At 70.2% G+C, this 115343-nt stretch carries 100 protein-coding genes and 1 pseudogene; 51 read left to right on the top strand and 50 right to left on the bottom strand.

Annotated features, from left to right (window positions below):
* The first annotated feature begins 37 nt into the window (after positions 1–37).
* From ACFWSK_RS17390 to ACFWSK_RS17375, 4 genes are all read left to right on the top strand, one after another.
* The gene (locus ACFWSK_RS17390; protein WP_383786462.1) at positions 38–220 is read left to right on the top strand and encodes a hypothetical protein; all 183 of its coding nucleotides are present in this window, start codon (positions 38–40) and stop codon (positions 218–220) included.
* Between the two features lie 116 nt (positions 221–336).
* Positions 337–918, top strand: coding sequence for a Uma2 family endonuclease (locus tag ACFWSK_RS17385; RefSeq protein WP_383786459.1), 582 nt, complete (start codon positions 337–339; stop codon positions 916–918).
* A gap of 304 nt (positions 919–1222) precedes the next feature.
* A complete protein-coding gene (locus ACFWSK_RS17380; protein WP_103532754.1) occupies positions 1223–1498 on the top strand; it encodes a hypothetical protein in 276 nt (91 codons plus the stop codon).
* Positions 1495–1902, top strand: coding sequence for a PIN domain-containing protein (locus ACFWSK_RS17375; RefSeq protein ID WP_383786456.1), 408 nt, complete (start codon positions 1495–1497; stop codon positions 1900–1902). Before ACFWSK_RS17380 ends, ACFWSK_RS17375 begins: the two co-directional genes overlap by 4 nt.
* Before the next feature lie 13 nt (positions 1903–1915).
* Here the strand turns inward: ACFWSK_RS17375 and ACFWSK_RS17370 are convergent, their stop codons facing one another.
* The 3 genes and pseudogenes from ACFWSK_RS17370 to ychF all read right to left on the bottom strand — a co-directional run bounded on the left by ACFWSK_RS17370 (position 1916) and on the right by ychF (position 5622).
* A complete protein-coding gene (locus ACFWSK_RS17370; RefSeq protein ID WP_383786452.1) occupies positions 1916–2434 on the bottom strand; it encodes a hypothetical protein in 519 nt (172 codons plus the stop codon).
* A 112-nt stretch (positions 2435–2546) separates the two neighbouring features.
* Positions 2547–4292 (bottom strand): annotated as a pseudogene (locus ACFWSK_RS17365) (N-6 DNA methylase).
* A gap of 241 nt (positions 4293–4533) precedes the next feature.
* Positions 4534–5622 carry a redox-regulated ATPase YchF gene (ychF, locus tag ACFWSK_RS17360; protein ID WP_383786449.1) on the bottom strand — a complete coding sequence of 363 codons (1089 nt, stop codon included), beginning with the start codon at positions 5620–5622 and terminating at the stop codon, positions 4534–4536.
* A gap of 194 nt (positions 5623–5816) precedes the next feature.
* Between ychF and ACFWSK_RS17355 the strand changes: the two genes are divergently transcribed.
* On the top strand, positions 5817–6443 hold the full coding sequence (locus ACFWSK_RS17355; protein ID WP_383786446.1) for a DUF6542 domain-containing protein: 627 nt from the start codon (positions 5817–5819) through the stop codon (positions 6441–6443).
* Between the two features lie 42 nt (positions 6444–6485).
* Here the strand turns inward: ACFWSK_RS17355 and ppgK are convergent, their stop codons facing one another.
* Positions 6486–7232, bottom strand: a complete 747-nt coding sequence (gene ppgK, locus ACFWSK_RS17350) for a polyphosphate--glucose phosphotransferase (RefSeq protein ID WP_383786444.1) — start codon at positions 7230–7232, stop codon at positions 6486–6488.
* A 38-nt stretch (positions 7233–7270) separates the two neighbouring features.
* Complete coding sequence (locus tag ACFWSK_RS17345; protein WP_383786441.1) at positions 7271–8260, bottom strand: 4-hydroxy-3-methylbut-2-enyl diphosphate reductase; 990 nt, start codon at positions 8258–8260, stop codon at positions 7271–7273.
* Between the two features lie 83 nt (positions 8261–8343).
* Between ACFWSK_RS17345 and ACFWSK_RS17340 the strand changes: the two genes are divergently transcribed.
* The 4 genes from ACFWSK_RS17340 (at position 8344) to ACFWSK_RS17325 (ending at position 12209) form a co-directional block, all read left to right on the top strand.
* Entirely contained in the window at positions 8344–9750 is a 1407-nt protein-coding gene (locus ACFWSK_RS17340) for an APC family permease (protein ID WP_383786438.1), read from the top strand.
* Positions 9751–9859: 109 nt separating this feature from the next.
* A complete protein-coding gene (gene xseA, locus ACFWSK_RS17335; protein ID WP_383786436.1) occupies positions 9860–11071 on the top strand; it encodes an exodeoxyribonuclease VII large subunit in 1212 nt (403 codons plus the stop codon).
* Between the two features lie 56 nt (positions 11072–11127).
* Positions 11128–11391, top strand: coding sequence for an exodeoxyribonuclease VII small subunit (locus tag ACFWSK_RS17330; protein WP_383786433.1), 264 nt, complete (start codon positions 11128–11130; stop codon positions 11389–11391).
* A 227-nt stretch (positions 11392–11618) separates the two neighbouring features.
* Positions 11619–12209, top strand: a complete 591-nt coding sequence (locus tag ACFWSK_RS17325; protein ID WP_383786430.1) for a malonic semialdehyde reductase — start codon at positions 11619–11621, stop codon at positions 12207–12209.
* A gap of 83 nt (positions 12210–12292) precedes the next feature.
* On the opposite strand, the gene ACFWSK_RS17320 is transcribed toward ACFWSK_RS17325, so the two are convergent.
* Positions 12293–12811, bottom strand: a complete 519-nt coding sequence (locus ACFWSK_RS17320) for a DUF4245 domain-containing protein (protein ID WP_383786427.1) — start codon at positions 12809–12811, stop codon at positions 12293–12295.
* Positions 12812–12957: 146 nt separating this feature from the next.
* On the opposite strand from ACFWSK_RS17320, the gene glpX reads away from it, so the two are divergent.
* Positions 12958–13992, top strand: a complete 1035-nt coding sequence (gene glpX, locus ACFWSK_RS17315; RefSeq protein ID WP_383786424.1) for a class II fructose-bisphosphatase — start codon at positions 12958–12960, stop codon at positions 13990–13992.
* Positions 13993–14148: 156 nt separating this feature from the next.
* On the opposite strand, the gene ACFWSK_RS17310 is transcribed toward glpX, so the two are convergent.
* Positions 14149–14520, bottom strand: a complete 372-nt coding sequence (locus ACFWSK_RS17310; protein WP_383786421.1) for a WhiB family transcriptional regulator — start codon at positions 14518–14520, stop codon at positions 14149–14151.
* Between the two features lie 156 nt (positions 14521–14676).
* A complete protein-coding gene (locus ACFWSK_RS17305; RefSeq protein WP_383786418.1) occupies positions 14677–15375 on the bottom strand; it encodes a DUF1707 domain-containing protein in 699 nt (232 codons plus the stop codon).
* A gap of 227 nt (positions 15376–15602) precedes the next feature.
* On the opposite strand from ACFWSK_RS17305, the gene ACFWSK_RS17300 reads away from it, so the two are divergent.
* Entirely contained in the window at positions 15603–17270 is a 1668-nt protein-coding gene (locus tag ACFWSK_RS17300) for a fumarate hydratase (protein WP_383786415.1), read from the top strand.
* Positions 17271–17380: 110 nt separating this feature from the next.
* On the opposite strand, the gene ACFWSK_RS17295 is transcribed toward ACFWSK_RS17300, so the two are convergent.
* Positions 17381–18391, bottom strand: coding sequence for a LuxR C-terminal-related transcriptional regulator (locus tag ACFWSK_RS17295; protein ID WP_383786412.1), 1011 nt, complete (start codon positions 18389–18391; stop codon positions 17381–17383).
* Between the two features lie 208 nt (positions 18392–18599).
* On the opposite strand from ACFWSK_RS17295, the gene ACFWSK_RS17290 reads away from it, so the two are divergent.
* From ACFWSK_RS17290 to ACFWSK_RS17260, 7 genes are all read left to right on the top strand, one after another.
* On the top strand, positions 18600–19943 hold the full coding sequence (locus ACFWSK_RS17290) for an MFS transporter (protein WP_383786556.1): 1344 nt from the start codon (positions 18600–18602) through the stop codon (positions 19941–19943).
* Positions 19885–23019 (top strand): type I polyketide synthase, encoded by a 3135-nt coding sequence (locus ACFWSK_RS17285; protein ID WP_383786409.1) that lies wholly within the window; start codon positions 19885–19887, stop codon positions 23017–23019. Before ACFWSK_RS17290 ends, ACFWSK_RS17285 begins: the two co-directional genes overlap by 59 nt.
* A gap of 260 nt (positions 23020–23279) precedes the next feature.
* The gene (locus tag ACFWSK_RS17280) at positions 23280–28748 is read left to right on the top strand and encodes a MupA/Atu3671 family FMN-dependent luciferase-like monooxygenase (RefSeq protein WP_383786407.1); all 5469 of its coding nucleotides are present in this window, start codon (positions 23280–23282) and stop codon (positions 28746–28748) included.
* A complete protein-coding gene (locus ACFWSK_RS17275) occupies positions 28745–30046 on the top strand; it encodes a M18 family aminopeptidase (protein WP_383786405.1) in 1302 nt (433 codons plus the stop codon). Before ACFWSK_RS17280 ends, ACFWSK_RS17275 begins: the two co-directional genes overlap by 4 nt.
* Before the next feature lie 82 nt (positions 30047–30128).
* Entirely contained in the window at positions 30129–30854 is a 726-nt protein-coding gene (locus ACFWSK_RS17270) for a thioesterase II family protein (protein WP_383786402.1), read from the top strand.
* A complete protein-coding gene (locus ACFWSK_RS17265) occupies positions 30851–31690 on the top strand; it encodes a mycofactocin-coupled SDR family oxidoreductase (protein ID WP_383786400.1) in 840 nt (279 codons plus the stop codon). Before ACFWSK_RS17270 ends, ACFWSK_RS17265 begins: the two co-directional genes overlap by 4 nt.
* A gap of 39 nt (positions 31691–31729) precedes the next feature.
* Complete coding sequence (locus tag ACFWSK_RS17260) at positions 31730–34378, top strand: amino acid adenylation domain-containing protein (protein WP_383786398.1); 2649 nt, start codon at positions 31730–31732, stop codon at positions 34376–34378.
* Positions 34379–34445: 67 nt separating this feature from the next.
* On the opposite strand, the gene ACFWSK_RS17255 is transcribed toward ACFWSK_RS17260, so the two are convergent.
* On the bottom strand, positions 34446–35981 hold the full coding sequence (locus ACFWSK_RS17255) for a ricin-type beta-trefoil lectin domain protein (protein WP_383786396.1): 1536 nt from the start codon (positions 35979–35981) through the stop codon (positions 34446–34448).
* Positions 35982–36087: 106 nt separating this feature from the next.
* On the opposite strand from ACFWSK_RS17255, the gene ACFWSK_RS17250 reads away from it, so the two are divergent.
* The 3 genes from ACFWSK_RS17250 to ACFWSK_RS17240 all read left to right on the top strand — a co-directional run bounded on the left by ACFWSK_RS17250 (position 36088) and on the right by ACFWSK_RS17240 (position 40453).
* On the top strand, positions 36088–37491 hold the full coding sequence (locus ACFWSK_RS17250; RefSeq protein WP_383786393.1) for a class II fumarate hydratase: 1404 nt from the start codon (positions 36088–36090) through the stop codon (positions 37489–37491).
* Positions 37492–37535: 44 nt separating this feature from the next.
* Positions 37536–38231: a DUF402 domain-containing protein gene (locus ACFWSK_RS17245; RefSeq protein ID WP_383786390.1), complete on the top strand. Its 696-nt coding sequence runs from the start codon at positions 37536–37538 to the stop codon at positions 38229–38231.
* Between the two features lie 296 nt (positions 38232–38527).
* Positions 38528–40453 (top strand): SpoIIE family protein phosphatase, encoded by a 1926-nt coding sequence (locus tag ACFWSK_RS17240; protein WP_383786387.1) that lies wholly within the window; start codon positions 38528–38530, stop codon positions 40451–40453.
* 75 nt (positions 40454–40528) lie between these two features.
* On the opposite strand, the gene ACFWSK_RS17235 is transcribed toward ACFWSK_RS17240, so the two are convergent.
* Positions 40529–42763, bottom strand: coding sequence for a transglycosylase domain-containing protein (locus ACFWSK_RS17235; protein WP_383786384.1), 2235 nt, complete (start codon positions 42761–42763; stop codon positions 40529–40531).
* A gap of 243 nt (positions 42764–43006) precedes the next feature.
* On the opposite strand from ACFWSK_RS17235, the gene ACFWSK_RS17230 reads away from it, so the two are divergent.
* Genes ACFWSK_RS17230 through ACFWSK_RS17220 form a run of 3 tightly spaced genes read left to right on the top strand, consistent with a single transcriptional unit; the run spans position 43007 to position 46619 of the window.
* The gene (locus tag ACFWSK_RS17230) at positions 43007–43531 is read left to right on the top strand and encodes a PadR family transcriptional regulator (protein ID WP_383786381.1); all 525 of its coding nucleotides are present in this window, start codon (positions 43007–43009) and stop codon (positions 43529–43531) included.
* Positions 43528–44214 (top strand): ABC transporter ATP-binding protein, encoded by a 687-nt coding sequence (locus ACFWSK_RS17225; RefSeq protein ID WP_383786378.1) that lies wholly within the window; start codon positions 43528–43530, stop codon positions 44212–44214. The genes ACFWSK_RS17230 and ACFWSK_RS17225 overlap by 4 nt, the downstream gene beginning before the upstream one ends.
* Complete coding sequence (locus ACFWSK_RS17220; protein ID WP_383786375.1) at positions 44211–46619, top strand: FtsX-like permease family protein; 2409 nt, start codon at positions 44211–44213, stop codon at positions 46617–46619. Before ACFWSK_RS17225 ends, ACFWSK_RS17220 begins: the two co-directional genes overlap by 4 nt.
* A 31-nt stretch (positions 46620–46650) precedes the next feature.
* Here ACFWSK_RS17220 and ACFWSK_RS17215 read toward each other — a convergent pair whose 3' ends face one another.
* Positions 46651–47610 carry a hydrogen peroxide-inducible genes activator gene (locus ACFWSK_RS17215; protein ID WP_383786372.1) on the bottom strand — a complete coding sequence of 320 codons (960 nt, stop codon included), beginning with the start codon at positions 47608–47610 and terminating at the stop codon, positions 46651–46653.
* Between the two features lie 218 nt (positions 47611–47828).
* Between ACFWSK_RS17215 and ACFWSK_RS17210 the strand changes: the two genes are divergently transcribed.
* Both ACFWSK_RS17210 and ACFWSK_RS17205 read left to right on the top strand, forming a co-directional pair.
* Positions 47829–48383 (top strand): peroxiredoxin, encoded by a 555-nt coding sequence (locus tag ACFWSK_RS17210; RefSeq protein ID WP_328905588.1) that lies wholly within the window; start codon positions 47829–47831, stop codon positions 48381–48383.
* A 12-nt stretch (positions 48384–48395) separates the two neighbouring features.
* On the top strand, positions 48396–48929 hold the full coding sequence (locus tag ACFWSK_RS17205; protein WP_383786369.1) for an alkyl hydroperoxide reductase: 534 nt from the start codon (positions 48396–48398) through the stop codon (positions 48927–48929).
* Between the two features lie 101 nt (positions 48930–49030).
* On the opposite strand, the gene ACFWSK_RS17200 is transcribed toward ACFWSK_RS17205, so the two are convergent.
* The 4 genes from ACFWSK_RS17200 to ACFWSK_RS17185 all read right to left on the bottom strand — a co-directional run bounded on the left by ACFWSK_RS17200 (position 49031) and on the right by ACFWSK_RS17185 (position 54113).
* The gene (locus tag ACFWSK_RS17200; protein WP_383786366.1) at positions 49031–50416 is read right to left on the bottom strand and encodes an AI-2E family transporter; all 1386 of its coding nucleotides are present in this window, start codon (positions 50414–50416) and stop codon (positions 49031–49033) included.
* A gap of 150 nt (positions 50417–50566) precedes the next feature.
* Complete coding sequence (locus ACFWSK_RS17195; protein WP_383786363.1) at positions 50567–51280, bottom strand: transglycosylase SLT domain-containing protein; 714 nt, start codon at positions 51278–51280, stop codon at positions 50567–50569.
* 390 nt (positions 51281–51670) lie between these two features.
* Entirely contained in the window at positions 51671–52993 is a 1323-nt protein-coding gene (locus ACFWSK_RS17190) for a PhoH family protein (RefSeq protein WP_383786360.1), read from the bottom strand.
* 358 nt (positions 52994–53351) lie between these two features.
* Entirely contained in the window at positions 53352–54113 is a 762-nt protein-coding gene (locus ACFWSK_RS17185; protein ID WP_383786358.1) for an isoprenyl transferase, read from the bottom strand.
* Positions 54114–54330: 217 nt separating this feature from the next.
* Here ACFWSK_RS17185 and mgrA point away from each other — a divergent pair, with 217 nt between their 5' ends.
* Both mgrA and ACFWSK_RS17175 read left to right on the top strand, forming a co-directional pair.
* Entirely contained in the window at positions 54331–55368 is a 1038-nt protein-coding gene (gene mgrA, locus ACFWSK_RS17180) for an L-glyceraldehyde 3-phosphate reductase (RefSeq protein WP_383786355.1), read from the top strand.
* A 384-nt stretch (positions 55369–55752) separates the two neighbouring features.
* Positions 55753–56970, top strand: a complete 1218-nt coding sequence (locus tag ACFWSK_RS17175; RefSeq protein ID WP_383786353.1) for a winged helix DNA-binding domain-containing protein — start codon at positions 55753–55755, stop codon at positions 56968–56970.
* A gap of 45 nt (positions 56971–57015) precedes the next feature.
* Here ACFWSK_RS17175 and ACFWSK_RS17170 read toward each other — a convergent pair whose 3' ends face one another.
* From ACFWSK_RS17170 to ACFWSK_RS17160, 3 genes are all read right to left on the bottom strand, one after another.
* Positions 57016–57480 carry a hypothetical protein gene (locus tag ACFWSK_RS17170; RefSeq protein WP_383786351.1) on the bottom strand — a complete coding sequence of 155 codons (465 nt, stop codon included), beginning with the start codon at positions 57478–57480 and terminating at the stop codon, positions 57016–57018.
* A 141-nt stretch (positions 57481–57621) separates the two neighbouring features.
* Positions 57622–58416 (bottom strand): class I SAM-dependent methyltransferase, encoded by a 795-nt coding sequence (locus tag ACFWSK_RS17165; RefSeq protein ID WP_383786348.1) that lies wholly within the window; start codon positions 58414–58416, stop codon positions 57622–57624.
* Between the two features lie 64 nt (positions 58417–58480).
* Positions 58481–59317, bottom strand: a complete 837-nt coding sequence (locus ACFWSK_RS17160; protein WP_383786345.1) for a prepilin peptidase — start codon at positions 59315–59317, stop codon at positions 58481–58483.
* A 105-nt stretch (positions 59318–59422) separates the two neighbouring features.
* Between ACFWSK_RS17160 and ACFWSK_RS17155 the strand changes: the two genes are divergently transcribed.
* A complete protein-coding gene (locus ACFWSK_RS17155; protein ID WP_383786342.1) occupies positions 59423–59815 on the top strand; it encodes a DUF192 domain-containing protein in 393 nt (130 codons plus the stop codon).
* Between the two features lie 212 nt (positions 59816–60027).
* Here the strand turns inward: ACFWSK_RS17155 and ACFWSK_RS17150 are convergent, their stop codons facing one another.
* Entirely contained in the window at positions 60028–61266 is a 1239-nt protein-coding gene (locus ACFWSK_RS17150) for a hypothetical protein (RefSeq protein WP_383786338.1), read from the bottom strand.
* A gap of 45 nt (positions 61267–61311) precedes the next feature.
* Between ACFWSK_RS17150 and ACFWSK_RS17145 the strand changes: the two genes are divergently transcribed.
* Positions 61312–61461, top strand: coding sequence for an MYXO-CTERM sorting domain-containing protein (locus ACFWSK_RS17145; protein WP_383786336.1), 150 nt, complete (start codon positions 61312–61314; stop codon positions 61459–61461).
* A 77-nt stretch (positions 61462–61538) separates the two neighbouring features.
* On the opposite strand, the gene ACFWSK_RS17140 is transcribed toward ACFWSK_RS17145, so the two are convergent.
* Entirely contained in the window at positions 61539–62384 is an 846-nt protein-coding gene (locus ACFWSK_RS17140) for an NAD(P)H-binding protein (RefSeq protein ID WP_383786333.1), read from the bottom strand.
* 247 nt (positions 62385–62631) lie between these two features.
* On the opposite strand from ACFWSK_RS17140, the gene ACFWSK_RS17135 reads away from it, so the two are divergent.
* The 4 genes from ACFWSK_RS17135 (at position 62632) to ACFWSK_RS17120 (ending at position 66113) form a co-directional block, all read left to right on the top strand.
* A complete protein-coding gene (locus tag ACFWSK_RS17135; protein ID WP_383786330.1) occupies positions 62632–63096 on the top strand; it encodes an SRPBCC family protein in 465 nt (154 codons plus the stop codon).
* Positions 63097–63164: 68 nt separating this feature from the next.
* Entirely contained in the window at positions 63165–63347 is a 183-nt protein-coding gene (locus ACFWSK_RS17130) for a hypothetical protein (protein WP_383786328.1), read from the top strand.
* 81 nt (positions 63348–63428) lie between these two features.
* Complete coding sequence (locus ACFWSK_RS17125; RefSeq protein ID WP_383786325.1) at positions 63429–64313, top strand: hypothetical protein; 885 nt, start codon at positions 63429–63431, stop codon at positions 64311–64313.
* 183 nt (positions 64314–64496) lie between these two features.
* Complete coding sequence (locus ACFWSK_RS17120; RefSeq protein ID WP_383786322.1) at positions 64497–66113, top strand: ABC transporter substrate-binding protein; 1617 nt, start codon at positions 64497–64499, stop codon at positions 66111–66113.
* Positions 66114–66286: 173 nt separating this feature from the next.
* Here the strand turns inward: ACFWSK_RS17120 and ACFWSK_RS17115 are convergent, their stop codons facing one another.
* From ACFWSK_RS17115 to ACFWSK_RS17105, 3 genes are all read right to left on the bottom strand, one after another.
* Positions 66287–66913 (bottom strand): hypothetical protein, encoded by a 627-nt coding sequence (locus ACFWSK_RS17115; RefSeq protein WP_383786319.1) that lies wholly within the window; start codon positions 66911–66913, stop codon positions 66287–66289.
* Positions 66913–69690, bottom strand: coding sequence for a hypothetical protein (locus tag ACFWSK_RS17110; protein ID WP_383786316.1), 2778 nt, complete (start codon positions 69688–69690; stop codon positions 66913–66915). Before ACFWSK_RS17110 ends, ACFWSK_RS17115 begins: the two co-directional genes overlap by 1 nt.
* A gap of 251 nt (positions 69691–69941) precedes the next feature.
* Positions 69942–70439 (bottom strand): ATP-binding protein, encoded by a 498-nt coding sequence (locus ACFWSK_RS17105; RefSeq protein ID WP_383786312.1) that lies wholly within the window; start codon positions 70437–70439, stop codon positions 69942–69944.
* A gap of 309 nt (positions 70440–70748) precedes the next feature.
* Between ACFWSK_RS17105 and ACFWSK_RS17100 the strand changes: the two genes are divergently transcribed.
* The gene (locus ACFWSK_RS17100; protein ID WP_383786310.1) at positions 70749–71600 is read left to right on the top strand and encodes a helix-turn-helix domain-containing protein; all 852 of its coding nucleotides are present in this window, start codon (positions 70749–70751) and stop codon (positions 71598–71600) included.
* An 11-nt stretch (positions 71601–71611) separates the two neighbouring features.
* Positions 71612–71803 (top strand): hypothetical protein, encoded by a 192-nt coding sequence (locus tag ACFWSK_RS17095; RefSeq protein ID WP_383786307.1) that lies wholly within the window; start codon positions 71612–71614, stop codon positions 71801–71803.
* 54 nt (positions 71804–71857) lie between these two features.
* Here ACFWSK_RS17095 and ACFWSK_RS17090 read toward each other — a convergent pair whose 3' ends face one another.
* The 14 genes from ACFWSK_RS17090 to ACFWSK_RS17025 all read right to left on the bottom strand — a co-directional run bounded on the left by ACFWSK_RS17090 (position 71858) and on the right by ACFWSK_RS17025 (position 83906).
* A complete protein-coding gene (locus ACFWSK_RS17090; RefSeq protein ID WP_383786304.1) occupies positions 71858–72499 on the bottom strand; it encodes an OmpA family protein in 642 nt (213 codons plus the stop codon).
* The gene (locus ACFWSK_RS17085) at positions 72499–73092 is read right to left on the bottom strand and encodes a hypothetical protein (protein ID WP_383786301.1); all 594 of its coding nucleotides are present in this window, start codon (positions 73090–73092) and stop codon (positions 72499–72501) included. The genes ACFWSK_RS17090 and ACFWSK_RS17085 overlap by 1 nt, the downstream gene beginning before the upstream one ends.
* A gap of 29 nt (positions 73093–73121) precedes the next feature.
* On the bottom strand, positions 73122–73712 hold the full coding sequence (locus ACFWSK_RS17080) for a pilus assembly protein TadG-related protein (RefSeq protein WP_383786298.1): 591 nt from the start codon (positions 73710–73712) through the stop codon (positions 73122–73124).
* An 8-nt stretch (positions 73713–73720) separates the two neighbouring features.
* Positions 73721–73954 carry a hypothetical protein gene (locus ACFWSK_RS17075; protein ID WP_383786295.1) on the bottom strand — a complete coding sequence of 78 codons (234 nt, stop codon included), beginning with the start codon at positions 73952–73954 and terminating at the stop codon, positions 73721–73723.
* Positions 73955–74157: 203 nt separating this feature from the next.
* The gene (locus tag ACFWSK_RS17070; protein WP_383786292.1) at positions 74158–75237 is read right to left on the bottom strand and encodes a response regulator; all 1080 of its coding nucleotides are present in this window, start codon (positions 75235–75237) and stop codon (positions 74158–74160) included.
* Between the two features lie 50 nt (positions 75238–75287).
* Positions 75288–76667 (bottom strand): sensor histidine kinase, encoded by a 1380-nt coding sequence (locus ACFWSK_RS17065; RefSeq protein ID WP_383786290.1) that lies wholly within the window; start codon positions 76665–76667, stop codon positions 75288–75290.
* A gap of 49 nt (positions 76668–76716) precedes the next feature.
* Entirely contained in the window at positions 76717–77604 is an 888-nt protein-coding gene (locus ACFWSK_RS17060) for a DUF5936 domain-containing protein (protein ID WP_383786287.1), read from the bottom strand.
* Positions 77605–77644: 40 nt separating this feature from the next.
* Positions 77645–78583 carry a type II secretion system F family protein gene (locus ACFWSK_RS17055; protein ID WP_383786284.1) on the bottom strand — a complete coding sequence of 313 codons (939 nt, stop codon included), beginning with the start codon at positions 78581–78583 and terminating at the stop codon, positions 77645–77647.
* Between the two features lie 59 nt (positions 78584–78642).
* The gene (locus ACFWSK_RS17050; RefSeq protein ID WP_383786281.1) at positions 78643–79983 is read right to left on the bottom strand and encodes a CpaF family protein; all 1341 of its coding nucleotides are present in this window, start codon (positions 79981–79983) and stop codon (positions 78643–78645) included.
* A 37-nt stretch (positions 79984–80020) separates the two neighbouring features.
* A complete protein-coding gene (locus ACFWSK_RS17045) occupies positions 80021–80434 on the bottom strand; it encodes a TadE/TadG family type IV pilus assembly protein (RefSeq protein ID WP_383786278.1) in 414 nt (137 codons plus the stop codon).
* Complete coding sequence (locus tag ACFWSK_RS17040) at positions 80428–80808, bottom strand: TadE family protein (RefSeq protein ID WP_383786275.1); 381 nt, start codon at positions 80806–80808, stop codon at positions 80428–80430. Before ACFWSK_RS17040 ends, ACFWSK_RS17045 begins: the two co-directional genes overlap by 7 nt.
* Positions 80809–80925: 117 nt before the next feature.
* A complete protein-coding gene (locus tag ACFWSK_RS17035) occupies positions 80926–82173 on the bottom strand; it encodes a CpaE family protein (protein WP_383786272.1) in 1248 nt (415 codons plus the stop codon).
* Positions 82174–82180: 7 nt separating this feature from the next.
* Positions 82181–82891: a Flp pilus assembly protein CpaB gene (gene cpaB, locus ACFWSK_RS17030; protein ID WP_383786269.1), complete on the bottom strand. Its 711-nt coding sequence runs from the start codon at positions 82889–82891 to the stop codon at positions 82181–82183.
* Positions 82892–83027: 136 nt separating this feature from the next.
* Positions 83028–83906, bottom strand: a complete 879-nt coding sequence (locus tag ACFWSK_RS17025; protein ID WP_383786266.1) for a hypothetical protein — start codon at positions 83904–83906, stop codon at positions 83028–83030.
* Between the two features lie 379 nt (positions 83907–84285).
* On the opposite strand from ACFWSK_RS17025, the gene ACFWSK_RS17020 reads away from it, so the two are divergent.
* The 4 genes from ACFWSK_RS17020 to ACFWSK_RS17005 all read left to right on the top strand — a co-directional run bounded on the left by ACFWSK_RS17020 (position 84286) and on the right by ACFWSK_RS17005 (position 88821).
* Positions 84286–85851, top strand: a complete 1566-nt coding sequence (locus ACFWSK_RS17020) for a hypothetical protein (RefSeq protein WP_383786263.1) — start codon at positions 84286–84288, stop codon at positions 85849–85851.
* Positions 85852–85875: 24 nt separating this feature from the next.
* The gene (locus ACFWSK_RS17015; protein ID WP_383786260.1) at positions 85876–86448 is read left to right on the top strand and encodes a hypothetical protein; all 573 of its coding nucleotides are present in this window, start codon (positions 85876–85878) and stop codon (positions 86446–86448) included.
* Between the two features lie 32 nt (positions 86449–86480).
* Positions 86481–86927, top strand: coding sequence for a hypothetical protein (locus ACFWSK_RS17010; protein WP_383786256.1), 447 nt, complete (start codon positions 86481–86483; stop codon positions 86925–86927).
* Positions 86928–87096: 169 nt separating this feature from the next.
* Positions 87097–88821, top strand: a complete 1725-nt coding sequence (locus tag ACFWSK_RS17005; RefSeq protein WP_383786253.1) for a chitinase — start codon at positions 87097–87099, stop codon at positions 88819–88821.
* 69 nt (positions 88822–88890) lie between these two features.
* On the opposite strand, the gene ACFWSK_RS17000 is transcribed toward ACFWSK_RS17005, so the two are convergent.
* Positions 88891–90210: an Nramp family divalent metal transporter gene (locus ACFWSK_RS17000; RefSeq protein ID WP_383786250.1), complete on the bottom strand. Its 1320-nt coding sequence runs from the start codon at positions 90208–90210 to the stop codon at positions 88891–88893.
* A 160-nt stretch (positions 90211–90370) separates the two neighbouring features.
* Between ACFWSK_RS17000 and ACFWSK_RS16995 the strand changes: the two genes are divergently transcribed.
* Positions 90371–90745, top strand: a complete 375-nt coding sequence (locus ACFWSK_RS16995; protein ID WP_383786247.1) for a type II toxin-antitoxin system VapC family toxin — start codon at positions 90371–90373, stop codon at positions 90743–90745.
* A gap of 12 nt (positions 90746–90757) precedes the next feature.
* Here ACFWSK_RS16995 and ACFWSK_RS16990 read toward each other — a convergent pair whose 3' ends face one another.
* From ACFWSK_RS16990 to ACFWSK_RS16975, 4 genes are all read right to left on the bottom strand, one after another.
* Complete coding sequence (locus ACFWSK_RS16990; protein WP_383786244.1) at positions 90758–92236, bottom strand: GntP family permease; 1479 nt, start codon at positions 92234–92236, stop codon at positions 90758–90760.
* 129 nt (positions 92237–92365) lie between these two features.
* On the bottom strand, positions 92366–92776 hold the full coding sequence (locus tag ACFWSK_RS16985; RefSeq protein WP_383786242.1) for a RidA family protein: 411 nt from the start codon (positions 92774–92776) through the stop codon (positions 92366–92368).
* A gap of 6 nt (positions 92777–92782) precedes the next feature.
* Complete coding sequence (locus ACFWSK_RS16980; RefSeq protein WP_383786239.1) at positions 92783–93541, bottom strand: IclR family transcriptional regulator; 759 nt, start codon at positions 93539–93541, stop codon at positions 92783–92785.
* The gene (locus ACFWSK_RS16975) at positions 93538–94647 is read right to left on the bottom strand and encodes a sugar kinase (protein WP_383786236.1); all 1110 of its coding nucleotides are present in this window, start codon (positions 94645–94647) and stop codon (positions 93538–93540) included. The genes ACFWSK_RS16980 and ACFWSK_RS16975 overlap by 4 nt, the downstream gene beginning before the upstream one ends.
* Before the next feature lie 137 nt (positions 94648–94784).
* Here ACFWSK_RS16975 and ACFWSK_RS16970 point away from each other — a divergent pair, with 137 nt between their 5' ends.
* Complete coding sequence (locus tag ACFWSK_RS16970; protein WP_383786234.1) at positions 94785–96071, top strand: alanine racemase; 1287 nt, start codon at positions 94785–94787, stop codon at positions 96069–96071.
* Positions 96072–96088: 17 nt separating this feature from the next.
* On the top strand, positions 96089–97705 hold the full coding sequence (locus ACFWSK_RS16965) for an amidohydrolase family protein (RefSeq protein ID WP_383786231.1): 1617 nt from the start codon (positions 96089–96091) through the stop codon (positions 97703–97705).
* 23 nt (positions 97706–97728) lie between these two features.
* Here the strand turns inward: ACFWSK_RS16965 and ACFWSK_RS16960 are convergent, their stop codons facing one another.
* Complete coding sequence (locus tag ACFWSK_RS16960) at positions 97729–98091, bottom strand: winged helix-turn-helix transcriptional regulator (protein WP_383786227.1); 363 nt, start codon at positions 98089–98091, stop codon at positions 97729–97731.
* Positions 98092–98188: 97 nt separating this feature from the next.
* On the opposite strand from ACFWSK_RS16960, the gene ACFWSK_RS16955 reads away from it, so the two are divergent.
* From ACFWSK_RS16955 to ACFWSK_RS16940, 4 genes are all read left to right on the top strand, one after another.
* A complete protein-coding gene (locus ACFWSK_RS16955; protein WP_383786224.1) occupies positions 98189–99070 on the top strand; it encodes an NAD(P)-dependent oxidoreductase in 882 nt (293 codons plus the stop codon).
* Between the two features lie 82 nt (positions 99071–99152).
* Positions 99153–99962, top strand: coding sequence for an arylamine N-acetyltransferase (locus ACFWSK_RS16950; RefSeq protein ID WP_383786221.1), 810 nt, complete (start codon positions 99153–99155; stop codon positions 99960–99962).
* A gap of 269 nt (positions 99963–100231) precedes the next feature.
* On the top strand, positions 100232–101443 hold the full coding sequence (locus ACFWSK_RS16945; RefSeq protein ID WP_383786219.1) for a pyridoxal phosphate-dependent aminotransferase: 1212 nt from the start codon (positions 100232–100234) through the stop codon (positions 101441–101443).
* 93 nt (positions 101444–101536) lie between these two features.
* Positions 101537–101935: a hypothetical protein gene (locus ACFWSK_RS16940; RefSeq protein WP_383786216.1), complete on the top strand. Its 399-nt coding sequence runs from the start codon at positions 101537–101539 to the stop codon at positions 101933–101935.
* Positions 101936–102044: 109 nt separating this feature from the next.
* On the opposite strand, the gene ACFWSK_RS16935 is transcribed toward ACFWSK_RS16940, so the two are convergent.
* Positions 102045–103763 (bottom strand): Ig-like domain repeat protein, encoded by a 1719-nt coding sequence (locus tag ACFWSK_RS16935; protein ID WP_383786213.1) that lies wholly within the window; start codon positions 103761–103763, stop codon positions 102045–102047.
* 273 nt (positions 103764–104036) lie between these two features.
* Complete coding sequence (locus ACFWSK_RS16930; protein ID WP_383786210.1) at positions 104037–105863, bottom strand: phosphoenolpyruvate carboxykinase (GTP); 1827 nt, start codon at positions 105861–105863, stop codon at positions 104037–104039.
* A gap of 209 nt (positions 105864–106072) precedes the next feature.
* Here ACFWSK_RS16930 and ACFWSK_RS16925 point away from each other — a divergent pair, with 209 nt between their 5' ends.
* Positions 106073–106762, top strand: coding sequence for a hemolysin III family protein (locus ACFWSK_RS16925; protein ID WP_383786207.1), 690 nt, complete (start codon positions 106073–106075; stop codon positions 106760–106762).
* A gap of 52 nt (positions 106763–106814) precedes the next feature.
* Here the strand turns inward: ACFWSK_RS16925 and ACFWSK_RS16920 are convergent, their stop codons facing one another.
* Positions 106815–108851 (bottom strand): thioredoxin domain-containing protein, encoded by a 2037-nt coding sequence (locus ACFWSK_RS16920; RefSeq protein ID WP_383786205.1) that lies wholly within the window; start codon positions 108849–108851, stop codon positions 106815–106817.
* A gap of 45 nt (positions 108852–108896) precedes the next feature.
* A complete protein-coding gene (locus ACFWSK_RS16915) occupies positions 108897–109415 on the bottom strand; it encodes an FBP domain-containing protein (protein ID WP_383786202.1) in 519 nt (172 codons plus the stop codon).
* A gap of 225 nt (positions 109416–109640) precedes the next feature.
* Between ACFWSK_RS16915 and ACFWSK_RS16910 the strand changes: the two genes are divergently transcribed.
* Complete coding sequence (locus ACFWSK_RS16910; RefSeq protein WP_383786199.1) at positions 109641–112862, top strand: tetratricopeptide repeat protein; 3222 nt, start codon at positions 109641–109643, stop codon at positions 112860–112862.
* A 116-nt stretch (positions 112863–112978) separates the two neighbouring features.
* Here the strand turns inward: ACFWSK_RS16910 and ACFWSK_RS16905 are convergent, their stop codons facing one another.
* Together ACFWSK_RS16905 and mca are read right to left on the bottom strand one after the other, a co-directional pair.
* Positions 112979–113206 carry a hypothetical protein gene (locus ACFWSK_RS16905; protein WP_383786196.1) on the bottom strand — a complete coding sequence of 76 codons (228 nt, stop codon included), beginning with the start codon at positions 113204–113206 and terminating at the stop codon, positions 112979–112981.
* A 1-nt stretch (position 113207) separates the two neighbouring features.
* A complete protein-coding gene (mca, locus tag ACFWSK_RS16900) occupies positions 113208–114089 on the bottom strand; it encodes a mycothiol conjugate amidase Mca (protein WP_383786193.1) in 882 nt (293 codons plus the stop codon).
* Positions 114090–114240: 151 nt separating this feature from the next.
* On the opposite strand from mca, the gene ACFWSK_RS16895 reads away from it, so the two are divergent.
* Both ACFWSK_RS16895 and greA read left to right on the top strand, forming a co-directional pair.
* Positions 114241–114657 carry a DUF4307 domain-containing protein gene (locus ACFWSK_RS16895; RefSeq protein WP_383786191.1) on the top strand — a complete coding sequence of 139 codons (417 nt, stop codon included), beginning with the start codon at positions 114241–114243 and terminating at the stop codon, positions 114655–114657.
* 141 nt (positions 114658–114798) lie between these two features.
* Positions 114799–115296, top strand: a complete 498-nt coding sequence (gene greA / locus ACFWSK_RS16890) for a transcription elongation factor GreA (RefSeq protein ID WP_383786188.1) — start codon at positions 114799–114801, stop codon at positions 115294–115296.
* The last annotated feature ends 47 nt before the right edge of the window (positions 115297–115343 follow it).

Genomic DNA, 115343 nt, shown 5'->3' with positions numbered 1-115343 from the left:
CGCCTGGTCGGATGCGCACGGCCGGGACGCGAAGAGTGTGTACTTCACGCGCCAGGAGACCTGGCTCCTGGAGGAGCTCGCCGGCCGGAAGCGCGGCATCACCTCGGTGGGGGTTTCCGCGTGGGGCACGAAGCGCCACCCCGACCAACCCGCCCACGTGCCGGTCGACTACTCGCCCGACTCGCCGCTCCCGATGTTCTCGGACGAGGTGAGTCCCTGATGAGCGTGCAGCGCAGGCGCGGGCAGACGGCCCGCGTTCGGGTGACGAGGGCGGTTCTCGTTTCGGCCGTCGTCGACCTCGTGGCCCGGACCTCGCTGAGTCGCTACGGTTGAGCCATGACCGCACTGCCCGACTGGATGCGCCCGCCTCGCGCGGAAGGCTGGTTCGCGGAGGACCTGGACTGCCTCCCGGAAGCACCGCGCCACACCGAGCTGATCGACGGAGCCCTCGTATTCATGATGTCCCCGCAGCGGTGGTGGCACGGCCATCTCGTCACGATGCTCACCGTGGCTCTCATGGAGCAGGCGCCGGCCGACGTAAGGGTCGGACGGGAGATGACCATCAAACTCGATCAACGCAATCGGCCCGAGCCGGATCTGCTGGTGACGACGGCCGACTTCGACGGTGACCGCACCTGGTTCGCACCGGATGAAGTACGACTCGCCGTCGAGGTGGTCTCCCCCGAGTCCGCACACCGGGACCGCACGGTAAAGCTCCACAAATACGCAGAGGCCGGCATCCCGCACTACTGGCGCATCGAGGACGAGGACGGAGCACCCATCGTCCACGTCTACGAACTTGACGAGCCAACCGCCACCTATGTACCCGTTGGCATCTTCAGGGGCTCGCTCAACCGTCCGGTGCCCTTCGAGATCAACCTCGACCTGGAGAAGCTCGCTCCACCCCGCCGCGGCTGAGTCAGCACCACGTCAGTACGGAAATGCGGTAGGGGCCGGACTTACCCAAGTCCGACCCCTCTGACCAGCATTCTTGACGAAATAGTTAGCTTGCAGTAACCAACCCGCTACACGTTGAAGCGGAACTCCACCACAACCGCTCTGACCTGCGGTTATGCGGACACATCCCAGCACCATCCCAGCACGGGATTCACTGCAAAGTACAAAAGATCCAGAAGCACCAAGACTACGCATCAACGCCGCCGGGATACAGGCCGCGCATCACTCCATACGCTGTAATAGTTTCTGTACTAGACTTGCAGCCATGAAGCCACCCCGCCCCGGCGGCACGGAGAACATCTCCGTCTCGATGCCCGCGGAACTCCTCGGTGCTCTGCGCACACGTACCGGCAAGCGCGGCGTGTCCGCGTATGTGACGGCAGCGGTCCGTCATCAGCTCGCGATGGACGGCCTCGCCGAGATCGTGGCCGCCTACGAAGCCGAGCACGAGCCGCTTAGCGAAGCCGAAGTCCAGGCCGCGCAGAGCGAACTGTTCGGTGACGCACCGGCGCCCTACGCGTCGAACGACAGCGCCGCATGAAGGAGCCCGCGGCCAGGACCCTGGTCCTGGACTCCCAGGCACTGTCGCTGCTCCTGCGCAACGACCGTCAGATGGTGACCCGAATCGAGGCCGCTCGTCGCGTGGGCGTGCCCGTCCTCGTGTCGGCCCTGACGGTGGTGGAGGCCGTCTACGGGAAGACGGACGCCGCCCGACTGCGCTGGCTTCTCTCCCGCCTTCAGGTCCAGGACGTTACCCAGGCAGACAGCCTCACCGCGGTGCAGCTGCTGAGCGACGCCGGCGGCCTGCACGGCCACAAGTACGCCATCGACGCCCTCGTCGCCGCGATGGCGCTCCGCTCCCCGGCCCCCGTCCTCGTACTGACCTCGGACCGCGACGACTGGTCGAAACTGTGCGGCGACCGCGTACAGATCAAGGACGTCTGACCTCGGCGTTTACTCAAGTTGATTCCACCTGCTGATCAACTGCCGCTTCGTAGAAGGCGTCGGCTAGGGCGATGATGATCGCGTTGATGGCCGGCCCGTCGGTGAAGAAGTAGTCAGCCAACGTGTTGTGGGCGTACTGATTCTCTGCGACCGCCTCCGTGACGGCGGCTTGGAAATCCTGTGACTCCAGGAACTGCTTCTTGGAATTCACCTTGGTCTGCTGGACCAAGTTCGGGTCGGCGAGCAGCAGCTGCACGAGGCCCTGCACGAATTCCCTGACCTGGGAGGCAGCGAACGTTTCGGCGCCGAAGAGGTCGTTCATCTTGTCTATGACGACCTGAAGCGCGACGTACTTCGGGTCCTTCTTCGCCCCTGTGCCGGCGGCGCTGATGCCCTTCAGTTGTCCGTCACCCACGAGTGAGATGTCGACCGCGATCGCCTTGTTGTGCTTGACCCCGACCAGCACAACGTCGGAGAGATCCACGTCGGCCGCCCAAGCGGACTCGGCAATCACCTTCTCCAGCAGGCGCAAGAAGATCGAACGTCCCCGCTGTCCCAATAGATGGCGTTCTCCCGCCTTGGAGTCGAACCGTTGCCGATGCGAGCGGTGCGCCCCAGCTTCTCGATGGGCCAAGACCTGTCCGTCACTGCTCGACCTCTCGCAGGAGATCGATGATCTTGGCGACCTGCTTCTCTAGGTCTGCATCAATCTCGGCGAGCGGGCGGGGTGGGACATACTTGTAGAACTGCCGGGTGAAAGGGATCTCGTAGCCAGTCTTGCACTTGCCCCAGTCGATCCAGGCGTCCGGGACGTGCGGCTTCACCTCCGCGTCGAAGTAGCGCTGGATGACCTCTCGCTCCCCTGCCGCGCCGAGGGTCGAGCCGCCGTAGGTGAACGGCACGTTCTCGGTGTCACGCTTCTTCGAATCGGGCTTCGCCTCACCCTTGCGGTTGACGACAGGGTTCCCGTCCTCGTCCAGCAGGGGCCGCTCGACGGTGACCGTCCAGTAGCCGAACTCGTCGTTGCGCAGCACCTTGGAGAAGTCGGGATCGGCGTCCTCGAAGTCGGCGTAGAGCCGCACGACCTCGGCACGGTCGGCGTCGCTGATCTCGCGTCCCTTGGCTCCGAGGTTCTTGCGCATCTTGGTCCAGAACGACGTGCCGTCGATCAGTTGCACCTTGCCCTGGCGGTCGGGGTGCTTGGTGTTGTCGAGGATCCAGATGTAGGTGGCGATGCCGGTGTTGAAGAACATGTTGGTCGGCAGGGCGACGATCGTCTCGACGAGGTCGTTCTCCAGCAGCCACCGGCGGATGTTGGAAGGGCCGGATTCGGCGGCGCCGTTGAAGAGCGGAGAGCCGTTCATGACGATGCCGACGCGGCCTCCCCCGTCCTCGGGCGCGCGCATCTTGTGGGCCAGGTGGAGCAGGAAGAGCATCTGCCCGTCGGACGTCGCGGGGAGGCCCGGGGCGAAGCGGCCGTAGGGGCCGGCGGAGTCTCGCTCCTCCTTGACCGCCTTGGCGTACTGCTTCCAGTCCACGCCGTAGGGCGGGTTAGACATGCAGTAGTCGAACTGGCGGCCCTTGAAGGCGTCGTCGGTGAGCGTGTTGCCAAAGGCGATGTTGGTCGCGTCGTGGCCCTTAGCAAGCAGGTCGGACTTGCAGATGGCGTACGACTGCGGGTTGTACTCCTGGCCGTACAGACCCAGCTTCGCGTCGGGGTTCCCAGCGAGCAGGTGCTCTTCCGCTAGGGAGAGCATGCCGCCGGTGCCGGCGGTGGGGTCGTACAGCGATCAGATGATGCCGCCCTCGGTGAGGTCGACGTCCTTCTCCGCGAAGAGCAGGTCGACCAGCAGTCGGATCGCATCGCGGGGCGTGTAGTGGTCGCCAGAGGTCTCGTTCGCTGCTTCGTTGAACTTGCGGATGATGTATTCGAAGGCATCGCCCATGTCGGAGTTCGACACCGCATCAGGGTGGAGGTCGACCTTGCCGAATGACTTGACGATCTCGCGCAGGAGCCCGGCCTTCTCAAGAGCCAGGATCTCCTTCTTGAAGTCGAAGTACTCGAACACATCCACGTCGCCCGAAAACCGGTCGATGTGGTCGGCCAGGTTGTCCGCCAGCCCGTCCGCGTCGGCCAGCAGGTTCGCGAACGAGTAGTTGGAGGTGTTGTAGAAGGTCCGGCCTGTGGCCTTCTTGACCTCGACTTTGAGCCGGTTCGGGTTCTCGAACTTCGCTGCCAGCTCTCGCACCGTCGCCTGATCGGGCTCAAGGATGCAGTCGAGCCGCCGCAGGATCGTGAACGGGAGGACCACAGTCCCGTACTGGTTGGGACGATAGGGGCCCCGAAGTTGGTCAGCGATAGACCAGATGAAGCTACCGAGCGCGCTCACAAGTTCCTCACGAGAATCGTCTAGCAGTGCCGATCACTTTGAACCCAGCACCGGCGCCGCATCCACGTCCCAGCACCATCCCAGCACGGCACGGATGACCAGGGATGACGACAGGTGACGAAGGGTCAGCTACCCCAGCGCCATCCCAGCACGGGAAAAAATCAAGGGCCCGACTCAAAAGAGCCGGACCCTGACTGACCTGCATGTTTGCCAGATCAGTGACGTGGTGATATGTCAGCCGCTAGACGTTGAAGCGGAACTCCACCACGTCGCCGTCCTGCATCACGTAGTCCTTGCCCTCCATGCGGGCCTTGCCCTTGGCGCGGGCCTCGGCCACCGAGCCCGTTTCGATCAGGTCCTCGTAGGAGATGATCTCCGCCTTGATGAAGCCCTTCTGGAAGTCGGTGTGGATCACACCGGCCGCCTCGGGGGCGGTCGCGCCCTTCTTGATCGTCCAGGCGCGGGTCTCCTTCGGGCCTGCCGTGAGGTAGGTCTGGAGGCCCAGGGTGTCGAAGCCGACGCGGCCGAGGGTGGCCAGGCCGGGCTCTTCCTGGCCCATCGACTGGAGCAGTTCCAGGGCCTCGTCGTCGTCGAGCTCGATGAGCTCGGACTCGATCTTGGCGTTGAGGAAGATCGCCTCGGCCGGGGCGACCAGGGCGCGCTGCTCGTTCTTGAAGTCCTCGTCGACCAGCTCGTCCTCGTCGACGTTGAAGACGTACAGGAAGGGCTTCGTCGTCAGGAGGTGCAGCTCGTGGAGGAGGCGGCCCTTCTCCGTGTTCGCGGTGATGCCCGCGGAGAAGAGGGTCTGGCCCGCCTCCATGATCTTCTGGGCCTCCTCGACCGCGGCGAGGACCGCGACCTTCTCCTTCTGGAGGCGGGATTCCTTCTGGAGGCGCGGGATCTGCTTCTCGACGGACTGGAGGTCGGCGAGGATCAGCTCCGTGTTGATCGTCTCGATGTCGTCCTTCGGCGAGACCTTGCCGTCGACGTGGACGACGTTCTCGTCCTTGAAGGCGCGGATGACCTGGCAGATCGCGTCGGACTCGCGAATGTTCGCGAGGAACTTGTTGCCCAGGCCCTCGCCCTCGCTCGCGCCGCGCACGATGCCCGCGATGTCGACGAAGTCGACCGTGGCGGGGAGCAGCTTCTGCGAGCCGAAGATCTCGGCCAGCTTGTTCAGGCGCGGGTCCGGGACACCCACGACACCGACGTTCGGCTCGATCGTGGCGAACGGGTAGTTGGCCGCCAGCACGTCGTTCTTGGTCAGGGCGTTGAACAGGGTCGACTTGCCGACATTCGGCAGACCGACGATTCCGATCGTGAGCGACACTTTGGCGACTTCCTGGAGTAAGGATGAAGGAGAGAGGGTCCAGTTTACGGGCGGGGCCGGGCAGGCAGCCACGGGTCGGCCGCAGGGCCGAACAGGGTGCGTTTCGGCCGTGTGACATCGAACTCAACGCCAAGCTCGGCCAAAGGGCGTGTCCAACGCCTGATTCCTCCCTTCAAGCGACCTACGTTGTGCTGGTGGAGCAGCACAGGACACGTCCCCCGCAGCGCAGGCAGCCTCGTCAGCCGGCCCCGCTGTCCCCGCAGGCCACGATCGGTGAGACCGCAGCCGTCTACCGGGTGGGTGCGCCCGGCGCCGGGCCCCGTACGGTGCCGCCCGCCGTGGCGGCGCTGCGCAGGTTCCCCAATCCCCGGCTGACCGGCATCGGGGCGGGGCTCTTCGCCGCCGTGACCATGTTCGTGCTCGCCTGCCTGGACCGGCTGCTCCTCGACAGCTCCGAGACGGTGTTCGGGCTGCTGTTCCTGCCGGTCAGCGCCCTGACCGCGCTCTGGGTCCGGCCCGCCGACCTGGTCACGGCGCCGATCAGCGTGCCGATCGCCTTCGCCGTCGGGGTGATCCCGATCTCCGGAGGCGGCGGGGGCCTCGGCGGGCAGACCATGGCGGTCGTCACCGCTCTCGCCGTCCACGCCGGCTGGCTGTACGGGGGCACACTCGTCGCCGGTCTCATCGCGAGCGTGCGCAAGGTCCGGCACATGCGTCAGCGGCACCTGCTCCGCGTGGCGCAGGCAGCACAGGCCGCACGCGGCGTACCGGGTGAGCGCGGCGTACAGAGTGCGCGCCGGCCCCAGCAGCCGCAGCCGTAGTTCCGGCCGTCCGCTGGGACCGAGCGCTCGGGGTCGGGCCGGTCAGGCTCCAGGGCCCTTCGATGCGGCCATCGCCGCGCCGACGATGCCCGCGTTGTTCTGGAGTTCGGCCGGGACCATCTCGGCCCGCACGTGTTCGATCAGGGGCAGGAACTTCTCCGCCTTGCGGCTCACTCCGCCGCCGATGATGAACAGCTCGGGCGAGAAGAGCATCTCCACATGGGTCAGGTACTTCTGCACCCGGTGTGCCCAGTGCTGCCAGCTCAGGTCCTCGTCCTCCTTGGCCTTCGTGGACGCACGCTTCTCCGCGTCGTGACCGTGCAGCTCCAGATGGCCCAGTTCCGTGTTGGGAACCAGCACGCCGTCCGTGAAGACCGCGCTGCCGATGCCCGTGCCGAAGGTCAGCACGATGACCGTGCCCTTGCGTCCACGGCCCGCGCCGAAGGCCATCTCGGCCATTCCGGCCGCGTCGGCGTCGTTGAGGATCGTGACCGGCCGGCCGATCCGCTCACTGAGGAGGGAGCGGGCGTCCGTATCGATCCAGCCCTTGTCGACATTGGCCGCGGTACGGGTGATCCCGCCCGTGACGACGCCCGGGAAGGTGATGCCGACGGGCCCCTGCCAGTCGAAGTGGCCGACCACCTCGGCCACGCAGCCGGCCACGCCGTCGGGCGTGGCCGGTTGCGGTGTCAGTACTTTGTGGCGCTCCTGCGCCAGGTCTCCGCGGTCCAGGTCCACGGGAGCACCCTTGATCCCAGAGCCGCCGATGTCCACGCCGAAGATCTGCATGCGGTCCACCGTACGGGCAGGTGGGGCCGCGCGCCCTGCTACTTGCCGGAGAGTTCCGCCGCCTCGGCCCGCAGGTCGCGGCGGAGCTCCTTGGGGAGCGAGAAGGTGATCGACTCGTCGGCCGTCTTCACCGTCTCGACGTCGCCGTAACCCCGCTCGGCCAGCCATTCCAGTACGCCGTCCACGAGGACGTCCGGGACGGAGGCGCCGGAGGTGAGGCCCACCGTGGTGACGCCCTCCAGCCATGCCTCGTCGATCTCGTCCGCGAAGTCCACCAGATGGGCGGCGGGGGCGCCCGCGTCGAGGGCGACCTCGACCATGCGGATCGAGTTCGATGAGTTCTTGGAGCCGACCACGATGACCAGCTCGGCGTCCTCGGCCAGCTTCTTCACCGCGATCTGACGGTTCTGCGTGGCGTAGCAGATGTCGTCGCTGGGCGGCGAGAGGAGGTTCGGGAACTTCTCCTTGAGGGCGTCGACCGTCTCCATCGTCTCGTCGACGGAGAGCGTCGTCTGGGAGAGCCAGACGACCTTCGACTCGTCGCGTACCGAGACATTCGCGACGTCCTCGGGGCCGTCGACCAGCGTGATGTGGTCGGGCGCCTCGCCGCTGGTGCCGATGACCTCCTCGTGGCCCTCGTGGCCGATCAGGAGGATGTCGTAGTCCTCCTTGGCGAAGCGGACGGCTTCCTTGTGGACCTTGGTGACCAGCGGGCACGTGGCGTCGATCGTGGCGAGCTTGCGCTCGGCGGCCTCGGCGTGGACGGCCGGCGCGACGCCGTGCGCGGAGAACATCACGATGGACCCCTCGGGGACCTCCGCGGTCACGTCGACGAAGATCGCGCCCTTCTTCTCCAGCGTCTGGACGACGTACTTGTTGTGCACGATCTCGTGGCGCACATAGATCGGGGCCCCGTACTGCTCCAGGGCCTTCTCGACGGCGATAACGGCACGGTCCACGCCCGCGCAGTAGCCACGGGGAGCGGCGAGCAGGACACGGCGTGCAGGCGTTGCGGTCATGCGTCCCATCGTAAGGCCGTACCGAACAGGCGCGGCTCCGGCCGGGTCGGGAGACTGGGGCACCACGCGCACACCCCGACGACGGAGGGTTCATGGCCGGCGGCACCAAGGACCACGACGCGGATCGGGGGACGTTGCGACGGACTCTCGGCTTCCGGGATCTGGTCGTCTACGGGCTCCTGTTCATCGCCCCCATGGCTCCGGTCGGGGTGTTCGGCACGCTCGACGCGAAGTCCGGCGGCGCGGTCGCGCTGGTCTATGTCGTGGCCACGGTCGTCATGGCGTTCACCGCCTTCAGTTATGCCCAGATGGTGCGGGTCGCCCCCCTGGCCGGTTCGGTCTTCACGTATGCGCGCAAGGGTCTCGGGGAAGGGCCGGGGTTCATCGCCGGGTGGATGGCGATGCTCGACTACCTGCTCATCCCGGCAGTCGCCTACCTCTTCTCCGGGATCGCGATGAACGCGCTGGTCCCCGAGGTGTCGCGGTGGGTCTGGACGGCCATCGCCGTGCTGGTCACCACGCTGCTGAACCTGTGGGGCGTGCGGGCGGCGGCCCGGGTCGGCTTCGCGGTGCTCGCCATGGAGATCGTGGTGCTGGCGGTGTTCGTGGTGTCGGCGGTGTGGGTGCTCGTACGGGACGGGGCGCAGCGCGGGTGGCTGACCCCGTTGACTGGGGATTCCGGGTTCTCGATGACGGCGGTGCTGGGGGCGGTGTCGGTGGCCGTGCTGTCGTATCTGGGCTTCGACGCGATCGCCTCGTTCGCCGAGGAGGTGACCGGCGGGTCGGCGAAGGTGGCCCGTGCGGTCCTGTTCTGCCTGGTGCTGGCGGGTGCGCTGTTCATCGCGCAGTCGTATCTGGCGGCGCTGCTGGAGCCGCTGAGCTCCGCGGAACTGGCGGCCGATCCGGCGGCGCAGGGGTCGGCGTTCTACGACGCCGTGGATGCCTCGGTCGGTACGTGGCTGCATGACCTGGTGGCGGCGAGCAAGGCGATCGGCGCCGCGTTCGCCGCCCTGGCCGGGCAGGCCGCTGCGGGCCGGCTGGTGTTCGCGATGGCGCGGGAGCGGCGGCTGCCGGGGTTCCTGGCCAAGGTCGACGTACATTCCGGGGTCCCCAGGACCGCGATCCTGGGCGCGGCGATCGTGACGCTGGTGGCTGCGGTGTGGGCGGCCCGGCGGGACGACGGCCTGGACCACCTCGTATCGGTCGTGGACATCGGCGCGCTGTCGGCGTTCGTCCTGCTCCACGCGTCGGTGGTGGGCTGGTTCGCCGTACGCCGGATGGCGGGGCCGCCGAGCTGGTGGCGCCATGTGCTGGTGCCGGTGGTCGGTGCGGCCGTACTGATCGCGGTGATCGTGGAGGCCACGACGAGCGCACAGGTGGTCGGTCTGTGCTGGTTCGGGGTTGGTCTCGTGGTGCTCGCGATGCAGTGGGGGCGCAGGCCGGGGCCGGACGGACCCGGGTCGGGGTCCGGACCCGAGAGGACCGCGGGCACGCGCTGACCGGCGGGGGCGGGGGCGGGAGTGTCGGAGGCGGGAGTCGGCAGGCTCCGCGGCCGCGGGTGGGCGCTTGGCCGGGGCTCCTGTCGGTGAGGGCCGATACGCTCGCCGCATGGCTCTCAATACGTCCGCGGAAGCCCCGCTGCCCGTCGGTGAGGTGTCACGGCTCATCGGCGGCTGGATCGACCGGCTCGGTGCGGTCTGGGTCGAGGGGCAGATCACACAGCTGTCGCGGCGGCCGGGCGCCGGCGTGGTCTTCCTGACGCTGCGCGACCCCTCGCACGACATCTCGGTGAGCGTCACCTGCTTCCGGCAGGTCTTCGACCGGATCGCCGACGTGGTGACCGAGGGCGCGCGTGTCGTCGTGCTCGCCAAGCCCGAGTGGTACGCGCCCCGTGGACAGCTCTCGCTGCGCGCGACGGAGATACGGCCGGTGGGCATCGGCGAGCTGCTCGTGCGGCTGGAGCAGCTGAAGAAGTCGCTCGCGGCCGAGGGGCTCTTCGCCTTGGACCGCAAGAAGCCCCTGCCGTTCCTGCCGCAACTGATCGGACTGGTCTGCGGGCGGGCGTCGGCGGCCGAGCGCGACGTACTGGAGAACGCGCGGCGGCGCTGGCCCGCCGTTCGCTTCGAGGTCCGCAACACCGCGGTGCAGGGCGTGCACGCGGTGAATCAGGTGGTCCAGGCGGTGCGCGAGCTCGACGCGCTGGACGAGGTCGACGTGATCGTCGTCGCCCGGGGCGGCGGGAGTGTGGAGGATCTGCTGCCGTTCTCCGACGAGCAGCTGATCCGGGCGGTGGCCGCGTGCCGTACGCCCGTGGTGTCGGCGATCGGGCACGAACCGGACTCCCCGCTGCTCGACCTGGTCGCGGACCTGCGGGCCTCGACGCCCACCGACGCGGCGAAGAAGGTCGTGCCGGATGTCGGCGAGGAGCTGGACCGGGTGCAGCAGCTGCGGGACCGGGCGCTGCGCACGGTGCGCGGCTTGCTGGAGCGGGAGGAACGGGGGCTGGCGCACGCGCTGGGCCGCCCCGCGATGGAGCGCCCCCAGCGGCTGGTGGACGAGCGGGAGGCGGAGGTCGACGCGCTGGTGGGGCGCAGCCGGCGGGTGCTCGGTCATCTCCTGGACCGCGCCGAGTCGGAGATCTCACACACCCTCGCCCGAGTGGTGTCCCTGTCGCCCGCCGCCACGCTGGAGCGGGGTTACGCGGTGCTCCAGCGGCCGGACGGCCATGTGGTGCGTTCCCCCGCCGAGGCCGGGGCGCCCGGCGAGGAGCTGCGTGCGCGGGTGTCGGAGGGCGAGTTCACCGTGCGGGTCGCCGAGTGAGCGGCCGGTGCGGTTCAGCGGTTCAGCGGTCGTAGCTCACACATAGGGTGGATCACATGACGGACGACGGGACGACGACGGCTGCCGCGACGGGCACGCTCGGCTACGAGCAGGCGCGGGACGAGCTGATCGAGGTCGTGCGCCGCTTGGAGGCGGGCGGCACCACGCTGGAGGAGTCGCTGGCTCTGTGGGAGCGCGGCGAGGAGCTGGCCAGGGTCTGCCGGCGCTGGCTGGAGGGCGCGCGGGCGCGCCTCGACGCGGCCCTGGCGCGGCCGGAGGAGCGTTCCGGCGAGGCGGAGGGTGTGGGCGGCGAGGGCTGAGGGCGGGGGTTCGGTGACCCGGGCTCCGCCCCGGACACCGCGCCTCGAACGCCGGCGGGGCTGAGGTGGGGGCCGTTGCTCCCGGCCCCGCACGCCGCGTGGCCGGTGTGAGCGAGTGGTTGTGCGGTGGATCACTTCGGGCGCGTTTTAGTTGAAAGTTAACCTACCTCTCGGTTACGGTCGTGCCATCGCTTGATCCCCTGTACGTCCGGAAGGTAACTCGTACGATGACCCTCGCTCTTGACCCCGCCGCCCAGGACCTCCTCTTCCGTGAGGCCCGCAGCGCCAACACGTTCACCGACGAGCCGGTGACCGACGAGCAGGTCCAGGCGATTTACGACCTGGTCAAGTACGGCCCGACCGCCTTCAACCAGTCGCCGCTGCGCGTCGTCCTGGTCCGCTCGGCCGAGGGTCGCGAGCGTCTCGTCAAGCACATGGCCGAGGGCAACCAGCCGAAGACCGCCACCGCACCGCTGGTCGCGATCCTCGCCGCCGACAACGAGTTCCACGAGGAGCTCCCGGCGCTTCTGCCGCACTTCCCGCAGGCCAAGGACGCGTTCTTCTCCGAGCGCCCGGTCCGCGAGCAGGCCGCCGCGCTGAACGCCTCGCTGCAGGCCGGCTACTTCATCGTCGGCGTCCGCGCCGCCGGTCTCGCCGCAGGCCCGATGACCGGCTACGACGCCGCGGGCATCGAGAAGGAGTTCCTCGACGGCGACCACAAGGTCCTCTTGGTCGTCAACATCGGCAAGCCGGGCGAGGACGCCTGGCTCCCGCGCCTGCCGCGCCTCTCCTACGACGAGGTCGTCACGACCGTCTGACGGACGGCACCCAGCCCGCTGAACCGAGAAGGCCCCGGAGCACCAAGTGCTCCGGGGCCTTCTTCCGTTCGTTCCGGGCCGGGTCAGGACGTCTTGAGCGCCGCGGCCATCTGCGTCAGCCGCTCCGTGGAGGCCGAACCCGTCACCACCGTGGTCGCGCCGTCCGCGCGCAGCACGAGGGCGTCGTACTTCGGGCCCTTCCAGTGCTGCCACGTCTCGCCCGCCACCTCGTGCGTGCGTCCGGTGTCCGTCGCGCGCTGGCTGACCTCGGTGACGTACTTCTTCGCCGGGGCCGTGGACTGCTCCACCGCGACGTACTTGCCGTCCGGGTCGAGGAATCCCAGGTGCCAGCTGTTGGCCGCCTGACGCTCGTACGAGACCGAGGTCGGCTTCCAGCCCTTGGGAAGCCCGTCGGGCGCCGCCACCGGGTACGGCGCGGCACGCCGTGCCGTCAGAAGCTCCACCCGGTAGTCGACGGCCTTCACCGGGTCGGCCGTGTCGTCGTGCGGAATGAAGATGTAGATGACCCCGGCGACGGCCGAGATCACGATCATCGACAGGAGCATGTCCCGCACGGTCTGCTTGCCTCGCTTGCTTGCCACGCGCTCAATGGTGGCATGCGGCTCCGAGCGCCCGACCACGGGGCGTCCGCTCATACGTGACCCGGCCTGCTCATTTTATCGACCTACCGATAGAGTCACAGGCACCCTCTTTATCCGGTCGTCGTCGTACAGAAAGGTGCGCTCCGATGTCCGAGCATCATCACCTGCCGTCCCAGCTCGAGGTCTCCCCGGAGGCCCCCGACCGTAACCTGGCCCTTGAACTGGTCCGGGTCACCGAGGCCGCGGCCATGGCCGCGGGCCGCTGGGTCGGTCGCGGCGACAAGATCGGTGCCGACGGCGCCGCGGTGAACGCCATGCGGACCCTCGTCTCGACCGTCTCGATGAACGGCGTCGTCGTCATCGGTGAGGGCGAGAAGGACGAAGCCCCCATGCTCTACAACGGCGAGCGGGTCGGTGACGGCACCGGTGCCGAGGTCGACATCGCCGTCGACCCGATCGACGGCACCACACTCAACGCCAAGGGCATGCCGAACGCCATCGCCGTGCTCGCCGCGGCCGACCGCGGCACCATGTTCGACCCGTCCGCGGTCTTCTACATGGACAAGCTCGTCACCGGCCCCGAGGCCGCCGACTTCGTCGACATCAACGCCCCCGTCTCGGTCAACATCCGCCGGGTCGCCAAGGCGAAGAACTCCACCCCCGAGGACGTCACCGTCGTCATCCTCGACCGCCCCCGCCACGACGGCATCGTCAAGGAGATCCGGGAGACCGGCGCCCGGATCAAGTTCATCTCCGACGGCGACGTGGCCGGCTCGATCATGGCCGCCCGCGAAGGGACCGGCGTCGACCTGCTCATGGGCATCGGCGGCACCCCCGAGGGCATCATCTCGGCGTGCGCCATCAAGTGCCTCGGCGGTGTCATCCAGGGCAAGCTCTGGCCGAAGGACGACGCCGAGCGCCGGCGCGCGCTGGACGCCGGGCACGACCTGGACCGGGTGCTGTCCACGAACGACCTGGTCAGCGGCGACAACGTGTTCTTCGTCGCGACGGGGATCACCGACGGCGAGCTCATGCGCGGGGTGCGGTACCGCGCGGAGACCGCGACGACCGAGTCGATCGTCATGCGCTCCAAGTCGGGCACGATCCGGAAGATCGACTCGACGCACCGTCTCTCGAAGCTGCGCGCGTACAGCGCCATCGACTTCGACCGCGCCAAGTAGCACCCGTACGCGTGGAATCCCGGCGGCGCGGGCTGCCGGGATCCCGTACGCGGTGCCGCGCGGGCGAAGAACGGTCTGGGTCAGGGGCTGCCGGTCGGGGCGGCCCCTGGCCCGTAGGCCGCCGACGGCTCGCGGGCCGGCCGTGCCGCCCGCGGGTCAGCCGGCCGCGGCGATGTGCTCCGTCGTGGCCGTCGCCTTCAGTTCGATGTCACGCCTGCGCCTGCGGGCGAGCACCACGCGGCGCTCGGCGGCGGTGAGGCCGCCCCACACTCCGTACGGCTCGGGCTGGACCAGGGCGTGTTCCTGGCATTCCACCATCACGGGGCAGCGCGCGCAGACCCGCTTCGCGGCCTCCTCGCGGGACAGCCTGGCGGCGGTCGGCTCCTTCGACGGGGCGAAGAACAGTCCGGCTTCGTCCCGGCGGCACACCGCCTCCGCGTGCCAGGGACCGGCCTCGTCCTCCCGCGCGGGAGCGCGCTGGGAAGGCACGGCGGCGACCTGCAGAGACTGAAGCGGCGGTTGCAGCACGGGTCTACTCCTGACGACGGCTTCGCGAGCGAGAGACGATGCAGCCTCCCTACCCGCTGTGCGCGCGCCTATGCACTGAGTGGCACTGACTTGCGCCGTACGTAATTGCGACCGCGGCCCGTATGGCCGAAACTCGAAGTGTGACAGCCGTGCGCCTCAGTGGCCGAGGTGTTTGCGCAACTGGTCGTGGAGGTTGGCAATGAGCTTGCCGCGCTTGGGTTTTGCCTCGATGTGCCCGAACACCGAATAGCCGTTCACTACGACCACCGGCGCTTCCGGGTCCGTGGATTCGAGTGTGACCACTTCGAAATTGCCGAAAATTCCTGTCCCGCTGCCGCGCAGCGAGATGTTCTCGGGCACCCTGATCTCGACGCTGCCGAAGAGGGACGTGACGTTGATGACGCTCAGCCTCTGACCGAAAAGAGACTCGGTCAGATCGATCTCGATACTGCCGAAGAGCGCGAAGGCGTTGGTCCGGCCGCCGACCCGCCAGCGCCCCCGCCGAGTGGAGCTGCTGAAGACGGCGACCATGTTGTCGGCGGGCCCTGCGGGTCCGTCGGGGCCGTAGGTGTGCGAGGGCGACGCGGCGCGCTGGGCGCCCTCTCCCCCGGCCGGCAGATCCCGCACCAGCGGTTCGAGATCGCCGACGGTCTTGGACCGGTAGACCAGGTCGATCCGCTCCGCGTGCTCCTCCGCGGTCAGCCGGCCGTCGGCCACGGCGTCCCGCAGGATGTCCGCGATCCGGTCGCGGTCGGCATCGGAGGCGCGGATGCCGACGGGGGCTGGTTCGGCGGGAGTGGTACCGGCCGGGGCGGCGGGCGGCTGCGGCTGCTGGGGCTGCTTTTCGAGGTCCACCGAACCAGCGTACCCAAACGCGATAGATCGCGACTAGGGGTTGCGGGTCGGGGCGTGGCGGCGACGGGAGCGGAGGGCCCGGCGAGGACAGGGGGGCGAGGGCTCCGCGACCGGCCGGAAACAGGTGAGCCCTACCTCACAAGCTGGGCCCGTGAACGGCGCTCTACCCTGGTGGGTGCGCTGCCCGAGGGAGGTCAGCAGCATCCGCCGAGTGAGGAATGGCCGTAATGCCAGAGTTTGCGTACTCCGATCTGCTCCCCCTGGGAGAGGACTCCACGCCCTATCGTCTGGTGACCTCCGAGGGTGTATCCACCTTCGAGGCCGACGGCCGTACGTTCCTCAAGGTCGCGCCGGAGGCTCTGCGCACGCTCGCCGCCGAGGCGATGCACGACATCTCGCACTACCTGCGGCCCGCGCACCTGGCGCAGCTGCGGCGGATCGTGGACGACCCTGAGGCGTCGTCGAACGACAAGTTCGTCGCGCTCGACCTGCTGAAGAACGCGAACATCGCCGCCGCGGGTGTGCTGCCGATGTGTCAGGACACCGGCACGGCGATCGTCATGGGCAAGCGCGGGCAGAACGTGCTCACCGAGGGCGGTGACGAGGAGGCCCTGTCGCACGGCATCTTCGACGCCTACACCAAGCTCAACCTGCGCTACTCGCAGATGGCCCCGCTGACCATGTGGGACGAGAAGAACACCGGCTCGAACCTCCCGGCCCAGATCGAGCTGTACGCGACGGACGGCGGCGCGTACAAGTTCCTCTTCATGGCGAAGGGCGGCGGCTCGGCCAACAAGTCGTTCCTGTTCCAGGAGACCAAGGCCGTACTGAACGAGTCCTCCATGATGAAGTTCCTGGAGGAGAAGATCCGCTCCCTGGGTACGGCGGCCTGCCCGCCGTACCACCTGGCGATCGTCGTCGGCGGTACGTCGGCTGAGTTCGCGCTGAAGACCGCGAAGTACGCCTCCGCGCACTACCTGGACGAGCTGCCCGCCGAGGGCTCCCCCACCGGTCACGGCTTCCGTGACAAGGAACTGGAGGAGAAGGTCTTCGAGCTGACGCAGAAGATCGGGATCGGTGCGCAGTTCGGCGGCAAGTACTTCTGCCACGACGTGCGGGTCGTGCGCCTGCCCCGGCACGGCGCCTCGCTGCCCGTCGCGATCGCCGTGTCCTGCTCGGCGGACCGCCAGGCCACCGCGAAGATCACCGCCGAGGGCGTGTTCCTGGAGCAGCTGGAGAAGGACCCGGCCCGCTTCCTGCCGGACACGACGGACGAGCACCTCGACGAGGCGGGGGACGTCGTGAGGATCGACCTCAACCGTCCCATGGACGAGATCCTCGCCGAGCTGACCAAGTACCCCGTGAAGACCAGGCTCTCGCTGACCGGTCCGCTGGTCGTGGCCCGCGACATCGCGCACGCCAAGATCAAGGAGCGGCTCGACGCGGGCGAGGAGATGCCGCAGTACCTCAAGGACCACCCGGTCTACTACGCGGGTCCGGCGAAGACGCCCGAGGGTTACGCGTCCGGTTCGTTCGGCCCGACGACGGCCGGCCGCATGGACAGCTACGTCGCGCAGTTCCAGGCGGCGGGCGGCTCGAAGGTGATGCTGGCCAAGGGCAACCGCTCGAAGCAGGTCACCGACGCGTGCGACGCGCACGGCGGCTTCTACCTCGGCTCGATCGGTGGTCCTGCGGCGCGGCTCGCGCAGGACTGCATCAAGAAGGTCGAGGTCGTCGAGTACGAGGAGCTCGGCATGGAGGCGGTCTGGAAGATCGAGGTCGAGGACTTCCCCGCGTTCGTCGTGGTCGACGACAAGGGCAACGACTTCTTCACCGAGCCGGCCCCGGCACCGACGTTCACCAGCATTCCGGTGCGGGGCCCCGGCCTCGGCTGACCGGGCTCCGGGCTTCCGGTGGGGCCGTGGGTCCTGCCTCTTGTACGTGCCCGCGGGGGCGTTCCGGCTTCGGCCGGGGCGCCCCCGCCCGCGTTCCTTTTCAGCCGTTCTCAGGCGTCGGGCGCGTCCAGGATCCCCGAGTTCGCGACCAGATAGCCGAGCTGGGCGCGGCTGTTGCTGCCCAGCCGGCCGGAGACCTTGCGCATGTGTTCGGCGACGCTGCGGCGGCTCATGCCGAGGCGGCGGGCGATCGACGCGTCGGTCTCGCCGTTGACGACCGCCTGGAGGATCACGCGCTGGAGGTCGGACGTGATCACAGGGGTACGCAGCGGAGTGCGCTCGGGCCGGACCGGCACCGAGCGCGCCCACGCCTCGTCGAAGTTGCGGACCAGGAAGCGGACCAGTGAGGGGTGCTGGACGCGCAGGGCGTTGTGCGGCTCGTCGGAGAACGGGATGAACGCCACGGTCCGGTCGAACACGATGACCCGGTCCACCACCTCGGCGAGCGTCCTGATCTCGGCCCCGGCCGCGGTCACCTGCTCGATGTAGGAGAGCGTCGTACGGTCCGCGCGCACCGTGTGCTGATAGATCGTCCGCTGCCGGATGCCCCGCCGCAGGTTGCCCAGGTCCCGGATCAGCGACTCCTTCAGGATGTGCGCCGGCCGGCCGCCTCCCGGGTGCGCGGTGCGGACCTCCTCGCGGCAGCCGGCCACTCCCGCGTCGAGCGCCTTGCTGATCACGGCCTCGCCGGTGAGCCGGGTGAGCGTGGGCTGCTGGAGCCGGTGCACATCGGCGTACAGCGTTTCGAAGACGGAAAGGGCCGCGCGGGCGGACCGCAGCGTGCGGCGCTGCTCGACGATCGCCTCCTCGATCGGGGCGAGCGCGGCGAACGACGCCGTCTCCGGCGGTACGGGGATCATGAAGCCCGGTGAGTCACGGTCCGCCACCATCAGATGCAGGGCCCGCAGGCAGTCGGCCACCTCGTCCCGCGGAAGGCTCCCCTCCACGAGCGCGCGCCGGTATATGGCGAGTGCCGTGTCGCAGGGCCGCTCGCTCGGCGAGCGGCCCGAAGTCGATTCGCGGCAATCACATGCCGGTGGGGTGGAATGATCGTCCTTCACAAGTATGCAGATTACATTTGTACCAACGGGCCGGCAGCGGTGAGCGCGGTACCTGCACGACTATGAGCGGGTGACGCTCGGCAGTAACGGCGCAGACGGCGAATCGAACACACGGGACAACGAGACGGACAGCGCGGCACGTTCGGAACGGCGATATCGAATCCTCGTCGCCGGTTACGCGGTCTCCTCGTACGGCACCTTCCTGAATATGGTGGCGCTCAATCTGTTCGTCTATGCGACAACGGGCAGAGCGCTCGCCATGGGCCTGTTCATGGCGGTGCGGCTGGCTTCCGGATTCGTCGCCGGGCTGACGGCAGGCGGACTGCTCGCGCGTTTCCCGGCGAAGAGCATCATGCTCTGGGCCAATGTGGCGCAGGCGGCCGTGATGCTGCTGCTGATCGTGGCGCCGGACGGGCTGCGGACGACGGCCCTGGTGGCCGTCTCGGTGGTGATCGGGGCGTGCGGGACGCTCTTCATGGTGTCGTTGCGCAGCTCCATTCCCGAGATGGTCGGCGCGGACCGCAGGGCCTGGGCGAACTCCCTCTCCATCACGGGGCGTTCGCTGGCGATGGTGGCCGGCTTCGCATCGGCCGGTGTGGTGGTGTCCCTGGTGGGGTACACAGCGGCCTTCGTGGTCGACATGGCGACCTTTGTGGCCTGCGCGGTGACGGTGGCTCTGCTGCCGATCGCGGGGGGAGGCAGAGGCGGGGACGCATCGCCGGATTCGGAGGGGGATTCCGGCGGGCGTACCGAAGGAGGGCCGGCAGACCGGCCGGCCAAGGGGGCGGCGGCGCGGGAGAGAACGGGACGACGGCGTAAGCCGGTCGCGTTCCTCGCGCTCGCCGCCGCACCCGGTCTGGGCCTCATGGTGGCGCTGCGCGGGGTGGACGCCTTCGGCTCGTCCTCCCACAACGCGGCGCTCCCGGTCTATTCGAGCGACGTGGACACGGCCAACCCCGCCGTGTTCGTCAGCGCGTTCTGGTGTCTGTGGGCGCTCGGCAACGTCGCGGCCCAGCAGGTGATCCAGCGGTACACGAAGCGCACGGGTGGGGCGGTCGGGGCGCTGGGCTTCGGCTACGGGACGGTCGTGATGTCCTCGGCCTTCATCCTCGCGTTCGCCGGCTTCCCGGCGGCCGCGACGGCGGTCGTCGCGCTGGTCGCGGGGGCTGCCGACGGGCTGACCGAGGTGTCGTACACCTCGCACCTCCAGACGCTGCCGACCGGACCGCGCGGGCACGCCTTCGGGCTCTCCGCGACCTTCGAGAACCTCGGCTTCGGTGTCGGCATGATCCTCGTCGCCGCGGCCCTCGACGGGCACAGCCCCCTGACAGTGGTCGCGTGGTCCCATGGGGCTGCCATCGTGGTCGCACTGGCGTTCCTGCTTCGGGTGGCCCGACCGCGGGTAGCGGGGCTGCGGGCGCCCGGAATCCGGGCGGTGGGGCCGCGGCGCGCAGAACCGGGGCGGGGCAGGGCGGGCGAAGGGGAAGACGCACGTGGGGGAGAACCGTATCGCGGTGATCGGGACGGCGCTGAGACTCCCCGGAGCCAGTGACACCGCGGAGTTCTGGCGCGACATCCGCGCCGGTGTCTCGCACGTACGCCGTTTCACCCCGGCCGAGTTCGCCGCCGCCGGGGTGCCGGAGAAGGACTACACCGCGCCGGGCTTCACCGGGGCGAGTGCCCTCCTGGACTCCGTGGACTCGTTCGACGCCGGCTTCTTCGCGATGAGCGGCCGGGAGGCGACGCTCACCGATCCGCAGCAGCGGCTCCTGCTGGAGTGCTGCTTCCACGCACTGGAGGACGGCGGCTACGCGGAGCCGGACCCCGCCGTCCGGACCGGGGTGTACGGGAGCACCGGATACCGCCTGTACTCGCTGCACAGCTATCTCGCCGGGAACCTCACCGAGGAGGTCCGGTCCGGCGACTGGATGACCCACAAACAGGTCCAGGTGGGCACCTACCCGGACTTCGCGGCCAACCGGGCCGCGTACCGGCTGGGCCTCACCGGCCCCGCCGTCAATGTGGCCACGGCCTGTTCGAGTGCGCTGGTCTCCGTACACCTGGCCTGTCAGGCGCTGCGCGCGGGCGACGCCGATCTGATGCTGGCGGCCTCCGCCGCCCTGCACTTACCGCAGGTCACCGGGCATCACCGGGTGAAGGGCTCCACACTCTCCCCCACCGGAACGGTCCGGGCCTTCGACGCGGACGCGGACGGGACCGTCGGCGGCAACGGTGTGGTGGCCGTCCTGCTGAAGCGGCTCGACCGGGCACTCGCCGACGGTGACACCGTGCACGCGGTGATCCTCGGCTCGGCCGTCACCAACGACGGTGCGGACAAGCGGGGTTTCGCCGCTCCAGGGGTCGCCGGGCAGCGTGACGCGGTGCTGGGCGCGCTGGATGCCGCGGGGGTGACCGCCGGTTCCGTGGGGTACGTGGAGGCGCACGGCACGGGCACCCTCAAGGGCGACCCCATCGAATTCGCCGCCCTCACAGCGGCGTTCCGCCGGGACACCGACCGGACGGGTTTCTGCGCACTGGGCTCGACCAAGCCCGCCATCGGCCATCTGGACAGCGCGGCCGGGCTGGCCGGGCTCGTCAAGGCGATCGAGGTGCTGCGCCACGGGGTGGTTCCCCCGCTGGTGAACTTCTCCCGGCCCAACCCCGCCCTCGCTGCCGGGGAGAGCCCGTTCCTGCTACCCGACCGCGAGCTGGCGTGGCCGCTGCCGGGGGTACGCAGGGCCGGGGTCCACTCCATCGGCATGGGCGGTACGAACGCGCACGTGATCCTGGAACAGGCCCCCGCTCCGCCCGTCCGCCCGGCGGCCGCCGAGGCCCCGGGGCTGCTCCCGCTGTCCGGTGCGAGCCATGAGGCGCTCGTGGCCTACGCCCGCGCCTTCCGCGAGCGGCTGGTTGGCGGGCCCGTGCCGGCGCCCGCCGATCTGCTGGTCACGGCTGCGCTGGGCAGGCGCCTCCTGCCGCACCGGCTGGTCGTGACCTCACCGGACCCGGTCGCGGGGCTGGACGCCTTCCTGTCGGGGGCGGCGGCCGAAGGGGCGTACGAGAGCGGAGTGGTGGAGCGGGTGGCCGAGCCCGTCTTCCTCTTCAGCGGGCAGGGCGGCGGGCACCCCGGCATGGCGGGCCGGCTCGCGGCCCGCTTCCCCGAGGTCGCCACGACACTCGCCACCTGCGCCCGGGTGTACGAGCGGGAGACGGGGCGCGGTGACTTCCTGGCCCGTGTCGTCGACGGCCACGGGCCCGAGCGGTGGGACACGGACTTCGCGCAGCCGGCCCTGTTCGCCCTCCAGGTCGCCCAGGCCGGACTGTGGGCACAGCTCGGTGTCGTCCCTTCGCGGGTGGCCGGGCACAGCGTCGGGGAGTACGCGGCGCTGTGCGTGGCCGGGGCCCTGGGGGTGGAGGACGGGATGCGGCTGCTGTGCCGGCGCGGGCGGCTGATGCAGCGGGGCTCGGCCGTCGGCGCGATGCTCGCGGTGTTCGTATCGCGCGGGCGGGTGCGGGAGTTACTGGCCGCGGTCGACGGCCTGGAGCTCGCCGTGGTCAACGGGGCCGCCCATCACGTCGTCGCCGGTCCCCCGGCGGCGGTCGCGGAAGCGCGGGCCCTGCTGACGGCCCGCGGCGAGGCGTACGAGCGGGTGGACGTGGACCGGGCCTTCCACACGGCGCTGCTCGACCCGGTGCTCGACGCCCTGCGGGTCGCCGCCGACAAGACGGAACTCCGTCCGGCGCGGCTGGAGTTCGTGAGCGGCCTCGACGGAGCCGTACACCCTCCGGGATGGCTGCCGGACGCCGGTTACCTGGTCCGGCAGGCCCGCACGACCGCTGACTTCGCCGCCGTACTCGCCTCGCTCGGCCCACCGGAGGGGACCGGCGGGAGCGCCGCTCCCGTGGTGGTCGAGCTCGGGCCGTCCGCCACCCTGACCGGCATGGTGCGCCGCGCGCTCCCGGACGCCGTGCGCGTACCGACACAGCGGTGGGAGCAGGCCGTGGCCCGGCTGCACTGCGCGGGCGTCGCGGTCGACTGGCGGGCGCTGCTCGACGGCTGCGGCGGCCGCCGGGTGCCGCTGCCGACGTACCCGTTCCGGCATCAGTCGTACTGGACCGGTCCACCACCGGTTCCGGTATCCCCGCACACCCACGGACGCACGACGGAGGACGACATGACCGAACAGGCCGTACGGGAACGGGCGCCGGAGCACGTGCTGGAGCGCGTGCTGGAGCTGACGGCCCGCCATCTCGGCCACGCGCCGTCGGAGATCGGTGCCGACCGGTCGTTCGTCGCCCTGGGCGCGGATTCGCTCCAGCTCATCGGGATGGTGCGGCAGCTGGAGGCGGAGTTCGGCACGGAGATCTCGATGCGGGAGATCCTGGAGGAGGCGGGGACACCGCGCCTGGCGGCCGGGCTCATAGTGAGCCGCACGGCGCAGGAGCCGGTGCGGACGGCAGCCGCCCCGGCGGTCACGGGCGGGGAAGCCGTCTGCGCGACGCGCGCCGAGATCGATGAACTGGCGCGTCAGATACAGCAGTTGGCGCAGACGCAGGCTGCCATGCTGACCCAGCTCTCGGATGCCGTCGCCCTCCTCGGCCGTTCCACCGGGACGACGGGCCGATGAGCGAGACGGAAGGTTCCGCCGCCGCGGTGGACAGGGCCGCAGCGCTCTCCCGCCGGCTGACCGAACAACTGGCGGCGGCCTCCCAGGCTCCCCGGCCACCCCTGGCACCTCCACCGGCATCTCCGGCTCCTCTCGTCCCCCCACCGGCAGCCCCAGCGTTACCGGCGTCCCCCGCGTTACCGGCGTTACCGGCGTTACCGGCGTTACCGGCATCCCCCGCCTCCCACGGCCCCCGCCTCCTGGTCGATCCGTCGGCCGGGATGGCCGGAGCAGCGGCCGACGCGGACCAACGCGCCCACACCGCCTCCCTCGTCCGCCGGTTCACCGCACGCACCGGCACCTCGAAGGCCCTCGCCCAGCAGCACCGGCCGGTGCTCGCCGACAGCCGGGCCGTCGTCGGCTTCCGGGGCGCCACGAAGGAAATGCTGTATCCGATCGCCGCCCGTTCGGCACGCGGTGCCCACCTCACCGATGTCGACGGCAACGACTACACCGACATCACCATGGGATTCGGTGCGCTGCTCTTCGGCCACGAGCCCGAGTTCGTGACCGATGCCGTGCGGCGCCACCTCTCCCAGGGGCTCCGCTTCGGCCCCCGCTCCCCCGACACCGGCGAGGTGGCGGCGCTCCTCGCCGAGCTGACCGGGATGGAACGGGTGGCCTTCGCCGGCTCCGGTACGGAGGCGAACTCGGCGGCCGTCCGGCTGGCACGCGCCGCCACCGGTCGCGACAAGGTGGTCATGTTCCGCGGCTCGTACCACGGGCACATCGACTCCGTACTCGGCCGGCCCGGCGGACCGGACCACCACGCCGTACCCGTCTCGCGCGGCATCCCCGCCTCGGCCGTCGCCGAGCTGATCGTGCTGGAGTACGGCAGCCAGGAGGCCCTGGACACCATCGCCGCGCTCGGCGACAGCATCGCCGCCGTCCTGGTCGAGCCCGTCCAGTGCCGCAATCCGGGCCTCCGGCCGGTGGACTTCCTGCGCTCGCTGCGTGACCTCACCGAACGCCGGGGCATCGTGCTGCTCTTCGACGAGATGCTCACCGGTCTGCGCCCGCACCCGCGCGGCGCCCAGCACCACTTCGGTGTCGTGCCCGACCTCGCCACCTACGGCAAGGCGCTCGGCAGCGGCTTCCCGGTCGGCGCGGTGGCCGGCCGGGCCGACCTCCTCGACGGGGTCGACGGAGGGTTCTGGAGGTACGGGGACGACAGCGGGCCCCCGCACGAGACCACCTTCATCGGCGGCACGTATATGCAGCACCCGCTCTCCATGGCGGCGGCCAGGGCGGTGCTCACCCACCTCAAGGAACGGGGACCGGCACTCCAGGACCGGCTGAACGCCCGCACGGACGCGCTCGCCACCGATCTGAACGCCTTCTTCAGGGACGAGGAGTTCCCCCTGGATCTCGCCCACTTCGGATCGATGTTCCGCTTCACCCACCGCGCCGACATGGAGCTGCTCTACCACCACCTGCTGCTGCGCGGTCTGTACGTCTGGGAGTGGCGCAGCTTCTACCTCTCCACCGCGCACACGGACGAGGACGTCGCGGAGATCTCGGACGCGGTGAAGGGGTCCCTGCGCGAACTGCGCGACGGCGGCTTCTTCCCCGCTCCGAAACGTCCGAAGCCCCTGAAGCCCGCGCGGGACGGGCACAAGGAACCCCGGCCCGCTCCCGGCTTCGGTGTCTACTTCTTCGGCGACCACCCCGAGAGCGCCGACACCCCGGAGGCGTACGGAACGGTCTTCGAGACCGCCCGCTTCGCCGACGCGCACGGGTTCGACTCGGTCTGGCTGCCCGAACGGCACTTCCACTCCTTCGGCGGCCTCTTCCCCAACCCGGCCGTCCTCGCCTCCGCGATCGCGCGCGAGACCGACCGCATCCGGATCAACGCCGGATCCGTCGTCCTGCCGCTGCACGACCCGGTGCGGGTCGCGGAGGAGTGGTCGGTCGTCGACAACCTGTCCGGCGGGCGGGTAGGCATCGGGTGTGCCACGGGCTGGCACGTCCAGGACTTCGCCCTGCACCCGGACCGGTTCGAGGACCGCAGGGAGATCGCGTTCGCGCACCTGGACGAGGTGCGCGCGCTGTGGCGCGGCGAGGCCGTGCGGCGCCGGACGGGGGACGGCTCGGAGACCGGCGTACGCACCCATCCCCGGCCGGTGCAGGCCGAGCCGCCGATGTTCCTCGCCACGTCCGGGCAGCGGGGTTCGTACGAGGAGGCGGCCCGGCGCGGCCTCGGCATCGTCACCAACCTGATGAGCCAGACCGTGGACGAGCTGGCCGAGAACATCGCGCACTACCGGCGCGTACGGACCCGGTGCGGTCTCGACCCGGACGCGGGCCGGGTGACCGTCCTGGTGCACACCTACCTCGCGCCGGACCACGACACCGCGCGGGCCGAGGCGCGGGAGCCGATGAGCCGCTATCTGCGTGCCTCACTTCTGATGCGGTCGGCGGCGGGCGCGCTCGGCCACAGCCCGCAGGACGTGGCGGCGGCGAGCGAACAGGACCTGGACCATCTGTTCCGGCGGGCCTACGACCGGTACTGCGACCAGCGGGCACTGATCGGTTCGCCGGAGACCGCGGCACCGTTCGTCGACGCGCTGCACCGGGCGGGTGTCGACGAGATCGCCGCACTGGTCGACTTCGGGGTGAGCGGGGAGCAGTTACGGGCCGGGCTCGGTCAGCTGGAGGTGCTGCGACGCCGCACCCAGGAGCGGGAGGAGGAGCGGGCACGGGAGCGGGCACGGGTACGGGAGGTGGTCGCGCCCGCCACCTCCGGCCAGCGCCGGCTCTGGCTCGCCTCCTCGCTGCTCGGCAACCCCGCCGCGTACAACGAGACGCAGGCGGTACGGCTGTACGGCCCGCTCGACGAAGCCGCGCTGCGCACCGCCGTGGACGGACTGGTCGACCGCCACGCGGGGCTGCGCACGGTGTTCCGGACCGGGCAGCGGGACGAGACCGTGCTCCAGGTCGTTCGGGACGGGCAGCGTGCGGCGCTGCGGGTGACCGATGCGCGGGGGCAGCGGGCCGAGGAGGCGATCGGAGCGGTGCTCTCCGAGGAGAGCACCCGTGCCTACGACCTGGCCGAGGGCCCCCTCTTCACCCCCCGCCTGATCCGGCTGGCCGCCGACGACCATGTGCTGGTGTTCGGGATGCACCACATCGTCACGGACGCCCACTCGGCGGCGCTGGTCACGACGGACCTGGAGGAGCTGTACCGGGCCGCGGTGGAGGGACGGGCGCCGGTCTTCGCACGCCCCGCGGGCACGACGCTCGGTGCGGCGGAACCGCCCCGGAATGAGGCCGGCCTCGCGTGGTGGCGTGAGCGGCTGGGTGAGAAGCCGCCCGTGCTCGAACTGCCCACGGACCGGCCGCGCGGGCGGCGGGTCGCGGGGCGCGGGGGCGCCGAGGCCGTGCGGATCGGCCGGGAGCGGACCGCGCGGCTCCAGGAGTGGAGCGGGGAGCAGGGCGTCACCCTGTTCGCGACGCTGTGCACGGCCTGGCAGTTTGTCCTGCGGCACCGCTCGGGACAGCAGGAGTTCGTGCTCGGCTCGACGTTCGGGCGGCGCACGAGCGCCACCCGGGACACGGTCGGCTTCCATGTCGCGCTGCTGCCGCTGCGGGTGTCGCTGCCCGAAGGCACGCCGGTCGCGGAGGCGGTACGGGCCACGGGGCGGGCCCTGTTCGAGGCCGACGAGCACAGCGACGTCGATATGGACGCGCTGCTCGCCGACGGACATCCGGACCCGGGCAACCCCCGCCCGCTGATCACCGTGTCGGTGGACCTCGACACCGCGGCCCTGTCCCGGATCGAGCTGCCGGGCCTGCGCGGTGAGGAGGTGGCGGCCGGCACGGAGTCGGCTCCGCTGGAGCTGGCGCTGATGGCCACCCGCACGGATGCGGGGCTGCGCCTGCGGCTGCGCTACGACGCGGACCTGTTCGACGCGGAGACCGTACGCGGCTGTCTCACCGAACTGGACGAGACGCTGGCCGACATGGTCGATCCTCCGGCGGACACCGCGGAGGACGCCGAAGGGGACATCGGGGCGATCCTGCGCACGGTCTGGGAGTCGGTCCTCGACGTCCGCGGGTTCTCCGGCACGGCCAACTTCTTCGACCTCGGGGGCAATTCCATCGCCGCCATCCGCCTGGTGAACCGGGTGCGTGACGCGCTGGGAGTGGACTACCCGATGGCCGACTTCTTCTCCGACGCCACGCTGCGGGCCATGACACGCCAGCTGACGGACACAACGGGTACAGCGGGTACAGCGGGCACAGCGGAGACGACAGAGACCGCCGAAGGGCCCGGCACACCCGTCGACCGCGCGCCCGTCAGCGACCAGCAGGCCCGCATGATCGCCGGCCATCACTCCGTACCCCACCCCGAGGTCTGGAACGTCCCCACACGCATCACCTTCACCGGCCACCTGGACCCCGGCGCGCTGCGCTCCGCGCTCGCCGAGGTCATCGCCCGCCACCACTCGCTGCGCACCCGCTTCGTCCAGGACCCGGACGGCGCCTGGTGGCAGGAAGTACTCCCGACGGCGCCGCTGGACCTGCCGGTCGAGGACCTGACCGGGCTGCCGCCGGGCGAGCGGCGGGAACGAGCCGACGCGTTGTGCCGGGAGACGGCGGGAAGCAGCTTCGATCTCGCCCGCCCCGCCCTGCCCGCACTGCGGCTGCTGCGCATCGAGGAGGACCGCTGGGCCCTGATGTTCGTCCTGCACCACATCACCGCGGACGGCTGGTCCCTGTCCCTGCTGCTCGCCGAGATCGCCACGCTCTACACGGCGGCGTCCGCCGGTGTCCCGCACGGGCTGGCCGCTCCCGGCGCCCAGCCCACCGAGTACGCCCGCCGTCAGCGCGCCCAGCACGATCCCGGGACGGAGGCACGCCGGGCCGCGCACTGCGCCGCCTATCTCGACGGGGTGCCGGCGGGGGTCCCCGTACCCACCGACCATCCGCGTCCCACGACGCTCAGCGGGCGCGGCGACACGGTCCGCGGGGAGGCGTCCGGCGAGCTGCGCGCGGCGGTGGAGGCGTTCGCCGGCTCCCTGCACACCACGCCTTTCGCGGTGGCGGCGACGGCCCTCGGGGTGTTCCTGACCCGGCTCTCGGGGGAACCGGACATCCTGCTCAGCGTTCCGTACGCCAACCGCGAAGGCACGGCGTACGAGTCTCTGGTGGCGATGACGTCGACCGCGGTCATGGTCCGCGTACGGCTGGATTCAGCCAATCCCGGGGAAAGTTGTGCGGAGCTGGCCGTGCGTACCGGTGCGGGTGCCTTGGGTGCCATGGCGCATGTGCTGCCCACCGCCAGGATCATGCAGGCGATGCGGGACGCGGGCGCGGAGCACGTACCGGACCGGGTTCCACACGTGCTCGCCTTCCAGAACTCCGTCGACACGGACATCGAGATCCCCGGGCTCGGGGTCGAGGTGGAGGACCTCGCACCGTTGCTTTCCCGCAGCGAGCTGTGCTTCGGACTTGCGCCCCGGCGGGACCCTGCGATGGGTTATCGGACGTTCCTGGAGTTCTCCTCGGACCTCTGGAACCGGGACACCGCCGAACGGCTCCTCACCGGTTACACCGACCTGCTCGCAGAGTTCTGCGCGCGTCCTGACCGGCCGGTCAGGGAGCTGCTGCACGGAGAACGCCCCGAACCAACAGTGCCTTCACCCTCGCAGTCACTGCCGAACACCGGAAAGGCGGAAGCCGTATGACGCCGGCCCCCCACCGCAGCCACACCGACGACCTGCTCTCCTTCATCGCGGCCAGCCCCTCGCCGTACCACGCGGTGGCGAGCGCCACCCAGCGACTGGAGAAGGCCGGTTTCCGCGAGCTGCGCGGAACGGACGACTGGACCGGCGCGACCGGCGGGTGCTTCGTCGCCCGCGCCGGCGCGCTGATCGCCTGGTACGCCCCCGAGGACGCCCCCGCCCGCACGCCTTTCCGGATCGTCGGGACCCACACCGACTCCCCGAACCTGCGGATCAAGCCGAACCCCGACACCGGTTCGGCCGGCTGGCGGCAGATCGGCGTGGAGATCTACGGCGGCGTCCCCCTCAACACCTGGCTCGACCGCGATCTGGGCATCTCCGGCCGGCTGGCCCTGCGCGGCCCGGACGGCGCCCCCCGCACGAAGCTCGTCCAGATCGACGAACCCCTCCTGCGCGTACCGCAGTTGGCCATCCACCTGGACCGTACGGTCAACGAAGGTGTCGCCCTGGACCGGCAGCGCCACATCGCCCCGGTGTGGGCGCTCGGCGACCCGGAGGAGGGTGCGCTGCTGCGCCGGGTGGCTGCGGCGGCCGAGGAGGAGCCGGGCGATGTCCTGGCCTGGGACCTGATGCTGCACGACATCCAGCCGCCCGGATACCTCGGTGCGGACCGGGAGTTCGTGGTCGCGTCCCGGCTCGACAACCTGATCTCGGTGCATGCGGGCGTCACCGCGCTGGTGGCTGCCGCGACCGGCGTCGAGCAGCCCGGTTACGTACCCGTGCTGGCCGCTTTCGACCACGAGGAGGTGGGCAGCGGCTCGGAGACGGGCGCCCAGAGCCCGCTGCTCGAAAGGGTGCTCGGCCGCACGGTCACCGCACGGGGCGGCTCGGGCGAGGACTGGTCGCGTGCCCTGTCGGGCTCCTTCTGCGTGTCCGCCGACATGGCGCACGCGGTGCACCCCAACTACGCGGAGCGCCACGACCCGGACCACCGCCCACTGCCCAACGGCGGCCCGACGGTCAAGGTCAACGTCAACCAGCGGTACGCCACGGACAGCACGGGCGTCGCGATGTTCACCGCGGCGTGCGAGCGGGCAGGTGCGCCATGGCAGCCGTTCGTCTCCAACAACGCCATGCCGTGCGGGACGTCGATCGGTCCGCTGACCGCGGCCAGGCTCGGGGTCACGACCGTGGACGTCGGGGTGCCCGGCCTGTCCATGCACTCGGCACGCGAGTTGTGCGGGGCGGACGATCCGGGGTATCTGTCCGCCATCCTCGGTGAGTTCATGACGGCCGGCTGACCGGAGAGCCGCTCCGCCCGCACGCCCTCCGCAACGACCCCGCCCGACGCAACGACCCCGCCCGACGACCGGAAGAGAGACCGTGGAAGAGACCGTCCTGATCTGCCTGCCCTTCGCCGGGGCGGGGCCGTCGTTCTTCACCCCGTGGCAGGCGTCCGCGCCGGACGGGCTGCGTGTCCTGCCGGTGCATCTGCCGGGCCGGGAGAAGCGGTTCGCCGAGGCCGCGTACACCTCAGCGGTTCCGGCGGTGACCGACGCGTACGAGCAGGTCACGGCCGCGCTCGGGGTCTCCGGACGCCGGGTGGTGCTGTTCGGGCACAGCATGGGCGCCGTCCTCGCGTACGAGCTGGCGCACCGGATCGAGCAGGCGCCCAACAACGCGGGGCTGCGGCTGGAGGGCCTCGTCGTGAGCGGTTCGCCCGGCCCGTGGACGCCGAGGACCGACCGGGCGGGCGAGCTGCCGGACGAGGAGTTCGTGGCCCGGGTGAGGACCTTCGCCGGGTACGCCCATCCGGCACTGGAGAACCCGGAGATGCGGGAGCTGCTGCTGCCGCCGCTGCGGGCCGACGTGCGGCTCCACGAGACGTACATACCGTCCTCGGACCGTCCGCTGGCGGTGGACGTCACCTCGCTCAGGGGCCGTGCGGACACGCTGGTCGGTGCGGCCGACGCCGCGCAGTGGGGCGCGGCGACGATGGGGAGGCTGACCGTGGCCGAGCTGCCGGGCGGCCACATGTATCTGGCGGAACACCCGCGTGAGCTGCTGGAGCTGGTGGCCGCCGGGCTCCGCGCCCCGCAGGACCGGTGAGTGGCGGCGGCGCCCGGCTGGCCGGGCGGACGGCCCTGATCACGGGGGCGGCCCGCGGGCTCGGCCGGGCCTGTGCGCTGACCTTCGCCCGGGAGGGAGCGGACCTGGTGCTGCTGGACGTGGCGGCCGACCTGCCGGGCGTCCCCTATCCGCTCGGTTCGGCCGGCCAGCTCGCGTACACGGCGGACCTGTGCCGGGCGGCGGGCGCCGCCGTCCTGACCCGGCAGGCCGACGTGCGCGATCTCGCGGCGCTGGAGGCGGTGGCGGAGGACGCCGAGGAACGCTTCGGCCGGATCGATGTCCTCGTCAACAACGCGGGGATCGCGGCCCCTTCGGGCCGTCCCGCGCACGAGATCGACGAGTCCGAGTGGCAGCTGATGATCGATGTGGACCTGGGAGGTGCCTGGCGTGCGATCCGGGCGGTCGGTGGCCGTATGGCTGCCCAGGGCTCCGGTTCCATCATCAACATCGCCTCGACCGCGGGACTGGTCGGCTACCGGCACTTCGCCGGTTACGTCGCCGCCAAGCACGGCCTGGTCGGCCTGACGAAGGCCGTCGCCCTCGACTACGCGCCCCGCAAGGTCCGGGTCAACGCGGTGTGCCCCGGCTCGGTCCGGGACGACGAGGCGATGGAGGGCCGCATGCTGGCCGAGATCGCCCGCTCGCTGGAGGTGCCGGTCGAGGAACACGAGGAGACGTTCGTGCGCGACCAGCCGATGCACACCCTGGTGGAGCCCTGGGACGTCGCGGACGCGGCGCTGTGGCTGGCCTCGGACGAGTCCCGCCGGGTGACGGGCAGCGTCGTCACGGTCGACGGCGGCTTCACCGTCCGCTGAAGCATCCTCGGTCCCTGCCGCACGACAAGGAGTACGTACGTGCCCTCTGCCCGCCACGCGCTGACCGTCCGCCTCCCGCGGGGCGCGACGGACGCCCGGCCGGCCGCCGCGCTCACTGCGGCGGCGGAGCTGTGGTGGCCCGAGGGCCCGCGCCCCCGCCTGTGGACGGACTCCGTCCGCGCGCCCGCGGACTCCCCGGCCGCCCTCGGCAGGCTCGCCACGGAGACCCACCGGCCCCTCGCCCCCGGCCACCGGCTGCGCGCCCTGTTCCTGCGGTACGAGGACGGGGGCGCAGCCGACCTGGTCCTGGTCGCGGACGCGGAGGAGCTGGACCCGCCGTCCCTGTGGCTGATCGCCGGGGTGCTGCGGGGAGAACTGGGCCCCCATGACGTACGCCCCCGGGCAGACACCCCGAACCCGGCAGGCACCCCGGCCCCCCGGACCGGGGTCGCCCCGGCCCCGCACCCCGACCCCGCGATGCGCTCGCTCATGGCCGCGCTCGCGGTCGTCGCGGGGCGGTACGAGGGCCTGTCGTACGTCCCCGTGGGCGTCCCCGTCCCCGCTCCCGGCCGCCCGCCGCGCACCCTGGGGGCCTTCGCCGGGCGGGCGGTCTTCGCGGCGGACCTCACCGAGGGCCGCACCATCGGGGACCTCCTCGCCACCCCGCTCTCCCCCTTCCCGGACGGCCCCGCACCGGCCGTCGGCATCGTCGACCCGGGACCGGCCGCCGGGCTGGAGGCGGTCACCGTCCTGCCGTACACCGAGCGGCCCTACGCCCGCACCCTCCCGCACGACGCGGACACCACCGACGCCACTGCGTCCGCCACCACCGGCTTCGCACGCCAGGTGCTCCGCGTACGGGACCAGCTCCTCTCCCTTCCCCCCGGCACCCCTCTCGCCGAGCTGTACCCGCTCGGCGACGAGGAGGCCGCCGCCCAGCTCGCCCTGGGCCGCGGCGCCCCCGCCGAGCCCCGCACCCCCCGCCGCATCGACGAGCGCTTCGCCGAGCGGGCCGCCTCCCACCCGGACGCCCCCGCCCTCACCTGCGCCGGTACCACGCTCACGTACCGGGAGCTGAACGCCCGCGCCGACGAACTGGCCGCCGGGCTGCACGCCGCGGGCGTCGCCCCCGGGGACCTCGTGGGCATCTGCCTGCCCCGCTCGACGGACCTGGTGGCGACGATGCTCGCGGTCCTGAAGGCGGACGCGGTGTACGTACCGCTGGACCCGGACCATCCGGCCGACCGCCGCACCCGCACCGCCGAGGACGCCGGGCTCCGCCTGACCGTCGACGACACCGCCCCGCTCACCGGCCACCCCGCACACCCCCGCCCGCCGACGGGCCCGCCCACGTCCCCCGCCTACGTCATCCACACCTCGGGCTCGACTGGCCGCCCCAAGGGCGTCGTGGTCCCGCACGCCCATGTGACCGCGCTCGTCGACGCCACCCGCGAGGACTTCGGGCTCACCCCCGCCGACACCTGGACGTTCTTCCACTCGGCGGCGTTCGACTTCTCCGTCTGGGAGATCTGGGGCACCCTGCTCACGGGCGGACGCCTGGTCGTCGTCGACCACTGGACGACGCGCTCCCCCGCGGACTTCCACGCCCTGGTGGTCCGCGAGGGGGTCACCGTGCTCAGCCAGACCCCCTCGGCGTTCACCCAGTTCATGGCGGCCGACCGGGACGCCGGCGGCGAACTGCCCCTCCGCCTGGTCGTGCTGGGCGGCGAGCCCCTGGACACCCGGCCCCTGCGCTTGTGGTTCGACCGCCGGCCGGAGGACCGCTGCCGGCTGGTCAACATGTTCGGCATCACGGAGACGACGGTCCACGTGACCGCCCAGACGCTCACCCGCCGCGCGGCGATGGAGGGCTCCCGGTCCGTCGGCCGCCCCCTGCCCGGCCGGCACGTCCACGTCCTCGACCCCCGGGGCCGCCCCGTGCCCCCGGGCGCCCCCGGTGAGATCCACGTCGGCGGTGAGGGTGTCGCCGACGGGTATCTGCACCGGCCCGCCCTCACCGCCGAACGGTTCGTCCCCGACCCCTGGCACGGGGGCCGGCTGTACCGCAGCGGGGACCTGGGCCGGCTGCTCCCCGACGGCACCCTGGAACACCTGGGCCGGATCGACGACCAGGTGAAGGTACGGGGCTTTCGCATCGAGCCCGACGAGATCCGTCACGCCCTCCTGGAGGACCCGGCGGTGACGGCGGCCGCGGTGACGGTCACCGGTCACGAAGAGGGCGACGCCGCGGCCGTCCGCATCGACGCGTACGTGGTCCTGGCCCCGGACGCGGACGGCGGCACCGCTCCCGTACGCCACCGGGCCGCGCGCCTGCTCCCGTCCCACATGCTGCCCGCCACGGTGACGGCCCTGCCCCGGCTCCCCCTCACCGTGAACGGCAAACTCGACCCCGCCCGGCTGCCGGCCCCCCGGCACCCCGCTCCGGCGCCGGCCCCCGCCCCCGCGCGGGACACCGGACCGGCGGCGGTGCTCACCGAGGTGTGGCAGGAGGTCCTGGGCGTCCCGGCGATCGGCCCGGACGACAACTTCTGGGACCTGGGCGGCAATTCGCTGTACGCGATCCGGATCGGCACGGCCGCCCGGGAACGCGGTCTGCCCCCGGTCCCCCTGCGCCAGCTGTATCTGACCCCGACCATACGGACGCTCAGCGAGGCACTGGCCCCCTGACCCCGCGGCCGGCGCGGCGGAAGGGGGCGACCGCGAGACCTCGGCCGCCCCCTTCCCGGTCGGCGGACTACGCGAAACGCTGCGCGGCCCCGCCGTTGCACGCCTGGAGCCTCAGCGGGTCCTTCGCCGACGCGAGCGTCAGGCAGAGCCCGGTGGCGGCCGCCGGGCGCAGCGTGCCCGACTCCTTAACGAACTTCTGGTTCGCCGCACCCGAGCAGTCCCACAGGACGAGCGCGGCGCCCGCCCGGTACTCCGCGCCCGGCACGTCCAGGCAGCGGTCGTGGCTGAGTTCCGTACGCACCGCCCGCTCGACGGCGTCGTACCACCAGTCCTGGTTCCGGCCGCCGTGGCAGTCCCAGCCGGTGACCCCGGTGCCGTTGCGGGTCACCGACGCCGGGACGTCCACGCACGTTCCGGTGGCCTCGTTCTTCAGCGGGTCGAACACGTCGTCCCAGGCGACCGGCTGGAGCACCGGCCTGCCGGCGCTCGCCGGGTCGGCGCAGCTCGCCTCACGGGCCCCGGAGTTGTACATCTGGGTGAGGCAGGAGGCGAAGGCCCCGTGCCCGGCCAGGTTGGGGTGGAAGGACTGACGTACCGAATTCGCGTCCGGGAGACCCGGCTTGGTCACGTCGATGTACAGGCCGCGGGCCCAGGCGCTCTGGGTGCAGACCTCGTGGCCGTGGAAGAGACGGGAGTTGTCGAGGTAGACGGCGCCCGTGGAGGCGGCCGCCCTGCGCATGCCCACCTGGAAGGCGGGTACGGCGGTGTTGCGGCCCCAGACCGTGTCGGAGTCGTATCCCAGACCGCCGCAGGCGATCTTTCCGGGGAAGTCCGGGTTGTCCCGGAAGTCGGGACCGATCGGGCTCGGGTAGCCCATGACGACGAGCTTGTAGTCGCCGTTGGCGTAGCCGGCGTCCGTCATGACGGTGCGCAGGTCGCGCACGGTCTGTTCGACCTTGGGGACGAGCGCGTCGACGCGGGCCTGCCAGCCGCCCGCGTACTTGGACTCGCAGGGACCCTGGAGGGTGAGATAGCGCACGACGCAGTCGGTCATGACCGGGCCGAACTGGAGGTCGTCGTTGGCCCCGGCCACCAGGACGATCATCTTGATCCGGGTGTTGCGGGCCTTCACGGCGAGGCTGTCGCTCTGGACCAGCTCGTCGGCGTACTGCTTGGAACCTCCGATTCTGATGTTCCCGGTATAGGCGCCGGAGCAGGAGACGTTGTACGTGACGTCCGCCGCGATGCCCGTGCGGTGGATGGCCGCGTCGGGCGACCGGTGGCACCAGTTGTCCGGGCCGTTGGTGCCGGATTCGTACGTGCCGACGCCCTCGCCGGAGATCTCGCTGTCGCCGAGCGAGATCAGCCCGGTCTTGCGGTCGGCGAGCGGCCGCTCGGCGGGGCTGCCGTACAGCTGGGTGGCCTCCGCTGCCCGGACGGCTTCGAGATCGGGCGGGAGCGGGGTGGATGCGGTAGTGGTGGTACGGATCTCCGTCGCGCCCGCCGGTCCGGCGACGGTCATGGAGCCGACGGTCGCCGCGAGCGCGGCGGCAGCCGCGACCGTACAGCGAAGTGCGCGAAGTCTGTGCCTGGTGCGCCTCATTGCGCCTCCCGGATTGTGGGGTTACCCCAGGTATTTACTGGCCGGTAGGCGACAAGGGAATACGTAGAACAAGACAAGTGCTCATCTTCTTCAGGAGGTTTGAAACATGGACGGCTCATCAGGCACCCCGCAGTACCGCACCGAGCACGATTCGATGGGGGAGGTGAAGGTCCCCGCGCACGCCAAGTGGCGGGCCCAGACCCAGCGCGCGGTGGAGAACTTCCCCATCTCGGGGCAGCGCCTGGAGCGCGCCCACATCGAGGCCCTGGCCCGGATCAAGGCGGCCGCCGCCAAGGTCAACGCTGAGCTGAAGGTCCTCGACCCGGACATCGCCGGCGCGATCCAGGAGGCCGCCGCCGAGGTCGCCGAAGGCCGCTGGGACGAGCACTTCCCCATCGACGTGTTCCAGACGGGGTCCGGCACCTCATCCAACATGAACACAAACGAGGTCGTCGCCACGCTCGCCACCGAGCGGCTGGGACGCGAGGTCCACCCCAACGACCACGTCAACGCCTCGCAGTCGTCCAACGACGTCTTCCCCTCCTCCATCCACATCGCCGCGACCGCCGCCGTCACCGCGGACCTGATCCCCGCGCTCGACCATCTGGCGACCGCGCTGGAGCGAAAATCGGCCGAATTCGCGGAGGTCGTGAAGTCGGGCCGTACGCACCTGATGGACGCCACACCCGTCACCCTGGGCCAGGAGTTCGGCGGCTACGCGGCGCAGATCCGTTACGGCGTCGAGCGCCTGCGGTCCGCCCTGCCCCGCCTGGCCGAACTGCCCCTGGGCGGTACGGCGGTGGGCACGGGCATCAACACCCCGCCCGGCTTCTCCGCCGCCGTCATCGCCGAGGTCGCCCGCACCACCGGGCTGCCGCTCACCGAGGCACGCGACCACTTCGAGGCACAGGGGGCCCGCGACGGACTGGTCGAGGCATCCGGGCAGCTCCGCACGATCGCGGTCTCCCTGACGAAGATCTCCAACGATCTGCGCTGGATGGCCTCGGGCCCCCGCACCGGACTGGCCGAGATCAACCTGCCCGACCTCCAGCCGGGCTCGTCGATCATGCCGGGCAAGGTCAATCCGGTCATCCCCGAAGCCGTGCTGATGGTCGCGGCGCAAGTCATGGGGAACGACGCCACGGTCGCCACCGCGGGCGCCGCGGGCAACTTCGAACTCAACGTCATGCTGCCCGTGATCGCGAGGAACCTGCTGGAGTCGGTACGGCTGCTCGCCAACGCCTCCCGCCTCCTCGCCGACCGCACGGTCGACGGCATCACGGCCAACGTGGAACGGGCCCGCATGTACGCGGAGTCCTCGCCCTCCGTCGTCACCCCGCTGAACAAGTACATCGGTTACGAGGAGGCGGCGAAGGTCGCCAAGAAGTCCCTCGCTCAGGGCACGACCATCCGCGAAACGGTGCTGGCCTCGGGATATGTCGAGCGCGGCGACCTCACGGTGGAACAACTCGACGAGGCCCTGGACGTGTTGCGCATGACCCGCCCGTGACGCGTATCGCAGCGAGCGGGCGGCCGGATCTCTAAGATCTCTTCATGGCAGGTACGGGAGAGGTGCGCTGGGCGCCCGGGGACCAGATCCTCTGGCGCTACCGCGACAACGGTGGCAGTGACCGCGGCGACGGCGACGGGAACGGCCGGTGTGCCGTGCACATCTGCCGTCCGGTCACCGTCGTCCAGGACACCGACGAGCTGCTCGCCGTCTGGATGGCACCGGGCACCGAGTGTGTGAGACCGGTCCTCGCCGACGGCACCCAGGTACACGCCGAACCGCTCGCCACCCGCTACACCGCGCCGCGCACCACGGCCCGCTCGACGTGGTTCGGCACCGGCGTGCTGAAGCTGGCCCGGCCCGGCGACCCCTGGTCGGTGTGGCTGTTCTGGGACCGCGGCTGGACCTTCCGCAACTGGTACGTGAATCTGGAGGAGCCGCTCCTGCGCTGGTCCGGCGGCGTCGACTCCGAGGACCACTTCCTCGACATCTCCGTGAACCCCGACCGCAGCTGGCGGTGGCTCGACGAGGACGAGTTCGCCCAGGCGCAGCGGGTCGGTCTGATGGACCGGGCCACCGCGGCGCGGGTGCGGGAGGCGGGCCGCGCGGCCGTCGAGGTCATCCAGGAGTGGGGGACGCCGTTCCGGGACGGCTGGGAGCACTGGCGGCCGGAGCCGCACTGGCAGGTACCCCCTCTGCCGGATGACTGGGACCGCACCCCGGCCCATATGCCGTCGTGAGATCCTTGGAGCGACCACAAGTCGACGCACGAACCGTACGAACCGCACTGGGCGCACAGCCCGGAGCGGGCCGCACGCTCGCATGAACCACTACGAGGGGGTGGAGACGTGCTCGCTGTCCGCCGTCCCTTCGCGGGAAACGATGTCACCACACCAGATCGTGAGCAGCCGGTTTCGGCCCCGCCCACGGGGGCATCCGGTGACAGCCGTTGTTCTTACCGCTCTTGCCGGGGCACAGTAGCGCCCCACGAGGTCACTGCCTCATACAACCGGCCCGGACGGACGGAATCCCACGCGTGACGGAGCATCCCACCTCCCACGAAGGCCGGCAGCCCCTCGCGGCCCGGTCTCAGGAGCGCACCCGGCCGCGGCAGCAGGACGCCGCGACCGCGACCCCTGCCACCGCCGCGATCCCCGGACCGGCCGCCGCGCCGAACCCCGGGCCGAATCCCGTACCGCACGCCTCGTCGAATCCGACGGCGGCGGACGCCCAGGCGGCGGCCCGTCGCGAAGGTGACCGGCTGCGCTTCGTTGGGGCGGCGACCCGCCGTATCGCCCGGGGCATAGACCTGGACGAGATCGTCCTCGGCCTCTGCCGGGCCAGCGTGCCGACCTTCTCCGACGCGATACTCGTCTACCTCCGCGACCCGCTCCCGGTGGGCGACGAGCGCCCCGTCTCCCCGTTCGTGCTGCGGCTGCGCCGTACCGACCGGCTGCGTTTACCCGACGAGGAGAATGAGAACAGCCCGGAGACCGAGCGTCTCCGGCTGCCCGGCGCCGACCCCCAGTCCGACCTGATGCCCGCGGCCGAACTGTGCGAGGTCCGCTCGGGCGGAGCGCTGGCCGAGGTGCTGCGCGGAGTACGGCCCGTCTTCGGGGACTCCGCGGCAGCGCGCGCAGCGCTGCCCGAACTGCTCGGGGCCGGACGTGCCGTGCCCACCGGACACCGCGCGATCCTGGCGCCGCTGCGCGGGCGGCGGCGGGTCATCGGCGCGGCCGTCTTCCTGCGCGGCACCGAACGCCCGGCGTTCGAGGCCAACGACCTGCTGGTCGCTGCCCAGTTGGCGACGCACACCGCGCTCGGCATCGACAAGGCCGTGCTGTACGGCCGCGAGGCGTACATCGCGGACGAGCTCCAGCGCACCATGCTGCCCGATTCGCTGCCGCAGCCGACCGGCGTCCGCCTCGCCTCCCGGTACCTCCCGGCCGCCGAGACGGCCAGGGTCGGCGGCGACTGGTACGACGCGATCCCGCTGCCCGGCAGCCGCGTGGCGCTCGTCGTCGGTGACGTCATGGGCCACTCCATGACCTCTGCCGCGATCATGGGCCAGCTGCGCACGACCGCGCAGACCCTGGCCGGGCTCGACCTGCCGCCGCAGGAGGTGCTGCACCACCTCGACGAGCAGGCGCAGCGGCTCGGCAGCGACCGCATGGCGACCTGCCTGTACGCGGTGTACGACCCGGTCGCGCACCGGATCACCATCGCCAACGCCGGCCACCCGCCGCCCGTCCTGCTCCACCTGGGCGGCCGGGCCGAGGTGCTCCGGGTGCCGCCCGGCGCCCCGATCGGTGTCGGTGGGGTCGACTTCGAGGCCGTGGAACTGGACGCGCCCGCGGGCGCCACGCTCCTGCTGTACACGGACGGTCTGGTCGAGTCCCGGCTGCGGGACGTGTGGACCGGCATCGAGCAGCTGCGGGAGCGGCTCGCCGCCACCGCCCGGCTGACCGGTCCCGACCACGCGCCTCCGCTGGAGGCGCTCTGCGACGACGTGCTCGACATGCTCGGTCCCGGCGACCGGGACGACGACATCGCACTGCTCGCCGCCCGCTTCGACGGGATCGCGCCCAGCGATGTCGCGTACTGGTTCCTGGAGCCGGAGAACGAGGCACCGGGCCGGGCCCGCAAGCTGGCCCGCAGGGCGCTCAGCCGGTGGGGCCTCGACGAGCTGTCGGACGAGGTGGAACTGCTGGTCAGTGAGGTGGTGACCAACGCCGTGCGGTACGCGGAGCGGCCGGTGACCCTGCGCCTCCTGCGCACGGACATCCTGCGCTGCGAGGTCGGCGACGACTCCCCGCAGCTGCCCAGGCAGCGGCGGGCCAGGGAGACGGACGAGGGCGGCCGCGGTCTGTTCCTGGTGAACCGTCTGGCCAGGCGGTGGGGAGCCACCCGGCTCTCGACCGGCAAGGTGGTCTGGTTCGAGATGTCCACCCGGAGCCAGTAAGAGGCAATGCGTGAAGGGAGGGGCGGTGCCCGCGGGCCCCGCCCCTCCCTTCACGCACTCAGCGCTGTTCCCCGCTCACTGGCCGGGCAGGCTGTCCTCGTCACGGCCAGGCCGTTCGTCCGGTGGGTCGACCGGGTCGACCGGCTCGGTCGGTACGGTCGTCGACTCGCTGGGCGTGGGCGGTGTCGTCCGGCTGGGCGGCGGCTGCGTCGACGGGCTCTGCGTGACGGGCGCGCTCGACGACGGGGACGGTGACTCGGTCTCGGGCGGCTCCGTCTCCTCGGGCTCCTCGGTCTCGGCCGGCGCCGTGGTGGGGGCCTGCGTGATGCCCGATTCACCGCGCTCGACGTCCTCCAGGTCGAAGGTGGCGGTCGAGCCGCCGTTCAGCGCGGCGAGCGTGTAGTCGGCCCATATCTTCGCCGGGAAGCCGCCGCCGTTGGCCCGGCCCGAGTTGGCCGTGCCGGTCAGCGTGACCTGCTCGCCGCCGGCCTTGGCGGACTCGCCGTAGAGCGCGACGACCGTGGTGAGCTCCGGGGTGTAGCCGGCGAACCAGGCGGCCTTGTTGTTCTCGGACGTGCCGGTCTTGCCCGCCGCGTCGAAGGCCGAGGTGTCGGCCTCGTGTCCGGAGCCGTTGTCCACGACTCCGGTGAGCGACCTGGTCACGGTGTCCGCGGTCTTGCGGCTGATCGCCTGGCCGCCGGTGCCGTCGACCGGTGCCGCCGTGCGGTCCCGGTGCTCGGCCGACTTGATGATGTGCGGGTTGACCTTCTTGCCGTGGTTGTCGAGGGTCGCGAACACACCGGCCATGTCCCAGGTCGAGGCGTTCATGGTGCCCAGGGTGATCGAGGGGACCGCGGGGAATCCCTTGTCCGGCATGCCCAGGTCGAGGGCGGTCTGCTTCACGGTGGTGGGCGACACGTCGACGACCATCTGCGCGAAGACCGAGTTGACCGACCTGTCCATCGCCGTCTGGACGCTGATGTCGCCGTAGCTGCGGCCGTCCTCGTTCTGCGGCTTGAACGGGATGTCGCTGCCGACGACGGGCCGCCTGCTGGTGCCGTCGTAGACGGTGTCGAGGCCGATCAGCCTGCCGTCCTGGGTCTTCGACCCGTTCTCCAGCGCGGAGGCGAGCACCAGCGGCTTGAAGGTGGAGGCCGGCTGGTAGTCCTGGCGGGTGGCGTTGGAGATCCAGTGCTGGGTGGCGCTGACGCCGCCGTACAGCGCGACGACCTCGCCGTTCTTGGGGTTCACGGAGGTGGCGCCGGCCTGGACCGTGGCGTCGGTCCTGTTGCCCTCGCGGTCGAGCTTGGACTCCAGCTGCCGGTCGACCGCCTTCTCCAGCTCCTTCTGACGCTTCTTGTCTATGTTGAGCGTGATCGTCCAGCCGCCGGCCTCGATGGCCTCCTCGGAGATGCCCTGGCGCTCCAGCTCCTCGTTGGCCGCCTCGACGAGATAGCCGGTCTGGCCCTCCATGCCGGGGGCCGCCTTGGGCTGCTGCGGGACGGTGAAGTTCATCCCGGCGCGCTTCGAGGCGTCGAGCCAGCCCTTCTCGACCATGTTGTCGAGCGTGTATCCCCAGCGCTCGGAGACGAGCTTCTTGCCGGTCGGCGAGGCGGCCGCCCAGTCGTACTGGCTGGGGGCCTGGAGCAGCGAGGCGAGGTAGGCGCCCTGGGAGAGGCTGAGATCCTTGGCGTCGACCCCGTAGTACGCCTGCGCGGCGGCCTGGACGCCGCTCGCGCCGCGGCCGTAGTACGCGGTGTTCATGTACCCGGCGAGGATGTCTTCCTTGCTCATCTTCTGGTCGACCTTGAGAGAGATCACCAGTTCCTTCAGCTTGCGGCTGATGGTCGGGTCCTGCGTCAGGTAGTAGTTCTTCACGTACTGCTGGGTGATCGTCGAACCACCCTGCTTGCCCTTGCCGGACAGCGTGTTGAACAGCCCGCGCGTGGTGCCCTTCAGGTCGACGCCCTGGTCCTGGTAGAAGGTCTTGTTCTCGGCCGCGACGAAAGCCTTCTGTACGTCCTCGGGGACCTCGGCGAGGTCGACGATCTCGCGGTTGACCTCGCCCGCGCGCGCAAGCAGTGTGCCGTCGCTGTACTTGTAGACGTTGCTCTGCTTGTTGGCCGTGGCGTTGGCCGCGGGCACGTCCACGTAGACGTAGAGCGCCAGGAAGGCGCCCATGACCAGCAGGCAGAACCCGAAGAACGTGCCCAGCAGTTTCCGCCAGGTGAAGAGTCCGCGTATGCCGCCGCTCCTCCCGGCCCGGCGCGCTTCTCGCACCTGGCCTCGTCGCGCATCCGCTCGACCCATCGCTGTAGTGCTCCCGTTTCTCTGCTCGACCGGCTTCAACCGTTCCCGCCAGCTAACACCGTCGGGTCGGACGAAATGCAAGCGATCCGGTCTTTTCCGGACGTGACAATCAGCACCCGTTTCCCTAGGAACCGACTCATGAAGGGCAAGAAGGGTTGCGAGGACAGGGGAATCCACGGATACGGGCGGGACGCGTCACCCTCGTATGCACCCTGCGTATACACCGCATGTATAGTCCCTCCCATGTCAATCGGTCACACCCTCCTGGGACTCCTCGAGTCCGGCCCCCGCCACGGCTACGACCTCAAACGCACGTTCGACGAGAAGTTCGGCCACGACCGCCCTCTGCACTACGGACAGGTCTACTCGACCATGTCCCGGCTGCTGAAGAACGGGCTCGTCGTCGTCGACGGGGTCGAGAGCGAGGGTGGTCCCGAACGCAAGCGGTACGCCATCACGGACGCCGGGATCACGGACGTGGCCGCCTGGCTCGCCCACCCGGAGAAGCCGGAACCGTACCTGCAGTCGACCCTGTACACCAAGGTCGTCCTGGCCCTGCTCACCGGCCGCAGCGCCGCCCAGCTGCTGGACTCCCAGCGCACCGAGCACCTGCGCCTGATGCGGGTCCTCACCGACCGCAAGCGCAGGGGCGACCTCGCCGACCAGCTGATCTGCGACCACGCGCTGTTCCACCTGGAAGCCGATCTGCGCTGGCTGGAACTGACCACCGCGCGCCTGGAACAGCTCGCCGCGGAGGTACGTCCATGACTCCCGAAGGTTCCCTGCTCGACGCCCGCGATCTGCGCAAGACCTACGGGCCCACCCCCGCACTCGACGGGGCGTCGTTCTCCATCCACCCGGGCGAGGTCGTCGCCGTCATGGGCCCCTCCGGCTCCGGGAAGTCGACGCTGCTGCACTGCCTCGGCGGGATCGTCACCCCGGACAGCGGGACGATCACGTACGACGGGCGCGAGCTCTCCACCCTGTCCGACGCCGAGCGCAGCGCCCTGCGTCGCAGCGAGTTCGGGTTCGTGTTCCAGTTCGGCCAGCTCGTACCTGAGCTGACCTGCGTGGAGAACGTCGCCCTTCCCCTCCGCCTCAACGGCGTGAAGCGCAAGGAGGCCGAGCGCGAGGCCCTCGGCTGGATGGAGCGCCTTCAGGTCGACGATCTGAGACAGAAGCGGCCCGGAGAGGTGTCCGGCGGGCAGGGTCAGCGCGTCGCCGTCGCCCGCGCCCTCGCCGCCGGCCCCAGAGTGCTCTTCGCCGACGAGCCCACCGGCGCCCTCGACTCGCTCAACGGCGAGCTCGTGATGGAGCTGCTCACGGACGCGGCCCGGTCCTCCGGTACCGCCGTCGTCCTCGTCACCCACGAGGCGCGGGTCGCCGCCTACTCGGACCGCGAGATCGTCGTACGCGACGGAAAGTCCCGGGACCTGGAGTACACGGGATGACAGTGCTGGAAGAACGGAGCACCGAGGAAGCGGCCGGCTCCACGAAGGCGCCGGGGAAGGGGTCGGGCTGGATACACGACCTCGGCCTCGGCATCCGCTTCGCGGTCGGCGGCGGGCGCGAGGGCTGGATCCGCACCCTCCTCACGGCCGTCGGCGTGGGCCTCGGCGTCACCCTGCTCCTCGTCGCCTCCTCCGTACCGAATCTCCTGGACAACCGGTCCGACCGCACCGCGGGCCGCGCACCCAACTTCACCAACCACGACGCGCCCCTGGCGCCCGGCGACGACACCCTGGTCTACGACGACGCCTCGTCCGAGTACCGCGGCGACTCGGTCGGCGGCTTCTTCCTGCGCCCCGACGGCGCGCGCCCGCCGATACCGCCGGGCGTCGACAGAATCCCCGGGCCCGGCGAGATGGTCGTCTCGCCCGCACTGAAGGACCTGCTGCAATCCCCCGAAGGCAAACTGCTCAAGGAGCGTCTGAAGTTCCGGATCGTCGGGACGATCGCCGACGAGGGGCTGAGCGATCCGCACGACCTGTACATGTACGCCGGCAGCGACACCATCACGCAGAAGGGCGGCGGGCGGACCGCCCAGTTCGGCGGCAATCAGCTGCCCGGGGAACCGATGAACCCCGTCCTCATCATCCTCATCATCCTGATCTGCGTCGTCCTGCTGGTCCCCGTCGCGATCTTCATCGCCACCGCCGTCCGGTTCGGCGGCGAACGACGCGACCGCCGGCTCGCCGCGCTGCGTCTCGTCGGCGCGGACATCCGGATGACCCGGCGGGCCGCTGCCGGTGAGTCCCTGTTCGGCACCGGGGTCGGACTGCTCTTCGGAGTCCTGTTCTTCCTCGTGGGGCGTCAGTTCATCGGCATGGTGCAGTTCTGGCGGATCTCGGCGTTCCCCTCCGACCTCGCCCCGATGCCCGGTCTCGCCGTGCTGATCGTGCTGGCCGTACCGGTGTGTGCGGTCCTGGTCACCCTGTTCGCGCTGCGCTCCGTGGCGATCGAGCCGCTCGGTGTCGTACGGCAGGGGCGTTCCCGCAAGCGCCGGCTGAGGTGGCGGCTGCCGATGCCGGTCATCGGTGTGGTGCTGCTGCTGTTCTCGGACATCGTCGGCGGCGACAGCACGGTGCTCGACCTGGCCGCCGTCGCGGCCGGGATCATCCTGATCCTGCTCGGCATGGTCACCCTGCTCCCCTGGTTGGTCGAGTCGGTCGTCGCCCGGCTGCGCGGCGGCCCGGTGCCCTGGCAACTCGCTGTCCGCAGGCTCCAGTTGAACAGCACCGCGGCGACGCGCGCGGTGAGCGGCATCACGGTCGCGGTGGCCGGCGGGATCGCGCTCCAGATGTACTTCGTCGGCATCAACGACGACTTCAACACGACGACGGGCCAGGACCCGAAGCGCGCCCAGATGGGTGTCGCGACGGAGTCCGCCAACGGCGCCCTCGCCGAGCGCATGATCAAGGAGTTCCGGGCCACGGAGGGCGTGAAGCGAGTCATCGGCACCATCGACTCCTATGTGCTCGGCGCCGGAGCGCTCGACGAGTGGGGCGACCCGGAGGGCGCGCCGGTGACCTACGGCACCTGCGCCACTCTGCGCGAGCTGGCACATCTGCCCGGCTGCGAGGACGGCGACGTCTTCATCTCGCACACCGAGGAGAACAAGGACGCGGGTTGGGTGACGAAGGTCGCCCGTCCCGGCAAGCAGGTCGATCTCAACGAGTGGTACAGGGACGAGGGCTCGGAGAAGCTCAAGCCGCAGCTGTGGACGATCCCGAAGGACGCCCGCACGGTGACGCCCAGGAAGGACCCGGCGGGCGAGGAGCGCCACGGCATCTTCGTGACGCCCGGCGCCCTGGACGCTGCCAAGCTGCCGAGCGCCTCGACGACGGCGCAGATCCAGACGGACGAGGGCGTCCCCGACGCCCAGGAACACGTCCGCAACACCGCGTATCTGATGGATCCGTCCCTGCGGATCTGGACCTACCAGATGACGCAGCGGGACAAGCAGTACGACAGCATCCGCACCGGTCTGTTCGTGGGGGCGACCGCCACCATGATCCTGATCGCGGCCTCCATGCTGGTCTCGCAGATCGAGCAACTGCGGGAGCGCAGGAAGCTGTTGTCGGTCCTGGTCGCCTTCGGTACGCGCCGCTCGACACTCGCCTGGTCGGTCCTGTGGCAGACCGCGATCCCGGTCGTCCTCGGCACCGCGCTCGCCGTCATCGGCGGTGTCGGCCTCGGCAGGGTGATGCTCCACCTGATCGACAAGGAGATCACCGACTGGCTGATCTTCCTGCCCCTGGTGGGGGTGGGTGCGGCGATGATCGCCGTGGTGACGCTGCTCAGCCTGCCACCGCTGTGGCGCCTGATGCGCCCGGACGGTCTGCGCACCGAGTGACCGGAGCACGGTGGCCGGACGGGCCGGGCCTTCACGCCTGTCCGGCCACCCGCACCGGAAGCGTCTCCATCGCCTCGCGCAGCGCCGCCGCGAACTCCTCGAACTCCTCCTGCCTGGCCGCACCCGAGCGCATCGCCAGGGCCACCCGCCGCGAGGGTGCCGGGTCCGCGAAGTGTCCCGTCGTCAGCGCGTCGTCGCGACCCGCCTCCACCGTCACCGCGGTCCTCGGCAGCAGCGTCACGCCGAGCCCGCCGGCGACCAGCTGCACCAGGGTGGAGAGTCCGGCCGCCGTCGTCGTCACGGGCGCGCCCTGCGTACGCCCGGCCTCCCGGCAGATGTCCAGGGCCTGGTCACGCAGACAGTGCCCCTCGTCCAGGAGCAGCAGCGGCAGCTCGCGCAGCGCCTCGCGCGGAATGTCGACGCGCCCGCCCAGCCAGTGGTCCCGCTCCATGACCAGCACGAAGTCCTCGTCGAAGAGCGGCAGTTCGGTGACCCCCGGCACGCCGAGCGGTACGGCGAGCAGCAGCAGGTCGAGCCGCCCGGCGGCCAGCCCCTCCAGCAGCGAGGAGGTCTGCTCCTCGTGGACCTGGAGGTCCAGCTCCGGGTAGCGCCGGTGGACGAGCCGGAGCACGGTCGGCAGCAGATACGGGGCGACGGTCGGGATCACGCCGAGCCTGAGCACTCCGGTGAACGGGGCCCGCACGGCCTCCGCCTCCTCCATCAGCGCGCCGACGGCCTCCAGAACGACCTGGGTCCGCGCCGCCAGCCGCTCCCCGGCGGGCGAGAGCAGCACCTTGCGCGTCGTACGCTCGATGAGCTGGACACCCAGTGCCTCCTCCAGCGCCGAGACGGCTCCGGAAAGGGCGGGCTGACTCATCCCGATCGCGGCGGCCGCGTCACGGAAGTGCAGATGCTCCGCCACGGCGGCGAAGGCGCGCAGCTGCGACAGGCTTGGCTGTTTGGGCCTGATGCCCTGGTTCACCTGGCTCATTGATAGGAACCTCCGATCATCACGATCGAGTGTAGTCACCCCACCGATCAATGAGCCACACCCCGGAGAGGGTCGGAAACCCGCCACTGATCGAGTGGGGCGATCAATGCGAGCCGGGGAGGCGATTTCCGTGATCAATGCACTCTGTGCCATGGTGGATCCAGTCCAACCCTCAGGAACCTCCCCAAAAGGGAATTCCTACACTGCAAGGAGAGCGCGTGCTCACTGTCGGTGACAAGTTCCCCGAGTTCGACCTGACTGCTTGTGTCTCGCTGGAGGCGGGCAAGGAGTTCGAGCAGATCAACCACAAGACCTACGAGGGTCAGTGGAAGATCGTCTTCGCGTGGCCGAAGGACTTCACCTTCGTGTGCCCCACCGAGATCGCCGCCTTCGGCAAGCTGAACGAAGAGTTCGCCGACCGTGACGCCCAGGTCCTCGGCTTCTCCGGTGACTCCGAGTTCGTGCACCACGCCTGGCGCAAGGACCACCCGGACCTGACCGACCTGCCCTTCCCGATGCTCGCCGACTCGAAGCACGAGCTCATGCGTGACCTCGGCATCGAGGGCGAGGACGGCTTCGCGCAGCGCGCCGTCTTCATCGTCGACCAGAACAACGAGATCCAGTTCACGATGGTGACCGCCGGTTCCGTGGGCCGTAACCCCAAGGAGGTCCTGCGGGTCCTCGACGCCCTGCAGACCGACGAGCTGTGCCCCTGCAACTGGACCAAGGGCGAGAACACCCTCGACCCGGTCGCGCTCCTCTCGGGCGAGTGAGCTGAGACGATCATGGCTCTCGACGAACTGAAGTCCGCCATACCGGACTTCGCCAAGGACCTGAAGCTGAACCTCGGCTCGGTCATCGGCAACAGCGAACTCCCCCAGCAGCAGCTCTGGGGCACCGTCCTCGCCTGCGCGATCGCCTCGCGCTCGCCGATGGTGCTCCGCGAGCTGGAGCCGGAGGCCAAGGCCAACCTCTCCGCCGAGGCGTACACCGCGGCGAAGTCGGCCGCGGCCATCATGGCGATGAACAACGTCTTCTACCGGACCCGGCACCTGCTGTCGGACCCGGAGTACGGGACGCTCCGTGCGGGCCTGCGGATGAACGTCATCGGCAAGCCGGGCGTGGAGAAGGTCGACTTCGAGCTGTGGTCGCTCGCCGTCTCCGCGATCAACGGCTGCGGCCAGTGCCTCGACTCCCACGAGCAGGTGCTGCGCAAGGCCGGCGTGGACCGTGAGACCATTCAGGAAGCCGTCAAGATCGCCTCGGTGATCCAGGCGGTCGGCGTGACCCTCGAAGCCGAGGCCGTTCTCGCCGAGTAACACCGCAGTACCCTTGTACGAGAAGGGCCCCGAGGACGACCGACCGTCCTCGGGGCCCTTCTTACGTCCTCGGGGCCCTTCTTACTGCCTTCTTGCGCCTGCTACTGCTCCGGTCCGCCCGCCCGGCCCTCCCCGGGTGCCTCCGGCGCGCGGTCGACAGGCAGGTCCGGGGCCTTCGGCGGCGAACCCGGGGCCGGGGTCGGCGCCAGCTCGTGCGCCGTGGCACCGTGCGGCGCCGGCGTGTGCCGCCGGGACTCCTCCTGCCCGTAGGCCCGCAGGTAGCCGACCACGGTATTGGTCACGGCGACCAGCGGTACGGCCACCACCGCGCCGCCGATGCCCGCGATCATCCCGCCCGCGGCGACCGAGAGGACGACGGCCAGCGGATGGACCCGCACGGCACGTCCCAGGATGAACGGCTGGAGGATGTGGCCCTCGATCTGCTGCACGGCGAGCACCACGATCAGCACCATCAGCGCGGTGAACACGCCCTGGGTGACGAGTGAGACGACCACCGCGAGCGCCCCGGAGACCACGGCCCCGACGAGGGGGATGAAGGCGAAGAGGAAGATGAACACCGCGAGCGGCACGGCCATCGGCACGTCGAGGAAGTAGATCCCGAGCCCGATGAAGATGGCGTCGATCAGCGCGACTATCACCGTGCCCCGCACATAGGCGGTGAGCGTGCGCCAGGCCCGCGGCCCGGCGCCCGCGACGCCCGGCCTCGCCTGGGTGGGCACGAGCTTGAGCACCCAGTGCCAGATGCGCTTTCCGTCGTGCAGGAGGAAGAGCGTCGAGAACATCGCCAGCAGCAGCCCGGTGAGGACCTCCACCATCACGGTGACGCCCTGGAGTCCGGCGGAGGTGATCTCCTCCGTGTTGGTGCCGATGGTGTCGCTGAGGTTCTTCGCGATGTCGTTGATCTGCGACTCGGTGACATGGAAGGGGCTGTCGAGCAGCCAGCGCTTCAGCTCGTCGATGCCGTCGCGCACCCGGTCGGAGAGCGTGTCGAGGTTGTCCATCACCTGCCACACCACGAACCAGCCGACCAGACCCATGACGACGAAGCCCAGGATCGCGGTGACCGCCGTGGCCAGACCGCGTGGCAGGCCGAGCCGCTTCAGGCGTACCACGGTCGGCTGGAGCATCGCGGTGACGAGCAGCGCGGCGACGAAGGCCAGGACCACCAGCTGCACGGCGCTGATGATCCGCATCAGCACCCAGAGGGTGCCCGCCAGGACGAGCAGCCGCCAGCCCGCCTCGGCCGCGACCCGCATGCCCCACGGAATCGCCGCGACCGGATCGGGCTTCGCCGCGACGGACGGGGCGTACGAGGGAGGCGGAGGCACGTACTCCGTCACCGTGTCCTTCAGTCCGACGTCCGAGTCGGCCTCCGCGTCGGCCTCGGCACGACGCTGGTCCAGGCGCTCACCGATGTCGGTCAGTTCGGCGCCGAGCCGGCCGAGCCACCCTGGCAGTTTCGACATGATCGTTCCCTCTCCCCCACGCTCTCCCCCCACCCCTGCCCCGGAGTCGTCCGGACATGTGACCGTACACGCGTGAAACCCCCCACCGTAGGACGGTGGGGGGCTTCACGAGGTTGAGAACCGGCCCCTCATGAGGGGCCGGAGGCTCGCCTAGTACCAGTGGTTGGCCTGCCAGAAGGACCAGGCCGCGCACGGGCTGCCGTAACGGTCGCTGTTCATGTAGCTCAGGCCCCACTTGATCTGGGTGGCCGGGTTGGTCATCCAGTCCGAGCCGGCCGTCGACATCTTCGAGCCGGGCAGCGCCTGCATGATCCCGTACGCGCCCGAGGACGGGTTGGTCGCCTTGTAGTTCCAGCCCGACTCGCGGTCCACGATGTTGCTGAAGCACTGGAACTGGTCGGCGGGCATCATCGAGCGTGCCATCGCCTGCACTTCGGCCACACTGTACGAGCCCTGCGCGGAGAACGAGGAGGCGTCGCGGACCGACGAGCGGCTCGCGCGCTCGGCTTCCTTCTTCGCTTCCTCGGCCTTGCGCTCGGCCTCCAGCTTGTCCTCGGCCGCCTGCTTCTTGGACTCGGCGTCCTTGGCGGCCTGGATACGGGCTGATTCCTCTGCGGACTTCTTCGCTGCCGCATCGGCCGCGGATGCCTGGGCGTCGGCCTGCTGTGTCAGCGAGGCCGTCTGCACCTGGGCCTGCTGGCCCGCGGGAATGTCTGCGAGCAGCGTGGTGTCGGCTGCGGCCGCCTCGAAGTTGTTGTCGTCAGCGGCAGGAGTGCCGCCCGAAGCAACGCCTACGACGGCGCCTACGGTGGTGACCGCTGTGGCAGATGCCACCGCGAACCCCCGGACCGAGATCCGGCTCACATGGTGTCCTTCCAGCATCGCCCGCTTAGGTGACCTCGCGGGCGCAATCGTGCCCCTGACACTCGCCTCCCTACTGCTTGGGTCACGGGAGGCACGGGCCCGATGGGCAACTCCCTTGCGGGAGTGCCACGTGGTGCTCGCGGGCGGCATACGGACGGCAAGTGTTGAGTTGTGTGGTGCGCTGCACCTCTGGAGGTGCCCGAGTGCCGTATGCGGGGCCTGACGGAAGCAAGACTCTGCCGGACGCGGACACCGTGAAGCAATTCTGTGTTGCGTGTGAAAGCTCACACCTCGTTCGGCCCCACAGTTTTACGGAATGAGCGGCAGAACGCGATGCCGCCCGGCTAAGCTCTTCGGCTCGCCGGGCGGCACCAACTGTCCTATCCCGTATCAGATCTGGCCTTCCTCCAGCATTTCGGTCACCAGTGCGGCGATCTGTGAACGCTCGGAGCGGGTCAGCGTGACGTGGGCGAAGAGCGGATGACCCTTCAGCTTCTCGACCACGGCGACGACTCCGTCGTGCCGGCCGACCCGGAGGTTGTCCCGCTGCGCCACGTCATGCGTGAGCACGACCCGGGAATTCGACCCGATCCGGGACAACACGGTCAGCAGGACGTTGCGTTCGAGCGACTGCGCCTCGTCGACGATGACGAACGCGTCGTGGAGCGAACGGCCGCGGATGTGAGTGAGCGGCAGAACCTCCAGCATGCCGCGTCCCAGCACCTCTTCGATCACCTCGCGCCCGGCGACCGCCGAGAGCGTGTCGAAGACGGCCTGCGCCCAGGGGCTCATCTTCTCGGCCTCGGAGCCGGGGAGATAGCCGAGCTCCTGCCCGCCGACCGCGTACAGCGGCCGGAAGACCATCACCTTCTGGTGCTGCCTTCGCTCCAGTACCGCCTCCAGCCCCGCGCAGAGCGCCAGCGCGGACTTGCCGGTGCCGGCCCGGCCGCCCAGCGACACGATGCCGACGTCCTGGTCGAGGAGCAGATCGAGCGCGATGCGCTGCTCGGCGCTGCGTCCATGGATCCCGAACACCTCCCTGTCACCGCGCACCAGCCGCACGTTGCCCTCGGCCGTGACCCGGCCCAGCGCCTTGCCGCGCTCGGACTGGAGGACGAGACCGGTGTGCACGGGCAGTTCGGCGGCCTCGGGGACGTACAGCGTCTCCTCGGTGAACAGCAGGTCCACCTGCTCGCCGGCGAGCGCCAGCTCCGTCATCCCGGTCCAGCCGGAATCGGTGATGGCGAGCTCGGCGCGGTACTCCTCGGCGAGGAGGCCGACCGAGGACGCCTTGATCCGCAACGGGAGGTCCTTGGAGACGACCGTGACGTCGTACCCCTCGGCCTGGAGGTTGCGTGCGACCGCGAGAATCCGTGAGTCGTTGTCCCCCAACCGGTAGCCGGCGGGCAGTACACCGGGATCGGAGTGGTTGAGTTCGACGCGGAGCGTCCCGCCCAGATCCCCGAGCGGGATCGGGGCGTCCAGCCGGCCGTACCGGACCCGCAAGTCGTCCAGCAGGCGCAGTGCCTGCCGGGCGAAGTACCCGAGCTCCGGATGGTGCCGTTTGGCCTCCAGCTCCGTGACCACGACGATCGGCAGCACGACTTCGTGCTCGTCGAAGCGGGACATGGCGTTGGGATCGGCCAGCAGGACGCTGGTGTCGAGAACGTAGGTGCGCCTGTCGGGCATGCGGCGCTTTGTGCTGGTCACCACGGAAGGACGTACCCCCTCGGACGAGGTCGGGGAGTGCGACGGACGTCGCGGAACTTCCCAAGGGAAGAGGACGGACCGGGTTCGGAACCCCCTGCGAGGGCCGAACGCCGGCCCTCCGCGTCGGCCGCACTATGCGTACGGTCCTTCGTGTGCAAAGGGCCTCCCGGGCGAGCGGACTGGGTGCCACTCACTTGGACACGACATCCGCCCGGCTCCTGACCGGATGTCGACCTGTCAGGGGTATTCCCTCGAACACGCCCAGCCATGCCGATGCCTGCGACACGGTGCGGAAGAGTCCTGGTGGACGCGGGGTGACCGCGCGGGGACGGCGCCCTCTACCGGGAGGGGGCGCGGGGCGTCAGGCCCCGTAGCGGCGGTGCCGGGCCGCGTAGTCGCGGAGGGCACGGAGGAAGTCGACCTTGCGGAAGGCCGGCCAGAAAACCTCGCAGAAGTAGTACTCCGAATGCGCGCTCTGCCAGAGCATGAAGCCCGACAGCCGCTGCTCGCCACTCGTACGGATCACCAGATCCGGGTCGGGCTGCCCCCGGGTGTACAGGTGCTCGGAGATCAGGTCCGTGGAGACCACCTCCGCCAGCTCCTCGAAGGTCGTGCCCTTCGACGCGTGGTCCAGCAGCAGCGAACGCACCGCGTCCGCGATCTCCTGGCGCCCGCCGTAGCCGACTGCGACATTGACGATTATTCCGTCGATACCGGCCGTGGCCGCTTCCGCCTCCTTGAGGACGGTCTGCGTACGGGCCGGCAGCAGGTCCAGCGTGCCGACGTGGTGGACACGCCACCGTCCGTCGGCCGCGAGGTTGCTCACAGTGTTCTCGATGATGCCCAGCAGCGGGATCAGCTCCGCCTCGGGCCGGTCGAAGTTGTCCGTGGAGAGCAGCCAGAGGGTGACGACCTCGACATCGGTCTCACTGCACCAGCCGAGCAGCTCGGAGATCTTGTCCGCACCGGCCTGGTGCCCCTGCACCGCAGAGCCGCCGGACGCCTTCGCCCACCGCCGGTTGCCGTCGAGGATGACACCGATGTGCTTGGGCACCTGGTCGTGATCCAGGCGGCCTTCCACCCGGCGTGCGTAGAGCCCGTACACCAGGTCGCGCAAGTTCACTGAGTTCACCCTCTCGGTTCCGTACGGGCCGCAGACCCGCCCTCCCCGTCGCCGGGGGTCCGGGGTCGTCCCCCGTGGGGGATAGCCGCATGGTTCGCACGGTCCGCGCAGACAGGCGTCGCGCCGCGCTCGGCATTCCCCGAAGCGGCCACATTACTGCGCAGGGGTCGCACCGGCCCAACCCGGTCTGTCACAACTCCGTGATAAGCAGAGAAACGTGACTGATTCCCTCTCCTACCGCGCCGCCGAGTCGCGCTACGACTCCATGGAGTACCGCCGCACCGGCCGCAGCGGGCTCAAGCTCCCCGCCGTCTCCCTCGGCCTGTGGCACAACTTCGGCGACGACCGCACACTGGACTCCCAGCGGGCGATCCTGCGCCGCGCCTTCGATCTCGGTGTGACCCACTTCGACCTGGCCAATAACTACGGTCCGCCGCCCGGCTCCGCCGAACTCAATTTCGGAAAGCTCTTCCAGCAGGACTTCGCCCCGTACCGGGACGAGCTGATCATCTCCACCAAGGCCGGATACGAGATGCACCCCGGCCCGTACGGCGAGTGGGGCTCCCGCAAATACCTGCTCTCCTCGCTCGACGCCTCGCTCAAGCGCATGGGGCTCGACTACGTCGACATCTTCTACTCCCACCGCTTCGACCCGGACACGCCCCTCGAGGAGACGATGGGCGCACTGGCCTCCGCCGTCCGGCAGGGCAAGGCGCTGTACGCGGGTGTGTCCTCGTACAACGCGGAGCAGACCGCCGAGGCGGCCCGTCTGCTCAAGGAGATGGGGGTGCCCGCCCTCATCCACCAGCCGTCCTACTCGATGATCAACCGCTGGCTGGAGGACGACGGGCTGCTCGACACGCTGGAGACGGCGGGCATGGGATGCATCTCCTTCGTGCCGCTCGCGCAGGGTCTGCTCACGGACAAGTACCTGGCGGGCATCCCGGCGGGTTCGCGCGCCACGCAGGGTAAGTCCCTCGACCCGGACCTGCTTTCCGACGAGGTCGTCCGCCGCCTCAACGGGCTGAACGACATCGCGCAGAACCGCGGCCAGTCCCTGGCGCAGCTCGCCCTCACCTGGGTCCTGCGCGACAGCCGTATGACGTCGGCTCTGATCGGCGCCTCAAGCGTGAAGCAGCTTGAGGAGAACGTGGCCGCTCTGGCCGGACCGGCGCTTTCCGCGGAGGAGTTGAAGGAGATCGACGCCTTCGCCGTGGACACCGCGGGCACCAACATCTGGGCGGGACGCAGCTGATTCCGGCTGGGTGACACAGGGTCCGCACCGGGCCCTCACAGGGGCCTCACAACCCCGGAGACAAAAATCGGGCCGGTCCGTGGGGGGGGTTACGGACCGGCCCGAGGGGGGGTTTCCACCATAACCCTTCGTAAGTGATGCTGCGTGCCACGCCACTCCACAACTACTCTCCGAATTCAGCGGACTGCGCTGCGGAGACGGTTTTGACCACTGTGGAGGCCCCTGGGGAGGGTGGGAAAAGGAGGCGGACGCCGCTGGGCGCCGCCTTGACGTGGAGGTGTCCCTCGCACAGGCATGTGGGACCTTTATATGGGATCGGATAACCGTTATAGGGGATCGGGATAGGGGACAGATTCCGGCCTGATGACGTCCTAGATTCGCGGCATGACGACACGAGCCCGCACCGTGACCGTGACCTGGCCCGAGGCGAACGCCCGCCGGATCGCCCGCCAGGGACTGTCCGCCGCCTCCGCCCCTCCTGCCGTTCCTTCCTCTGCCGCTTCCTCCGACTCCTCCGGGGGTCCCGCCGGAGCCCGCACGCCGGCCGACGTGGTCGGCGCGATGCTCGGGGCGCACGCCCAGGTGCTGTCGGCGGCGGAACTCTCCGTCGCGCTGCGCCTGCCCGGAGCCATCCGGACCGACGTACGCGAGGCCCTGTGGACGGACCGGTCCCTGGTGAAGACGTTCGGTCCGCGCGGGACCGTTCACCTGCTGCCCACCGAGGAGCTCCCGCTCTGGACCGGTGCGCTGTCCGCTCTGCCCACCGGTCCCAGCGGGCTGGGCGCGGACGCCCGGATGACCCCCGAGCAGACCGAGCAGGTTCTCGCCGCCGTGGCCGACGCCCTCACCGGCGCCGAGCTGACCATCGACGAACTGTCGGACGCGGTCATCGCCCGCACCGGACCGTGGGCGGCCGACCCGGTGATGCCGGCGTTCCAGGGGATGTGGCCGCGCTGGCGCCAGGTGATGCATCTGGCCGGCCACCGGGGCGTGCTCTGTTACGCCGCGAACCGGGGCCGCAAAGCCACCTACACCAACCCGGGTGCCACCCCGCTGCCCGGACCGGAAGCCCTGGCCGCACTCGTCGGGCGCTATCTGCACGCGTACGGCCCCGCGACCCCGGCCCACTTCGCCAAGTGGCTCGCCACCGCCAACGGCTGGGCGAACCGGCTGTTCGCCGACCTGTCCGCGACGGGGGCCGTCGAGGAGGTGACGTACGAGGGCGCACCGGCCTGGGTGGCGGCGGGCGACACCGCCTTCCGAGCCACGCCCGCCCGGGGCGTACGTCTGCTGCCGTACTTCGACGCGTTCACCATCGCGTCCCAGCCGCGCGAGCGGCTCTTCCCCGGCCTCGCGCGGACACGCGCACTCGGGGGCGGGCAGGCGGGGAACTACCCGGTCCTGCTGGTGGACGGCACGGTCGCCGGGGTCTGGCACCAGCGCCGCTCGGGCCGCCGGATCACGGTGACGGTGGAACCGCTGGCGCCGCTCACCGCCGTACAGCTGAGGGAACTGGAGGAACAGGCCGACCGCGTGGCCGAGGTGCTGGAGGGGAAGGCGGAGCTGACCGTCGGGACGGTGACGGTGGGGCCGCACGCCTAGGGCGTTTCGTTCGGATCATGCCGGGCCGCTGTCGCGACGGCCCCGTCAGGGGCGGACGAAGCGGATCGCCATCGTGTCCCCCGCGACGACCACGAAGTCGCCGTCCTCGCACCGGATGACCACCTCGCGGACTTCCCCCCTCTCGTCGCGGCGCTCCTCCGTGCCGGTGACCGTCCAGGCTCCGCCGTACGGCGGCACGGGCAGGTTGGTGAGGGGGGAGAACTCCCACTGACCCGCCGGTACGCACCAGTCGGGGAGCTCCGGCCAGCCACCGGGCGTGATCCGCAGGGTCCAGTCGGAGGCGCAGGTCAGGAGCACCGAATCGCCCCCGGAGAGGACGAACTCGATGGCCTCGGGTTCGCCCGTGATCCCCTCCGGGCGGTAGAAGACACCGTGGACGGCGGTGATCCAGGCACCCTTCAGCCAGTCGGAGTCACCGCCGCGCGGCCGGCCTGCGGCTTCGCGGATGTCCTCGCCGGGCTCTTCCCGCTCTTCCCTTCCGACCGTCATGACCAGCTCCCTCACCGTGCGCTCGCCCCACCGGTTCGCCCTGCCCACCGGTAGGACGGTGGAAAGGGCGAAGGCGTTGCACTACCGGACAGTCTTCAAGTGCCTTGTTGTACAGGCCCGTTGGTCCGTCTCCGCCCGGTCCTACGCCGGTTTGCGTGCCTCGGTCAGGAAGCGGGTGGTGTGCGCGACGAACCGTCCTTCGTTCTCGATCCTCCGATGCAGCGCCTTCAGTTGCGGACGGTACGCCTCGACCGTGAAGCCCGGGACCATCCAGATCACCTTGCGGAGGAAGTAGACGACGGCCCCGATGTCGAAGAATTCGGTACGCAGCCGCTCGGTCCGCAGACCGACCACGTCGAGACCGGCGGCGACGGCGTCGGCGCGGGCCTGCTCCGGGTCGCGAGCGCCCCGCACCTCGGGAGGCTGCGGGCCGAGGAAGAACTCGACGAGCTCGAAGACACTCGCCGGGCCGACCTGCTGCGAGAAGTACGTGCCTCCGGGCGCGAGCACCCGGGCGATCTCCTCCCACCACGTGGTCACCGGGTGCCGGCTGACCACCAGGTCGAAGGCCGCGTCACCGAACGGCAGCGGTGGCCGGTCCTCGTCGGCGACGACGACGGCGCCGAGCGGGTGCAGGAGCGCGGTGGCACGGGCGATGTTCGGGGGCCAGGACTCGGTGGCCACGGTCAGCGGCGGCAGCTTCGGTACGGAGGCGAGGACCTCGCCTCCGCCGGTCTGGATGTCGAGCGCGCAGCGGGCACGGCCCATCCGGTCCGCCATGGCGCGCGCGTAGCCCCACGAGGGGCGCTGCTCGGTGGCCCGGCCGTCGAGCCAGGAGAAGTCCCAGCCGTCGACGGAGACGGCCGCGGCTTCGGCGACGAGCGCCTCGAAGCGCTCGTCGGACGACGCGGTGCCTGGGATCGGTGAATCGGACATGGGGCGATCGTCGCAGCTGGGCCACGGCGGGCGCGACCACGTTTCGTGGCGCGAGGCCCGCTCCTCAGGCGGCCAGGGCACCGAACAGCACGCCGAGGAGCGCACCCGCGATCATGAACGGCCCGAACGGGATGCCCGTCTTGCGCCCGGCCCGCCGAATGAGCATCAGGCCCAGCCCGTACACCGCGCCGAGCAGGAAGCCGGCGAACCCCCCGGCGAACAGCACCGCCCAGCCGTACCAGCCGAGCGCCACCCCGAGGGAGAGGGCGAGCTTCACGTCCCCGAAGCCCATGCCGTTCGGGTTGATCAGGAAGAGCAGGAAGTAGAAGCCGCCCAGCGCGAGCCCGCCGAGCAGGGCGGAGGCCCACGACCCGGTGTGTTCGGGAGCGAGGGACACCGCCCCGAGGAGCAGCGCGGCCGCACCGGCGAGCGGCAGCGTCAGCCGGTCGGGCAGTCGGTGCACGCGGCGGTCGATGACGGCGAGGAGTACGGCCACGGGCGCGAGCAGCAGCCAGACGACGAGCTCGGGCCGTGCCCCGGTGGCCGCTGCCAGGGCCGTACACGCGAGTGCGGTGACGACGGGTGCGAGGGCGGCGGGGGCGTACCGGGTTGCGGAGGGCGCCGGTTCGGATTCCGGGGCGGGCACGGATTCCGGCGCCGGAGTTCCGGCTTCGCTCTCGTGGGCCGTATGCGCGGGAAGGGACGGGACGGCCACGGCGCAGCTCGCGCAGCGGGTCGAGCCGAGCCAGCCGCGGGCCGGGCCGGTGAGCGGATGCCCCGAGGGGCAGGCGTCCCGCCAGTCCTCGTCCGGCTCGACGGAGAACCGGTACGCGGCACGCGGGATCATCAGCCCGGCGGCGACGCCCCAGAGAGCGGCGACTGCGATGAGGGTGGCGTCCACAGTGGCGACCCTAATCGGGGTGCGGTGTACGGGTCTTGGGCCCTGGGACCCATTGCACGGCGTTCCGGACCCAGCGGCGGGGGCCGGGTACTACGGTCGGTGCCCATGGGGAAATGGCGCGACGGCAGCGGAACACTCAACGTCGACACGGACGGCACGGACGGCACGGACGCGGGGACCCGGGAGGTGCCGCTGCGGATCGCGGCGTCCTACCGGGCGCGGACACGTGGCCTGCTCGGGCAGGACGGTGTCGACGGAGCCCTGTTGATCACTCCGTGCGCGAGCGTGCACACGTTCCGGATGCGGTTCACGATCGATGTCGCTTACCTGGACCGGCACTTCAACGTCCTCGCGGTCCGCACGATGAAGCCCGGCCGCCTCGGCCTGCCCCGGCTGCGCGCCCGTCACGTCGTGGAGTCCGAGGCCGGGGCGATGGCCGAGTGGGGAATGCGGCCGGGTACGCGCGTACGGATAGTGGCGCAGGCGACCGTCGTGTAGCGAACCGGCCCACGGGTCACCGCGTGCGCTTCACCGGCGTGAACCCAGGTCAGGGTGAGCCTGAACGACCTCGGCTACATCGACGAGCGCATCCACGACCTCACTCGGTCCGGCGCGACCACGCGGTTCTCCCTCGACCCGGGAGTGGGAGCACTCAACGAGGTCGAGTGCGGCGACGGGGGAGATGCCGGGCGCTCTCCCGGCGGATGGGCTCAGGGCGGGCCGGAGCCGAGCAGGGTCCACGCCCCGTACGCGGCGGATGCGAAGGCGAGCGCGGCGAGGACCGCGGCGGTGCGGGCCGTCGTCCGCGGCCGGAGCAGCGCCACGGAGGCCGGCAGGAGCAGCGGGAACGCGGGCATCATCAGGCGCGGCCTGGACCCGAAGTAGCCGGAGCCGATCAGCGAGATGACCACGATCGCGATGGCGTAGACGAGTACGGGGAGTGGCTGCCGCTGCCGCACACACAGGTACAGCAGCCACCCCAGCAGCCCCAGCGCCGCGCAGAGCCCGAGCGCGGCGGGCAGCGGCAGTCCCAGGATGAACGCGGCCAGGGCCCGGCCGCCGTCGATGCTGTTGCCCCACTGCGCCTGGATCTCGAAGTACGCGAAGGGGCTGTCCTGGCGCACGGCGACGAACACCACGTACGCCAGCCAGCCCAGCGGTGCGATGACGACCCCCAGCAGCATGCGGGCGTGCCGGCGCAGCATGCCTTCCCGGTCGCCGGCGCGGTACTCCTTCACGAGGGTGACCGCTGCGGTGATCGCCAGAGCGGCGACGAGCGCGGCGGCGGAGGGGCGCGTCAGGCCGGCCAGGACGCACAGGGCGCCCGCCACGATCCAGCGCCCGGTGAGCACCGCGTACAGGGCCCAGGCCGCCAGGGCGGTGAACAGGGTCTCGGTGTACGCCATCGACTGCACGAACGCCGTCGGGTAGACCCCCCACAGCGCGGCCAGCACCACACCCGTCCGGCGGCCGTACAGCCGCGCGCCGACGGCGAAGATCCCCCAGGCGGCGAGCAGCCCGGCGAGCCAGGCGACGAACAGCCCCGCGCCGCCGACGGTGAGTGGGGTCACGTCGGCGATGCCGCGTTCCAGGGCGGGCAGGAGGGGGAAGAAGGCCAGGTCGGAATGGACGCTGCCGTCGGCAAGCGTGACGGAGTAGCGGTATCCGTCCTCGGCGATCCGCTGGTACCAGACCGAGTCCCAGCGCCCGCTGAGCAGGTGGAGGGCGTCCCGGCCGGCGAGGGTGGCCCAGACCCAGAAGACGAGGAGCCCGATGACCCGGACGGCCGCGTAGGCCCCCAGTGCGGGGGCGGCGGCGGTGAGCGCCACGGCGGCGCGGTGCCGGAGCCCGCGGCGGCGGGGTGGCGGCGCCGTGGCGGCTGTCCGGGAGGGGGTCTCCCCTGCTCGAGCGAAGCCGCGAGCTCGGGGAGGGGTCGGGTTGTCGGGCATGCGGCCGATTATGACCACATGGGTATGCCTTGATCCCCATCGCGGGTGCGCGATGGGGCCCCATCGCTGTGCGCGGTGGTTCCGCATCGCTGTGCGCGGTGGTTCCGCATCGCTGTACACGATGCGGGGACGTCCGGCCCGGCGCCATGGGGGAGCGCCGGGGCGGGCTCTGTACTCCTACGGCGCCGACGCTAACGGTCATGGACCCCACCGTCTTGGGCCCCAGGACCCAAGCACCGGTTCGCGTTCCGGTGCGGTCGCGGTGACGGGGCCTAGCGGAAGGCGGCGATGTGGCGCCGGGCCCAGTCCGCGAAGGTGTGGGGCGGGCGGCCGAGGATCTGCTCGACGGCGGGGCTGATGCGGAGCTCGGCCTCGTTGGGTTCGCCGAGGATGGCCAGGGTGGTCTCGACGACGGGCTCGGGCATGAACGCGAGCATGTGCGCGCGGGCCCCCTCGCGCGTCAGCTCGACGAACCGGACCGGCTCGCCCAGCGCCTCGGCGAGCGCGTCGGCCTGCTGGCGCGGCGTCGTGAGGACCGGCCCCGTCAGCTCGTGGACCTGCCCCGCGTGCCCGGCCTCGCGCAGGGCCACGGCGGCGACCTCCGCGATGTCGGCCGGATCGACGACCGGCAGGCCGATGCCCGCGAACGGTGCGGCGACGGTCCGCTCGGTGCGGACCGCCTCGGCCCAGGCGTACGCGTTGGAGGCGAAACCGCCGGCCCGCAGGATCGTCCAGTCCATCCCCGACTGCCGGACCGCGTGGTCCAGGGCCAGGCCCGTACCACCGTGCGAGTCCGAATCCGCTCGGCTGGCGACGCCGATGGAGGAGAGGAGGACGATCCGCCGTACTCCCCCGGCCTTCGCGGCGTCGAGTACGGCCTGCGGATCCAGCAGATGCGCACCGGCTCCGGTGTCGTGGAAGAACAGCGCATCGGCACCTTCGAAGACCGGACGCAGACTTCCGGGACCGGCCAGATCCGCCCGGATGGGCCGGACGCCCTCCGGGACATCGGCGGCCGTGATCCCCCGGGACACCGCTGTCACCTGTTCACCGGCTGCCGCGAGTGACTGCACCAGCGGACGGCCGACGTTGCCGGTTGCTCCCGTTACTACGATCATGCGTAACTCCCCTGTTTCCAACTTGAGTTGACCTCGCCCGTACGGGCAGGAACGCCGCCGGGGCCGGTCCGGCCCGCTGGGACTCGCCGAAGCTAGCACCGGCGGCATAGTAGGTACCTAGAGGAAAGTGGCTATGCCAGGCGCACCGCGCGCGGCCTGCTGCGGCGGCCGCCGACGCCGTGCACCATGGGGGACGCAGGGCTCCCGCCGCCCAGGCACCACCCCGCACGCACCAGGAGGCGCCACCATGAGTGATCCGAGCATCGTCGTCGAGCGACGGATCGCCGCACCGGCCGACCAGGTCTGGGAAGCGCTCACCGATCTCCGGGGCATGCCGTCGGTGCTCAGCGGTGTGGACGCGGTCGAGATCCTCACGGAGGGACCGTTCACCGTGGGCACCCGCTGGATCGAGACCCGCCGGATGTTCGGCAAGCAGGCGACCGAGGAAATGCGAATCACGGCGTGTGAGCCGCTCTCCCGCTACGTCGCCGAGGCCGATTCGCACGGCGCGCACTACGTCTCGGAGTTCGCCCTGTCCGACGGCGGGCCGGGAGTCACCACCGTCCGCATGACGTTCTCCGCCACCCCGCCCGGCGGATTCGCCGGCCTCGTCTCGAAGCTCCTCGGCGGCCTCGGCGCCAAGGCGGTGGCCAAGGCCGTGACGAAGGACCTCGACGACGTGGCCGCCGCCGTGGAACGGTCCGCACGCTGAACCTCCGCCGCCACCAACGGGACAGCACACGCACCGGTCATTGCTACAGGATTTACTACCATCGCTTCGTGGACACTCCAGCGGAGTACGCCACCGACGAGGGGCCTGCCCAGAAGGTCAGCATCTCCATGCCGGCCGACCGGATCGCCGCCGTGAAAGCGCGCGTCGGCGCGCGAGGTTTCTCTGCGTACATCAGCGCGGCCGTCATCAGGGTCCCCGGATCATTCTCGCCCCGGACGCCGACGACATGATCAAAATCTGCGGCAACAGGGCGCACACCGAGTCCGTCTGAAACCTTGATCCCTTCGACTCCGTACCTGTTCAATCCGCGGATGACCGATACCGATGTGGATCTGGGCGCTGTCACCGCACCCTCTGGAACTCTCGTGCTGGGAATGGCCGCCTGGATCGACTACTGGCCGCAGGTGGGACCGCCACTGTCCGAGCGGGCCGCCGAAGCCGCGGCGACCGGCGGCGGTCATCTGTACGGCCCCGGCGACGCCGGTGAACCGACGGCCTGGATGTGCGAGGCGATCGCCGTTCCCGCCGCCGCCGACAGGCCACTAGCGGTACGGGCCCGGACATCGGAATCCCCGTTCGACGGCGAAGCGACCATCGCCCTCCTGGAGGTCGGCCTCGGCCTCCCCTGGCCCGGCGGCGCCTCCGTACGACTGGGCGACCTGCCGGTGGACCGGTGCGGCATGGTGCTCGGTGACGCGCGGGCCCTGGACGGCTTCGTCGGCCTGGACGGCGACTCCACCGACGGCCTGGCCGACGTCACGTACTGGGGCCGGTACGAGGAAGACGTCCACGCCCTCTTCGGCGGCGAACGGATTCCGCAGCACGCCGGACAGGGCCCGCGCGGGTGGCTGGATCTGCCCCTGGCCGAGGCCGAGGCGTTGGCCGAACGGCTGGATACCTGGGAGCGCGAGGGCCCCGGCAAGGGGCTGATGGTCTCGGTCGACGCCCACAACGACTTCCACCGGTTCGAACGGGCCGGCTGGAACGATCCGCTGCTGGCCGGACTGATCGACGTCGGCGGCTGCCAGGTACTGGGTCTCGGCTGGGACCCCGGTGACCACTCCATGCGCCACCGCGGCGAACGACGCTGGGACCAGGTCTATCCCGCCACGCTCGAATCCCGGGCAGGCGAGACCGTACTGCGCTGGACCATTCCGCCGTACATCCCGGACGAGGGCGCGAGCGAGAGCACGTGACACGGAGCGCGGCCGCCGTTCCCGGGGGGCTCCCCGGAGAGGCCGCCACCCCGTCCTTATGATGCAGCGGATGGATGCTTGTCTTCCCTGTCCGGGTGCGCGAGGCCTTCCCCGCATCCGGAGGGGGCCGGCGGCCGTGCGGGAGTCCCTCGCATCGGCCGACCGAAAGCACGAGGCAGTTCTGTGAACGTACGCAAGCGGTGGACAAGCACTCCCATAGGGGCGGGTCTCGCGGTGGCTCTGCTGAGCAGCTGCGGCCTCCAGACCGGAGGAAACGCTGCCGATTCCGACGACTCCATCGTCGTGGGCATGTCGGACGACGTTCTGACCCGGGATCCGGTCTCGGACGAGGTTCTGCCCCCGGATCCGGCCTCGAGTTACGACCCGGGATCCTGGCTGCTGTTCAACAATGTCTACCAGTCCCTGATCAGCTTCCCCCGGGGAAGCTCGACGCCGCAGCCGGAAGCGGCGAAGTCCTGCGCGTTCGAGAACGGCAACAAGACCTACCGGTGCACGCTCCGCGACGGCCTGACCTTCAGCAACGGCGACAGCCTCACCTCCAAGGACGTCAAGCACTCCTTCGACCGGGCGATCAGGATCAACGACCCCGCCGGCCCCGCGCCGCTCCTCTCCACGATCGCGGAGATCACCGCTCCGGACCCGCGGACGGTCGTCTTCCGGCTCACGGTTCCCGACGCCACCTTCCCCAGCAAGATCGCCTCGGGCGCCGGCTCCATCGTGGACCACCGCACGTACCCGGCGGACAGCCTGCGCAAGGACGGCCTGGCCATCGGGTCGGGGCCGTACCAGCTGAAGTCCTTCGACAAGTCGAGGGCCGTCTTCTCGGTCAACTCCGGCTACCGGGGCACGGCGCGGGTGAAGAACTCGGGCATCACCCTCGCCTTCTTCCAGGGCGACCAGAAGAAGCTGGCGTCCGCGCTGCGGAACGGCGATGTCGATGTCGCCTACCGCGGTCTGGCCGCACAGGACATCTCCCAGCTGCAGGAGTCCTCCGCCGCGGCCGACAAGGGCATCGACGTCGTCGAGGGAACCAGCGCCGAGGTGCAGCACCTGGTCTTCAACGTGAAGGACCCGGTGGTCGGAAAGCTCCCCGTGCGCAAGGCCATCGCGTACCTGGTGGATCGTGACGCCCTCGTCAGCGAGGTCTACCACTCCACGGCCACCCCGCTGTACTCGATCATCCCGGCCGGCATCACGGCCCACAACACCGCGTTCTTCGACATGTACGGCGGGAGCCCGCAGCCGGCCAAGGCCGAGCAGGCGCTGCGTGCCGCGCACATCACGGACAAGGTAAAGCTCACGCTGTGGTCCACGCCGAGTCGCTACGGCCCCTCGACCGACAGCGCGTTCCGTGCGATCGCCAAGCAACTCAACGCGAGCGGACTGTTCGACGCGAAGGTCACGTCGCTGCCCTTCGATGAGTACGAGAGGCGGATCGCGGCCGGCGAGCTCGGCGTCTACGTGAAGGGCTGGGTCCCGGACTACCCCGACCCGGACAACTTCACCCAGCCGTTCTTCGGAACGGACAACGTCCTGCAGAACGGCTATGTGAACGACGACATCACCGACCGGATCATCCCCGCCACCGCCGCCCTGGCCGAACGGGGCGCCACCGAGCGGGCCTTCGACGAGCTCCAGGGTGACGTGGCCGAGGACCTGCCGATCCTGCCTCTGTGGCAGGGCAAGCAGTACGCGGTGGCGTACGAGAACATCTCCGGCCTGCAGTGGACCCTGGACGCCTCGACCGTCTTCCGCTTCTGGGAGATCAGCAAGTTCTAGGCAGCAAGTTCCAGGCAGCCGGTCCAGGGGGCGGACCGGCACCCGCCCCGAACGCCGCTTTTGCGGAGTGTGCGTTGCGTCTTCGGCAACGCACACTCCGCAAGACACGCAGTCGACCACACCGAGCAGCAACACCCAGGACGCGATGGAGGCGATCTCGAAGATCCCCTCGTTCAGCTGATCTGTTGCGCGGCCAGTTCGCGGATTCCGGGAGGCAGTGCCTCGTCCGCGGCCAGCCGGGCCAGGGCCCCGCGGCTCTGCGGGACCTCGGCCGTGTGGCGCAGTGCCCACACGGCCTGCTCGGCGGCCATGCCGCGCTGCGCATACCGTTCGGCGAGCTCCATCGCCCACGGAGTGATCGCCGCGGTGTCATCGACCATGAGCCCGCACCAGTACAGGACCTGTTCGGCGATCCAGGCAGAGATGCGGACGGTCCACCGGTCGGTGAAGTCCGTCGTGTCGAAGCCTCTGCGCGCGCACTCCGCCTCGGCCTCGGCCATGCGTTCCCGCGTCACACAGCGGGCGTACGGCATGTACTCCCGCAGCACGCGCCTGGTCTCCGTCCATTCGGGCCAGGACGCGTCCGGGCCCAGGAACTTCAGAGTCACTTCGGGGGGCGGTTCGGGCGTGGTGAGGGGAACCGGGGGCAGGCACGCTTCGAGCACGGCGCGCGCGTAGGCGATGTTCTCTCGGCTCTCCTCCGTCTCCGGCGGCCAGACGAAGCCGAGGTCCCAGGAGTACGGCAGGTCGCGTACGGCCTCGGGAAGCAGAGGCTCCTTCCCGGCGTGTTCCATGGTCATTACGAGACTCCCAGGTACTCCATCGCGCTCTTGGGATCCTTCATCTTGCCGGAGTCACGAGCGGCCTGCTTCTCGGCGTCGGTCTTGGTGTTCCACGCGGCGTCCAGGTCCTTCAGCTGCTTGGGGGTGACGTCCTGACCGGCGATCCGGACGCCGAGGCCGTTGTCCGCGAGGGTCCCCGCCGGGGTGCCCGGAGGGGACGCACCAGTCTTCTTGTCCTTCTGGAAACCGTTGAAGATCTTGTCCCAGTCCTTCGAGCTCTCGATCTCGTAGCGGGCCGCTCGCGGCGGGTTCGCTCCGCCCTCCTGGGCCCAGTCCGCGAGCCGCTTGGCCTGGGCGGGAAGGGATGCCTGCGTGGTCGCGTTGGCGGTGTTCTTGACCTCCACGACGTGCACCTTGCCGTCCTTGCCCTTGTACGCGACGTCCACGTCGTCGATGGCGCTGACATCGACCGGCCGGCCGTCTCCGAAGTCCACCGACTTGCGGCCCTTCTGCGCACCGACACTCGCGAACACCTTCGTGCCCTCGGCCGCGTCGAGGTCGGCGGCGCGCTTGGCCGCACGGGCCTCCGCCATGGCTTCGGCCAGCTGGTGACGGTCGTTGGCCTTGAGGACGGTGCCGCCCAGTGAGCCGCGGCTCTGGGTGTCGATGCGCTTGTCGTTGAGCATGTCGGTGAGATCGTCCAGCGCGGAGGCGAGTTCGTCCTTGCCGAATTCGCCTCGGCTCGGGTCGGGATCGTCCTTGGCCTTCGCGACCAGCTTGTCCACCGCGCCCTCGTTGAGGCTGTAGCGCTCGGACTTGGGCGTCTTCTGCTTGTCGGCGGCGTCCCGGATGGTCTGCTTGGCCCGCTCGGCCGCCTCGGAGAGTTCGACTCCGTCAGCGACCCGGTCGGCGTCGTCCGCCTCCTTCTGGGCCTCGCGGGCGTTGTCCGCCTCCTCGCCCTCGCACCTGGCGGTGGCTTGCGCGAGAACGATCAGGGGAGATCCGGCCTGTCCTGCGGCCAGGATTACCGTCCCGGAGCCGGGCACGCCTCCGGGCGCGCGAGGCTCACGGACGGCTTCCCCGTCCTCGTACGGTACGAGAGTGGCGGCGCCCATCGCGATGCTGCAACTGCCGTGCTCCTCCGCTTTCTCGACCGCGTCGTCGGCGTGCTCCTGCGCCTCGTCGGCCGCCTTGCGGGCTCCCTCGGCGTCACCGAGCCCAGCCGCCTTGCGGGCCCGGCCCGCAGCGTCCTTGGCCTTGTCGGACACCTCGGCGATCGCTTGGGCGAGCTTGCCCAGCTTGCCGAGTTTGCTGGCCTTTCCGACGACCTTGGCCACGTCGTAGCCGGGGATGAAGAGCGAACCGACATTCCAGATGACGGTGGTGGCGGCCTGGGTCTCCTCGCCCCGGTTCCAGGTCTCGCGGACCTCCTCCCCGACGAACATGTCGTCCAGGACCTTGACGCCCGTGTTGACCGAGGCACCGCCCCAGTCGGTCAGCGCGTCGAGGTAGTCACCGTCGGCCCATTTGTCGCCGGCGTCCTTGGAGTCCGCGCTCCACTTGTCGCCGAGCGACTTCCCGTAGTCGCCGATGCCGGTGATGGTGTCGATGGGGTGGACGACGGTGTCCCAGAGGTCGGTGACATCGCCCCAGATGCCGTCGACGAACAGGCCCTCGCCGACCTGCCCGAGCTGATCGAGGGTGCACCCGAGGAAGCCTGAGCACTCCTCCTTCTTCTCGCCGTCGTCATCGTCGCCGGCCGAATCGTCCCCATCGGCGACGATCGGCTCGTAGGGGTCGGTGGGATCACCGGCCTCGTCGGCCTCGTCGGACGCGTCGGCGCCCTCCGTCCCGCCGGTGGTACCGGCGCTGTCTCCACCACCGGTCTCGCCACCAGCGGTCTCGCTACCAGTGGTCTCGCCCCCGCCGGGTTCGCCACCTGTGGCCTCGCCTGTGGAGCCACCGGTTTCACCGCCGGTCGCGCCTGCCGTCTCCCCACCGGTGCCGGTACTCCCCCCGGTACCGCTGCCGCCACTGCCGGTGCCACCGCTGCCGGACCCACCCGCCGCGTCGCCACCGGCGTTGCCGCCAGTCGACCCGCCGGTCGAACCGCCAGTCGAACCACCGGTCGACCCGCCAGTCGAGATGGAGCCGTCGGTACTCGCGCCGGTCTGCCCCTCTGTCCCGGCGCCCGCCTCGACCGTCTGCTCACCGGTTGCCCCGCCGGCGGGGCAGGCCGTGCCGGTGACCGAGCAGATGGCCGACCTGAAGCCGTCGGCGATCTGACCGCCGGCCCCGGTCAGGATGAGCGCCAGCACGATCCCCGCGACCAGGGTGACCAGCCCGACGTACTCAATCGCCGACTGCCCGCGGTCCCGCCGCCACGTGATCATGTGGGGCAGCGAGAAGGGGGGCCGCACGGCCCGCCGCGACCCCGCGAGCCGGAACCACTGTCGGCTCTCCCCCCGGCACAGGAAGACGAGAATCACCACAGGCAGAAAGAGCTGGGTGAAGCCCTGGACCGAACCGTCACGGATGTTGGACAGGCCGCCGAGGATCAGCCACGCCTGCACGGCGATGAGGCCCCACCACACGCGGACCCCACCGGTCCAGGCACGCCGCGCCAGGATCCAGCCGACCGTTCCCGGCGCCGCCGCGTACAAGAGGAGTCCCAGCAGCGCGCCGTTGACGGCGTCCAGCGATGCGGCGGTGAGCAACAGACCGACGCCACCGAAAAGGGTCGCCGCGAACAGCACGTACACCAGCCAGCGGGCCACCATGAGCGGCTGCGGCATGGGTCGGCGGGAAGCGTCATCGGCTTGCGATGACGCTCCGGACCACGGGAGACCCCCAGCGACGGACATAGCGACCTCAACCCCCGGAACGGAAACGGCCGTTCATGGTGGCGCGCGGCGCCCCACCCCGGCGGTCAACCGTACGGAGCACGAACGCTCGCGCCATGGGCCCCAGGACCCAAACATGGACCCGGATTTCGCCGCGCCGCGAATCGACGAGTCCGCAACGGACGACCCCGCCCCCCTCGGGCTCAACGAGGCAGCACCACGACGGACTTGAAGCCACGCTGCGGCGGCAGCGCGTCACAGACGCCCCACTCACCACCCCAGTCGTCGACGACAGCGGTCAGTAGCCACAGCGCACGGCGGCGGCGCTGCGCGCAGAGTTCGGCGGCGCCGGGACCCGCGTGCTCCGGGTGCTGATCCCATACGAGCAGGCGCAGCGCGTCGTCACGGTGGCGGAGGGAGAGGTAGAGGTCCTTCTGCGGAGTGAACGTTGCGTTGACCGCTACCAGTTCGGACGCGATGTGGGCAGCGGGCCAGGTGAAGGAGGCGAGCCCGTGCGCGTGGAGCGCGGCCGTTACGACGGCGCGTGCGATGGCCGCGCTGCGGGGGTCGCCGGGCAGGGTGAGGCTGAGGGCCAACCTGTTGCCCGAACGGCGCTTCGGGTACGGGGCGGGGTACGGACGCGGGTCGGGCGAGGGCTCCTCGGGTACGGGACAGAGTGCGGCGCGCGGAGATGGAGGCATGACGGATTCCCCTTGAACGGAAGGTCTGTTGGAGGGGTTCTCTTTCGCGTCGGAGCGCACGAGGTGCTCGCGTCTTACCGGATGAGCAGTGGCCTGTCTCCCTGACGCGGGCCGGCCCCTCCCAGGGCAGGAGGATGCGGGCAGGACCGCGTGATGCACTTCCAGCCCATCCGAGCGTGAGCGGTGCGTTACTGAATGTAGCGCGTGGAGGGTAAATTAGCCCCACCTTCAGGGGAAGTGAGCCCTTTCGTGGTCGAGTCGCACGCTTAGGCGGCAGACTGCCCTTGACCGCATGCGGAAAGGAACGGCATGGCAGCGAGGACGTCTCCGACCGACCGCCAAAGGCGACTTGGCGTCGAAGTGCGGAAGATGCGCACGTCAGCAGGGGTGTCAGCTGAGTCGGCAGCCAAGCTCCTCGGTGTCGACCGCGGCAAGATCTCGAACATCGAGGCCGGCACACGGGCCATCAGCCCGGACCGTCTCCGCACCTTGGCGCACGCCTGCGCATGCACCGACGACCGGTTCGTTGACGCGCTGGTCGACATGGCCCAGCCCACTACCCGAGGCTGGTGGGAGCAATACCGCAGCACTCTGCCCGACAAGCTGGGTGATATCGCGGAGCTGGAGTCCCACGCGGTACGGATGAGAGCCGCCTACTCCGTCCACATTCCCGGCCTGCTCCAGACCTCGGACCACGCCCTGGCCGTGTTCCGGGCGGTGATTCCCATCCTGCCCGACCACGAGATCGCCCTACGGCTGGCCCACCGCCTGGAACGTCAGGCGATCCTGGATGGCCCCTCCCCCACCCCGTACACCGGCATCGTCCACGAAGCAGCGCTCCGCATGCAGTTCGGCGGGCCGACCGTCGCACGGGCTCAGCTCCTTCACCTGCTCAAGAAGTCGGAACAGCCACACGTCAGCCTGCTGGTGATCCCTTTCGCGGCAGGCGCCTTCCCCGGAGCCGGTCAGACCATCCTCTACGCCGAAGGCCCCGTCCCCGAGTTGGACACCGTGCAGATCGACAACTCGCACGGCCCTGACTTTCTCCACTCAGAGCCTCAACTCGCCAAGTACCGCGCCCACCTGGACTGGATGGAGGGAATTGCGCTGCAACCCGACGCGGCGCGGGACTTTATCCACGACATCGCACGTCAAGTCTGAGGAGACGATCCATGCGAGCAATCAACTGGGAAGACTCGTTCTGCGGTGAAGGGAACTCCTGCTACCGCCTCGGCACCGACGAACATGGCAACAGTTACATCGCCAAACAGGGTGAAGAAGGCTTCTACCTCTCCGACACCCGCGAGGCACTTCAGCAGATGATCCGCGACATAAAGGCCGGTAAGGCCGACCACCTGCTGTAACGGCAGGCGCCCGGCACCGCGACATGGTCACGGAGCCGGGCGCTGCGCGTGGAGTCAGCTCTGTGAGCCCTCCGCGCGGGGGAAGGAGACCTCCACCCGGCGGTTCTTCTTGCGGTTCTCCTCCGTGGAGTTGCTGGCGATCGGGAACTGCTCGCCGTATCCACGGATCTCGAACGTGATGCTGGTGCCGGTCAGCGCCTTCTGCAGAACACCGTGCACGGCTTCGGCACGCTGCTTGGAGAGGACGTCGCCGTGGGCGGACGAACCGAGGTTGTCGGTGAAGCCGAACACCCGGACCTTCTTGGCGTCCTGCTTCTTGATCTCCTCGGCGATCGCGTTGATGCGGCCGTTGGCCGCAGAGCTCAACTTCGCGCTGTCCTTGCCGAAGAGGACTTCGGCCTGGAGCGCGAACTTGATGTCCGAGTTGGTGTCCTCGCGACGCTCCTCGCCTCCCAGGTCTTCGACGACGGACTTGATGTCGAGGACCTTGGGGGCGGCGAGGGTGGCGCCGTCGGGGAGCTTGAGGTCGGTGTCGTTGGCGTCGACCTGGACCGGTGCCTCGGCAGAAGCCGACGGGTACGGACTGTCGTCGGCGACTGCTTGCGGAGCACCCCCGACGCCCAGGGCGACTACCCCAGCGAGCACGGTCATCGCCACACGGGCCCGAGCCCGCTGGCTTGTGATCGCGGCACTCATCAGGAGATCTCAATCGTCGCGGTTGTGAAGCCTGGGAACTGAAGGTCCACCTTGGTGGTCGTTTGAGCCGGCGCGGGGAACTGAGCGAAGAAGGGAAGGCTCTTACCTGCGTCGATCCCGGAGTCATAACTGGTCGTGGTCAACGGCCGGTTGTCCGTGTCACGCAGAACGTAGTAGCGCTTCTTGTCCTGAGAGTCCACGAGCGTCATCGCGGCCAAGGAGGGCCCGGTCCGCGCAACAGCCTCTTCCTGGCCGCTCCACTGAACCGGCGTAACCACGCGGCTTCCCGTCGTGTTCTTGAACTCGCCTGTCAGAGTGAGAAATCCCCCCTCATCCCGCTTGGCGACATGCACAATCAGATCAATGCCCTTGTCGCCCTTTACGGTCACCAGGACCTGGCTGGTATCCGGCAGTGTCTCTCCGCTGGGGCTACCCGTGTCTTTGCTCTTGGCCGGCGCCGAAGAACTCGAGGGCTCTTTGCCCTTGCCATTCCCGTCGTCGCTCCCGCAGGCTGCCATCGACAGGGTCAGGGTTGCAGCCAGTAGCACCGCAGCGCCGGCACGACGCGGGCCCCTCACATACCGAATTCTCATTGATCCAGATCCTTTGCGGTCATTCGAGGTCAGCCCTCGGCCAGTCGTACAGTGAAGAGATCGGTCATCTCCGGCAGGAGCGCCAGGTCCTTGGGGTCGATCACCCACACCTTGGTGTCGCACGCGAGTGTGCCGGGGGACGGCGACGTCAGATCCGGGTTCGGGATGAACTTGCAGCGAGGCTCGACGACAGCCACTGATGTCGCCGTCGCACGCTTCCCCTCCGTACCTGGAACCAGGTTCGCGCTCATCCCCTTGTTCGACCTCACATCAACCGAGAACCCCCAGCGGCCGTCGAAGAGCATGCGGCAGTCGACGGGAGCGGCGTCATTCTGGGCGGCGAACCTGGTCGCCTTCACGCACCCGTTATGGGTCCCGGGAAACGGCCCGTTGAACAGGATCGTGAGGTAGGCCCTGTCCAGGATGTGAGCCCGCAGGTCCACCTCTTCCAGACTGCGCGACTCCTGGGCCGCCGCCAGGGCCGCGGCATCCGCCGCGCTCTGGGCCCCATTGCGCCTGACATCGGCTTCACCGAACGCAAAGAAGATCAACGCGAGAAAGAGCAGGCCCACCACCGCTGTGATGTACAGCGGTGCGGCCTGCCCTACCTCGGACTTCATGCGACGGGTCACCCGTTGAGAACGGAGTCGATCTTCTCCTTGAACTTGCCGGAGATCGTCTCGCCCATCTTGGTCTGCAGCAGCGCCACGACGATCGCCACCACAAGGATGGTGATGCCCACGTACTCGATGGCGCCCTGGCCCTTGTCGCTGCGACGCTTCATGGCCTTGACGGCCGTGTTCGCCCACGTGTTGACGTAGACCTGCGTGGCGGTGGCGGCCTTCAGGGTGATGTTCGACATGGTGTTCCCCTCCGAGTTCGGCCGACCGGAGATCGGCCGACGCTGCTGCGTATGTCTTCGTGTCGTCCGCGCTTCCGGCTTCCTCCTGGCCGGTCTCGCCTTCGACATGAGAAACGTACGTCGGGGACGCACCCAGTCGCATGGGCCTGCGGGCCCAACTCCGGGCCCAAGCCTCCAGTTGGGTCTTCAGGCCCATCGTCGTGTCAGCCATGCCTCGTCGACCCCCCGGACGACATGCGGTGCCAGACGGCGATGGCCTCGCCCCGGCTGCCGGCATTCAACTTGGCGAAGATGCGGTTGATGTGGTTCTTGACGGTCTTCTGGCTGATGAAGCAAGTGGCCGCGATCTGCTGATTGGTCATGCCCGACGCGATCAGGTCCATCACTTCCACCTCCCGTTCACTCAGCTCGGCGATCATTCCCTGGGCCGCAGGCGCGGGAACCCCTGTGGACGAATGTGCCACAGATGGTTGCGTAAGCGAAGCCCTTTGCGGAAATCGCGACGCGCCCAACTCGACCTGCACCGCCCCCACCTGCGGGTTCTGTGCTGGGTTGGGCATGGGCCGATTCGGCGCGTCGTGTGCGGATGCAGATACCGGGGCGGGCGGCGCAGCAGGTCGGTAGCCGGGGCCGCTGAACGCCGTGCCCAGTCCTTCCGGCAGCGGCCGGCCCCCCTGGTGAGGGCCGCCCCCTCCCCTCACCGACTCGCGCAGGGCGCTGGAGGCGGAGTACGTGAAGTGCGCCCGGCCCTCCTTCGTGTCCCGCACGGCGGCCACCAGTTGGTCGGCGGTGAACTCGCCGTGCACCAGATAGCCTCCGGCGCCCAGGCGCAGCGCCTCGTGGACGATCTCGCTCTCACGGCTGTACGTCATCATCAGGACGGGAGCCAGACGCACCAGGTGCGGCAGGGCCGAGATGCCGTCGACGCCGGGCATGCGGACGTCCAGCAGGACGACATCGGGGCGGTGCTGCACCGCCATCTCGTACGCCTGACGGCCGTCGTTCGCCTCCGCGACCACGTCGATATCGTCGCGGCCGTGGAGCAGGACCGTGAGTCCGGCGCGTACGACCGGGTTGTCGTCGGCGACGACGACCCTCAGCGGCAGCGGCGCCGGCATGGCCTGCGGGCCGGGGAAGGCCGGGAACTCGGTGGATGCCGTCGGGGTGGGGGGACCGGAGGTGGGTGGGGAGCTGAGCGGGCTGGGACGCGAGGACGTGTGCTGCGAGGCGTGCGGGTGCTGTGTCCACGGCTCTCCGGAACTGCGGGAGATCTCGTCCGGCATGGTGCGGCCTCCTCTCTCAGGATGGGGACTGTGGTGGGGCGGCGGATGGGTCAGGTGTTGTCATGACGCGTGCGTTGACCGGGTATCTGCGGGAGCGGTGGCGGATACCCGGGGGGTGGAGAGGGATTCGGGGTCGGTGGTGCCAGGTCCATCGCTGCCAGCGACAGGTCGAGCCGGACCTCGGTGCCTCGTGCTGCGTGGCCCCGGCCGATGCGGATGCGGGCGCCGATGGACGCGGCGCGCTCGACCATGCCGACCAGACCGAAGTGTCCGGCCTTGCGGAGGTCGGCCAGTGAGGTGCCCGGGGGCAGGCCGTCGCCGTCGTCGTACACGCTGATCCGCACGGTGTCGCGGACCAGTCCAGCCGAGACGTCCACAAAGCTGGGATGGGCGTGGCGCTGGGCGTTCTCCATGGCCTCGGTCGCGATGGTGAGTGCGTGCCGGGCCACCGCGTGCGGGATGAGCGGGACAGGGCCGTCGCCGAGCGTGCGGAACACCGCCTTGACGCCGTGGCGCCGCTCGAAGTCGGCGGTACGGGCCTGGAGTTCCTCGATGACGTCCACGCCGCCGTCTAGGCCGGATTCCCGGCGCAGGTCGGAGAGGAGCTCACGGGACTCGGCTGCGGCCCTGCGGGCGGCGCGGGCCACCAGCTCCGCCTGGTGCTTGACGGTGAGCGGGTCCATCCGGTCGGCCGTGCCTGCCAGACCGTCGGCGGCGAGCGCGAGGCCGTGCAGGGTTTTGGCGACGGAGTCGTGCATCTCGCGGGCCAGGCGGGCCCGCTCCTCCTCCACCGCGCTGTTCACCGCGAGGCGGGCCCGGGTGTCCGTCAGTGCCTGGGATGCGGCGCCGAAACGGAGGAGCAGGCCACGCAACGTACTGCCGACCGCCCCGGCCATGATGCAGAGCCCGACGAGAAGGAGAGCTGAGGAGTCTGCTTCCACCTTGTCGCTGATCCCGTACGCGGCCGCCAGCAGGAGTGTCTGCAATACAGCGAAGATCGCGCTGCCGCGCCAGCCATAGACCAACCCCGCGAGCAGCGGGGTGCAAACAGTGACGTACGTGAGGGTGGAGCCGGGGGTGGCGGCGAAGAGCAGGAGCGCGCCGAACAGCATGTCCGCGGCGAGCAGAGAGGGGTGTCGCAGGAGGATCGGGCCGAAGCGTTCCCAGTCCCGCATCAGCGCGTACGACACCATGACGGTGACGAGGACGGCCGCTCCCACCAGCCAGCTGCCCAACCTGTCGTCGACGCCGGCGAGCGCGAAGGGGGCGGCGAGCGCGGTCATCGCGAGGCGGAAGCCGAACAGCTGACGACACAGGGCCTGCAGCGCGTTCACCTGGATGGGCAGCGCCGGTACGTGGCCGGGCGTGCTCTCGGCCGTGGTCGCGTCGGGTCCGCCGGTGAGTGCCGGTCCGGTCTGTCGGGGGCCCATGGGCCTTCACCTCCTCCTCAGCTGCCGTATTCAGTCGTGGTGTGGGCGATCACGTGCCGAAGACATCCCCGATGTTGACGTCAGCGGCGTAGTAGAAGCCCACGGCGATCAGGATCATCGTTCCGGGGAGCATGAAGCTGGTGACGATCAGCGTCGCCTTGGGTACGGCCTTGGATGCCTTGCGGCGGGCGTTCTGGGCGTCGGTGCGACGCATGTCGTTGGCGATCTGGATGAGCGTGTCCACGATCGGGGCGCCGAGCTCCTCACCCTGCTGGAGGGCCGAGACGAACATCGAGACCTGCTCGGATTCGTTCCGCTTGCGGAGCTGGTCGAAGGCGTCGCGGCGGCTGACACCCATGTCCATCTGGCGCAGGGTGATCCGGAGCTCGTCGGCCCAGGGGCCCGCATACTTGTCGGCCACTCGATCCAGGGCCTGCCGGAAGCCGAGTCCGGCCGACACGACGACGGCGAGGACGTCGAGGAAGTCGGGGAGGGTGCGGTCGATGTCGTCCTTGCGCCGGCTGATGGCGGACCTGATGATCACGTCCGTCCAGAAATAGCCGTAGACGGCCATCAACGCCGCAAGTACGACCTGCCCGTTCATCAGCATCGCCAGGGCGGCAAGGCCCCCCAACCCGCCGTACACCGCCCGCCGCGCCGCGTACCGGTCGACGGTCATACCACCCGGGTTACCCGCCATGTCCAGCTTGCGGCGGACCTTGTCGACGCGCTTGGGGCCCATCATGCGCAGCACCCGGGGCGCGTACCTCATGCCCATGCGGTCGATGGCGGAGCCGGTGGCCGTGGTGCGGGTGGCGCCGACCTCCAGGGCGATGGCCAGGTCGCCGGGGAGTTTGGCGTCGGCGCGGTACATGCGGATGCCCTGGAAGGCTCCGTATACGGCGAGTCCGAAGACGGCCGCGATCAGTAGGTCCATGGTGGTGTCCTCTCTCCTGATTCGTGAAGGGCCGTCGGATTCAGATGCGTACGCGGGTGAGCCGGTTGATCAGGAAGAAACCCAGGCCGTAGAGGCCCGCGGCGATGACGACGGCGATCCGGCCCGGCGTGGCGGCCGTCATGTCGTCGAGTGCTCCGGCGCGCATGCCGTTGATGATCAGCAGGAAGCCCATACCGAGGATCGGGACGGCGACGGCCGTCACCTTCACCTGCGACAGCAGGGTGGTGACCTCGCGCCGCGTCTCCTTGCGCTCCTCCAGCGTCTCCGTGAGGTTGCGCAGCGAGGAGACGATCGTGCCGCCCGCCCGGTTGGAGAGGATGAGGGTGGAGACCAGCACGGTCAGTTCGCGGGACGGCAGCCGCTCGACGAGCTCGTTCAGCGCGTCGTCGAGGGAATGGCCGACGGCCAGCCGGTCGGCGACGCGGCGCAGCTCCTCGTGGGCCGGGTCGTCCAGCTCCTCGACGGCCATGGCGATCGCGGTCCGCAGGGCGAGGCCGGCCTGGGTGGCGTTGGCGAGGACCCGGGTGAGTTCCGGCAGCTGGTTGATGAACGCCTCGGTGCGCTTGGCCCGCTGGTAGTTGAGGAAGGCGTTGCCTCCCCAGAGCCCGATGAGGGCGGCGAGCAGGCCGAAGAACGGGGCGAAGACCGAACCGACGACGAAGTAGAGGCCGAGCAGGGACGCCACGACGTAGACCACGTACTCGCCGGGTGTGAGGTCCAGGCCCGTCGCCGAGATCTTGCGCTCGATCTTCTTGCCGAGGGCCGTCCTGCGCAGCCGCCGGTCGATGCCGCGGAATCGCCTGCTGCGCCCGCCGATGGTGACCTGCCCCGTCTGGGACATCCGCTCGAACAGGACCTGCCGCTGTGCCTTGCCCGATGAGTAGATGTGCACGCCGAGGACGGCGAACAGGCCGGCGAGCAGCGTGACGCCGATCGTCAGGAGCGGGAGATTATCCATGGCGGGGACGGGGACCTTCTCGGTGGCGGCGGGCGGGGGACGGGGGTGCTCGGCCTGGCTCAGGCTGCGGATCTGCGCATGATCAGCTGGTCCTCCGACTGGGCCACGCCGAAGGCGGCGGGGATCGCCTCGCTCGTCATGTAGAGGCGTTCGGCGACCCGGCGGGGCAGCGGGTAGTACTCGAAGTTGCCGTAGACGCGTCCGTCGGCGGCGACCGGATGGGACTTGAAGCGGCAGACGGAGACGATGCGGTAGTCCTCGCGGCCGTGCGAGTCGACGACGGCGATCTCGGTGATGCGGCGGGAACCGTCGGCGTGACGGGTGAGCTGCACGATCACGTCGACGGCACTGTTGATCTGGTCGTGGATCGCCACGAACGGGATCTCCACCTCGGACATGGAGCTCAGCGTCTGCAGACGCATCAGGGCGTCCTCGGCGTTGTTCGCGTGGACGGTGGCGAGCGAGCCGTCGTGACCGGTGGACATGGCCTGGAGCATGTCGAGGGTCTCGCCGCCGCGGACCTCACCGACGATGATGCGGTCGGGCCGCATACGCAGGGAGTTGCGCACGAGGTCGCGGATGGTGATCTGGCCCTTGCCCTCGACGTTCGACGGGCGGCTCTCCAGCGTGATCACGTGGGACTGCTGGAGCTGGAGCTCGGCGGAGTCCTCGATGGTGACGATGCGCTCGCCGTTCGGGATCAGCCCGGACAGTGCGTTGAGCAGCGTCGTCTTCCCGGTACCGGTGGCCCCCGAGACGATCACGTTGAACTTGGCGCGCACCAGTCCCGCCAGCAGCATCAGCATGTGTTCGTCGAGCGAGCCGAGGCCGATCATCTCCTGGAGCGTGAAGGCCCGGGGGAAGCGGCGGATCGTGAGGATCGGGCCCTTGAGCGAGAGCGGCGGGATGATCACGTTGACACGCTCGCCGGACGGCAGGCGGGCGTCGACCATCGGATTGGCCTCGTCCACACGGCGGTTGACCGTGGAGACGATGCGCTCGATGGTCTGCATCAGCTGCTCGTTGGACGAGAAGCGCATGGGAAGGAGTTCGAGGCGGCCACCTCGCTCCACGTACACCTGGTCCGGGCCGTTGACCATGATCTCGCTGATGGACGCGTCTTCGAGGAGCGGTTCGAGGATGCCGAGTCCGAGGGCCTCGTCGACGACCCGGCGGATGAGCTGTGAGCGCTCCATGGAGGAGAGGACGGGGCCCTCGCGGCTGATGATGTGGCCCAGTACGCGCTCCAGGCGCGCCCTGCGCTCGGCCGCCGCGAGGGCGGACATCTCGGCGAGGTCGATCTCCTCCAGGAGCTTGGCGCGGTAGACCCCGACCAGCCGGCTCTCTTCGCTCAGCCCGTTCGTCGGCTCGGGGCTCGTGATGCGCGCCCGCAGGCTCATGTCCTCAACTCCCTGTGGTGGTGCGGTGGTACGGAGGTCAGCCGCGGGGCATGGTGGCGCGCTTCGTGACGGACCCGAAGTCGAACATCGGCAGAAGGGTGGGGATCTCGACGTCCACGGTCACGGTCACGTCGTCGAAGCCGTGCTGCACCCGGACGTCGGCGTCGTCGGCCAGCCAGCCGCTCATGGAGGCGCGGGCGGCCTGCTCCCCGCCCATGGTGGCGCGGTCGTACGACTCAACGCGGGCCCCCGACCGTGAGGCCGTGCCGGCCTGCTGGGCCGCGTACACCGCGATGCCGAGCTGGACGACGGCCATGGCGACGACGAGGAGGAGGGTGAGGACGCCTACGTACTCGATGGCGGCCTGACCCTTCTGGGAGGCGTGGCCCTTCCGGGAGGCGTCGCGGGCCCGGCGGGTGCGGGAACGGAGATGCAGTGCGTGGGTCACCATGGCCAGCTCTTCTCCAGGTTGGCCGAAGCCTCGCCGGGCAGTTTCAACGGCGTGTTGAAGGCTCCGGGGAACAGCAACGGCACCTGCACGTCCACTCGGGCCGTCATCAGGTCTCCCTGGGCAGAGCAGCTGAAGGTGGCGTCCCACGCGCCCGGCAGGTCTTCCCGCCCGGCCTGTTCGCAGGCGGCCTGCGCGCTGCCCTTGGCCGTCGTCGCGGCAGTGACCGCCTTGTCCGCCGCGTTACCCGCGAGCATGAACGTGTAGCCGACCATGGCGGCCTGCCAGAGCAGGGCCAGCGTGACCAGGATCAGCGGCAGTGTGCCCGTGAACTCGATGGCCGCCTGGCCGCGGTCGTCCGCCCCGAGACGGGGCACCGCTCTGCCCTCAAGAGCCGTACGGGCTTGATGTGGTCGGGCTTGATGCGGTCGCGCTTGATGTCGTTTCACCTGTCCCCCTCGGTCGTATCGCTCTCGGTCGTACCGCTTCGGTCGTCACTTCGAGCGCCCTCGCTTGCCGCCGACCGAGCCCCGGTCGCCCTTGAACCTGCCCTGCTTCTCGGCGCCTTCCGTGTGCTTCACGAGGCCCAGGTCACCGGCCAGGCCCCAGAGGGCCTGCTTCACCGTGGACTTGGCCTCCAGGTCCTGCATGCGGCCCGCGTCGACCACCGCATGGAGTTCCTTGAAGTTGGCGGGGATGACGATCCGGGCGACCTTCGTCGCGGTGATGCGTTCGATCAGCGGCGGCTGGATCTCCGTGTTGCGGGTGTAGCGGTTGACGACCGTGATCGTCTCCTCCGCCTTGCGGATCTGCAGCCGGTCCCAGAGCCGGACCATGCGCTTGGCCGCCCGGACGGTCACCACGTCCGGGGTGGTCACCAGGAGCGTCCGGTCCGCCATCTCGATCGCTGCGGCGTTGGCCGTGTTCATGTGCGTACCGCAGTCGATGATCACGATCTCGAAGCGGTGGCGCAGGGCGCTGATGGCCTGGCGTACGACTCGGTCGCTGACCTCCTCGGCCCGCTCCCCCTCGCTCGGCGCGAGCAGCAGCCCCAGGCCGGTGTCGTGGTTGTACAGGGCGTCCTGGAGGACCCTCGGCGAGATGTCCTGGATGGTCGACAGGTCGACGATCGACCTGCGGAACTGCACATCGAGGTACGAGGCGACGTCCCCGGACTGGAGGTCCAGGTCCACGAGGGCGACCGTGTGGCCCGACGCCTTGGCGGCCAGTGCCAGCTGGACGGCGGTGACGGTCGTGCCGACTCCGCCCTTCGCCCCGCTGACGGTGACGACGGTGCCGCTCGGCCCGGTGAAGACGTCCGCGCCGGCGCCCAGGTGGCGCCGTACCCCGACGGACCAGCCCGCCGCGGCCTGAACGCGCTGGGCCAGCTCCTCGTACGAGAGGGGGAGGCCGACCAGGCCGCGGGCGCCCGAGTCCATGGCCGCCGAGTAGAGCCCGGGGCTCGCGTCGGCGGTGACCAGCACGACCCCGACCGCCGGAAAGCGCAGGGCCACCTCCCGGATCAGCTCCAGGGCCGGAACCGGACCGATCCGCTCGTGCACGAGCACGACCTCGGGCAGCTCGTCCAGCGACTCGGCGGCGAGCCGGGCCAGGGTGTCGAGCAGCGAGGTCGAATCACCCAGTGGCCCGGCCGGCTCCGCGTCGGGGAGCTGGCTCAGCAGAGTGGTGATGGATCGGGCGGCGTCGGCATCGCCGACAGCCGGGAGGATTCGTGTGCTCATCCGGCCCTCACTTGTTCTTGTCTTCGTCGAGGTTGTAGCTGCCCTCACCCGGACGGAGCGTGGTCGGACTGTTCTCGGGCAGCAGGGCCAGCCGTACGTGCTCGGCGAAGGACTCGGCGTAGGCGACGCGCTGGGCGTCGGTGGTGTTGAGGGCGAAGGTGATCGGCACGGCCTCGGTCGGGCCGGCGCCGCGGTCGCGCTTCGGGTCGAGGGGGGTCAGCTTGCCCACGTCGAGCACCTTGGCGTTGGCCACGATGACGCGTGAGGTGGACTTCTCGCCCTCGTTCTCACCGGCGAAGGTCGCGAAGATGTTGACGAGGTTGCCGGGGTTGATCTTGCCCGCGACTCCGGTCGCGGCGTCGATCATGATCGCGATCTCCTGCTCACCGCTCCGGAGCACGGGGCGCTTGACGATCATGTCGTCCTGGAGCAGGGAGCCGGCACGCAGTTCGGTGACGGCGATCTTTCCGTTGACGACCGCGAGGTCGGTGATCGCGTTGTCGGACAGCCACCGCTTGGGCATCTCTATCTTCTCGAACTGCCCGGGTTCCAGGGACGTGTAGGGCGCGATGTTCGACCTGACCTGGTACGCGGTCACTTCCGGTCCGACCTTCGAATTCACATCGCTGATAACCGAGAGCACGCCGGCGAAGGCGCCGAAGGCGCAGAGGACCGAGAGGAGCAGAAGGATGACGCCGCGGCGTTGCCGTGAATTCATGAGCGGAGCAACCTCGTTGGGAGATGTGGGCCGATGGGCGGACGGAGAGGGTCGGACAGGGAGGGGCCGGGCCGTTCCGGTCGGGTTTGCCGCACCGGCCCCCGCGTCGGGCCGCTGAGGTGTACGGCACGCGGATTCACGACCCGTGGTGCATGGGGGTTCCTTGGTTGAGGACACCGGAACCGTTGGTTTGGTTCTGCTGGGCCCTGAGCGGAGCCGAGCACAACCCGCAGCGGTCGCCGATGAGTTCATTGCCGCACCAGCCGCAGATCTCTCTGCGTACGGAGGAGACCAGCTGGTAGACGACCGAGATGTCGGGCAGGAAGGCGGCGAATTCGATCATCTTCGACGTGCCCCACCAGCCCGGGGAATCGGCGGGCAGTGCGGCCTCGTGCACGGCCTGGACCTTCCAGGCCGGCGCGATCGTCTCCGTCACCCAGTCCGACTGCAGCTGCCCCTTCGCGACCAGCAGATGGGTACCGAATTCGGGTCCGTCCAGCTCCCCGGAACCGATCTTGATCAACTGGGGATTCGGATTGGCCAGCACGCCGAACTGCGATCCCGGCACCCACGACTTGGCGTGCGCCTTGAGGCTCACCGGCACCCGGTCGAGCTTGGTGACCGTACTGAGGAGCGCGCCGGCGTGGATGTAGTGGGAGAGCAGCCGGGCCGCCGAGGCGACGACCCCGGCGCTGAAGTCGCAGATGGACAACTGCCGCAGCTGGCGCACCAGCACGGCGACACCCAGCGGCGGAAGGTCCACCTTGAGGAGCGCGATCCGGTCGCTCTCCAGCATCGACCTGATCATGTGCAGCCGTCGCTCGTGGGCGGTCGCGATGTTGGCCGGATAGACGGCGATGACGTAGCCGTGCTGTTCGAGGAGCACGTTCATGTCGTTGAGCGCCAGTTCCAGGGGCTGCGCGTCGGGAGCGTGCAGAAGCGCCGCGGTGGGCGTCTGCTGGTCCGTTGGCGGAAGCACCAGGTCAGCACTGGTTACTGCTATTGCGGTCGGCACGCTTTTCCCCGTTCGGCTCCGGCCGCCGCGTACCGCCGGCCGCAATCGCTCTCCTGCTCCGTGCTCCTGCCTCAGCACTTTAACGACGTAGGCGGAGGCAGAGAACACCTTTCAGTGCCCAGTAACGCAGGACACTGCTCGTACGCACAGGGTGTTCACACCCCAAATCGGGCTAACTGGTTGGTAGTTAAATTCCGTACCAGATAGGCGTTCAATCATGTCGCCCCAGGAGAATGCCTGATCCTTTTCGGGTTTACGGGCCCAGAGCGCCAACATGGGCCCGGATTGGGGTCCCAGGACCCACGCCCACGGACCGTTCACTTCCGTAATCTCCGGATCCGGCCGGCCGTCGCAGCCGGAGGCGAAGGGGGCTCCTGGAATGGATCAGATCGGGCGAATACCGTCGGTCAGCAGACGCCGGAGCGGCAGGAGCTGGTACGGCCTGCCGCTGGACGACCGCGGTGCCACCGCCACGGAGTACGTCGGCATGGTGGTGGTCGTGACCTCGATCGTCGGCGCGCTGACGGCCACGGGCGTCGGCGGCCGCATCGCCGAACGCTTCAGGTGCGCCGTCTCCTTCGGCACCTGCGGCGACGGCGGCGGCAACGAGGCGGCGCCCAGGACGGACGCCGACTTCGAGCCGCCGCTCTGCCAGCTCTCCTCCCTCTCCGACAAGGCCGGCGCCAAGGCGAAGGTCCTGTTCATCGAGTGGGGCGAGGAGTACGGCTTCCAGCAGCAGACGTTCCAGTCGAAGACCGACATGAACGGCGACGGCAAGGTCGACGGGAACGACCAGCAGGTCACCATGACCTTCACCGACGCCGCTTCGATCGCCGCCAAGAAGGACTTCAAGCCGGGGCTCAAGGTCGGTTCGTTCGGTTCGGACAAGGTCGAGCTTGGCGCGGGCATCAAGGTCACCAACGGCGACACCTGGGTGTTCAAGAGCGAGGAGGAGGCCAAGTCCTTCCGCGACGACATCGAGACGCTCAAGGTGTACGAGCTCTCCAACCGGCACGCCAACGCGCAGGGCGCGGGGCTCGGCAACAGCATCCTCTACATGTTCGGCAAGGGCCCCATCGCCGAGGAGGAGAAGCTGCGCAAGGGCATCGAGGAGAAGCTCGGCAACCGGCACATCAGTTACGGCAAGGTCGGCCTGGACGCCAGCGCGTCCGCCGGTATCAAGATCGGCGCGGGCGACGACAAGAAGCTGAGCGCGTCCCTCGGGGGCAACTTCAAGTTCTCCCCCGAAGTGACGTGGACGGACAACGACTTCAAGGGCACGAAGGCGTACACGTACTCCGCGGCGATCGAGTACGGCACGAAGGCCGGATACGAGGCCGGGCCGATCAGCGGTGACGCATCGGCGTCCACCACCCAGACCGGGTCCATCACCGTCACGCACGACAAGAAGACCGGCGAGCTGCTGCGGATCGACATGACCCGCACGGTCGAGAAGGGCACCACCAAGGACGGCGCCAAGGCCGGCGGCGACAACGGGAAGTCCGGCGACGACAAGCGGGGCGGCAGCGGTGGCGTCAAGGGCGGCGGCGAGGACAGCGGGATCGAGGTCGTCACCAACTCCGTCGTACTGAAGCCGGGGCACGAAGGGGACGCCGACCGGAAGATCGCGCAGGACTGGCTGGACGGCAACGGACAGTACGGCCAGCCGTTCAGCTACATGTTCGACGACCACGCGCCGACGAAGCGGCCCGGGGACGACGACCCGTTCGGTCAGCTGCTCTTCGACTCCGGGCTGTCCAGCAGGACGACGTACACCGGCGAGACCAATGCGGCCGAGTACGGCTTCGAACTGAACCTGGGGCTGAGCCTCGGCTTCTCGGTGTCCACCGAGAAGAAGGAGGAAACGCTGAACGACGCGGAGTTCCTCGGGGCGCCCAACGGAGGCAGTCGAAGCTATGTCCCGTACAGCTACTGTGCGAACTGATCACGGCGACAGGAGCAGCCAGCCATGAACACCCTTACGAACCGTCTGATCACCGGGACCACCGTCCTCGCCCTGGGCCTGCTGGCCACGGGATGCGGGGACGACTCCGCCACCGGCACGGTCCCCGAGGGCTGGGGAAAGCTCACCACCCCGGCCGTCTCGGTCGCCCGCCCCCCGGCCTTCGAGGAACAGAGCGGCGCCGGACGCGGCAAGCACAACGCGGCCGCCGCGCGGCTCACCGAGGGCGGCAGGACGGTCGGCACGATCACCGTGCAGCTGGACTTCACCCGTGCCGACACGGCGGAGGAGGCGGCGATCGGCGCGGAGGCCGGGGTCGCGCTCGGCGCCAGGCTGAAGGAACAGTCGGACGTCGAGGTCCACGGCCCCGAGGAGGTGCGGCGCGCCAAGCGCGTCGACTTCACGTTCACCTCCGGAGGGGATGCCGGGACCCCGGTGAAGGGCACCGAGGTCAAGGGTGTGATCATCACCGGCCTCGACTCGGAGAAGAAGAGCTACGCGGTCCGGATCGACGCGGCCAGGGGCAGTCTGTCCGCGTCCGACCTGGACCGGATCATCGAGAGCATCACGGTGAAGTAGCCCGTGATACGCCGACACGGAGGCGGACGAGCATGACGCGGTACACCTACCCCGGGGCCCCCGCCCGCCGGGACGACGGGCGCGGGGCGGCGATCTTCGCTCTGGCGCGCGCCTGGGCCGCCGGCATCATCGTGCTGATCGTGACCGAGTACGTGCAGGCTACCGTCGTGTACGAGCACGTGGCGACGCCGGGACGCATGGAGACGTTCGGCGGTCGCATGCTGCTGATCCACCTGCCCAATGTGGTCTGCCTGGCCCTCGCGGCGTGGGCGGCCGCCCGGCTGCACCGCGAGCCGTTCCGCCACTCGCTGCCGCAGCATCTGGCCGCGGCGATCTGTGTGCCGATCGTCGCGCAGCTCCTCAACATGGCCGTGCAGTGGGAGGAGATGGCCGTCGAGGGGCTGTTCATGTCGAACGTGGTGGCCGCCGTCGCGTGTGTGGCGGGGTACGCGGCGGACCGGTTGCAGGACGACGCCTGACCGGGGCGTCACGCACGCCGGAGGGGGTGCGCAAGGGAGTCGTACGGGGCGGAACCGGACCATCGGCCGTCAGAGGTCTTGACAACTCAATTGGTCTGGACCAGCTTATGGGCCAACGGTGGCCACCGCACACTCCGCCAGCACCCCCCAACTCCCCACGGAGGCACCAGTGGAACGCTCCGCAGGCAGCAGACGCCGCAGGCGTCACAGCCGGCCCGTCCTCGGCACCGTCACGGCGGTCCTCGCGGCCGGGGCCCTGACGGTCACCGGCCTCGTCAGCACCGCGCAGGCGGCCGACGTCAACGTGGCGAAGAACGCCGGCTTCGAATCCGGGCTCGCCAACTGGACCTGCTCCGCCGGCAGCGGCACCACGGTCTCCTCCCCCGTGCACGGCGGCGCCTCCGCCCTCAAGGCCGCCCCGGCCGGCCAGGACAACGCCAGGTGCACGCAGACCGTCGCCGTGAAGCCCGGCTCCACGTACACGCTCAGCGCCTGGGTGCAGGGCGGATACGCCTACCTCGGCGCCACCGGGACCGGCACCACGGACGTCTCCACCTGGACGCCGGACACCGGCAGCTGGAAGCAGCTGACCACCAGTTTCCGCACCGGCCCCAGCACCACGTCGGTGACCGTCTACACCCACGGCTGGTACGGGCAGGCCGCCTACTTCGCCGACGACATCTCCGTGACCGGCCCCGACGGCGGCGGCGGCACCGACCCCGGTCCGCAGATCCCCGCAGCGCCCGCCGGGCTGACCGCCGGTACGGCGACGACCTCCTCCGTGCCCCTGACCTGGAACGCGGTCTCCGGCGCGACCGGCTACACCGTCTACCGGGACGGCACGAAGGCCACCACCTCCACCGGAACCTCGGCAACGATCACCGGCCTGAGCGCCGACACGGCCTACCAGTTCGCCGTGAGCGCCACCAACGCAGCCGGCGAGTCCGTCAGATCCGCGACGATCAGCGCCCGTACGGCGAAGACCGGCGGCCCGGGCCCGGTGACCTCGGTACCGAAGCACGCGGTGACCGGGTACTGGCAGAACTTCAACAACGGCGCGGCCGTCCAGAAGCTCAGCGACGTCCCCGCGAACTACGACATCATCGCGGTCTCCTTCGCCGACGCCACGGCCACCCCGGGCGCCGTCACCTTCAACCTCGACACGGCGGGCCTGAACGGCTACACCGTCGACCAGTTCAAGGCCGACATCAAGGCCAAGCAGGCGGCCGGGAAGAACGTCATCATCTCGGTCGGCGGAGAGAAGGGCTCCGTCGCCGTCAACAACGACGCCTCCGCCACGGCCTTCGCCAACTCCGTGTACGCCCTCATCCAGGAGTACGGCTTCAACGGGGTCGACATCGACCTGGAGAACGGCCTCAACTCCACGTACATGACGAAGGCGCTGCGCGCCCTGTCCGCGAAGGCCGGTGCCGGGCTCGTCATCACCATGGCGCCGCAGACCATCGACATGCAGTCGACGTCCGGCGAGTACTTCAGGACGGCGCTGAACATCAAGGACATCCTGACCGTCGTCAACATGCAGTACTACAACAGCGGCTCGATGCTCGGCTGCGACGGCAAGGTCTACTCGCAGGGCTCGGTGGACTTCCTCACCGCGCTCGCCTGCATCCAGTTGGAGGGCGGCCTCGACCCCTCGCAGGTCGGCCTGGGAGTCCCGGCGTCCACCCGGGGCGCGGGCAGCGGCTACGTGTCGCCGTCCATCGTGAACGCCGCCCTGGACTGCCTGACGAAGGGCACCGGCTGCGGTTCGTTCAAGCCGTCGAAGACCTACCCGACGCTCCGCGGTGCGATGACCTGGTCCACGAACTGGGACGCCACGGCGGGCAACGCCTGGTCGAACGCGGTGGGCCCGCACGTACACGCTCTGCCGTAACACCGGAGGGCACCACCGACCAGCAGCGCCGCCGCTCCCCCGGCGGCGCTGCCGCGTTCGTTCAGCGGCTCACCACGGCAGGTCGCGCACCTGCTGCACGCACAGCACGAGGAACAGCAGTCCGGCCGCCGCCAGCATGCCGTTGCTGAGCCACCCGTTGCGCCATTCCGCGGGCGTGCGCGAGGAGTTGAGCAGCCAGATCAGGGTCAGGGCGAGGAACGGCATGAAGAAGGCGCCCAGCACTCCGTAGACGATGACCAGGCCGAACGGCTCGTCCAGCCAGAGCAGGGCCATCGGCGGGAAGGTCAGCCAGAGGACGTACGCGCGGAAGGGCACCGACTTCTCCTGCCGGGCGGTCTGCGGGCCTCCCGGCTCGGCCGACGCACCGGCGCCGGCGCCGCCCGCGGCCCGGTCGGCGCGGATGCGCTCGACGAAGTCGGCGAACATCAGGCTCACCCCGTGCCACACGCCGATCAGCGACGAGAACGACGTGGCGAAGAAACCGACCAGGAACAGCTTCGCGGTGACCGCGCCGAAGCGGTCCTCCAGGATCACCCCGAGGTCGATCAGTCCGCGGTCGCCCTTGGTCAGGGCCAGCTGGGAGGAGTGCAGCAGCTCGGCGCCGACGACCAGCATGGCGACGACGAAGATCCCGGTGGTGATGTAGGCGACCCGGTTGTCGAGGCGCATCACCTTCATCCAGGAGGAGTTGTTCCAGCCCTTGGCGTTCACCCAGTACCCGTACGCGGCCATGGTGATCGTGCCGCCGACCCCGCCGATCAGCCCGAGCGTGTAGATCAGCGAGCCGTCGGGGAGTACGGGGGCGAGCCCGGCGAAGGACGCGCCGACGTCAGGACCGACCCGTACGGCGACGTAGACGACGACCACGAACATCACGCCGATCAGGACGGTCATGACCTTCTCGAAGACGGCGTACTGGTTGAACCAGACGAAGACCAGGCCGATCAGACCCATGATGATCGCCCAGGTTTTCAGCCCCGGTCCGTCGGGGAAGAGCGCCACGACGGGCAGGGCGCTGGACGACATGGCCGTCGCGCCGTACACGAACCCCCAGATGACGACGTACACCGCGAAGTAGACGGTGGTCCACGACCCGAGGGTGCGCCAGCCCTCGAAGAGCGTCCGGCCGGTGGCGAGGTGCCACCGGCCGGCCGCCTCGGCGAGGGAGATCTTGACGAGGCAGCCGATCACGGCCGCCCACATGAGGGTGTATCCGAACTTGCTGCCCGCGATCAGCGTCGCGACCAGGTCCCCGGCCCCCACGCCGGTGGCCGCGACGACGATGCCCGGCCCGATGTACCTCCAACTCGATGTGCGCGGTCGGGAGTCGATCTCCCCTGTCCCTTTGGTTGCGCTGGTCTCGGCCATGTCGATCAAAGAAGCGCAAGGGAATCGATCGCACAAGGGGGTGTGCGCGGGGCACTCCGCGCCGGCGTACGGGACGTGGATCGCTCCAGGGCCGGATTCACCTCGCCGACGACTTCGACGAGCTGCCCGACGACATCGCCGACGCCTTCGGGGCACGCTGATGCGCCTGCTCCTCGACACGCGTGTGATCCTCTGGTGGCTCGGTGACTCCGCGGAGCTCTCCGGGGAGGTCAAGGATCTCCTCGACACCGAGCCCTCGGTGTACATCAGCGCGGTCTCCGCCTGGGAGATCGCCATCAAGCAGTCCCTCGGCAAGCTGGACGGACCCGAGGACCTGGCCGAGCGGGTCCGCGACAGCCAGTTCACTCAGCTGCCGGTCACCGCGGGCCACGGTGTGAGGGCGGGCAAGCTGCCCTCACACCATCGGGACCCCTTCGACCGGATACTGGTTGCCCAGGCTCAGACCGAGGGGCTGACGATCCTCACCCGGGACAAGTGGATTCCGCGGTACGACGTCCCGGTCATGACCGTCTGACAGCGCCCCGGATCACTGAATCACCAGACTGAGCAGCGCCGCGACGACGAAGCCGGCGACGGACAGGACCGTTTCCAGGACCGTCCACGACTTCAGGGTGTCGCGCTCCGAGATGCCGAAGTACTTCGCGACCATCCAGAAACCGCCGTCGTTGACGTGCGAGGCGAAGATCGAGCCCGCCGAGATGACCATGATGATCAGGGCCAGGTGCGCCTGGGACATGTCCTGGCCCTCGACCAGGGGCACGACGATGCCGGCCGTCGTCACGATCGCGACCGTCGCCGAGCCCTGCGCGACGCGCAGCACCACGGAGATCAGCCAGGCCAGCAGGATGACGGGGAGCCCGACGTCGTTGAAGGTGTCGGCGAGCGCGTCCGCGATGCCGCTGCCCTTGAGCACGGCGCCGAAGATGCCGCCCGCGCCGACGACGAGCAGGATGTTGCCGACCGGCTTCAGCGAGGACGTGGAGACCGATTCGAGGGACTTGCGGGACCAGCCGCGCCGGATGCCCAGGACGTAGTACGCGAGGAGCAGCGCGATCGTCAGGGCGACGAACGGGTTGCCGAAGAACTCGATGACCGAGCGCGGGGTGGAGGGGTCCAGCGCGATGGAGGAGAACGTGGCGGCGAGGATCAGCACGAGCGGGGTGCCGATGATCGCGAGTACGGTCCCGAGCGCGACGGGGTCCTCGCGCGGGGTGACCCCGGCGGCCCGCTGCTCGGCGGCGACGGCGGCCTTGGCCTCGGCGGCGGCCTCGACCATGTCCTGCGGCACGTCGACGAAGATCCGCTTGCCGATCCAGGCGGCGTAGGCCCAGGCGGCGATGACGGACGGGATTCCGACGACGGCGCCCATCAGGATGACCCAGCCGAGCGAGACGTTGAACAGTCCGGCGGCGGCGACGGGGCCGGGGTGCGGCGGCAGGAACGCGTGCGTCATCGAGAGACCGGCCAGCAGCGGCATCGCGTACAGCAGGATCGACTTGCCGGAGCGCTTGGCGGCGGCGTACACGATCGGCGCGAGGACGAAGATGCCGACGTCGAAGAAGACCGGGATTCCGAAGATCAGGCCGGTGAGGCCCATGGCGAGCGGGGCGCGCTTCTCACCGAAGAGGTTCAGCAGCCGGGTGCTCAGCACCTCGGCGCCGCCGGAGACTTCGAGGATCGCGCCGAGCATCGTGCCCAGGCCGATGATGATCGCGACGTGGCCGAGGATGCCGCCCATGCCCGATTCGATGACGGAGACGGCGGCGGACTTCTGCACCGTACCGAAGAGTTCGGTGACGGAGAGGCCCGCGCCCAGGCCGACGGCTATGGAGACCGCGAGCAGCGCGACGAAGGGCTGGAGCCTGGCCTTGATGATGAGGAAGAGGAGGAGGGCGATACCGAGGGCCGCGACGGTCAGCAGGCCGGCGGTGCCGTCGATCAGCAGGAGGAGTCCACCGGTGTGGGGTGGCGTCTCGGCCGGCGGTGGGGTGGCGGCGAGCAGCATGGGTAACTCCGGGTTCGGAGAGGGCGCGTGGGCAGGGTGGAGCGCGGCACGGCGCCCCCGTGCTGCGGGGCGCCGTGCCGTGACGGCGTGGTGGTGCGGTGATGCGGCGGTGCAACGGGGTCGGCAGGATCAGCTGAGGACCGCGAGCGCGTCGATCTCGATGAGCAGGCCCTTGGGGAGACCGACGTAGACCGTCGTACGGGCGGCGGGCGCAGCCTTGAGGTTCTGCTCGCCGAAGTAGGCGTTGTAGATCTCGTTCATCTCCGCGAAGTGGTCCACGTCGGTGAGGTAGACGCGCATCATCATCACGTCGTCCCAGCTCGCGCCGCCCTCCTCCAGGATCGCCTTGACGTTCGCGAAGGTCTGGAGGGTCTGCTCACGCAGCGTCGGACCCGCGGGCGTGGGGGCCTGGCCCTCGACGGCGGGCAGGAAGCCGACCTGGCCGGCGACCTGGAGGATGTTCCCCTTCTTCACGCCGTGCGAGAACTTCGCGGGCGGGGCGGTGTGGGTGCTCGGGGTGAGAGCGGTCTTCTCGGTCATGGTGGTTCAGGCTTTCTTCGTGGGGGCGTTGCCGGAGTACTCCCGGCTGATGGTGTCGGCGGTGCGACGCACCAGCGGAAGCAGAGTGAGGAGTTCCTCGCGTGTGACGACGACGTTGGGCGCGGACACCGACATGGCGGCGACGACCCGGCCGTCCGCGCCGCGGATGGGGGCGCCGACACAGTTGATGGACTCCTCGTGGCCACCGAGGTCGGTGGCCCAGCCCTGTTCGCGTACGACGGCGAGTTCCTTGAGGAACGCCACCGCGTTCGGGATCGAACGGGACGTGTACATGGGGTAGTCGAGCTTGTCGGCGACCACGCGCCGCTCCGGCTCGGAGAGGTCGGCGAGCAGCAGCTTGGCGACCGCGGCGACGGTGATCGCGACGGGCTTGCCGATCCGCGAGTACATCCGGACCGGGTAGCGGCTCTCGACCTTGTCGATGTAGAGGACCTCGTTCTCCTCGTACACCGCGAGGTGCACCGTGTGCCCGCACTGCTCGTTCAGTTCGACGAGGTGGGGGTGGGCGATCTCCCGTACGTCGAGGTTCTCGACGGCCTCCTGGGCGAGCGCGAAGAGCCGGGCGCCGAGGCGGTAGCGCTGGTCGCCCTGGCGGTAGACGAGCCCGTGCTCGTGGAGCGTACGGAGCAGACGCAGCGCCGTGGACTTGTGGACGCCGAGCCGCTCGGCGACCTGTCCGAGGTCGGCGGGCCCCTGGGCGAGCAGGGGAAGAATGCTCAGCGCCCGGTCGACGGTCTGGCTCATGTCGTACGTACCTCCTGGTCGTCCCCCGTCCACCCGGGGCCGAGACGAAGTCTCCCCCAGGCGTCGTCGTCGAGACCCGCAAGGCGGTCGGCGTGGGCGCGGGCCGGGGGCTGGGTGAGGTCGCCGGGGACCGTGAGGACGGCGGCGGCCATCAGGTGCCCGTGCCGGGCGCGCTCGCGTACGGGTAGTCCGCGCAGGGTGGCGGAGAGGAACCCGGCGGCGAAGGCGTCACCGGCACCGACGGGGGCGACGACGTCGACGCGGAGGGCGGGGACGGTGGTGGCCTCCTCAGCCTCTCCGAGAACATCTTCCGCCCCTCCGGCGGTTGCGGAGCGGGGCCCGGGGCGGGGTCCCGAGAAGACGGTCACTCCGTCCGCGCCCCGCTTCACGACCACCACGCCCGGCTCCGGCAGCGCTGCCCGGATCGCGTCAGCACCCCGCACACCCCACGCCTCCTCCGCCTCGTCCTCCCCGACGAAGACGAGGTCGGACCGCCGGGCGAGGTCGAGCAGGACGCCCGGACCCGCGCCGCCGTCCCTCCCCCGCCACAGCCCCGGCCGGTGGTTCACGTCGAACGAGACCAGCGGACGGTCCTCCCGCGGCGCGGTCAGGTCGTGGAGCAGGTCCAGGCAATCCGCTGACAGCGCGGCCGTGATGCCGGACAGGTGCAGGACACGGCCCGAGAGCACGTCGCCGTACGGCACGTTCCGTACGGACATCGCGGAGGCGGCCGACCCCGCGCGGTAGTACGCCACCTCGTGGACGTCCGTCGCCCGGTCCGTCGCCGTGCGGAAGTAGATGCCGGTGGGCCGGTCCGGGTCGCGACGGACCGCGCCGGTGTCGACCCCGTACCCGGCGACCGTCTCGACGAGGTGGTCGCCGAAGCCGTCCGTGCCGACCCGGCTGACCCACGTGGCGCGGTGTCCCGCGGCAGCCAGCGCGCAGGCGACGTTCGACTCGGCGCCGCCGATTCCGCGCCCGAACTCGGGGACGTCGGCGAGGCGGCCGGGCCGCGAGGGCAGGAACGTCACCATGGACTCACCGAGGCAGACGACATCGGTGGTCGTGGCGGCACGGGCGGCCGTCCCTGCTACGGGTCCGGGCACTCTGGGCTCCTCGCTGATCAGCGTTCGGGGCCGGTTCTCACCATTGACCCGGCGTCGGCTCGGATGTTAGACAGCGTTGAGCGATATGCGCAATGAGTGTTGCATATGCTGCAACGACAACTCTCTAGGAGGCTCCCTTGGCCGCCGACCACCCGGTCACCCTGGCCGGCATCGCCGACGAACGGGTCGATCACCGCTTCAAAGCGCTCCCGCCCGACGCCGAGGGGCTGACCGTCGGCGACCTGGCCGCCGAGCGCCGCAACCTCTTCACCGGCGGGTTCACCACTCCGGTGCTGGCCCTGTCCGCGGAGTCGGTGGAGCACAACCTCGCCCTCCTGGAAACGTACGCGGACCGCCACGGCCTGGCGTTCGCGCCGCACGGCAAGACCTCCATGGCCCCGCAGCTCTTCGCGGACCAGTTGGAGCGCGGCGCCTGGGGCATCACCGCGGCCGTTCCCCACCAGGCCAGGGTCTACCGGGCCTACGGCATCCAGCGGATCTTCCTCGCCAACGAGGTCGTCGACGCGGTCGCGCTGCGCTGGGTGGCCCGTGAACTGGACACGGACCCGGACTTCCGCTTCGTCTGTTACGTCGACTCGGTCCGCGGCGTCGAGCTGATGGACGAGGCCCTGCGCGCGGCGGGCGCCACCCGTCCGGTCGAGGTCGTGGTGGAGCTGGGTGCGGGCGAGGGCGCGCGCACAGGGGCCCGCACGGACGCCGACTGCGCGGCGGTCGCGGACGCGGTGGCCGCCGTGTCCACCCTCCGGCTGACCGGTGTCGCCGGTTACGAGGGCGAGGTGCCGGACGCCTCCCCCGAGCGGGTACGCGACTGGCTGCGCCGGCTCGTCGCGGTGGCGGCGGACTTCGACCGCACGGGCCGTTTCGCGGGCGCGGAGGAGATCCTGATCAGCGCGGGCGGCAGCGCGTGGTTCGACGCGGTGGCCGAGGTCTTCGCGGAGATCCCCGGACTGTCGCTGCCCGTCTGCAAGCTGCTGCGCTCGGGCGCGTACGTCTCGCACGACGACGGCCACTACCTGCGCATCACCCCGTTCAACCGGGTCCCGGAGGAAGGCACGCTGCAGCCCGCCTTCCGGCTCTGGGCCCAGGTGGTCTCGCGTCCCTCCGACGGGCAGGCGTTCCTCAACGCGGGCAAGCGGGACGCGGCGTACGACCTCGACCTCCCGCAGGCCCAGGTGGTGCGCTCGGCACGCGACGGCTCGGTCCGAGCGGCGACGGGTGTCACGGTCACGGGCCTGTCGGACCAGCACACCTGGGTGCGGACCGAACCGGGGGCGGAGCTGGAGGTGGGTGACTGGGTCGGGATGGGCCTGTCGCACCCGTGCACGAGCTTCGACAAGTGGCAGTTGATTCCGCTGGTCGAGGCGGACGGCACGGTCACGGACTACATCCGCACGTTCTTCTGACCCCCGAAAGGCACCCCATGGACCTGGTCATCCGCGACGCCACCGTCGTCGACGGCACCGCCGCCCCCGCCTACCGCGCGGACGTCGCCCTCGACGACGGCCGGATCGCCGCGATCCACCGCGAAGGCGAGGGCCGGCGCCCCACCGCGCGCCGCACCCTGGACGCCGACGGCCTCGCCCTCTCGCCCGGGTTCATCGACATGCACGCCCACAGCGACCTCGCGCTGCTCCGCGACCCCGACCACAGCGCGAAGGCCGCGCAGGGCGTCACCCTCGAAGTCCTCGGCCAGGACGGCCTCTCGTACGCGCCGGCCGACGACCGCACGCTCACCGAGGTGCGCAGGGCCATCACCGGCTGGAACGGTGACGGCTCGGACATCGACTTCGACTGGCGCACGGTCGGCGGATACCTGGACCGCCTCGACCGCAACTTCGGCGGCCAGGGCATCGCCGTCAACGCCGCCTACCTCATCCCGCAGGGCACGGTCCGGATGTACGCGGTCGGCTGGGACGACCGCCCCGCCACCGCGGCCGAACTGGACCGGATGAAGGAACTCGTCGCGCAGGGCATGGCCGAGGGCGCGGTCGGCATGTCCTCCGGCCTCACGTACACCCCCGGCATGTACGCGAACGACGCCGAACTCACCGAGCTCTGCCGGGTGGTGGCCGGGCACGGCGGCTACTACTGCCCGCACCACCGTTCGTACGGCGCGGGCGCCCTCGCCGCGTACGGGGAGATGGTCGAGCTCACCCGTACCGCGGGCTGCGCCCTCCATCTCGCGCACGCCACCATGAACTTCGGCGTGAACAAGGGCAGGGCACCGGATCTCCTCGCGCTCCTCGACACCGCTCTCGACGCCGGTGCGGACATCTCCCTCGACACCTACCCGTACACCCCCGGCTGCACCACGCTCGTCGCGATGCTGCCGAGCTGGGCGAGCGAGGGCGGGCCGGAGTCGGTCCTCACCCGGCTCGCGGACGACGCGACCGCGGAGCGCATCCGCCACCACCTGGAGGTGCTCGGCTCGGACGGCTGCCACGGGGTACCGATCGAGTGGGACACCATCGAGATATCGGGCGTCAGCGTGCCGTCCCTCGCCGGCCATGTCGGCCGTACGGTCGCCGAGTCCGCGCTGCTGCGCGGCGAGGCGCCGTGGGTCACCGCACGGCGGCTGCTCATCGAGGACCGGCTCGGCTCCACGATCCTCCAGCACGTGGGTCACGAGGAGAACGTCCAGCAGATCATGCGCCACCGCGTCCACACGGGCGGCAGCGACGGCATCCTCCAGGGCGACAAGCCGCACCCGCGCGCGTACGGCACGTTCCCGCAGTATCTCGGCCGGTACGTGCGCGAGTTGGGCATCCTCACCCTGGAGGAGTGCGTGGCCCACCTCACCTCGCGCCCCGCGGCCCGGCTCAGGCTGCCCGACCGCGGGCTGGTCCGCGAGGGCTACCGCGCCGACCTGGTCCTCTTCGACCCGCGGACGGTGGCGGCCGGCTCGACGTTCGACGAACCGCGCACCCTGCCCGTGGGCATCCCGCACGTCCTCATCGACGGCCGCCCCGTCATCGAGGACGGCAGGCGGACCCAGGTCCTCGCGGGGAAGGCGGTCCGTGGCACGGGCCGCGCCTGAACCGGCCGGGCGGACCCGCCCGGCTACCCGGCGGCCCCCGGCCCGTCCCCCGGGACCGTCTCCCTCAGAAGGTGCTGCCTGCCCCACGCGCCCAGCGGCTCCAGCGCCTCGTTGAGCGCGATGCCGAGCGGAGTCAGCGAGTACTCGACGCGGGGCGGCACCTCGGCGTGCACCTCGCGGTGCACGATGCCGTCCTCCTCCAGCTCCCGCAGGTGCGACGTCAGCACCTTCTCCGTCACGCCGGGCACCTGCCTGCGCAGCTCACCGAAGCGGTACGCCTGCTCGTTCAGCGCCCACAGGATCAGCCCCTTCCACTTGCCGCCGACCACATCCATCGCGGCGTCGATCCCACAGACGTACGCCCCCGGCCTTCGCGCGGCCCCCATGGCTCACCCCTTCCCACCTGGTCACTCACCCTGGGGTAACCACCCACTTCCAAGTGGGTACTTGATCGTTCCAGGGCCCTCGGGAAGCCTAGTCGTCATGACTGACAACACCCCGCGGAAGACCCCGCTCACCCTGCTCGGCCTGGGTGCCATGGGCACCGCCCTCGCCCGCACCTGGCTCGCCGCCGGACACCCCCTCACCGTCTGGAACCGCACCCCCGCCCGGGCCGAACCGCTCGCCGCCCACGGTGCGCGGATCGCCGCGACCGCCGCCGAAGCGGTCGCCGCGAGCGAGCTCGTCGTGCTCTGCCTGCTCGACGACGCCTCGGTCGAGGAGACCCTCACCGGCGCGGACCTGACGGGCAAGGACCTGGTCAACCTCACCACCGGCACCCCCGCCCAGGCCCGGTCCCGCGCCGCATGGGCCCAGGAGCGCGGCGCCCGGTTCCTGGACGGCGGAATCATGGCGGTCCCGCCGATGATCGGCGTACCGGAGTCCGGCGGCTACGTCTTCTACAGCGGCTCCCGCGCCGTCTTCGACGCCCATGACGAGACCCTGGCCGTGCCCACCGGCGCCCGGTACGTCGGCGAGGACGCCGGCTTCGCCGCCCTCCAGGACGTGGCCCTGCTGAGCGCGATGACGGGCATGTTCGCGGGCCTCTCGCACGCCTTCGCGCTGGTCCGCAAGGAGAACATCGACCTGAAGGAGTTCGCCCCGCTGCTCGCCGACTGGCTCGTCGCCATGGCCCCGGCCACGCACACGATGGCCGAGGAGCTGGCGAGCGGCGACTACACCACGGGCGTCGCCTCGAACCTCGCCATGATGGTCGCGGGCAACACCACCCTGCTGCGCACGGCCGAGGAACAGGGGGTCAGCAGCGAACTGCTGCTGCCCTACATGGACCTGATGGAGCGCCGTCTGAAGGACGGACACGGCGACGAGGGCGCGACCGGGGTGATCGAACTCCTCCACCGCTGATCATGGTCCTAGGTCCGCGGAACGAGCCGGACGGTTCCGGAGCCGGACGCGTTCCCGGCCTCCGTCTGCGTACGGTCGGGGTATGACACTCGACCTCGACGCCTATTTCGCCCGCATCGGCTGGACCGGGGAGCGCCGGCCCACCCTGGAGGTGCTGCGGTCCGTACACCGGGCCCACATGCTCGGGATCCCGTTCGAGAACCTGGACCCCGTCCTCGGCTCCGCACCCTCTCTCGCCCTGGAGGACCTGGAGGCGAAGCTCGTCCGCGGCGACCGCGGCGGGTACTGCTACGAACACAACACCCTCCTCGCAGCCGTTCTGACCCGGCTGGGTTTCCCGGTGACGCTGCTCGCCGCGCGCGTGGTGCTGGGAGCGGCGCCCGGTGACATCCGGCCGCGTACGCACATGCTGATGGAGGTGGAGGTGGAGGGCGAGCCCACGCCGTATCTCGCCGATGTCGGTTTCGGGTCCAGTGGAGCGCTGCTGGAGCCGATCCCGCTGGTGGCGGACGCCGAGCTGTACGACACCCCGCGCCACCACCGGCTCGTGCACGCCGCGCACGTCGGACCGCTGGAGCTGTGGGAGCTCCAGACGGAGAAGTCCGGGGTCTGGGAACCGCAGTACGCCTTCACGCGGGAGCCCTTCGAGGCGCCCGACTACGAGGTCATCAACTGGCACATCGCGACCAACCCGCGCTCCCCGTTCAGCCGGGCCGTGTACGCGCAGCGGACCACGCCCAGGACCCATCTGGCGCTCTCGGGCCTCGACCTCGTCGAGACGGCCGCCGACGGCACGATCAAGGAGCGGCAGCTGGCGGATTCCGCCGAGGTGCTGCGCGTCCTGGCGGACGACTTCGCGATCAGGCTGCCGGAGGGCACCCGCCTCCCCTGAGTGAGCGACCCGGGTGAGAACGCCCTGGCGAGGGCCCCGGGTGACCGGGCGAGGACCCCCGCGTGGCGCATCTCACCCGGGCCCGGGACGCCCGGCCCTGGACGCCCGCTTTCCAAGCCGCGACGCCGCCCCGACCGGCCCTTCCGACGGTCCGGGGCGGCGGGCGGTCTGCCGATGGAAGACGGGCCGCACCGGCGGGGCGCCCCGTTGGGAGGAACGGGCGGGGAATCTCCGCACACCCGGCGAAACACGGCCGTAAGCTCGCGTACATGCAGGTCATCCAGTCCACGAAGCTCTCCGGCGTCTGTTACGAAATCCGGGGGCCGGTGCTCGAGGAGGCGATGCGGCTGGAAGCAGCAGGTCACCGCATCCTCAAACTCAACACCGGCAACCCCGCCGCGTTCGGATTCGAGTGCCCGCCCGAGATCCTCGAAGACATACTGCGCAACCTGTCCGGGGCGCACGGTTACGGCGACGCGAAGGGCCTGCTGTCCGCGCGCCGTGCGGTGATGCAGCACTACCAGACCAAGGCGATCGACCTCGACGTCGAGGACATCTACCTCGGCAACGGCGTCTCCGAGCTGATCCAGATGTCGATGCAGGCGCTGCTCGACGACGGCGACGAGGTGCTCGTACCCGCTCCGGACTATCCGCTGTGGACCGCCTCGGTCTCCCTGGCCGGCGGTACGGCCGTGCACTACCGGTGCGACGAGCAGGCCGACTGGATGCCCGACCTCGCGGACATCGAGCGGAAGATCACCGACCGCACCAAGGCCCTGGTGATCATCAACCCGAACAACCCGACCGGCGCGGTCTACGACGACGAGATGCTGCGCGGGCTGACGGAGATCGCCCGGCGCCACCAGCTGGTCGTCTGCTCCGACGAGATCTACGACCGCATCCTGTACGACGGCGCCACGCACACCCCGACCGCCGCGATCGCCCCCGATCTGATGGTGCTGACCTTCAACGGGCTGTCCAAGAACTACCGCGTCGCCGGATACCGTTCCGGCTGGCTCGCGGTCTGCGGCCCGAAGGCGCACGCCTCCTCGTACATCGAGGGGCTGACGATCCTCGCCAACATGCGGCTGTGCGCCAACATGCCCTCGCAGCACGCGGTGGCCACGGCGCTCGGCGGACGTCAGTCGATCAACGATCTGGTGCTGCCCGGCGGCCGCATCCTGGAGCAGCGGGACGTGGCGTACGACCTGCTGACGCAGATCCCCGGCGTGACGTGCGTGAAGCCCAAGGGGGCGCTGTACCTCTTCCCCCGGCTGGACCCGAAGGTCTACAAGATCAAGGACGACCGGCAGATGGTGCTCGATCTGCTGCGGGCCGAGAAGATCATGGTGGTGCACGGTACGGGGTTCAACTGGCCCGAGCCCGATCACTTCCGGATCGTGACGCTGCCGCCCACCAAGGATCTGATCGCCGCCGTCACCCGGATCGGGAACTTCCTGGACGGCTACAGCCAGCCCTAGGACCCGTCCGGGAGCAAGCTTTACCGGATCTGGCACAACTTTAGACTGAATCCAAGCTAGGATGGTTGCACTGCAACACCAGGAGGCCATCCCATGTACGAGCCGATCCGCACCAAATCGGTCCACACGACGGCCGACGACGCCGATTTTCCGCACCGCACGCGTGAGGAAGAGCTGGACATCCAGCTCGCCGGGCACCTGGCCGCACTGCTCGCCGTGACCGACGAGCTGGGCCTCGGCCCCGCCGGCGACCGCATCGCCGAGCAGGTGGCCCGGCTGCGCGGGGCGCCGCCCGCGCGGCATGCGGGCCTGACCGACGCGGCTCCGGCCGCGCTCCACCAGCGCGCGCACGCCCTCGCGGGCCGCGCCCTGGTGGTGGCCGCGTCCCGTGCGGACACGGCTGCGGCGATCCTCGCGGCCGAGCGCATGGACGCGCACGCCGCGGCGGCCGATGCGGCCGCCACCCCCTCGCGCCTCGTCGGCGCCCACTGACGGCCCCGGTCCACGGGCCTTCGAGGCGCGCGGACCGGGTGCCACCCGTTGACTGGACGTACCCCGGACGGGCTTGGATGTACTGCCGCCCGTCCGGGGAGTAGACGGCTTACCGGCGTACGCGGATGGTCGCCGAGGCCGTGGAACCCGCGTGGAGGTCGTCGCCCGGGTAGGCGAGCGCGTAGGTCACCTCACCCGTCGCCCGTGGCAGGTCGTTGATCCGGAACGTGCCGTCCGCGGCCACCGCCGCCGAGGTCAGTGTGCCGGTGCCCTGGCGGTCCGTGCGGGTGACGGTCAGAGCGACTCCGGCCGGGAGCGGGCGGCCCTGGGCCGTCAGCTTGCCCGTGATCTCCAGACCCGCACTCTTGCTCGCCTCCTGCGGAGCCGTCAGCGCGATCGCCGTGGGCGCCTTGGCGACCGGCACCGCGACCGTGATGTCCTGGGCCGGGCGCCGCGTGACGTCACCCGTGAAGGACACCGTGTACGTCGCGTCGCCGACCAGCGACGGAACGTCGAGCACGGTGAACGAACCGTCCGCGTCGACCTCGACGGCGGCCAGCTTGCGGTCGCCGTTCGCGTCGTGCCGTACCGCCGAGACCTTCAGCGGCTCGGCGGGCACGGGCCCGTCGACCTCCAACCGCCCCCGGATTCCCAGGGGTTCACCCACGACCGCGGTCCCCGGGGTGGTGGTCAGGGACCCGGTGAACCGGGAGTCGAACTGGGCGGCCGGGGGCTGGATCACATGGAGCCAGTACTCGGTGCCGTACGTGTTGGTGGTGACGGCGAAGAGACGGGCTCCGTCCTGCGACCAGCCCAGGCCGCGCGGAGCGATCCTGTTGCCGTCGAGCGCGCCGTCGAAGGCGAACTCCAGCGGAGCCGTGGGGTCCGTCGGGTCCGCGGGCTGGATCAGCAGGTCCGGCGTGCTCCCGGCGGCGGAGGCGCCGCGCGCGATGTACTTCCCGTCACCGCTGAACGAGACCGCGCTCGCCGTGGCGCCCGTGGGCAGCGGCTGGTACGGGACCGGCGCGTCGGACAGGTCGGCGGCCTCCAGGAGGCGCGTGCCCCCGGCCGCGTCGGCGACCGCGATGCGCTTCCCGTCGGCGGACTGCGCGATGTCCTTCAGGTCCAGCGCGCCCCTGCCCTCGCTGTCCGCGAACCGTCGCTCCGGACCGCGTACGAGCGTGGTGCCGCTCGCGTCGAAGGTGGTGAGGAAGGGGTTGGCCACTCCGGTGGTCTGCGGCTGACCCATGACGAGGCGGTCGGGCGCCTGCGGGCCGCTCGCCAGCCGCAGCCGTCCCAGGTCGTTCCAGCCGGTCTGGAACACCTGGTCGCCCTCGGCCCCGTACAGCCAGGTCTGGCGGGTGTCGCAGTCGCTGAGCGCCGGGACCTCGGAGTACCACTGCCTGCCGCCGGCGAAGGCGACATCGCGCGGGCAGTCCACGTGGTAGTTGGCCCATGCCTGGCCGGTGCGTGTCTGCGTCGCGGTGTCGAAGGCGAGGATGCCCGTCGACTGGGAGACGTAGAGCGTCGCACTGTCGGTGCTGAGCGCCATCCCGGACGGCGCGGTGTCGGTGGCCAGCGAACCGACCTTCTGCCCCTCGAAGTTGTACACCTGGACCTGGCCCGCACTGCTTGTGCGGCGGTCGTCGGTGACGTAGACCCGCTCGTGCACGGAGTCGACGACGAGCGCCGAGTACGAGGAGATCGGGAGCTTGGCCACCTGGTCCTCGGCCGCCTGGGCGGCGGGTGCGGCCACCGCTGTCAGCCCCACGGTCGCGAGTGTCAGTGCGGCCAGGGCCGACGCCGTGCGCAAGTAGTGCCGAGACATCTTCAACTGAGTCCCCCACAGGCTCTGTTGGTCCCCGCGGAAACGGCGGGGCACCTTGTGAAGGGTCATGCAATAGGTGTGAAGGTGTCGTGCGCAAGTCGGCGGCGATGTTCGGGCATTCTCCGCGAAAGGGGCGGCCCCCGGAAGCGGTGAGGGCTTCCGGGGGCCGTACCGCGGCGGGCGTCGGTCCCACAGGTCAGGGCGGATGTCCGGATGGCCCGGCCGCGGGGTCGTGCACGGGGCGGCGCCCGAAGGCGCCGCCCCGGTGGGGCATCAGCCGAGGCGCTCGACCAGCGCGCGGTACTCGTCCCACAGTTCCTTGGGCGCGTGGTCGCCGAAGGTGTTGAGGTGCTCGGGGACCAGTGCGGCCTCCTCGCGCCAGACCTCCTTGTCGACGTTGAGCAGGAAGTCCAGCTCGGACTCGGAGAGGTCCAGGCCCTCGGTGTCGAGGGCGCCCTTGGCCGGCAGGATGCCGATCGGGGTCTCGACGCCCTCCGCCTGGCCGTTGAGGCGCTCGACGATCCACTTCAGGACACGGCTGTTCTCACCGAAGCCGGGCCACACGAACTCGCCCGCGTCGTTCTTGCGGAACCAGTTCACGTAGTAGATCTTCGGGAGCTTCGACTGGTCGGGCTTGTCCGCGCCGACCTTGACCCAGTGGGCCATGTAGTCGCCCATGTTGTAGCCGCAGAACGGCAGCATGGCGAACGGGTCGCGGCGCAGCTCGCCGACCTTGCCCTCGGCGGCGGCGGTCTTCTCGGAGGCCACGTTGGCTCCGAGGAAGACACCGTGCTGCCAGTTGAAGGACTCGGTGACCAGCGGCACGGCCGAGGCGCGGCGTCCGCCGAAGAGGATCGCCGAGATCGGCACGCCCTTCGGGTCCTCCCACTCGGGCGCGATGATCGGGCACTGCCCGGCCGGCACGGTGAAGCGGGAGTTGGGGTGGGCGGCGGGGACGCCGGACTCGGGGGTCCAGTCGTTGCCCTTCCAGTCCGTGAGGTGCGCGGGGGGCTCCTCGGTCATGCCCTCCCACCACACGTCGCCGTCGTCGGTGAGCGCGACGTTCGTGAAGACGGAGTTGCCGTACATCGTCTTCATGGCGTTGGCGTTGGTGTGCTCGCCCGTACCCGGCGCGACACCGAAGAAGCCGGCCTCCGGGTTGATCGCGTACAGCTGGCCGTCCTCGCCGAACCGCATCCAGGCGATGTCGTCGCCGATGGTCTCGACGGTCCAGCCGTCGATCGTCGGCTCCAGCATCGCGAGGTTCGTCTTGCCGCAGGCCGAGGGGAAGGCGGCCGTGACGTACTTCGGCTCGCCCTGCGGCGGCGTCAGCTTGAGGATCAGCATGTGCTCGGCGAGCCAGCCCTCGTCACGGGCCATGACGGAGGCGATGCGCAGCGCGTAGCACTTCTTGCCGAGCAGGGCGTTGCCGCCGTAGCCGGAGCCGTAGGACCAGATCTCGCGGTCCTCGGGGAAGTGCGAGATGTACTTGGTGGTGTTGCACGGCCACGGGACGTCGGCCTCGCCCTCGGCGAGCGGCGCACCGAGCGTGTGGACGGCCTTGACGAAGAAGCCGTCGTCGCCGAGCTCGTTCAGGACGGCCTGTCCCATGCGGGTCATGGTGCGCATGGAGACTGCGACGTACGCGGAGTCGGTGATCTCGACACCGATCGCGGAGAGCGGGGAGCCGACGGGGCCCATGCAGAACGGGACGACGTACATCGTGCGGCCGCGCATGGAGCCGCGGAAGATGCCGTTCTCACCCGTGAAGACGTCCCGCATCTCGGCGGGGGCCTTCCAGTGGTTGGTCGGGCCCGCGTCCTCCTCCTTGGCGGAGCAGATGTACGTGCGGTCCTCGACGCGGGCGACATCGCTCGGGTCGGACGCGGCGTAGTACGAGTTCGGGCGCTTGGCCTCGTTCAGCTTCGTGAAGGTTCCCTTGGCGACGAGCTCGTCGCACAGGCGCTCGTACTCCGCCTCGGAACCGTCGCACCAGACCACCCGGTCCGGCTCGGTGATGGCTGCGATCTCGTCGACCCAGGAGACGAGCTCCTGGTGGTTGGTGGGAACAGTGAGGGGAGCCGCGATGTCGCGCGCCACGATCGCTCCTTGTCGAGGGTGTCTGCTGGAAGGCCCCGTGGGGGCTGCGGCCCGGATGCTTCGACCCCTTCAAATTCCCATGGCGCTCATCCGGTGCCGACCGCACTCATTTGATCATCCGACTCTTGCGCCCATATGTCCAGGGGGCCGCACACGTGAGCATCGCCACTCCTGAGCGTTACCTACGGAAGCGTAGGTAACATGCCGTTATGACTGCCGCCGACGCCGCCGCCACGCCTGTGATCACCGAACTCGACTCCATGCCGGTGAAACCACGACTGCGCGGCTGGCTGCACACGGGGATGTTTCCGGCGGTCCTGATCGCCGGAATCGTCCTGATCGCGCTGGCCGACGGCACCCGTGCCCGGGTCGCCTGCACCGTCTTCGTCCTGAGCGCCTGCCTGCTGTTCGGCGTCAGCGCGATCTACCACCGGGGCACCTGGGGACCGCGCGGCGAAGCCGTGCTCCGCCGGCTCGACCACGCCAATATCTTTTTGATCATCGCGGGCACATATACCCCGCTGACCCTGCTCCTTCTCCCGGATTCCACCGGGCGGCCCCTTCTGTGGGCGGTATGGGTGGCAGCGGTGGCGGGAATCGCGTTCCGGGTGTTGTGGGTCGGCGCCCCCCGCTGGCTCTACACCCCGTGCTACATCGCGATGGGCTGGGCCGCGGTCTTCTACCTCCCGGACTTCATGCGCGCGGGCGGCATCGCCGTCCTCGTGCTCGTCGTCGTCGGAGGGGTGCTCTACAGCGCGGGCGGCGTCATCTACGGGCTCAAGCGCCCCAACCCGTCACCGCGCTGGTTCGGCTTCCACGAGGTCTTCCACTCCCTGACCCTCGCCGCCTTCGCCGCGCACTACGTCGGCATCTCCCTGGTGGCCTACCAGCACGGATGATCACGCCCGCCCCGTACGGACCCGGCCTTCCGGGCCCGTACGGGGACCGGGGTCAGCCGCCCAGCGTGCGCGCCAGCTCCTGTACGTCCGTGATCGGCGCGTCACAGACGAAGTGCCGGCAGACGTACGCGGTCGGTACGCCGTCCACCAGCGGCCGGTCCACGAGCAGCGGGAACTCCGTACCGGCCGCCGCTCCCTCGCCCGCCGCCACCACAGCGCCCGGCGCCCGGCCCAGCAGCGCGGTCCTGTGCAGCTCTCCGCCGGCCGGCCCGGCGACCGCGACCTCGCGCGGCCCGTCCAGCAGCGCCTCGGCGACCGCGAGTCCCCAGCCGATGAAGCGGGGTGCGCGCGGCCCGAGCGCCTTCACCACACCGAGCGCGCCTTCGGCGGCGGTGCGGTGCGCCTCCGATCCGGTGTGGGCCGCGTACGAGAGCAGCGCGCCCGCCGCCGCCGTCCAGCCGGCCGGGGTGGCGCTGTCGGTGGGGTCCTGGGGCCTGCGGATCAGCTGTTCGGCGTCGTCGGCCGTGTCGTAGAGCTGTCCGCCCTCACCGGTGAACCGCTCCAGCACGATGTCGAGGAGGAAACCCGCGAACTCCAGCCACACACCCTCACCGGTGACGGAGGCCAGCGCGAGGAAGCCCTCCGCCACGTCGCCGTAGTCCTCCAGCACCCCGGCGTGTCCGCCCGCGCGCCCGTCCCTGGAGGTGCGTGACAGCCGTGCCACCTCGCCCATGTGGACACGGACGAGCAGGTCGGCGGCCTCGGTGGCCCGCTCGATCAGGTCGGGACGCTCGAAGTACGCCCCCGTCTCGGCGAGCGCGGCGATCACCAGGCCGTTCCACGCGGCGACGATCTTGTCGTCGCGCCCCGGCCGTACTCTCTGCCCGCGTGCCGCCAGCAGACGCGCCCGCACACCGGCGACCCGCTCGGGGTCCGCCTCCCGAGCCGTCCGTGGCAGCTGGAGGACGGAGGACCCCTCCTCGAAGGTGCCTTCCTCGGTGACCCCGAAGTACTCCGCGGCGAACGCGGCGTCCTCCTCCCCCAGGACCTCGCGCAGCTGCCCTGCCGTCCACACGTAGTAGGCGCCCTCGACGTGGCTGCCGTCCTCGGCCTCGCTGTCGGCGTCCAGAGCCGAGGCGTAGCCGCCCTCCGTCGTGCGCAGTTCGCGCACCATGAAGTCGGCGGTCTCCAGCGCGATCCTGCGGGCCTGCTCGGAGCCGGTGGCCCGCCACACGTGGGCGTACACGCGGCAGAGCAGCGCGTTGTCGTACAACATCTTCTCGAAGTGCGGTACCAGAGCGCCGCCGGGCCGCTGGCGCAGCACGTACCGGTGGAAGCCGCCGCCCAGCTGGTCGAAGAGGCTGGAGCGCGCCATGGCGTCGCAGATACCCTCGGCCATCTCCAGGGCCCCGTCGGACCCGGTCCGCGTGTGGTGCCGCAGCAGGAACTCGATCAGCATGCTCGGCGGGAACTTGGTGTCGCCGCCACCGAGCCAGCCGCTCTCCGTGTCGTACTCCCGGCTGATCCCGAGCAGCGCCTGCGCGAGCTCCGCCTCGCCGGGGAGCCCGTCGCCCGCGCCGGAGACGAGTTCGCGCGCCGCCAGATCACGGGTGATCTTCTCCGCGACCTCGCCGACCTCCTCGCGCCGGCCCGTCCACGCGGTGTGGACGCCTTCGAGCACCTGCTGGAAGGAGGGCAGGCCGTGCCGGGGCGCGGGCGGGAAGTACGTACCGAAGTAGAAGGGCTCGCCGTCCGGGGTCATGAAGACGGACATGGGCCAGCCGCCCTGCCCGGTCGCCGCCTGCACCGCTTCCATGTAGACGGCGTCCACGTCGGGGCGCTCCTCGCGGTCCACCTTCACCGAGACGAAGTGCTCGTTCATGTAGGCCGCGGTGGTCTCGTCCTCGAAGCTCTCGTGAGCGAGCACATGGCACCAGTGGCACGAGCTGTATCCGACGCTCAGGAAAACCGGCACGTTGCGCCGGCGGGCTTCTTCGAAGGCGGCGGGCTCCCACTGCCACCAGTCGACGGGGTTGTCCGCGTGCTGAAGGAGGTAGGGAGACGTGGCGTGCGCGAGTCGGTTCGGCATGCCCCAATCCTCGCGTACGTGGCGGAGCCCCGCCCACACGCCACGTCAGAGCGCCGAACCGTGCCCCTCGGTCACCTTGGCGGCGAAGGCGTCCAGGTTTCCCGCCATGCGGGCGAGGCGCTCCTCCACGGTGAGCGACTCCTCGTAACGCCCGGTGCGCAGCTTCGGCTGCCGCTTGCCCCGCACGTACAGCGGGCAGGCCAGGTCGGCGCAGATGTAGACGCCGACCGTGTTGCCCTCACGGCCCTTCGCGCCCGCCAGGGGGGCGGCCAGCAGGGAGACTCCGGAGGAGGCGTGGCCCGTCAGGCAGATCTGGCAGAGGCTGGACTTCACTGCGCTGGTACGCCGCACGGACGGGACGCGCAGGGAGAATCCCAGCGGTCCGTTCGCGCGCGGCAGCACGACATGGGCCCGCAGCGGGGCGCCGGGGTCGACCCAGCCGAGGAAATCCAGGTCCTCCCAGGGCAGTTCACCGAAATCGAGCGGCAGCTTGAGCCGCGCCGCCTCACCCTTGGTGCAGTTCACGAAGGATGACCTGATGTCTCGTTCACTGAGCGGTTCCACGGGCGTCGACGTTACGTGGCGAGTGAACGCATCGCATCTCGATTTCCGCCGCCCCCCGGAGCACTGGCGGCCGGCATGCCGGCGGAGATGGAGACACGGGGAAGCAGTCCGCGCGAACCGTCGCCCGCGCACACCGCACCGGCCTCGCGCCCGCGCGTGGAACGCAGGACACTTGGCACCGATGACAGCTGGTGCCGGTGTATCCGGGGTGACCAAGGGGGACGCATGCGGGACAGCCATCGGGCCGATGCCGAAAGGCTGTTGGTACGCGCTGTGGAGGAAGAGGCGCGACGGACCGGCGGACGGAGCGACTCCGGCGCGTTGATGGCGCGGGCGCGGGCCGCGCTCGACACCATGGCGGCCGGCGCGGGCGAGGAGTACGCCGCGTACGTGCAGGCGCTCGACGCGGCGGAGGCCGGACAGCAGCCGCCGGCGCAGCGGTTCAGCAAAGCGACTCTGGGAACGCCCCTGCTGGTCACGGGTGTTGCCTCGGCGGCCGCGTTCGGCGCGGACCTCGCGCTCGGCACGGCGACCGGTCTCGCGGTGGGCGCGGGCGCCGTCGTCGCCGTGGCGGGCGCGGCGGCCACCGTCGCCAAGGTGACCGCCTCCCACTGGCCCGCCGCCCACCGCAGGGCGGGCGCCCTGAACCAGCCGGGCGGACCCGAACAGCTGCGGCTCCAGTGGCTGGCGGCGCTGGAGGTACGGGGCATCCGCCCGTACCTCGACCAGCAGCGGATGCTCAGCGCCTCCGCCCGCCCCGCGAGGAAGGCCGCCGCCTCCGTCGTACCGCAGCTGCGCGGCACGGACCGCAGCGCGGCGGCCCGTACGAGGTCGGTCCTCCAGCAGTCCTTCGCCCAGCTGCCGGCCAACGACGGCCCGTTCGCGGGCCGCCGTACCGAGCTGGCGCAGATCGCCCAGTGGGTGCGCACGGCCCGCGCGTCCACGGAGACCAGGCCGACGGTCGTCGTGCTGCACGGAGCGCCGGGCACCGGACGCACCGCACTGGCGGTACGGGCGGCACACGCCCTCAAGGACCAGTTCCGGGGCGCGTGCGTGGTCGATCTGCGCGGTGATGTGGCCGGGGAGACGCCCCTGCCGACCCGCGACGCGCTGCTGCACCTGCTCAACCGGCTGGGCGCCCCACGGGAACAGCTGCTGTTCCGGGAGAGGGCCTCCGCCGAGCAGCAGGTACGGCGGCTGAGCGAGCTCTACCACCAGCACCTCACCGGCACACCCGTCACGATCGTCCTCGACGACGCCACGGATGCCGCCCAGGTCCGCACGCTCCTGCCGGAACGTTCCGACAGCCTGGTGCTCGTCACCGCCCGCGAACCGCTCGACCTGCCCGACTCCGTCCCCGCCTGGGTGCACCAGCTTCCCGTCGGCGGTCTGGACGCGGCGGGCGCCGAGGAACTGCTGCGCGAGGTGGCCGACGAGGAGGAGGGCGGACCGTACGACTACCCGTCCACGGACACCGTCGTCGAGCTGTGCGGCGGACTGCCGCTGGCCCTGCGCATAGCGGGCTCCGCGCTCGGCGCCCGCACCCGCAGCGCCCTCGCCACCGACCTCGCCGCCTACGGCCCGGTCGCACCGGCCGAGCGCGCCCTGTGGCTGCGCTACACCGACCAGTCCGAGCAGGCCAGGCGGCTGCTGCGACGGCTCGCCCTGGCCGGCCGGGCGAGCCTGGGCGCGGCGGCCGCCGCCGCCCTGCTGGCCACGGACGAGCAAGAGGCCGAGCGGCTGCTGACGGCGCTGGCCGGGTCCGGTCTCCTCTCCCACGTACGCGGTTCGCGCTACCGCCTGCACGATCTCGTCAGGGGCTTCGCCCTGGCCCGCCTCCTGGACGAGGAGGAACCGGCCGAGCGCACCGCCGCCCAGGAGCGGCTGATCCAGAGCTACGCGGAGCTCGCGGACGCGGTGATCCGCATGGTCGACGGCAAGATGTCCACCCGTGCCGGACAGTTCGGCGCCCATGGATTCAGCTCGCTGGACGCCGCCCTGCGCTGGCTGGACGACGAGTCGAGCTTCATCACCTCGGCGCTGCGGCACGCGGAGGACGTCGACCAGGGCGCCGTGCTCCATCTCCTCGGCGCGCTGTGCGACTACTGCCTGCTGCGCGGTGACCTCTACCGGCTCGGCGAGATCAGCGAGCTGACGCAAGCCGTCGACAGGGGGCACCTGGAGCGGTCGGTCCAGTGGCGTACGGGCATCGCGGCCCGGCAGCTCGGCGAGCTCGACAAGGCCCGCACCACGCTGTCCTCCGTCGTCGGCCTGTACCGCGAGGCGCAGAACGACGCGGGCGCGGCGCTGGCCCTCTGTTCCCTCGGCATCACGCTGCACCACCAGGGAAACCTCGCGGAGGCGTCGGCGCGGCTGCGCGAGGCGCTCGCCCTGCAGTCCTCCGACGAGCAGGCCGAGGACCGGGCCTGGTCGCTGCACGCCCTGGCCGCCGTCGAGCGCGACCGGGCCAATCTGGCGGAGGCCCTCACCCTGCTCGACACGGCACTGAGGCTGCACCGGGAGGGCGAGTCCCTGCACGGCGAGGCGTGGTCGCACTTCCAGCTCGGCCAGGTCTGCCTGCGCATGGGCGAGGTGGCCCGGGCGGAGGACGAGCTGCGGACCGCGCTCGACCTCTACGGGCGCACCCGCGACGAACGCGGTGCGGCCTGGGCCCTGACCCAGCTGGCCCGGGCCCGGCTCCTCGACGGCGACCCGGCGCCCGCGGCGGAGCAGCTGCGCCTGGCGCTGTCCCGGCACCGGGACAACGAGGACGCGCGGGGCGAGGCGTGGACGCGTTACTACCTGGGGCAGGCCCTGGAGGAGGCCGGCGACACCGACGAAGCGGTACGCGAGCTGGAGCGGGCGCGCACGATGTTCTCCCGGATGCGCGACGTGTACGGGCTGGCCTGCGCCCGGCACCACTCGGGGCGGGTGACCCGCGACCAGGGGGCGGCGCGGACGGGGAACCTCCGCAACTCGGGCTTCGCCCGCCAGCTCCTGGTCGACGCGCGGGCGGACTTCCGGCGCATCGGCGTCGCCCACGGGGAGGGCTGGACGTGCCTGGAGCTGGCGTTGATCGACGCGGGCAACAACCGGGCCGGGCAGGCGCTGGTCCTGTGCGACGAGGCGGTCGGGCTGTTCGCCTCGTACGGGGACGACCGCGGCGGCGACTGGGCCCGCTTCCTGCGGTGCACGCTGCTGCCGTACGCGTCGCCGGGCGGCAGCGAGGTGGGGACGGCGGTGGCCCAGCAGGAACTGGCGGAGCTGCTGACGGCCGCGCACCCGAGCCGGGACCCGAAGCTGGAGGACTGCGCGGAGTCGTTCGCCGTGATCCTGAACCGGGGGGTGGACCTGGAGGACGGCTGGCAGGCGTGGCGCCTGGGCCTGACGCCGGCCCGGCACGCGCGGGAGGTCATGGGCGTGCGGCTGGGCCCGGACCGCGTGTGAGGGGCCCGTCCCCAAGCGCCGGAAGGGCTGGCTGTGAGGGCGTGCGGGAGGGTCCCCGCCCCGAGGAGACACTCCGGAGGGGGCCCACCCGACCCACCACGGGTCAGGTGGTGGGCCTACTTGCCGCCGGCGGAGCCGGAGACCGTCGCCGGTTCCGACTCCGGGTCCGGCGCCTCCTCGAAGTTGACCTTGCCCATGTGGCGGTTCATCGACTTCATCAGCAGCCACACGCCCACGGCGAGTGCCGCGAAGACGAGGAAGCCGAGGACGCCGGGAGTCACCTTGTTGTCGTCGACCTCCTTGGCGAGAGGGACGAGGTGGGTCAGTGCCTGGGTCGCGTACATATCAGGCATTGTCGCGGATGCCCGCGAAGAGGTCGCTCTCGGGGAGGGAGGTATCGACCAGAGACTTCGCCAGCTCGTACTCCTCGGTCGGCCAGACCTCGCGCTGGACGTCCATCGGAACGCGGAACCAGCCGCCGTCCGGGTCGATCTGCGTCGCGTGCGCGATCAGCGCCTTGTCGCGGATCTCGAAGAACTCATCGCACGGTACGAACGTGGTCAGCGTCCGCTCCTCGCGTACGAACTCCTTCCAGCGCTCCAGCCACTCCCCGTACGGGGACTCCAGCCCACGGGCCAGGAGCGCCTCGTGGAGGGCGACCGTGCGCGGGCGGTTGAAGCCCTGGTTGTAGTAGAGCTTCTGCGGCGTCCACGCCGGACCGAACTCCGCCTCCGGGAACCTGTCGGTGTCCGAGGCCCCGTCGAACGCGATCATCGTGATCGTGTGGGTCTTGATGTGGTCGGGGTGCGGGTACCCGCCGTTCTCGTCGTACGTGGTGATGACCTGCGGCCGGAACGCACGGATCTTCGCGACAAGACGCCCCGCCGCCGTCTCGTCGTCCTCCAGTGCGAAGCAGCCCTCGGGCAGCGGCGGCAGCGGGTCGCCCTCGGGCAGACCCGAGTCGACGAAGCCGAGCCACTCCTGGTCGACACCCAGGATCTCCCGGGCCTCGTCCATCTCCTTCTTGCGCACCTCGTGGATGTTCTCCTCGATGTACGCGTCCCCCTGAAGCTTCGGATTGAGGATGGAGCCGCGTTCGCCCCCGGTGCAGGTCACGACCAGCACGTCCACCCCCTCGGACACATACTTGGCCATGGTGGCGGCGCCCTTGCTCGACTCGTCGTCGGGGTGGGCGTGAACGGCCATCAGGCGCAGCTGCTCAGTCAAGACTCGATCCTCAGTGATTGGTCGCGATCAGGGTGCCGTCCCGCAGGGCCGTCGGTTCTGGGGTGGCGGTCGGGTGGCGGGTGGGCGGCTTCTATAGTGACCGAACCGGGGGGCGGAAAATTCCTCGATCCCCGGCACAGGAGGAACGATCATGACTGCGGTACGCGAGGCGGTGCCCGACGGGCGCTACGGCCGGTCCGAGGATCAGCGCGCCGACCGCAAGCTCAAGATCATCGGCGCGGTTCTGGGCGCCGGAATGCTGGGCGTCGTCGTCTGGATCGGCGTCGGCTACGTCGGCGGCCAGGGCATGAGCGCCGAGGTCATCAAGTCCAAGGTCGTCTCGGACGACCGGGCCGAGGCCCACCTCGAAGTCCGTAAGGACCGGGGCGCCGGCGGCTACTGCACGCTGCGCGCGCTGAGCGAGGACGGCAACGAGGTCGCCCGCAAGGACTTCCGCTTCGACGGGCGGTCGGACCGGATCGACGAGGTCGTCTCCCTGCGCACGACGGCCAGGGCGACCGCGGTCGAGCTGATGGGCTGCACCGCCGACGGCGGGTCGTCGCGCTGACCTGCGGGTCCACGCGCATGGCGTTACCTTCTCCCCCTTTTCCTGCGGAATTGTTAGGCTCGTGGTTTCGCCCGCCCGTGGAGGCACATGCTTCTGGGTAGGGCGATGCTTTGTATTCCCAGTACCGACGAGGAGCACCCTGTGACCCAGACCAGCGATAACGTCACCTGGCTCACGCCGGAGGCGTACAACCAGCTCAAGGCCGAGCTGGAGTACCTGTCTGGTCCCGCGCGCACGGAGATCGCCGTAAAGATCGCGGCGGCCCGTGAGGAGGGTGACCTCCGGGAGAACGGCGGGTACCACGCGGCCAAGGAGGAGCAGGGCAAGATGGAGCTCCGGGTGCGCCAGCTGACGCAGCTCCTGGAGCACGCCAAGGTCGGCGAGGCCCCTGCCGACGACGGCGTCGTCGAGCCCGGCATGATCGTGACGATCTCCTTCGACGGTGACCCGAACGACACCCTGGAGTTCCTTCTCGCCTCGCGCGAGTACGCGAGCTCGGACCTTGAGACGTTCTCCCCGCAGTCGCCGCTCGGCATGGGCGTCAACGGCAAGCGGATGGGCGAGGACGCCGAGTACGAGCTGCCGAACGGCAAGATCGCCAAGGTGAAGATTCTCGCGGCGAAGCCGTACAAGGGCTGAGCCGCCCCGTTCCGACAGCAGTGGGCCCCGGCCGTGCACGCACGGCC

The sequence above is a fragment of the Streptomyces sp. NPDC058620 genome, assembly GCF_042717135.1.
Lineage (GTDB): Bacteria > Actinomycetota > Actinomycetes > Streptomycetales > Streptomycetaceae > Streptomyces.
The sequence above is the reverse complement of the archived record's forward strand: the minus strand, read 5'-3'. Positions and strand labels throughout refer to the sequence as shown.

Bases quoted from the DNA above. Each gene is read 5' to 3' on its own strand.
- ACFWSK_RS17070 (WP_383786292.1), bottom strand. From the start codon at position 75,237: ATGCCGGACGAGATCTCCCGCAGTTCCGGAGAGCCGTGGACACAGCAC.
- ACFWSK_RS17065 (WP_383786290.1), bottom strand. From the start codon at position 76,667: ATGGGCCCCCGACAGACCGGACCGGCACTCACCGGCGGACCCGACGCG.
- ACFWSK_RS17060 (WP_383786287.1), bottom strand. From the start codon at position 77,604: ATGGACCTACTGATCGCGGCCGTCTTCGGACTCGCCGTATACGGAGCC.
- ACFWSK_RS17205 (WP_383786369.1), top strand. From the start codon at position 48,396: ATGGCTCTCGACGAACTGAAGTCCGCCATACCGGACTTCGCCAAGGAC.
- ACFWSK_RS17075 (WP_383786295.1), bottom strand. From the start codon at position 73,954: ATGTCGAACATCACCCTGAAGGCCGCCACCGCCACGCAGGTCTACGTC.
- ACFWSK_RS17225 (WP_383786378.1), top strand. From the start codon at position 43,528: ATGACTCCCGAAGGTTCCCTGCTCGACGCCCGCGATCTGCGCAAGACC.
- ACFWSK_RS16925 (WP_383786207.1), top strand. From the start codon at position 106,073: ATGACTGCCGCCGACGCCGCCGCCACGCCTGTGATCACCGAACTCGAC.
- ACFWSK_RS17330 (WP_383786433.1), top strand. From the start codon at position 11,128: ATGACGGACGACGGGACGACGACGGCTGCCGCGACGGGCACGCTCGGC.
- ACFWSK_RS16895 (WP_383786191.1), top strand. From the start codon at position 114,241: ATGACTGCGGTACGCGAGGCGGTGCCCGACGGGCGCTACGGCCGGTCC.
- ACFWSK_RS17015 (WP_383786260.1), top strand. From the start codon at position 85,876: ATGAACACCCTTACGAACCGTCTGATCACCGGGACCACCGTCCTCGCC.
- ACFWSK_RS17230 (WP_383786381.1), top strand. From the start codon at position 43,007: ATGTCAATCGGTCACACCCTCCTGGGACTCCTCGAGTCCGGCCCCCGC.
- ACFWSK_RS17125 (WP_383786325.1), top strand. From the start codon at position 63,429: ATGACCGATACCGATGTGGATCTGGGCGCTGTCACCGCACCCTCTGGA.
- ACFWSK_RS16905 (WP_383786196.1), bottom strand. From the start codon at position 113,206: ATGTACGCGACCCAGGCACTGACCCACCTCGTCCCTCTCGCCAAGGAG.
- ACFWSK_RS16960 (WP_383786227.1), bottom strand. From the start codon at position 98,091: ATGGGGGCCGCGCGAAGGCCGGGGGCGTACGTCTGTGGGATCGACGCC.
- cpaB (WP_383786269.1), bottom strand. From the start codon at position 82,891: ATGAATTCACGGCAACGCCGCGGCGTCATCCTTCTGCTCCTCTCGGTC.
- ACFWSK_RS16965 (WP_383786231.1), top strand. From the start codon at position 96,089: ATGGACCTGGTCATCCGCGACGCCACCGTCGTCGACGGCACCGCCGCC.
- ACFWSK_RS17115 (WP_383786319.1), bottom strand. From the start codon at position 66,913: ATGACCATGGAACACGCCGGGAAGGAGCCTCTGCTTCCCGAGGCCGTA.
- ACFWSK_RS17175 (WP_383786353.1), top strand. From the start codon at position 55,753: ATGACGACACGAGCCCGCACCGTGACCGTGACCTGGCCCGAGGCGAAC.
- ACFWSK_RS17045 (WP_383786278.1), bottom strand. From the start codon at position 80,434: ATGGTGACCCACGCACTGCATCTCCGTTCCCGCACCCGCCGGGCCCGC.
- ppgK (WP_383786444.1), bottom strand. From the start codon at position 7,232: ATGCAGATCTTCGGCGTGGACATCGGCGGCTCTGGGATCAAGGGTGCT.
- ACFWSK_RS17080 (WP_383786298.1), bottom strand. From the start codon at position 73,712: ATGAAGTCCGAGGTAGGGCAGGCCGCACCGCTGTACATCACAGCGGTG.
- ACFWSK_RS16935 (WP_383786213.1), bottom strand. From the start codon at position 103,763: ATGTCTCGGCACTACTTGCGCACGGCGTCGGCCCTGGCCGCACTGACA.
- ACFWSK_RS17215 (WP_383786372.1), bottom strand. From the start codon at position 47,610: ATGAGCCAGGTGAACCAGGGCATCAGGCCCAAACAGCCAAGCCTGTCG.
- ACFWSK_RS17110 (WP_383786316.1), bottom strand. From the start codon at position 69,690: ATGCCGCAGCCGCTCATGGTGGCCCGCTGGCTGGTGTACGTGCTGTTC.
- ACFWSK_RS16990 (WP_383786244.1), bottom strand. From the start codon at position 92,236: ATGCTGCTCGCCGCCACCCCACCGCCGGCCGAGACGCCACCCCACACC.
- ACFWSK_RS17155 (WP_383786342.1), top strand. From the start codon at position 59,423: ATGGGGAAATGGCGCGACGGCAGCGGAACACTCAACGTCGACACGGAC.
- ACFWSK_RS16980 (WP_383786239.1), bottom strand. From the start codon at position 93,541: ATGAGCCAGACCGTCGACCGGGCGCTGAGCATTCTTCCCCTGCTCGCC.
- ACFWSK_RS16940 (WP_383786216.1), top strand. From the start codon at position 101,537: ATGTACGAGCCGATCCGCACCAAATCGGTCCACACGACGGCCGACGAC.
- ACFWSK_RS16985 (WP_383786242.1), bottom strand. From the start codon at position 92,776: ATGACCGAGAAGACCGCTCTCACCCCGAGCACCCACACCGCCCCGCCC.
- xseA (WP_383786436.1), top strand. From the start codon at position 9,860: ATGGCTCTCAATACGTCCGCGGAAGCCCCGCTGCCCGTCGGTGAGGTG.
- ACFWSK_RS17380 (WP_103532754.1), top strand. From the start codon at position 1,223: ATGAAGCCACCCCGCCCCGGCGGCACGGAGAACATCTCCGTCTCGATG.
- ACFWSK_RS16945 (WP_383786219.1), top strand. From the start codon at position 100,232: ATGCAGGTCATCCAGTCCACGAAGCTCTCCGGCGTCTGTTACGAAATC.
- ACFWSK_RS17140 (WP_383786333.1), bottom strand. From the start codon at position 62,384: ATGATCGTAGTAACGGGAGCAACCGGCAACGTCGGCCGTCCGCTGGTG.
- ACFWSK_RS17255 (WP_383786396.1), bottom strand. From the start codon at position 35,981: ATGAGGCGCACCAGGCACAGACTTCGCGCACTTCGCTGTACGGTCGCG.
- ACFWSK_RS17375 (WP_383786456.1), top strand. From the start codon at position 1,495: ATGAAGGAGCCCGCGGCCAGGACCCTGGTCCTGGACTCCCAGGCACTG.
- ACFWSK_RS16950 (WP_383786221.1), top strand. From the start codon at position 99,153: ATGACACTCGACCTCGACGCCTATTTCGCCCGCATCGGCTGGACCGGG.
- ACFWSK_RS17250 (WP_383786393.1), top strand. From the start codon at position 36,088: ATGGACGGCTCATCAGGCACCCCGCAGTACCGCACCGAGCACGATTCG.
- ACFWSK_RS17095 (WP_383786307.1), top strand. From the start codon at position 71,612: ATGCGAGCAATCAACTGGGAAGACTCGTTCTGCGGTGAAGGGAACTCC.
- ACFWSK_RS17340 (WP_383786438.1), top strand. From the start codon at position 8,344: ATGGCCGGCGGCACCAAGGACCACGACGCGGATCGGGGGACGTTGCGA.
- ACFWSK_RS17385 (WP_383786459.1), top strand. From the start codon at position 337: ATGACCGCACTGCCCGACTGGATGCGCCCGCCTCGCGCGGAAGGCTGG.
- ACFWSK_RS16910 (WP_383786199.1), top strand. From the start codon at position 109,641: ATGCGGGACAGCCATCGGGCCGATGCCGAAAGGCTGTTGGTACGCGCT.
- ACFWSK_RS16995 (WP_383786247.1), top strand. From the start codon at position 90,371: ATGCGCCTGCTCCTCGACACGCGTGTGATCCTCTGGTGGCTCGGTGAC.
- ACFWSK_RS17020 (WP_383786263.1), top strand. From the start codon at position 84,286: ATGGATCAGATCGGGCGAATACCGTCGGTCAGCAGACGCCGGAGCGGC.
- ACFWSK_RS17100 (WP_383786310.1), top strand. From the start codon at position 70,749: ATGGCAGCGAGGACGTCTCCGACCGACCGCCAAAGGCGACTTGGCGTC.
- ACFWSK_RS17105 (WP_383786312.1), bottom strand. From the start codon at position 70,439: ATGCCTCCATCTCCGCGCGCCGCACTCTGTCCCGTACCCGAGGAGCCC.
- ACFWSK_RS17245 (WP_383786390.1), top strand. From the start codon at position 37,536: ATGGCAGGTACGGGAGAGGTGCGCTGGGCGCCCGGGGACCAGATCCTC.
- ACFWSK_RS16955 (WP_383786224.1), top strand. From the start codon at position 98,189: ATGACTGACAACACCCCGCGGAAGACCCCGCTCACCCTGCTCGGCCTG.
- ACFWSK_RS17200 (WP_383786366.1), bottom strand. From the start codon at position 50,416: ATGTCGAAACTGCCAGGGTGGCTCGGCCGGCTCGGCGCCGAACTGACC.
- ACFWSK_RS17050 (WP_383786281.1), bottom strand. From the start codon at position 79,983: ATGAGCCTGCGGGCGCGCATCACGAGCCCCGAGCCGACGAACGGGCTG.
- ACFWSK_RS17220 (WP_383786375.1), top strand. From the start codon at position 44,211: ATGACAGTGCTGGAAGAACGGAGCACCGAGGAAGCGGCCGGCTCCACG.
- ACFWSK_RS16920 (WP_383786205.1), bottom strand. From the start codon at position 108,851: ATGCCGAACCGACTCGCGCACGCCACGTCTCCCTACCTCCTTCAGCAC.
- ACFWSK_RS17280 (WP_383786407.1), top strand. From the start codon at position 23,280: ATGGCCGGAGCAGCGGCCGACGCGGACCAACGCGCCCACACCGCCTCC.
- ACFWSK_RS17235 (WP_383786384.1), bottom strand. From the start codon at position 42,763: ATGGGTCGAGCGGATGCGCGACGAGGCCAGGTGCGAGAAGCGCGCCGG.
- ACFWSK_RS17345 (WP_383786441.1), bottom strand. From the start codon at position 8,260: ATGGGACGCATGACCGCAACGCCTGCACGCCGTGTCCTGCTCGCCGCT.
- ACFWSK_RS17085 (WP_383786301.1), bottom strand. From the start codon at position 73,092: ATGAGAATTCGGTATGTGAGGGGCCCGCGTCGTGCCGGCGCTGCGGTG.
- ACFWSK_RS17325 (WP_383786430.1), top strand. From the start codon at position 11,619: ATGACCCTCGCTCTTGACCCCGCCGCCCAGGACCTCCTCTTCCGTGAG.
- ACFWSK_RS17010 (WP_383786256.1), top strand. From the start codon at position 86,481: ATGACGCGGTACACCTACCCCGGGGCCCCCGCCCGCCGGGACGACGGG.
- ACFWSK_RS17135 (WP_383786330.1), top strand. From the start codon at position 62,632: ATGAGTGATCCGAGCATCGTCGTCGAGCGACGGATCGCCGCACCGGCC.
- ACFWSK_RS17055 (WP_383786284.1), bottom strand. From the start codon at position 78,583: ATGGATAATCTCCCGCTCCTGACGATCGGCGTCACGCTGCTCGCCGGC.
- ACFWSK_RS17150 (WP_383786338.1), bottom strand. From the start codon at position 61,266: ATGCCCGACAACCCGACCCCTCCCCGAGCTCGCGGCTTCGCTCGAGCA.
- ACFWSK_RS17170 (WP_383786351.1), bottom strand. From the start codon at position 57,480: ATGACGGTCGGAAGGGAAGAGCGGGAAGAGCCCGGCGAGGACATCCGC.
- glpX (WP_383786424.1), top strand. From the start codon at position 12,958: ATGTCCGAGCATCATCACCTGCCGTCCCAGCTCGAGGTCTCCCCGGAG.
- ACFWSK_RS17035 (WP_383786272.1), bottom strand. From the start codon at position 82,173: ATGAGCACACGAATCCTCCCGGCTGTCGGCGATGCCGACGCCGCCCGA.
- ACFWSK_RS17165 (WP_383786348.1), bottom strand. From the start codon at position 58,416: ATGTCCGATTCACCGATCCCAGGCACCGCGTCGTCCGACGAGCGCTTC.
- ACFWSK_RS17300 (WP_383786415.1), top strand. From the start codon at position 15,603: ATGCCAGAGTTTGCGTACTCCGATCTGCTCCCCCTGGGAGAGGACTCC.
- ACFWSK_RS17090 (WP_383786304.1), bottom strand. From the start codon at position 72,499: ATGAGTGCCGCGATCACAAGCCAGCGGGCTCGGGCCCGTGTGGCGATG.
- ACFWSK_RS17000 (WP_383786250.1), bottom strand. From the start codon at position 90,210: ATGGCCGAGACCAGCGCAACCAAAGGGACAGGGGAGATCGACTCCCGA.
- ACFWSK_RS17290 (WP_383786556.1), top strand. From the start codon at position 18,600: ATGGTGGCGCTCAATCTGTTCGTCTATGCGACAACGGGCAGAGCGCTC.
- ACFWSK_RS17275 (WP_383786405.1), top strand. From the start codon at position 28,745: ATGACGCCGGCCCCCCACCGCAGCCACACCGACGACCTGCTCTCCTTC.